The sequence below is a fragment of the Paraburkholderia phenazinium genome (genome assembly GCF_900142845.1).
Taxonomy (GTDB): Bacteria; Pseudomonadota; Gammaproteobacteria; order Burkholderiales; family Burkholderiaceae; genus Paraburkholderia; species Paraburkholderia phenazinium_A.
In genome coordinates, this window is record NZ_FSRU01000002.1 from 2,630,513 (window position 1) to 2,745,855 (window position 115,343).

94 protein-coding genes and 1 pseudogene (2 of these 95 running past the window's edge) are annotated in these 115,343 nt (G+C 63.6%); 34 read left to right on the forward strand and 61 right to left on the reverse strand.

Annotated elements, in window-relative coordinates; all coding sequences use genetic code 11:
- Together BUS12_RS28780 and BUS12_RS28785 are read left to right on the forward strand one after the other, a co-directional pair.
- Positions 1-307 carry the 3' end of a lysophospholipid acyltransferase family protein gene (locus BUS12_RS28780; RefSeq protein WP_074300759.1) on the forward strand. The gene continues 452 nt to the left of window position 1, outside the view, so the window shows 307 of its 759 coding nt (coding positions 453-759); its start codon lies off the left edge, out of view; its stop codon occupies positions 305-307.
- A 60-nt stretch (positions 308-367) separates the two neighbouring features.
- Positions 368-1,231, forward strand: coding sequence for a M48 family metallopeptidase (locus tag BUS12_RS28785; protein ID WP_074300760.1), 864 nt, complete (start codon positions 368-370; stop codon positions 1,229-1,231).
- Between the two features lie 65 nt (positions 1,232-1,296).
- Here BUS12_RS28785 and BUS12_RS28790 read toward each other — a convergent pair whose 3' ends face one another.
- From BUS12_RS28790 to BUS12_RS28815, 6 genes are all read right to left on the reverse strand, one after another.
- Positions 1,297-1,695, reverse strand: a complete 399-nt coding sequence (locus BUS12_RS28790) for a DUF4440 domain-containing protein (RefSeq protein ID WP_074300761.1) — start codon at positions 1,693-1,695, stop codon at positions 1,297-1,299.
- Positions 1,696-1,756: 61 nt separating this feature from the next.
- Entirely contained in the window at positions 1,757-2,143 is a 387-nt protein-coding gene (gloA, locus tag BUS12_RS28795) for a lactoylglutathione lyase (RefSeq protein WP_074300762.1), read from the reverse strand.
- A 112-nt stretch (positions 2,144-2,255) separates the two neighbouring features.
- Positions 2,256-3,926, reverse strand: a complete 1,671-nt coding sequence (locus BUS12_RS28800) for a long-chain-fatty-acid--CoA ligase (protein WP_074301763.1) — start codon at positions 3,924-3,926, stop codon at positions 2,256-2,258.
- Positions 3,927-3,960: 34 nt separating this feature from the next.
- Positions 3,961-5,781, reverse strand: a complete 1,821-nt coding sequence (locus BUS12_RS28805) for an alkyl sulfatase dimerization domain-containing protein (protein ID WP_074300763.1) — start codon at positions 5,779-5,781, stop codon at positions 3,961-3,963.
- A 95-nt stretch (positions 5,782-5,876) separates the two neighbouring features.
- Positions 5,877-6,557 carry a TetR/AcrR family transcriptional regulator gene (locus BUS12_RS28810; protein ID WP_074300764.1) on the reverse strand — a complete coding sequence of 227 codons (681 nt, stop codon included), beginning with the start codon at positions 6,555-6,557 and terminating at the stop codon, positions 5,877-5,879.
- Between the two features lie 200 nt (positions 6,558-6,757).
- A complete protein-coding gene (locus BUS12_RS28815; RefSeq protein WP_253190227.1) occupies positions 6,758-7,723 on the reverse strand; it encodes a LysR family transcriptional regulator in 966 nt (321 codons plus the stop codon).
- A gap of 206 nt (positions 7,724-7,929) precedes the next feature.
- Here BUS12_RS28815 and BUS12_RS28820 point away from each other — a divergent pair, with 206 nt between their 5' ends.
- From BUS12_RS28820 to BUS12_RS28830, 3 genes are all read left to right on the forward strand, one after another.
- Positions 7,930-9,252: an MFS transporter gene (locus tag BUS12_RS28820; RefSeq protein WP_083640657.1), complete on the forward strand. Its 1,323-nt coding sequence runs from the start codon at positions 7,930-7,932 to the stop codon at positions 9,250-9,252.
- 276 nt (positions 9,253-9,528) lie between these two features.
- Positions 9,529-12,465 (forward strand): autotransporter family protein, encoded by a 2,937-nt coding sequence (locus BUS12_RS28825; RefSeq protein WP_143788488.1) that lies wholly within the window; start codon positions 9,529-9,531, stop codon positions 12,463-12,465.
- 129 nt (positions 12,466-12,594) lie between these two features.
- Positions 12,595-13,536 (forward strand): DMT family transporter, encoded by a 942-nt coding sequence (locus BUS12_RS28830; protein WP_074300766.1) that lies wholly within the window; start codon positions 12,595-12,597, stop codon positions 13,534-13,536.
- A gap of 24 nt (positions 13,537-13,560) precedes the next feature.
- On the opposite strand, the gene rsmA is transcribed toward BUS12_RS28830, so the two are convergent.
- From rsmA to BUS12_RS28850, 4 genes are all read right to left on the reverse strand, one after another.
- Positions 13,561-14,430 carry a 16S rRNA (adenine(1518)-N(6)/adenine(1519)-N(6))-dimethyltransferase RsmA gene (gene rsmA / locus BUS12_RS28835; protein ID WP_074300767.1) on the reverse strand — a complete coding sequence of 290 codons (870 nt, stop codon included), beginning with the start codon at positions 14,428-14,430 and terminating at the stop codon, positions 13,561-13,563.
- Between the two features lie 32 nt (positions 14,431-14,462).
- On the reverse strand, positions 14,463-15,476 hold the full coding sequence (pdxA, locus tag BUS12_RS28840) for a 4-hydroxythreonine-4-phosphate dehydrogenase PdxA (protein ID WP_074300768.1): 1,014 nt from the start codon (positions 15,474-15,476) through the stop codon (positions 14,463-14,465).
- 5 nt (positions 15,477-15,481) lie between these two features.
- Positions 15,482-16,879 (reverse strand): peptidylprolyl isomerase, encoded by a 1,398-nt coding sequence (locus BUS12_RS28845; protein ID WP_074300769.1) that lies wholly within the window; start codon positions 16,877-16,879, stop codon positions 15,482-15,484.
- 67 nt (positions 16,880-16,946) lie between these two features.
- Complete coding sequence (locus BUS12_RS28850) at positions 16,947-19,313, reverse strand: LPS-assembly protein LptD (RefSeq protein WP_074300770.1); 2,367 nt, start codon at positions 19,311-19,313, stop codon at positions 16,947-16,949.
- Between the two features lie 228 nt (positions 19,314-19,541).
- On the opposite strand from BUS12_RS28850, the gene BUS12_RS28855 reads away from it, so the two are divergent.
- Together BUS12_RS28855 and murU are read left to right on the forward strand one after the other, a co-directional pair.
- Complete coding sequence (locus BUS12_RS28855; protein ID WP_074300771.1) at positions 19,542-20,600, forward strand: aminoglycoside phosphotransferase family protein; 1,059 nt, start codon at positions 19,542-19,544, stop codon at positions 20,598-20,600.
- Between the two features lie 12 nt (positions 20,601-20,612).
- The gene (murU, locus tag BUS12_RS28860) at positions 20,613-21,344 is read left to right on the forward strand and encodes an N-acetylmuramate alpha-1-phosphate uridylyltransferase MurU (RefSeq protein WP_074300772.1); all 732 of its coding nucleotides are present in this window, start codon (positions 20,613-20,615) and stop codon (positions 21,342-21,344) included.
- A 9-nt stretch (positions 21,345-21,353) separates the two neighbouring features.
- On the opposite strand, the gene BUS12_RS28865 is transcribed toward murU, so the two are convergent.
- On the reverse strand, positions 21,354-23,246 hold the full coding sequence (locus tag BUS12_RS28865; protein WP_074300773.1) for an ABCB family ABC transporter ATP-binding protein/permease: 1,893 nt from the start codon (positions 23,244-23,246) through the stop codon (positions 21,354-21,356).
- Positions 23,247-23,508: 262 nt separating this feature from the next.
- Between BUS12_RS28865 and BUS12_RS28870 the strand changes: the two genes are divergently transcribed.
- The gene (locus BUS12_RS28870) at positions 23,509-23,904 is read left to right on the forward strand and encodes an acyl-CoA thioesterase (RefSeq protein WP_074301766.1); all 396 of its coding nucleotides are present in this window, start codon (positions 23,509-23,511) and stop codon (positions 23,902-23,904) included.
- A 5-nt stretch (positions 23,905-23,909) separates the two neighbouring features.
- Here the strand turns inward: BUS12_RS28870 and BUS12_RS28875 are convergent, their stop codons facing one another.
- Complete coding sequence (locus BUS12_RS28875; protein WP_074300774.1) at positions 23,910-24,461, reverse strand: GNAT family N-acetyltransferase; 552 nt, start codon at positions 24,459-24,461, stop codon at positions 23,910-23,912.
- Between the two features lie 186 nt (positions 24,462-24,647).
- Here BUS12_RS28875 and BUS12_RS28880 point away from each other — a divergent pair, with 186 nt between their 5' ends.
- Positions 24,648-25,154 carry a cupin domain-containing protein gene (locus BUS12_RS28880; RefSeq protein ID WP_074301767.1) on the forward strand — a complete coding sequence of 169 codons (507 nt, stop codon included), beginning with the start codon at positions 24,648-24,650 and terminating at the stop codon, positions 25,152-25,154.
- 34 nt (positions 25,155-25,188) lie between these two features.
- On the opposite strand, the gene BUS12_RS28885 is transcribed toward BUS12_RS28880, so the two are convergent.
- The 3 genes from BUS12_RS28885 to BUS12_RS28895 form a co-directional block, all read right to left on the reverse strand.
- Positions 25,189-25,755 carry a GNAT family N-acetyltransferase gene (locus tag BUS12_RS28885; RefSeq protein WP_074300775.1) on the reverse strand — a complete coding sequence of 189 codons (567 nt, stop codon included), beginning with the start codon at positions 25,753-25,755 and terminating at the stop codon, positions 25,189-25,191.
- Complete coding sequence (locus tag BUS12_RS28890) at positions 25,752-26,306, reverse strand: GNAT family N-acetyltransferase (protein WP_074300776.1); 555 nt, start codon at positions 26,304-26,306, stop codon at positions 25,752-25,754. The genes BUS12_RS28885 and BUS12_RS28890 overlap by 4 nt, the downstream gene beginning before the upstream one ends.
- Before the next feature lie 65 nt (positions 26,307-26,371).
- Positions 26,372-26,620: a hypothetical protein gene (locus BUS12_RS28895; protein ID WP_074300777.1), complete on the reverse strand. Its 249-nt coding sequence runs from the start codon at positions 26,618-26,620 to the stop codon at positions 26,372-26,374.
- Positions 26,621-26,946: 326 nt separating this feature from the next.
- Here BUS12_RS28895 and BUS12_RS28900 point away from each other — a divergent pair, with 326 nt between their 5' ends.
- Positions 26,947-27,846, forward strand: coding sequence for a class I SAM-dependent methyltransferase (locus BUS12_RS28900; protein WP_074300778.1), 900 nt, complete (start codon positions 26,947-26,949; stop codon positions 27,844-27,846).
- Between the two features lie 73 nt (positions 27,847-27,919).
- Here the strand turns inward: BUS12_RS28900 and BUS12_RS28905 are convergent, their stop codons facing one another.
- From BUS12_RS28905 to BUS12_RS28920, 4 genes are all read right to left on the reverse strand, one after another.
- The gene (locus BUS12_RS28905) at positions 27,920-28,447 is read right to left on the reverse strand and encodes a GNAT family N-acetyltransferase (protein WP_074300779.1); all 528 of its coding nucleotides are present in this window, start codon (positions 28,445-28,447) and stop codon (positions 27,920-27,922) included.
- Complete coding sequence (locus BUS12_RS28910) at positions 28,444-29,034, reverse strand: helix-turn-helix domain-containing protein (protein WP_074300780.1); 591 nt, start codon at positions 29,032-29,034, stop codon at positions 28,444-28,446. The genes BUS12_RS28905 and BUS12_RS28910 overlap by 4 nt, the downstream gene beginning before the upstream one ends.
- Before the next feature lie 111 nt (positions 29,035-29,145).
- The gene (locus BUS12_RS28915; protein ID WP_074300781.1) at positions 29,146-32,256 is read right to left on the reverse strand and encodes a sensor domain-containing protein; all 3,111 of its coding nucleotides are present in this window, start codon (positions 32,254-32,256) and stop codon (positions 29,146-29,148) included.
- A gap of 185 nt (positions 32,257-32,441) precedes the next feature.
- The gene (locus tag BUS12_RS28920) at positions 32,442-32,918 is read right to left on the reverse strand and encodes a nitrate reductase associated protein (RefSeq protein ID WP_074300782.1); all 477 of its coding nucleotides are present in this window, start codon (positions 32,916-32,918) and stop codon (positions 32,442-32,444) included.
- 160 nt (positions 32,919-33,078) lie between these two features.
- Between BUS12_RS28920 and fdhD the strand changes: the two genes are divergently transcribed.
- Positions 33,079-33,900, forward strand: a complete 822-nt coding sequence (gene fdhD / locus BUS12_RS28925) for a formate dehydrogenase accessory sulfurtransferase FdhD (RefSeq protein ID WP_074300783.1) — start codon at positions 33,079-33,081, stop codon at positions 33,898-33,900.
- Positions 33,901-33,915: 15 nt separating this feature from the next.
- Here fdhD and BUS12_RS28930 read toward each other — a convergent pair whose 3' ends face one another.
- The 18 genes and pseudogenes from BUS12_RS28930 to BUS12_RS29015 form a co-directional block, all read right to left on the reverse strand.
- The gene (locus BUS12_RS28930; protein WP_074301768.1) at positions 33,916-34,686 is read right to left on the reverse strand and encodes an enoyl-CoA hydratase; all 771 of its coding nucleotides are present in this window, start codon (positions 34,684-34,686) and stop codon (positions 33,916-33,918) included.
- 137 nt (positions 34,687-34,823) lie between these two features.
- Positions 34,824-36,023: an acetyl-CoA C-acyltransferase gene (locus BUS12_RS28935; protein WP_074300784.1), complete on the reverse strand. Its 1,200-nt coding sequence runs from the start codon at positions 36,021-36,023 to the stop codon at positions 34,824-34,826.
- Between the two features lie 29 nt (positions 36,024-36,052).
- Positions 36,053-38,488: a 3-hydroxyacyl-CoA dehydrogenase/enoyl-CoA hydratase family protein gene (locus BUS12_RS28940; protein WP_074300785.1), complete on the reverse strand. Its 2,436-nt coding sequence runs from the start codon at positions 38,486-38,488 to the stop codon at positions 36,053-36,055.
- A gap of 143 nt (positions 38,489-38,631) precedes the next feature.
- Positions 38,632-40,419 (reverse strand): acyl-CoA dehydrogenase C-terminal domain-containing protein, encoded by a 1,788-nt coding sequence (locus BUS12_RS28945; protein ID WP_074300786.1) that lies wholly within the window; start codon positions 40,417-40,419, stop codon positions 38,632-38,634.
- A gap of 98 nt (positions 40,420-40,517) precedes the next feature.
- Complete coding sequence (locus BUS12_RS28950; RefSeq protein ID WP_074300787.1) at positions 40,518-41,117, reverse strand: TetR/AcrR family transcriptional regulator; 600 nt, start codon at positions 41,115-41,117, stop codon at positions 40,518-40,520.
- Between the two features lie 257 nt (positions 41,118-41,374).
- Positions 41,375-42,559, reverse strand: a pseudogene (gene clsB, locus BUS12_RS28955) (cardiolipin synthase ClsB); the annotation flags it as partial.
- A 68-nt stretch (positions 42,560-42,627) separates the two neighbouring features.
- Positions 42,628-43,104, reverse strand: coding sequence for a dihydroneopterin triphosphate diphosphatase (gene nudB, locus BUS12_RS28960; protein WP_074300789.1), 477 nt, complete (start codon positions 43,102-43,104; stop codon positions 42,628-42,630).
- Positions 43,105-43,307: 203 nt separating this feature from the next.
- Positions 43,308-45,107: an aspartate--tRNA ligase gene (gene aspS / locus BUS12_RS28965; RefSeq protein WP_074300790.1), complete on the reverse strand. Its 1,800-nt coding sequence runs from the start codon at positions 45,105-45,107 to the stop codon at positions 43,308-43,310.
- A 71-nt stretch (positions 45,108-45,178) separates the two neighbouring features.
- Entirely contained in the window at positions 45,179-45,832 is a 654-nt protein-coding gene (locus BUS12_RS28970; RefSeq protein ID WP_074300791.1) for a DUF502 domain-containing protein, read from the reverse strand.
- A gap of 73 nt (positions 45,833-45,905) precedes the next feature.
- Positions 45,906-46,271, reverse strand: coding sequence for an FmdB family zinc ribbon protein (locus BUS12_RS28975; RefSeq protein WP_074300792.1), 366 nt, complete (start codon positions 46,269-46,271; stop codon positions 45,906-45,908).
- Between the two features lie 137 nt (positions 46,272-46,408).
- A complete protein-coding gene (locus tag BUS12_RS28980; RefSeq protein WP_074300793.1) occupies positions 46,409-47,059 on the reverse strand; it encodes a methyltransferase domain-containing protein in 651 nt (216 codons plus the stop codon).
- A gap of 12 nt (positions 47,060-47,071) precedes the next feature.
- Positions 47,072-48,649, reverse strand: a complete 1,578-nt coding sequence (gene ubiB / locus BUS12_RS28985; RefSeq protein WP_074300794.1) for a ubiquinone biosynthesis regulatory protein kinase UbiB — start codon at positions 48,647-48,649, stop codon at positions 47,072-47,074.
- Positions 48,650-48,664: 15 nt separating this feature from the next.
- The gene (locus tag BUS12_RS28990) at positions 48,665-49,309 is read right to left on the reverse strand and encodes a ubiquinone biosynthesis accessory factor UbiJ (protein WP_074300795.1); all 645 of its coding nucleotides are present in this window, start codon (positions 49,307-49,309) and stop codon (positions 48,665-48,667) included.
- Between the two features lie 113 nt (positions 49,310-49,422).
- The gene (locus BUS12_RS28995; protein ID WP_074300796.1) at positions 49,423-50,448 is read right to left on the reverse strand and encodes a Tim44 domain-containing protein; all 1,026 of its coding nucleotides are present in this window, start codon (positions 50,446-50,448) and stop codon (positions 49,423-49,425) included.
- Positions 50,449-50,485: 37 nt separating this feature from the next.
- Positions 50,486-51,217, reverse strand: a complete 732-nt coding sequence (gene ubiE, locus BUS12_RS29000; RefSeq protein ID WP_074300797.1) for a bifunctional demethylmenaquinone methyltransferase/2-methoxy-6-polyprenyl-1,4-benzoquinol methylase UbiE — start codon at positions 51,215-51,217, stop codon at positions 50,486-50,488.
- Between the two features lie 67 nt (positions 51,218-51,284).
- Positions 51,285-51,698 carry a gamma-butyrobetaine hydroxylase family protein gene (locus tag BUS12_RS29005; protein ID WP_074300798.1) on the reverse strand — a complete coding sequence of 138 codons (414 nt, stop codon included), beginning with the start codon at positions 51,696-51,698 and terminating at the stop codon, positions 51,285-51,287.
- Between the two features lie 4 nt (positions 51,699-51,702).
- Entirely contained in the window at positions 51,703-52,137 is a 435-nt protein-coding gene (locus tag BUS12_RS29010; RefSeq protein WP_074300799.1) for an HIT family protein, read from the reverse strand.
- Between the two features lie 34 nt (positions 52,138-52,171).
- Positions 52,172-56,266, reverse strand: coding sequence for a DUF3683 domain-containing protein (locus BUS12_RS29015; protein ID WP_074300800.1), 4,095 nt, complete (start codon positions 56,264-56,266; stop codon positions 52,172-52,174).
- A 527-nt stretch (positions 56,267-56,793) separates the two neighbouring features.
- On the opposite strand from BUS12_RS29015, the gene ilvA reads away from it, so the two are divergent.
- Genes ilvA through queF form a run of 3 tightly spaced genes read left to right on the forward strand, consistent with a single transcriptional unit; the run spans position 56,794 to position 60,073 of the window.
- Positions 56,794-58,317, forward strand: a complete 1,524-nt coding sequence (ilvA, locus tag BUS12_RS29025; RefSeq protein WP_074300802.1) for a threonine ammonia-lyase, biosynthetic — start codon at positions 56,794-56,796, stop codon at positions 58,315-58,317.
- A gap of 17 nt (positions 58,318-58,334) precedes the next feature.
- The gene (locus BUS12_RS29030) at positions 58,335-59,252 is read left to right on the forward strand and encodes a 5'-nucleotidase (RefSeq protein WP_074300803.1); all 918 of its coding nucleotides are present in this window, start codon (positions 58,335-58,337) and stop codon (positions 59,250-59,252) included.
- Positions 59,249-60,073: an NADPH-dependent 7-cyano-7-deazaguanine reductase QueF gene (gene queF, locus BUS12_RS29035; RefSeq protein WP_074300804.1), complete on the forward strand. Its 825-nt coding sequence runs from the start codon at positions 59,249-59,251 to the stop codon at positions 60,071-60,073. The genes BUS12_RS29030 and queF overlap by 4 nt, the downstream gene beginning before the upstream one ends.
- A gap of 577 nt (positions 60,074-60,650) precedes the next feature.
- On the opposite strand, the gene BUS12_RS29045 is transcribed toward queF, so the two are convergent.
- The 4 genes from BUS12_RS29045 to BUS12_RS29060 all read right to left on the reverse strand — a co-directional run bounded on the left by BUS12_RS29045 (position 60,651) and on the right by BUS12_RS29060 (position 64,420).
- Entirely contained in the window at positions 60,651-61,121 is a 471-nt protein-coding gene (locus tag BUS12_RS29045; RefSeq protein WP_074300806.1) for a hypothetical protein, read from the reverse strand.
- A gap of 427 nt (positions 61,122-61,548) precedes the next feature.
- Positions 61,549-61,941, reverse strand: a complete 393-nt coding sequence (locus BUS12_RS29050) for a RidA family protein (RefSeq protein ID WP_074300807.1) — start codon at positions 61,939-61,941, stop codon at positions 61,549-61,551.
- 103 nt (positions 61,942-62,044) lie between these two features.
- Positions 62,045-63,526: an N-acyl-D-amino-acid deacylase family protein gene (locus BUS12_RS29055; RefSeq protein WP_074300808.1), complete on the reverse strand. Its 1,482-nt coding sequence runs from the start codon at positions 63,524-63,526 to the stop codon at positions 62,045-62,047.
- A gap of 3 nt (positions 63,527-63,529) precedes the next feature.
- Positions 63,530-64,420 carry a MurR/RpiR family transcriptional regulator gene (locus BUS12_RS29060; RefSeq protein WP_074300809.1) on the reverse strand — a complete coding sequence of 297 codons (891 nt, stop codon included), beginning with the start codon at positions 64,418-64,420 and terminating at the stop codon, positions 63,530-63,532.
- Between the two features lie 175 nt (positions 64,421-64,595).
- Here BUS12_RS29060 and BUS12_RS29065 point away from each other — a divergent pair, with 175 nt between their 5' ends.
- Positions 64,596-65,873, forward strand: a complete 1,278-nt coding sequence (locus BUS12_RS29065) for an amino acid deaminase (RefSeq protein WP_074300810.1) — start codon at positions 64,596-64,598, stop codon at positions 65,871-65,873.
- A gap of 42 nt (positions 65,874-65,915) precedes the next feature.
- Here BUS12_RS29065 and BUS12_RS29070 read toward each other — a convergent pair whose 3' ends face one another.
- Positions 65,916-66,371 carry a MarR family winged helix-turn-helix transcriptional regulator gene (locus BUS12_RS29070; RefSeq protein WP_074300811.1) on the reverse strand — a complete coding sequence of 152 codons (456 nt, stop codon included), beginning with the start codon at positions 66,369-66,371 and terminating at the stop codon, positions 65,916-65,918.
- Positions 66,372-66,400: 29 nt separating this feature from the next.
- A complete protein-coding gene (locus BUS12_RS29075; RefSeq protein WP_074300812.1) occupies positions 66,401-67,996 on the reverse strand; it encodes an MDR family MFS transporter in 1,596 nt (531 codons plus the stop codon).
- Positions 67,997-68,138: 142 nt separating this feature from the next.
- Here BUS12_RS29075 and BUS12_RS29080 point away from each other — a divergent pair, with 142 nt between their 5' ends.
- Complete coding sequence (locus BUS12_RS29080; protein ID WP_074300813.1) at positions 68,139-68,981, forward strand: EcsC family protein; 843 nt, start codon at positions 68,139-68,141, stop codon at positions 68,979-68,981.
- Here the strand turns inward: BUS12_RS29080 and BUS12_RS29085 are convergent.
- From BUS12_RS29085 to BUS12_RS29120, 8 genes are all read right to left on the reverse strand, one after another.
- The gene (locus tag BUS12_RS29085; RefSeq protein WP_074300814.1) at positions 68,951-69,910 is read right to left on the reverse strand and encodes an alpha/beta hydrolase; all 960 of its coding nucleotides are present in this window, start codon (positions 69,908-69,910) and stop codon (positions 68,951-68,953) included. The genes BUS12_RS29080 and BUS12_RS29085 overlap by 31 nt on opposite strands.
- Before the next feature lie 193 nt (positions 69,911-70,103).
- The gene (locus BUS12_RS29090; protein WP_074300815.1) at positions 70,104-70,538 is read right to left on the reverse strand and encodes a CHRD domain-containing protein; all 435 of its coding nucleotides are present in this window, start codon (positions 70,536-70,538) and stop codon (positions 70,104-70,106) included.
- Positions 70,539-70,913: 375 nt separating this feature from the next.
- Positions 70,914-75,311, reverse strand: a complete 4,398-nt coding sequence (locus tag BUS12_RS29095) for an ATP-binding protein (RefSeq protein WP_083640755.1) — start codon at positions 75,309-75,311, stop codon at positions 70,914-70,916.
- Positions 75,312-75,416: 105 nt separating this feature from the next.
- Positions 75,417-76,163, reverse strand: coding sequence for an aquaporin Z (gene aqpZ / locus BUS12_RS29100; RefSeq protein WP_074300816.1), 747 nt, complete (start codon positions 76,161-76,163; stop codon positions 75,417-75,419).
- 241 nt (positions 76,164-76,404) lie between these two features.
- Positions 76,405-77,049, reverse strand: a complete 645-nt coding sequence (locus BUS12_RS29105; RefSeq protein ID WP_074300817.1) for a response regulator — start codon at positions 77,047-77,049, stop codon at positions 76,405-76,407.
- 112 nt (positions 77,050-77,161) lie between these two features.
- A complete protein-coding gene (locus tag BUS12_RS29110) occupies positions 77,162-77,854 on the reverse strand; it encodes a response regulator (protein ID WP_074300818.1) in 693 nt (230 codons plus the stop codon).
- 166 nt (positions 77,855-78,020) lie between these two features.
- A complete protein-coding gene (locus BUS12_RS29115) occupies positions 78,021-78,671 on the reverse strand; it encodes a response regulator (protein WP_253190228.1) in 651 nt (216 codons plus the stop codon).
- 292 nt (positions 78,672-78,963) lie between these two features.
- The gene (locus tag BUS12_RS29120) at positions 78,964-80,295 is read right to left on the reverse strand and encodes an MFS transporter (protein WP_074300819.1); all 1,332 of its coding nucleotides are present in this window, start codon (positions 80,293-80,295) and stop codon (positions 78,964-78,966) included.
- A gap of 97 nt (positions 80,296-80,392) precedes the next feature.
- Between BUS12_RS29120 and BUS12_RS29125 the strand changes: the two genes are divergently transcribed.
- The 7 genes from BUS12_RS29125 to BUS12_RS29150 all read left to right on the forward strand — a co-directional run bounded on the left by BUS12_RS29125 (position 80,393) and on the right by BUS12_RS29150 (position 86,874).
- Complete coding sequence (locus tag BUS12_RS29125) at positions 80,393-81,283, forward strand: LysR family transcriptional regulator (protein WP_074300820.1); 891 nt, start codon at positions 80,393-80,395, stop codon at positions 81,281-81,283.
- Positions 81,284-81,592: 309 nt separating this feature from the next.
- A complete protein-coding gene (locus BUS12_RS29130; RefSeq protein WP_074300821.1) occupies positions 81,593-82,315 on the forward strand; it encodes a c-type cytochrome in 723 nt (240 codons plus the stop codon).
- Positions 82,312-83,625, forward strand: a complete 1,314-nt coding sequence (locus tag BUS12_RS29135) for a c-type cytochrome (protein WP_083640659.1) — start codon at positions 82,312-82,314, stop codon at positions 83,623-83,625. Before BUS12_RS29130 ends, BUS12_RS29135 begins: the two co-directional genes overlap by 4 nt.
- A 76-nt stretch (positions 83,626-83,701) precedes the next feature.
- Positions 83,702-83,878 (forward strand): hypothetical protein, encoded by a 177-nt coding sequence (locus BUS12_RS38990; protein ID WP_171991728.1) that lies wholly within the window; start codon positions 83,702-83,704, stop codon positions 83,876-83,878.
- A 2-nt stretch (positions 83,879-83,880) separates the two neighbouring features.
- Positions 83,881-84,453 carry a cupredoxin domain-containing protein gene (locus BUS12_RS29140; RefSeq protein ID WP_074300823.1) on the forward strand — a complete coding sequence of 191 codons (573 nt, stop codon included), beginning with the start codon at positions 83,881-83,883 and terminating at the stop codon, positions 84,451-84,453.
- Positions 84,440-86,065, forward strand: coding sequence for a b(o/a)3-type cytochrome-c oxidase subunit 1 (locus BUS12_RS29145; RefSeq protein ID WP_074300824.1), 1,626 nt, complete (start codon positions 84,440-84,442; stop codon positions 86,063-86,065). Before BUS12_RS29140 ends, BUS12_RS29145 begins: the two co-directional genes overlap by 14 nt.
- Positions 86,062-86,874 (forward strand): c-type cytochrome, encoded by an 813-nt coding sequence (locus BUS12_RS29150; RefSeq protein WP_074300825.1) that lies wholly within the window; start codon positions 86,062-86,064, stop codon positions 86,872-86,874. Before BUS12_RS29145 ends, BUS12_RS29150 begins: the two co-directional genes overlap by 4 nt.
- 38 nt (positions 86,875-86,912) lie before the next feature.
- Here the strand turns inward: BUS12_RS29150 and BUS12_RS29155 are convergent, their stop codons facing one another.
- Entirely contained in the window at positions 86,913-88,547 is a 1,635-nt protein-coding gene (locus tag BUS12_RS29155; protein WP_074300826.1) for a methyl-accepting chemotaxis protein, read from the reverse strand.
- Positions 88,548-88,884: 337 nt separating this feature from the next.
- Here BUS12_RS29155 and BUS12_RS29160 point away from each other — a divergent pair, with 337 nt between their 5' ends.
- A complete protein-coding gene (locus BUS12_RS29160; RefSeq protein ID WP_074300827.1) occupies positions 88,885-89,688 on the forward strand; it encodes a bestrophin-like domain in 804 nt (267 codons plus the stop codon).
- A 39-nt stretch (positions 89,689-89,727) separates the two neighbouring features.
- Here the strand turns inward: BUS12_RS29160 and BUS12_RS29165 are convergent, their stop codons facing one another.
- Positions 89,728-90,801 carry a Leu/Phe/Val dehydrogenase gene (locus BUS12_RS29165; RefSeq protein WP_074300828.1) on the reverse strand — a complete coding sequence of 358 codons (1,074 nt, stop codon included), beginning with the start codon at positions 90,799-90,801 and terminating at the stop codon, positions 89,728-89,730.
- Between the two features lie 288 nt (positions 90,802-91,089).
- On the opposite strand from BUS12_RS29165, the gene BUS12_RS29170 reads away from it, so the two are divergent.
- Positions 91,090-91,548: an Lrp/AsnC family transcriptional regulator gene (locus tag BUS12_RS29170; RefSeq protein WP_074300829.1), complete on the forward strand. Its 459-nt coding sequence runs from the start codon at positions 91,090-91,092 to the stop codon at positions 91,546-91,548.
- On the opposite strand, the gene BUS12_RS29175 is transcribed toward BUS12_RS29170, so the two are convergent.
- Positions 91,485-92,438, reverse strand: coding sequence for a LysR substrate-binding domain-containing protein (locus BUS12_RS29175; RefSeq protein ID WP_074300830.1), 954 nt, complete (start codon positions 92,436-92,438; stop codon positions 91,485-91,487). The two genes, BUS12_RS29170 and BUS12_RS29175, sit on opposite strands and share 64 nt — an antisense overlap.
- Positions 92,439-92,611: 173 nt before the next feature.
- Here BUS12_RS29175 and BUS12_RS29180 point away from each other — a divergent pair, with 173 nt between their 5' ends.
- The 6 genes from BUS12_RS29180 to BUS12_RS29205 all read left to right on the forward strand — a co-directional run bounded on the left by BUS12_RS29180 (position 92,612) and on the right by BUS12_RS29205 (position 99,763).
- Positions 92,612-93,211, forward strand: a complete 600-nt coding sequence (locus tag BUS12_RS29180; RefSeq protein ID WP_074300831.1) for a LysE family translocator — start codon at positions 92,612-92,614, stop codon at positions 93,209-93,211.
- An 867-nt stretch (positions 93,212-94,078) separates the two neighbouring features.
- Positions 94,079-95,695, forward strand: a complete 1,617-nt coding sequence (locus tag BUS12_RS29185; protein ID WP_074300832.1) for a peptide ABC transporter substrate-binding protein — start codon at positions 94,079-94,081, stop codon at positions 95,693-95,695.
- A 44-nt stretch (positions 95,696-95,739) separates the two neighbouring features.
- Entirely contained in the window at positions 95,740-96,678 is a 939-nt protein-coding gene (locus BUS12_RS29190) for an ABC transporter permease subunit (RefSeq protein WP_074300833.1), read from the forward strand.
- Positions 96,679-96,727: 49 nt separating this feature from the next.
- Complete coding sequence (locus tag BUS12_RS29195) at positions 96,728-97,627, forward strand: ABC transporter permease (protein WP_074300834.1); 900 nt, start codon at positions 96,728-96,730, stop codon at positions 97,625-97,627.
- 1 nt (position 97,628) lies between these two features.
- A complete protein-coding gene (locus BUS12_RS29200) occupies positions 97,629-98,636 on the forward strand; it encodes an ABC transporter ATP-binding protein (protein WP_074300835.1) in 1,008 nt (335 codons plus the stop codon).
- 50 nt (positions 98,637-98,686) lie between these two features.
- Positions 98,687-99,763: an ABC transporter ATP-binding protein gene (locus tag BUS12_RS29205; RefSeq protein WP_253190285.1), complete on the forward strand. Its 1,077-nt coding sequence runs from the start codon at positions 98,687-98,689 to the stop codon at positions 99,761-99,763.
- Positions 99,764-99,830: 67 nt separating this feature from the next.
- Here the strand turns inward: BUS12_RS29205 and praA are convergent, their stop codons facing one another.
- Positions 99,831-100,313 carry an alkane oxidation protein activator PraA gene (praA, locus tag BUS12_RS29210; RefSeq protein WP_074300837.1) on the reverse strand — a complete coding sequence of 161 codons (483 nt, stop codon included), beginning with the start codon at positions 100,311-100,313 and terminating at the stop codon, positions 99,831-99,833.
- A gap of 221 nt (positions 100,314-100,534) precedes the next feature.
- A complete protein-coding gene (locus BUS12_RS29215; RefSeq protein ID WP_074300838.1) occupies positions 100,535-102,190 on the reverse strand; it encodes a DUF2957 domain-containing protein in 1,656 nt (551 codons plus the stop codon).
- 487 nt (positions 102,191-102,677) lie between these two features.
- On the opposite strand from BUS12_RS29215, the gene BUS12_RS29220 reads away from it, so the two are divergent.
- Positions 102,678-103,628 carry a hypothetical protein gene (locus tag BUS12_RS29220; RefSeq protein WP_143788491.1) on the forward strand — a complete coding sequence of 317 codons (951 nt, stop codon included), beginning with the start codon at positions 102,678-102,680 and terminating at the stop codon, positions 103,626-103,628.
- Between the two features lie 319 nt (positions 103,629-103,947).
- The gene (locus BUS12_RS29225; protein ID WP_074300840.1) at positions 103,948-105,000 is read left to right on the forward strand and encodes a hypothetical protein; all 1,053 of its coding nucleotides are present in this window, start codon (positions 103,948-103,950) and stop codon (positions 104,998-105,000) included.
- A 69-nt stretch (positions 105,001-105,069) separates the two neighbouring features.
- Here BUS12_RS29225 and BUS12_RS29230 read toward each other — a convergent pair whose 3' ends face one another.
- The 5 genes from BUS12_RS29230 to BUS12_RS29250 all read right to left on the reverse strand — a co-directional run bounded on the left by BUS12_RS29230 (position 105,070) and on the right by BUS12_RS29250 (position 112,218).
- On the reverse strand, positions 105,070-106,248 hold the full coding sequence (locus tag BUS12_RS29230; protein WP_074300841.1) for an anaerobic sulfatase maturase: 1,179 nt from the start codon (positions 106,246-106,248) through the stop codon (positions 105,070-105,072).
- Between the two features lie 184 nt (positions 106,249-106,432).
- On the reverse strand, positions 106,433-108,037 hold the full coding sequence (locus BUS12_RS29235) for an arylsulfatase (RefSeq protein WP_074300842.1): 1,605 nt from the start codon (positions 108,035-108,037) through the stop codon (positions 106,433-106,435).
- Positions 108,038-108,278: 241 nt separating this feature from the next.
- Positions 108,279-109,238, reverse strand: coding sequence for a SphA family protein (locus BUS12_RS29240; protein ID WP_083640662.1), 960 nt, complete (start codon positions 109,236-109,238; stop codon positions 108,279-108,281).
- A 1,149-nt stretch (positions 109,239-110,387) separates the two neighbouring features.
- Positions 110,388-110,915: a single-stranded DNA-binding protein gene (locus BUS12_RS29245; RefSeq protein WP_074300843.1), complete on the reverse strand. Its 528-nt coding sequence runs from the start codon at positions 110,913-110,915 to the stop codon at positions 110,388-110,390.
- Between the two features lie 109 nt (positions 110,916-111,024).
- The gene (locus BUS12_RS29250) at positions 111,025-112,218 is read right to left on the reverse strand and encodes an MFS transporter (protein ID WP_074301772.1); all 1,194 of its coding nucleotides are present in this window, start codon (positions 112,216-112,218) and stop codon (positions 111,025-111,027) included.
- Between the two features lie 308 nt (positions 112,219-112,526).
- On the opposite strand from BUS12_RS29250, the gene uvrA reads away from it, so the two are divergent.
- On the forward strand, positions 112,527-115,343 hold the 5' portion of the coding sequence (uvrA, locus tag BUS12_RS29255; protein ID WP_074300844.1) for an excinuclease ABC subunit UvrA. Its footprint extends 57 nt past the window's final position; the window shows 2,817 of its 2,874 coding nt (coding positions 1-2,817); it begins with the start codon at positions 112,527-112,529; its stop codon lies off the right edge, out of view.

Consider the following 115,343-nt stretch of genomic DNA (forward strand, 5'->3'; position numbering starts at 1 on the left):
GGAAGGTACCCGCACACGCACCGGCACGCAGGGCAAGTACAAAACCGGCGGCGCGCGCTTCGCCGTGGCCACCGGTGCGCCCGTGGTGCCGATCGCGCACAACGCAGGGCGCGTATGGCCGCGCAACTCGTTTCTCAAATATGCGGGTATAGTCACAGTGTCGATCGGCAAGCCGATCGACACGAAGGGGCTCACACCCGATGAAGTGAACACGCGCGTCGAAACGTGGATCGAAGCCGAGATGCGTCGCATTGATCCTGCCGCCTATCGTGCTGCGGATAGCACGCCCGCCGCCGCCCGAATCTGACGCGCCCACGACCTCGCTGGCGTTGTTACGCCAGCGCGTATTGCGCGAAGCCGAAAACCGATGCAGAAGTCTCCTACGCCGCAGCCCGCTGCGGCGCTCGATAGCCGGCAACTCGATCTGCCGCTCTTCGCCGAGCCGGCAATCCCGCCGTCCACGCCGCCTTCATCGCAGAAGCCGGACGCGGCCCGCGCGCCCGACGGCTCGAAATTGCGCAGCCTGACGCTCGGCACGCAAACCCTTCATTACCAGCTCAAACGTTCGTCACGCCGCTCGATCGGTTTTGCGATCGACAGCAGCGGGCTGATGATCACCGCACCACGTTGGGTCACGCTGGCGGACATCGAGACCGCCATCAGCGAGAAGCAGCGCTGGATCTTCACGAAGCTGATCGAATGGCAAACCCGTGTCGAGCAGCGCGCGCTGCCGCGCGTCGACTGGAAGGACGGCGCCCAGGTGCCGTATCTCGGCCAGCCGGTCCGCGTCACACTGGGCGCGCCGCGCGGCACGCTCGCGTTCGATGCCGCACAAGCCGCACTCGCCCTGCCGTTGCCGCTGCAAGCCGATCCGCAGCAGATCAAGGATCGCGTGCAGGGTTGGCTGCAAGGCGAAGCCAAGCGCCTGTTCGGTGAGCGCCTAGCGATTTACGCGGAGAAGCTGGGGGTGAATTATCGCGCCTATGCGCTGTCGTCAGCGGCCACGCGTTGGGGCAGTTGTTCGAGCGACGGCAAGATCCGCCTCAACTGGCGGCTGATTCACTTCCCGCTGTCGATCATCGATTACGTCGTCGCGCACGAACTCGCACATCTGCGCGAGATGAATCACAGCCCGCGTTTCTGGCAGACGGTCGAATCGATCTTTCCGGAATTCCGCGAAGCGCGGCAGACGCTCAAGCATCATCCGCCCGAGTTGTTGCCGACCTTGTGAGGCCAAAGCGGTGCATGAAGCAAAAAAAGCGTCTTGTGAAAAGACGCTTTTTTTCGCCATGCCGCTCACTCCGTGCAGAAGGTTTCCTGCAGATGCCGCCACTGCACCTTGCCGTGCGCGTCCATTTCCAGCACCGCAGTGGAGCGCCGCAGATTGCGACGCGCCTCACCGTCCGACTGCCGTTCGTGATACGTCACGACCGCGCCGCCCGGATACTGCGTAACGATTGTGCTGTCGGTGATCTGGATGGCGAAGTCCGGCCGCTGCCCGCCATGCTGCGCGAAAATCTCGCGCAGCGTCGGCCAGTCCAGCGTTCCACCGTTCGGCAGGATCATCGAGAAATGCGGCGCAAAATGCGCCATCAAACGATCGAGCGCACCCGCTTGCGCCGCGCCGCTGTACCACGCCTCAACCTCGGCGTTGACGGCCTGGATTTCTTCGAAGTAGGGATTCGCGTCACTCATCGCTCATGTCCGTGATTGCCGCCGGCGAAAACCATCGCAGCGCGCACCGCGCTCGCGAAGGTTATTTTTTCTTCTGGATGAATTCGATCTTGTAGCCGTCCGGATCGGTCACGAACGCGATCACGGTGGTGCCGTGCTTCATCGGACCTGCCTCGCGTACAACCGTACCGCCTTGCGCCTTGATCTTGTCGCAGGCGGCGTAGGCGTCTTCGACCTCCACGGCAAGGTGGCCGAAGCCGGTGCCGAGATCGTACGATTCGGTGTCCCAGTTGTGCGTGAGTTCGAGGACGGTGCCGTCGCTCTCGTCCTCATAGCCGACGAAGGCCAGCGTGAACTTGCCTTCCGGATAGTCGTGGCGGCGCAGCAATTTCATGCCGAGCAATTCGGTGTAGAACTTGATGGAACGGTCCAGGTTGCCCACCCGGAGCATGGTGTGTAGAAGGCGCATCGTGTACTCCCCGTTGCTTGATGTCGAGGACGTAAATGTACCCGGAATCGCTCAACATTGCTGGCAGCCCGACGGGTTCACCGGCCCGTCGGGCGCTTGCGCAACCGCGCTGTCAGGTGGATTTGCGCGCCTCGTCGCGCAACATGCGCCGCAAGATCTTGCCGACGTTGGTCTTCGGCAACTCCGTGCGAAACGCAATGAACCTGGGCCGCTTGTAACCGGTGAGCTGTTCCTTGCAGAAAGCGAAAATGTCCGTTTCAGTCAGATCTGGATCGCGCTTGACGATGAAGAGCTTGACCACTTCGCCCGCCAGTTCGTCCGGCACACCGACCGCAACCACTTCGAACACGCCCGGATGTCTGGCCACCACGTCCTCGATCTCATTCGGGTAGACGTTGAAGCCCGACACCAGAATCATGTCCTTCTTGCGATCGACGATCTTCACGAAGCCGGCTTCGTCCATCACCCCGACGTCGCCCGATTTGAAGAAGCCATCCGGCGTCATGGCGCGCGCGGTTTCGTCGGGGCGATTCCAGTAGCCGGCCATCACCTGCGGACCGCGAATGCAGATTTCACCGGGCTGGCCGAGCGGCAACTCGTTGCCGGCGTCGTCGCGAATCGATATCTCCGTGGACGGCAGCGGCAAGCCGACCGTGCCGCTGAACGACGTGGCCGTGGGCAGGTTGGTGGTGGCGCATGGCGAGGTCTCCGACAGCCCGTACCCTTCGACAATCGGCACACCCGTCGCCGCTTGCCAGCGTTGCGCGACCGCTTGCTGCACCGCCATGCCACCACCCGTGCTCTGCACCAGCTTCGAGAAGTCGAGGGTGGCAAACGCCGGGTCGTTGAGCAGCGCGTTGTACATCGTGTTCACGCCGGGAAACGAATTGATCGCGTAGCCGCGCAGCGTCTCGATCATGCCGGAGATGTCGCGCGGATTCGGAATCAGGACACCCATGCCACCGCAACGCATCGTCAGCAAGGCACAGACGGTCAAGCCGAAGATGTGGTACAGCGGCAGCGCGACAGCGGTGATGTACTGGCCGATATCGCTGCGATGACGGTAAGCCGGCTCGCGCCACACCTCGGATTGCACGATGTTGGCAACCAGATTGCGATGCAGCAATGTCGCGCCCTTCGACACGCCTGTCGTGCCGCCCGTGTACTGCAGCACGGCGACCTCGTCAGCGGCGATCCGCACCGGCGTGAAGCCCGCTTCGGCGCCGCGAACGAAGGCGTCGGCCAGGCTCACGCGAGAGGGCGAGGGCGACGCGCCTTCGCCGACCGCCGGGTCGTCAGCAAGACATAGCACCGCCCCCATCATCTCGTCAATCGATGTCACCACCACATGCCGCACTGCCGTACGCGCCTGCACGGCTTGCAAAGCGGCCGTGAACGTGTCGAGTATGACAATCGCCTCGGCCCCGCTATCGTTCAACTGATGTTCGAGTTCGCGCGGCGTGTAAAGCGGATTCACGTTCACCACGACATAACCCGCGCGCAGAATCCCCGCGATCGCCACCGGATACTGCAGCAGGTTCGGCAGCATCACGGCAATCCGCGTGCCGCGCGCGAGACCCTGCGCCTGAAACCAGCCCGCGAGGTAGCGCGACTGGCCGTCGAGTTCCGCGTAGCTCAGCTCACGCCCCATGCAGACGAAAGCGCGGGCCGCCGCGTGCTCGCGAAAGCTGCGCTCGAGCAGATCCGCGACGGAGCCGATTTGCGTCGTATCGATCTCCGTCGGCACGCCAGGCGGATAGGACTTCAACCAGATCTTTTCCATCTCCTCCATCCCTCCTTGTGCAGGTTCGCGGAAACTAGCGGCCCGCGAGCGCCGGCATGCGCCGCGCCGGCCGGTCGAAACTGTCGAAGAATGCACGCAATTGCTCGCGCGTGCCGCGTTCCAGCGCAATCGCACCGCTTTCGAGGCCAGCCGGCAACTGCGCGGCGATATCGCGCAGCAGTCCATACAAAGTTGCCGTGTCGAGCGCGAGTTGCAGATCCGCTGTCGCCGGCGCCCGCTCATGGACCTGCAACACGCCGCGGCGCAGTTCGAGCGCGTAGGCCTCGTCGCGATCGGCAATGCGGAACACCAGTGTGGCATGCAGATCGGCGCAGCGGGCCGGATCGATGCACACGCTGAAGCGCTGGAACACATTGCGCAACGGCTGGGCGCGCAACACGTCGGTGGACGCCAGGCTCGCGCTGCCCGCAAACGGTAGATCCTCGTAGGCGCGTTCGAGTTCACGCGCCGCGCTCAGGTACCAGTTGCGCCAGTTGGTGTTCTCCGTACGATAGCCCAGTTCGCGCAGCGCCTCGGCCTTGATGCTGCGGGCGTCGGCATCGTCGATGTCGAGCCGCACCAGCAACGTCGCCAGTTCGGCGGCCCAGCGCCAGTCGCCATCGCCGAGCGCGACCCGCGCGGCGGCGCGCACCGTGTCCGTGCCGCCCATCATCTCGACCGTGCGGCGCGCGCGTTCGCCGCGCGGCAACGGATCGAGCGAGGCCGGATCGCCGTCGAACCAGCCGAGTTGCCCCGAATACACCTGACGCACCGAATGCTTCACCGTACCGTAGTACTCGCCGAGCCACGCATGCTGCGCGAGATGCGGCGGCAAGGCGGGAATCGCTTCCGCGAGTTCGTCCGGCGTCATGCCGAAGTTCATGTGGCGAATCGTCTGATCGTGGATGAACTGGATAGCGTCGCGATACACCGTCAGCACCTCCGCGACCGCCGTGGCGCCCGACACCGGCCGGCCGTGCGCCGGCACCATGTGGACGGCGCCGAAGCCGCGCATCATGTCGATGGTCTGGTACCAGCGCACCGGATCGCGATAGCGCGTGCCACGCAGCGTATGGACGTTCGCGAGACACTCGCCCTGGATCACTTCCGCCGACAGCAGCACACCGAGATCCGGCAGCCACATCACGATCTCGTCGTCCGCTTCGGACGGCGCGTAGCGGAACTGGAAGCGCACGCCGGCCAATTCGATATCGAGCGCGTCGTCGAACACACGCGTGGGCGCGAAGAAGCTCGCCGGCTCGGCGATCAGCACCGGCCCGATCCCGGCGTTGACCTTGCCGGTCGCGCCGGCGGGCAGCAGCGTACCGAAGCTGTACGCGGAACGGGTGGCGAGAATCGGCGCGACCAGGTTGGCGTTGTTGATCACGGTGTCCATCAGCGTGCGGTGGGCGATGATCTCGACCCGCCCCGCTTCGAGCGCGGCTTCGTCGACGAAAGCGCGCACGCCGCCGGTGTGATCCGTGTGGTTATGCGTGTAGACCACTGCCTTCACCGGCAATCCGGCGTGACGCGGATCGATCGCACAAAAGTCTTCGTAGATGCGCTTCGCCGCCGACACCGCTTCCGTTGCATCCACCACCACGATGCCGTCGTCGCCGACCACGAAGATGATGTTCGCGATCGCGTAGCCCACCGCGCAATACACCCGTTCGGCCACGCGGTAGATGCGCTGCGCCATCCGGCGCGAGTGTTCCGTGAGACGCGGCGGCACCGTCGGCGCGGCAATCGCGAAGGCGAGATTGACGCCGGCATCGAAGGCGACGTCAAGCGGCTCGCCGACATGCGGCGCATCGAAGGCAGGATTGCGAACAGTCGCGGGGCAACAACGGGTCATGCAGTGTCTCCTCGAAGAAAGCTGGCCGCGTCGATCGGCAGCCGGCCTTTAAAAATCGGAAACGGAATTCTTATTCCGTTTTTTGCTTAAAAAAATCAGCCGCCGGGCAGCCCGAGGCAGCGGCGAAATGCCGTCTGCAGCCACGGACGCAAGCGGCGGCTCGCGAGCGACAACGGCCCCGGATCGTTGAGGATGCTGTTCACCAGCAGGCCATTGATCATCTGGACCGACGCGCGCACTTCGAAGTCGAGCGCCGCCGCTTGCGAAGCGGGCGCACCGCGCGCCGCAAGCAGGGCATCGACGAGGCGCGGCGCGAGCAGCGCCAGCACTTCGCGATTGGCCTCCTTGGCCGCGTCCCAGCTCGGCTTGAGCTGCGAGGAGCGCAGCAGCGAGGCGTGATAAAGCCCGCGATTGCGCCGGAACACCAGCACGTAGAAGGCCACCACAGCGTCGGCGAGCGCGCCGGCATCGTTGGAGCGCCACACCGGATCGCGCACGAGAATCTCGCGCACGTAGTCAAGCCCTTCGGCCATCACCCGGTCCTGCACCACCTCGAAAAAGGCATCCTTGTTGTCGAAGCGGCGGTAGAACGCACCAATCGAAGTGCCCGCGCGTTCGACGATATCGTTGATGGACAGATCGTCGAGATTGCCGCTCGCCTCGATCAACTCACGCCCGGCTTGCAGCATGTTCGCGAGGCCGACCTGACTGCGGGTCTGACGCGGTGCCGCGATGGCGGAGGAGGATTCGCGCTTGCGAAGAGGCGTGCTTGTCATGCGGCTTTCAACATCGTGTCAAGGCTGAGGGGCGCGGTGCGCGCTATTCGGGCTGCCGGCTGAGGCAAACGCAGGACAGGCCCGGGCGCAATTCGCAATTCAAGGCAAGGCTGCGGCAAAGCAAAACCCAAACCCGCAACCTCAAAATCGGAATCTGGATTCCGGATCGTCGTGGATCAGCCTGGCTTTGTCAACCGCACTCAGGGTAAATCCTGAATCGGCGCGTCGGCATGCAACAGGTGCTGTGCTGCGCGATTGGCCTCGGCCATGATCTGCTCGGTCAGCGCCAGCGCCGAACTGGCCGCGGGCGACGGTGTGCGCTCCGCGAGGTACACGAGCGCGAATTCGAGGCTCAGCTTCGGCGGGTTGGTCAGCGGGATGCGCGCCAGCCGTCGCATCTCGAGATCGCGCCGCACCGACGAACCGGTGGCGAACAACACGGCATCCGTCTGCGCCACGACGTCCTTCAGTACGGCGACGTCGTTGCACTCCACCTGCAACGGAATCTGCTCGTGAGCGCGGTATTTCAGCAAGCGATGCAGCGCGTCCTTCATGAACGCGGGCAACGTCACCGACACCAGCGGAAAGTCGCGCAAGGCCGCAAGCGGCACGGCCCCGCGTGCCAGCAGCGGGTGTCCGGGGCGTGCAAACCACGCGCCGTCGTGGCGCGGCAAGCGCTGCAGCGTGACATCCGGCGTCACGGGCGGCACCCGGCGGTCCGTCACCAGGAAGTCGATCTGCTCCGCGCGCAGCTTGCCGATCAGCGCGTCGCCCTCGCCCAGTTCGATCGAGACTTTGATCTTCGGAAAGCGCCGCGAAAACTCCACCAGCAGATCGGGCAGCAGCACGACCGCCGGATAGGGACCGAGTCCGATGCGCACCTCGCCAAGTTCATGGGCCTTAAGCAGTTCGACGTCGCGAAACAGGCAGCGCGTCTCGAACAGCACACGGCGCGCCCGCTCGACCAGCAGCCGCCCGGCCGCGGTCATCGCCACGCCGCGCGCGGCGCGGTCGAACAGCTTCATGCCCAGTTCGTCTTCCAGCGCCTGAATGCTGCGGCTAAGCGCGGGCTGGCTCAGATGGACACGCTCAGCGGCGCGCGCGAAGCTGCCCTCTTCCGCCAGCGCAATCAGGTGGGTGAGTCGGCGTGAATTGATCTCATGCATGTTTTGCAAGGTTCCAATAACCAGATTGCACTTGAATAATTCCCTTATACCACCTCAAATGGGCGAACATTTGCCTATGCCGGACGGCAGCACGACCGCAAAGGTCGCACAAAACCAATTCAGGAGACAGGGTTTGCTCATCTCGCCGTACCTCGCAGTGCACGCCCGCGGCGCGCCGTCATCCCGGGCACCCTCAGGAGTATTGAATGTTTGAGGCAGAAGGTTCAAGGTTTGCCGGAGCAACCGCGACGCCCCCCGTTTCCACGGTTCCGCTGGAGCGCTCGCGGTCGCGCCGCTGGGTCATCGTCGCCTCGCTGTTCCTGTTCATGCTGATCAACTTCGCGGACAAGGCCGTCCTCGGTCTCGTCGCAGTCCCGATGATGCACGACATGCAACTGACGCACGCCCAGTTCGGCCTCGTCGGCAGCGCGTTCTTCGTGCTGTTTTCGCTGTCGGGCATCGCGGTGGGCCTGTTCGCCGATCGCGTCAGCATGAAATGGCTGCTGGCTGCGCTTGCATTGACGTGGACTTGCGCGCAGTTGCCGCTCGCGTGGCCGAGTAGTTTCGCAGTCCTGCTGCTTTGCCGCATCCTGCTCGGCGCAGGCGAAGGACCGGCCTCGCCGCTTGCGCTGCACGTGGTCTACACCTGGTTCGACGATCGCGAGCGTAACCTGCCCACCACGATTGTTCAGCAAGGTGCAACGGCGGGGGTGATCGTTGCAGGACCGCTGCTCACCTACATCTCGCAACGCTGGCATTGGCACGCTACGTTCCTCACGCTCGGCGTGGTGGGCGCCGCGTGGACCGTGCTGTGGTTGTGCGTCGGCAAAACCGGGCACCGTGCGCGCAGCGTGCCGTCGCTCGCCGCCGCGGCGAATGGGCAAGCGCGGCTGCGCTATCGGACCCTGCTCTCCGATCGCACCGTGATCGGCGTGATGCTGCAATGCTTCGTAGGCTATGCGGTGATTGCCGTCGGCTTCACCTGGGTGCCGGCGTATTTCCGGCTCGGTCTTGGCTTTCCCGCCACCCAGGCCGGCTGGCTGTTCGCGGCGCAGGTGGCCACGCAGATTCCGGTCGGCATCGCGCTGGCGCTGTTCTCGCATCGCCAGCTCAAACGCGGCGTGCCGTCGCGGCGCGCGCGCGGCGCCCTCATCAGCACCGCCTGTGTGGCAAGCGGCCTGGCTTATTGCGTGCTGTTTCTCGGCGTGCCGCCGTACGTCAAGGTCGCGTTGATGGGACTGGCCAGCGCACTGGCCATCCAGACGTTCACATTCGGGCCGATGCTGGTGGCGGAAGTCGCGCCCTCGGGGCAGCGCGGCGCATTGCTCGCGATCACCAATTCGATCACCACCACGGCCGGACTGATCGGGCCGTTCGCCATGGGCAAGCTGCTCGGCGCGGCCGGCGACAGCCATGCCTACGAGACCGGCTTCGCGGTGACCGGCGCGCTGCTGCTGGCGGTGGGCGTCGCCGGCTTCGCGCTGCTCGATCCGCAACGCTCACGGCGCAGGCTCGATGCGTTGCAGTAATGTGCCGGGCCGCTGCATAAGCGGGCGGATTAGCGAGTAAGTGTGCGGATGAGCCGGCCGTGTCCACTTGCCTACTGGCACACGCAGAAGACCACTGCACACGATCCCCCTCGGGCGACGCTCCAACGCATTTACGTGTTGCGTCCCGCTCATACGTTGCCTATTCTGATTCTCACCACGCGCGGCATCCTCTCGAATCAGCGCCCCAAGAGGCGTCTCTGCAAATCAGCGAACCCCACGGGCAGTGACCGCCGGCTGCTCCTCACGGAGGAACGTATGCGCCGAGCAAGCTCGCCATGGGTACCGAGACGCCTCTTCGAAGCCATTCCTTCCGCAGTGGGTCTCCTGATCCTGCTGCGCGCGCAGCCAGCCTTAGCGGGCTGCGACAACGACACGCCCGCTACCGGTCAGACCGTCACGTGCAGCAGCACGATCCCACCCAATCCCTCCAGCACGCCAATCGCAGCGACAACAGGCAGTACTAACGTTTCAGTAAACGTACTACTCGGAGCCACGCTCACCATTAATGGAAACAATGGCATCCTCGTGTACGACCGCAGCACAGTCACCAACCTCGGGACGCTAACCGTCACCGGCGACAACGTGAACGGCATCTCGGCCCAGGGCAGCGGTGCCGGTCTTGACGTTCTGACCAACCGCGGCTCGATCGTGACGAGCGGCAACGCGTCGGTAGGGATGTTCAACAGCGCCCCGGCGGTCACGATGCTCAACGACACGGGCGGCACCATTCAGACGAGCGGCACGACGGCCCATGCGATGGCCGATCTGTCGACCACCGGCAGCGGCGCCTTGACGAACAACGGCCGGCTCTCGACGACGGGTGCAGGATCGGCCGGCATGGCGACGTTCGCCAACAACGATACGCTCGTCAACAACGGCACGATCACCACCACGGGCGCCGCAGCTCCTGGTGTGCTGGCGCAGGGCAGCGTGGGCAATAACGTGCTGACGAACAACGGCACGATCAATGTGTCGGGTGCCAGTTCGGACGGCATCGTGTCGAATGACGCGTCGCCGGGCGTCATCACGAACACCGGCTCGGTCACATCGAGCGGTGGCCTCGGCGCCTACATCGCAGGCAAGGTGACCCTCAACAACGCGGCAGGCGCACGCATCGTGAGTCAGCAGTCCAACGGCGTCGATGCGAACGGCGGCGGCATCTTCAACAACGCCGGCACGATCTCCGCGCAACTGGTCACGCTTTCGTTCGCCGGCGGAAGCCCGACCATCAACAATAGCGGCACGCTCCAGTCGCTCACCACCGAGGCCATTGCCATGAACGGCCCGTACGACGTGGTGATCAACAACACCGGCACCATCGAGGGCGGCAATGGCCGCGCCATCTACACCGACACCGGCAACGACACGCTCAACTGGAGCGCCGGCACGATCACGGGCTTCGTGCGACTCGGCACGGGCCACGACACCGCAACGCTGACCGGCCTCACCGACACCAACCTCGCCGGCGTGCCACTCTTCGCAGGCGGCAACGTCTCCAGCGTCCTCAACTTCAACGGCACCCAGGCGAGCGGATTGAGCCGCTTCACGAACTGGTCGACCATCAACGCGACCAACGGCAGCCAGCTCACGCTCGACGACAACGGTCTGACGCTCGGCAATAGCGGCACCCTGACGGGCACGCTGACGCTCGATTCAACCAGCACCCTGTTCGCCGGCGGTCTGGGCGACCCCGCGATCACCCCGGCGGTGAGCGGCCAGCTTGTCACCGTCAGCAACGCGGGCACGATCGACCTCACCAACGGCGGCACCAGCACGACCGATGCGCTGGTGGTGAACGGCAACTACGTGGGGCTCAACGGCAAGCTGCTACTGCAAAGCGTGCTGAACGGCGACGGCTCGGCAAGCGACAAACTGGTGATCGTACAAGGCACCGGCTCGGGAAAGACAACGCTCGGGATTACTAACGTTGGCGGGACGGGCGCGGCGACGCTCACGAACGGCATCATGGTCGTGCAGGCCACCGACGGCGCGACGACGACCCCAGGTGCGTTCACGCTGCCGAAGCCGCTGGTTGCAGGCGCCTACACGTACTACCTGTTCAAAGGCGGAGTAAGCGCCGGGACGGCCGACAACTGGTATTTACGTTCGAGCCTCGCGGCAGCGCCTACGCCTACGCCAACGCCGACTCCAACACCCACGCCAACGCCCGGCCCGCTCGCCGCCGGCGGCACCCCGTCCCTGCCCGCCGCGCCGCCGGCCGGCTCGGCACCCGTGCCGCTCTACCGGATGGAAGTGCCGGTCTACGCGGAAGTCCCTGAGCTCGCCCGGGCTCTCGGTATCGAGCAGATCGGCACGTTCCACGACCGTGAGGGCGCGCAGTCCCTCTTGAACGAGACCGGCGCGCTACCGGCCTCGTGGACACGCGTCTGGGGCGAGCATGCCACGCTGAGCAACGGCGGCGCCGTCGGTCCGGAGTTCAGCGGCACGCTCGGGGGGGTGGAGATCGGCCAGGATCTCTACGCCGATGCGACGCCGGGCGGTCAGCGCAACCACTACGGCTTCATCCTCGGCTTTGCCCGCGCGCAGGGCGATGTGAGCGGCTTCGCGCTCGGCTTTCCGAACCTCGCGGCGGGACACCTGTCGATCGACGCCTACAGCGCCGGCGGCTACTGGACCCACGTCGGCCCCGGCGGCTGGTACACCGACACCGTCCTGATGGGCAGTTCGCTCACCATCAGCCCGATGTCCTACGAGAATATCGGCGCCTCGACGCATGGCTCCGCCGAAACCGCCTCCTTCGAAGCCGGACTGCCGATCCCCCTGCCGGCCAATCTGCGCATCGAGCCGCAAGCGCAACTGATCTGGCAGCACACCTCAATCAACGATCTCGACGACGGCATTTCGAGCGTGTCGTTTCACGCCGCGAACGGTGTAACCGGCCGCCTCGGACTGCGGCTCGAAGGACAGTTCGAAGGCGCGGGCACGGTCTGGGAGCCCTATCTGCGCGCCAATCTGTGGCGCTACTTCAACGGCACCGACGAGGTGAGCTTCGCCGGCACCACCACCCTGCCGACCACGGTCCCCGCGACGGCAGCCGAGTTCGGCCTCGGCATCGCGGCGCGTTTGAGCGTGCACGGCAGCGTGTACGCGTCTGCCGGCTATACGACCAACGTGAACGGTGCGCATCGCAGCGTCGCCGAGGGGAACGCCGGGGTACGCTGGAGCTGGTGACCGCCTGACGCCGACGCGCACGGCGAATCGTGGCGTCCCCTTTGAACACACGCGCACGATGGGGTCATCGAACCCGCCGCGTGCCGGGTTTGTTATCGTACGGCGGAGACAGACACCACCTTCGAGACAATGAGCACCACCGCCGCCCTGCCCGCGCGCCGCGCCCCCGACGGCTTCGCCATCCTGACGATGATCGCGCTATGCGCCATCTGGGGCCTCCAGCAGGTCGCCATCAAAAGCACCAATACCTTTCTGCCGCCGGTGTTCCAGGCCGGACTGCGCTCGGCTATTGCCGCGGTGTTGGTGTGGGGCTGGGCGCGCGCCCGCAGCACACCGCTGTTTCGCGACGACGGCACGCTCGGCGCCGGACTGCTCGCGGGCATGCTGTTCGCCAGTGAGTTCGTGTGCATTTTTCTGGGCCTGACGCTGACCAGTGCATCGCGCATGGCGGTGTTTCTCTACACCGCGCCGTGCTTCACGGCCCTGGGGCTGCACTGGTTCGTCGACGGCGAGCGGATGCGGCGCATCCAGTGGGCCGGCATCATCGTCGCCTTCGCGGGCATGACGCTCGCCTTCGCCGACGGCTTCGCGCGAGCGCGCGGCGATATCCACGGCTCGATGCTCGCCGGCCTGACGGGTGACGCGCTGGGCGTGCTAGGAGGGGTCGCGTGGGCTGCGACGACGGTCGTGGTACGTGCCACCCGCCTCGCCCACTCGAGCGCCAGCAAGACGCTGTTTTACCAGTTGGCGGTGTCGGCGGTGGTGTTGCTCGCGCTTGCGGCGGGGCTGGGTCAGGTCAAGGTAGCAGTGCTGACGCCGATCGCGCTGGTGAGCCTCGCCTACCAGGCGGTGGTCGTCGCGTTCGTCAGCTATCTGATCTGGTTCTGGCTGCTGACGCGCTACATTGCGTCGCGCCTGTCGGTGTTCTCGTTTTTGACGCCGCTGTTCGGCGTCACGTTCGGGGTGTTGCTGCTCGGCGAATCGTTCAGCCTGCGGTTCCTGCTCGCCGCGCTGCTGGTGCTCGTCGGCATTGCGCTCGTCAACGCTCCGGCGCAACGGCGGTCGGCATAACGGTTAGGCTGACGCGGCCGGCGCTCAGTCCTGTGCGGCTTCGGGCCTGGCGCCGCGCGGCGCCGCGCCGGCCACGATCTGCGCGACCTTCACGTATTCGGCCACCGGCACATCCTCGGCGCGGCGTTGCAGGTCGAAGCCCAGCGCCTCGAAATCCACCCGGTCGCGAAACGCCGCCAGCGTATTGCGCAACATCTTGCGCCGCTGCGAGAACGCCGCGGTCACGACCTCGCCGAGCACACGTTCGTCGACCTCGGGCAGTTCGTGCGGCGCAAACGGAATCATCCGCACGATCGCCGAATCGACCTTGGGCGGCGGCTGAAAGGCCTCGGGTGGGACGTCCAGCTGCTTGTCGATGACGTAGCGGTACTGCAGCATCACCGATAACCGGCTGAATGCCTTGCTGCCGGGCTCCGCCACCATCCGCTCCACCACCTCGTTCTGCAGCATGAAGTGCTGGTCGATCACGCAGTGGGCGAACGCAGTGAGATGGAACAGCAGCGGGCTCGAAATGTTGTACGGCAGATTGCCGACAATCCGCAGCGTGGGCTTGCCTTCGGAGGCGCTCGATGCATCGGATGCAGCCAGCGAGGCGAAATCGAAGTCGAGCGCGTCGCCCGAATGCAGCTCCAGCAGGTCGCCGAATTTCTTCTTCAGACGCACGATCAGATCGCGATCCAGCTCGACCGCATGCAGCGGCGACTCAGGCGTAGCGAGGCGCTCGATCAGCGGCTCGGTGAGCGCGCCGAGACCCGGCCCGATCTCGACCATGCGTTCGCCGCGCTGCGGACGAATCACGTTGACGATCGAATCGATCACGCCCATATCGACCAGAAAATTCTGTCCGAAACGCTTGCGCGCGAAATGGCCCTGGTGCTGTCTGCTGGTGGACATCGAAAGACGCTACAAAAAAGGAACGGAAAAAATCAGGCGGCGCGACGGTGGCGCGCCATCGAGACGGCGGTGTCGATCGCGGCAATCAGGCTGCCCGCATCCGCGCGGCCGGTGCCGGCGAGGTCGAGCGCCGTGCCGTGATCGACGGAAGTGCGGATGATCGGCAGCCCGAGCGTGACGTTGATGCCTTCGCCGAAGGTCGCGTATTTCAGGACCGGCAGGCCCTGATCGTGGAACATCGCGAGCACGCAGTCGGCTTCGGTCAGATAACGCGGCTGGAACAGCGTATCGGCCGGATAAGGGCCGCGCGCGTCGATGCCCGCGCCGTTCGCCTGCTGCAAGGCGGGCGCGATCACATCGATTTCCTCGTGCCCCAGATAACCGTTTTCGCCCGCATGCGGGTTCAGGCCGGTCACGAGAATACGCGGCGCCGGCAAGCCGAAATGGTGGCGCAGGTCGTGGTCGATGATGCGCAGCGTCTCGACGATGCTCCCGATCGTCAGCGCCGCCGCCACATCCTTCAAAGGCAGGTGCGTGGTGGCCAGCGCGACCCGCAGCGGCCGTTGGCCGGTGCCGGCCAGCATCATCACCACATGCGGCGTGTGGGTGCGCTCGGCGAGATACTCGGTGTGGCCGGTGAACGGCACGCCGGCATCGTTGATGGTGCTCTTTTGCAGCGGTGCGGTGACGATGCCGTCGAACTGGCCGGCCAGCGCGCCGTCGATGGCGCTATCCAGCAGATTCAGCACGTAACGGCCGTTGGCCGCGTCGAGCTTGCCCGCTTGCGAGGGCACGCCGAGCGGCTCATGCTGCACGCGCACCCGGTTGTGGCCCGGCCCCGACAAGGCCGCCCAGTCCACGCCGACCGCCTGGGCGCGCGCGGCGAGCAAGGCCGCATCGCCCAGCACGGTGAACTGCGCATCGGGCCAGTGGGCCGCCGCCCCCGCCAGCGCCTGCACGGTCAGCTCGGGACCGACGCCGGCGGGCTCGCCGGTCGTGATCGCGATCTGCAGCGGGGCGTGGGACGGTTGGGCAGCGCTCGTCATGATGCTTATTGCAGGCTCGGCTTGCCGACCTTGACGTCGATATAAGCCGTATCGCGCAACTCACGCAGCCAGTCTGCGTAGGCCTGCTCCGCCTTGCGTTGGCCGATGGCCTGGCGCGCCAGATCCATCTGCTGCGCCACCGAGCCTTCCGCTTCGCGGCGGCCCAGCACCTGGATCAGGTGGTAGCCGTATTCGCTGCGCACCGGCTCGCTGATCTGGCCGTCCTGCAGGCTGTTCATGGCACGCTCGAATTCCGGCACGGTCTCGCCCGGGCTGATCCAGCCGAGGTCGCCACCTTGCGATGCCGAACCGTCCTGCGAATAGGTGCGGGCAAACTTGGCGAAGTCGCCGCCTTCGGAGATTTCGCGCTTGATTTCAAGCAGCTTCTGACGCGCCGCCGGTTCCGACATGTTGTCGCCGACGCGCAGCAGGATGTGGCGCACGTGGGTTTGCGTGAGGTGGGTCGAATCGCTGCTCGCCGCACCTTGACCGGCGCGACGCTCGACGAGACGCATGATTTCGAAGCCGTCCGCGGTGCGGATCAGATCCGGGTTCACTTCGCCCGGACGCAGCGTCGCCGCTGCCTTGACCAGCTCAGGCGCCAGTTGCGAGGTGGACTGGAAGCCCATGTCGCCGCCCTTCGAAGCGTCGGCCGCCTGCGAATCCGACTTGGCGAGCTTCTCGAACTTCGTGTCGCCGCTCGTCGCCTGCTTGAGGATGCCCTGAGCCTTCTGCTCGGCCGCGACGATGTCGCTCTCCGTGGCATTGGCCGGCACCTTCACGAGAATATGCTCGAGGTGCAGGTCGCTCGTCAGACCGACATTCGGTCCACGCTGGCTGGCAATGTAGTTCGCCACTTCAGCGTCCGACACCGTCACCTTGCTGTCCACTTCCTTCTCGCGCAGACGCGACAGGATCAGTTCCGTGCGGGCGTCGCGCTCGAACGTGGACCAGGGCACGCCCTGAGCCTCGATCTTCGAACGGTACACGTCGAGCGGCAGGTTGTTGGCCGCCGCGAGCCGTTCGAGCGTCTTCTGCACCGCGGCGTCGTCGACGGTGATGTTGTCTTCCTTGGCCCGTTGCAACTGAATGCGTTCCAGCACCATCTGGTTCAGCACCTGCTGGCGCAGCTGGTCGCTGGGCGGAATCGGTGCGTTTTGCTGCTGCAGACGGCGAGAGATCAGGCCGACGCGTTCGTCGAGCTCGCGCTGCGTGATCACGCCGTCATTGACCACCGCGGCGATCGTGTCGACCGTCTGGCCATTGCTGGCGGCCGCCTGGGTCTGCCGCGCAGCCGCGTTGGGAAGATCTTGCGCCTGTGCTGGCGCGACCGACAGGAAAGAGGCCGCAGCGGCGAGACCGGCCGCGAGCGATGCCAAGCGAAGCTTTTTCATGATTCCCACAGATACTCCAATGATGTCGGGCGCGCCCCGCCCGTCTTTGCGCATTTTATAGATGATCGGACAATCGTCAGTCGTAATTGGTAAACCGCGCCTCCGGCGCCGCAGGCGGCGGCAGCGGCGTATACCCCGGCACGCCGGAGCGGAACGCCTGGATCAAGCCGTTGTCGACACTCGACAAGCCCTTGAACGTGATTTGCGCGAGCAAACGCGTGCCCTGGGTCGGCAGTCCGACGTTGTTCACCCCGTCTGCGTAACGCTGCACGCCCACGCCCAGCACCCAGCAGTCGGCGTCGTATTGCAGGCCGATCAGGCTGTCGATGATTGCGTGCCCCTGCAGATCGTAGTTCAGGCGCGCCACACTATACACGTGGTGCGTGAGCGGCCACTGCGCCGAAATCGTGATCTGGTTGACCGGCGTATTGTCCAGCGTCGTATCGGCACGCGTATAGATATAGGCGAGGTTGATCACCTTGCCCGATGCGGGGCTGAAACCGAAGCCGATACTGCTCTGGGTAAGCCGGTTGTTGTCCGCATTATATTGGACCGCGGTTTCCGACGCGAAACCGGCCCCGAGCTTCAGCGACGCCCCGGCGATCAGGTCCGAATGGGTGGCCTGCGCAGGCGTCTGGGTGGGCAGCAGCGTGACCCGTTGATCCTGGAAGTAATACTGCTGCGCCAGCACGAAGCGCGCACGCTCGTCCCCGGTAGCCGGGTTGATGAAGCGCGTGGTGATCGCCGCGGTCAGCCGGTTGGCGTCGGCCACCCGGTCGTCGCCGACGAACGTATTCGGCGTGAAGATTTCCGCGAGCCCGAAGTCCGCGTCCGCCGTGTCGAACAGCGGCGCAAACGTCTGGTTGTGATACGGCGTGTACACGTAGTACAGGCGCGGCTCGAGGGTCTGGATGTAATCCTGGCCGAACAGGCGCACCGAACGCTCGAAGATCAGCCCGGTATCGAACGAGAAGGTCGGGACCGACTCCGTGAAGTCCTTCGGTTGCCCGGCCGGCGAACCCGTGCCGATATTGCTCAGGTTGTACGACGCGAAGTGCCACTGCACCTTCGGCGTGACGAAATAACCGGGGCCGACCACCGAATACGACACGTACGGGTCGAAGGTGAGCCGGTCGCCTTCGGTCGCATCCGCGGTGGTAATGCGGAACCGCGAGAAGTCGCCTGTCGCGCCGAAGTCGAAGCCACCCACGTTGTACTGGGTGTACTTGACGTTCAGTTCAGGTTCACGCCCGTAAGGCGCCGTCGACGGGTAGAGCGTCTGCCAGTTCTGCTCGCGCGCCAGCACCGACCACGGACCGTTGTTGTACGTCAGCCCCGCTTCCTGCTGGTACAGCAGCTGCGTGCCGTTGAGGATCTGGCTGGAAACCGAGCCAAGATCTTCCGGAAAGGTGGCGTCCGAGACCTTGTTGTAATAAACGTAGCCGCCGAAGCCGTTACCGAAGTTCTGGTTGTGCTGAAGGAACAGCGCCCAACGGTTCGTCTTTGTGAGCTGGTCGTCCGGCAGGAACGTACCGCTGATCGAGCCGGAGTAATCCGGCGACAGATAGCGGAACGTCTCGTTCAGCTCCAGACCACGCTTCGAGATGTAATTCGGCGTCAACAACAGGTCGCGGTTCGGCGCGATGTTGAAGTAGTACGGCAGGTTGATCTCGAAGCCGTTGGTCGAGCCGAGCGAGAACGTGGGCGGCAGGAAGCCGCTGCGCCGCTCGCCCGAAAGCGGGAACGACAGCCACGGCGAACCGAAGATCGGCACGCCCTCGAAGAACAGCACGCCGTTGTGCGCGACGCCTTCGTCGGCGCCGGTGTCGAAGTCGAATTCGGTGCCGCGGATGTACCACGCCGGATTGCTCTCGCACTGGCACGCCGTATAGGTACCCTGCGTGAAGACCGAGCGCTCGTTGTCGAGCATGTCGACCCGCGCCGCGCTACCCGAGCCACCCGTCACGTTGAAGCGATACTTCGGCGAGGTCATGAAGCCCTCGCTCGAATCCACCTGCATGTGCGCTTCCGGCCCCTGGAAGGTGGCGCCGTTGTTGATCACGGATACCTTGCCGTAGGCGTCGGCCATGTCGGTATCCTGATCGTAGTGCAGCGCGTCCGCCTTGATCGTGAAGGTGGGACGGCGCACTTCGGCGGAACCCTTGGCGGCCAGGTCCTGATCCGTGGTGCCGTCCGTCTTGTCGCCAAGCACGAAGGTGGCCGGCCTCTGGTCCGCCTGCAACGGGTGTTCCTGGAGCTGCGGGGCAAGCCGCATGCCCCAAGGCGCGTCGACGGGCTGCGCCTGCGCGGCGTCGCCCGACAACTGGGCGTGCGCAAGCGCGGGCATCAGGCCCGGCACGGCAATCAACGCCGCGACGAGCCGCCTTCTGCGGGGCACGCCGCCACGAGAGGGGGTTGTATGGGAAAGCTGTCTTGGCGGCATGTATTCGTTTGGCGAATCGGCTCGACCGCCAGCTCCTGCCCTCCCCCTCCTCCGCCTGAGCAGCCCGACCGTGATGGTGAACTACCCATCAATCCATATTGACAACCGGTCGAACGATGAGGCGGGCGGTAAGGCGGGATGAGCGAAAGCCAGCGTGAGTCGCGTCAAAAAAGTCGTGGGGTATTATATGGCAAGACGTTGCCCCCCTGAATTTGCCTTCCGGTTTTCATGACGCTGCCCCCTGCTTCCCACGCCCCCGACACCCGCCTGCAACTGCTCACCGCCTGGCTGCACAGTCACGCGAACCGTTATGCGCTCGACCTTGCGACGCTGGTCCCCGCGTCCAGCGACGCCAGTTTCCGCCGTTATTTCCGGCTGGACGGTAAGGAAGCGGAAGACGCCGCCGGCACGACACTGATCGCCGTCGATGCGCCGCCGCCGGAAAAGTGCCGCGAATTTGTGCAGATCGCGCAGTTGTTGAGCGCGGCCGGAGTGAATGTGCCGCGCGTGCTGGAGGTCGACTACGAGGCCGGCTTCATGCTCGTCACCGACCTGGGCACCACGGTTTACCTCAACGCGCTGAACCCGGACAACGCGCGCGGCTTGATGCGCGACGCGCTCGATGCCCTGATCCGCTGGCAGCTCGCCTCAAAACCGGACGTGCTGCCGCCGTTCGACGAAGCCTTCCTGCGCCGGGAAATGGAGTTGCTGCCGGAGTGGTTCATCGGCCGCCATCTGGGCCGCGAGATGGACGACAAGACCCGCGGACTGCTCGACCGCACGTTTGCGCTGTTGATCGCCAGCGCGCGAGCGCAGCCGCAGGTCTTCATGCTGCGCGATTTCATGCCGCGCAACCTGATGCTGATGGCCGAGCCCAATCCCGCGAACCCGGGCGTGCTCGACTTCCAGGACGCGGTCTATGGACCGATTACGTACGACGTGGCCTCGCTGTTGCGCGACGCGTTCCTGAGCTGGGACGAAGAGTTCGAGCTCGACTGCTTCGTGTACTACTGGGAGCGCGCCAGAAAGGCCGGCCTGCCGGTCGACGCCGATTTCGGCGAGTTCTACCGGCAACTCGAATGGATGGGCCTGCAGCGGCACATCAAGGTGCTGGGCCTGTTCTGCCGGATCAACTACCGGGACCACAAGCCGCATTACATGAAAGACCTGCCGCGTTTCATCGGTTATGCGCGCAAGGTCGCCGGGCGTTACCGGCCGCTGGCGCCGTTCGCGAAGCTGCTCGACGAGCTGGAAGGCCGTGCCGCCGAAGTCGGCTATACGTTCTGAGCACTGGCCACGATGACGATGTCTCTGACCAAAGCCATGATTTTTGCCGCCGGGCGCGGCGAGCGCATGCGTCCGCTGACGGACCACACCCCGAAGCCGCTGCTCGAGGCCGGCGGCAAGCCGCTGATCGTGTGGCAGATCGAACGGCTGGCGCTTGCGGGATTCCGAACCATCGTGATCAATCACGCATGGCTCGGCGAGCGCATTGAAGCGGCGCTCGGCGACGGTTCGCGCTGGGGCGTGGAACTCCGCTATTCGCCCGAGCAGGAGGCGCTGGAAACGGCCGGCGGAATTGCGCAGGCGCTCCCGCTGCTGGAAGACGGCGCCAGCAGCGAGATCTTTCTCGGCGTGGCCGGCGACGTATATGCCGATTTCGATTACGCGGTATTGCATGCGCAGGCCGGGCGGCTTGCTGCGCGGCCCGAGCCGGGCATGCATCTGGTGATGGTGCCGAATCCGCCGTTTCATCCGGCGGGCGATTTCGGCCTGGTGGATGGCGTCGTGTCGGGCGACGCACTGCCGCGCCTGACGTTCGGCAGCATTGCGCTCTATGACACCCGCATGTTTCGCGCCTTGCCGCGCGGCACGCGGCGCGCGCTGACGCCTTACTATCGGGACACCATCGCGCGTGGGCTGGCGAGCGGCGAGAGATATGACGGCTTGTGGGAGAACGTCGGCACGCCCGAGCAACTGCAGGTGTTGGATGAGCGTTTAAGGCTCGCGGCTGCCGCGCGGTCGTCGTGACCTTAACGGCTAGTGGCTGTCCTCATGTGCCACTGCCCCCTCCGGCACCTCCTCCGCTTGCGCTGCGCGTTGCTGCTGCAGCGCCCACATCTGCGAGAACAGGCCGCCGGCGCGCAGCAGCTCCGCATGCGTGCCGCGCTCGACGATGCGCCCCTTGTCCATCACGATGATCTGCTGCGCGTGCACCACCGTCGACAGCCGGTGCGCAATGATCAGCGTAGTGCGCTCGCGGGCGATCTGATCGAGTTCATGCTGGATCGCGCGCTCCGAACGTGAGTCGAGAGCGGAGGTCGCTTCGTCGAACAGCAGAATGGGCGGATTTTTCAGGATCGTACGGGCAATCGCCACGCGCTGTTTCTCGCCGCCCGACAACTTCAGTCCACGCTCGCCGACCGCCGTGTCGTAGCCCTTCGGCAAGCCTTCAATGAAGTCGTGAATGTGCGCGGCGCGCGCCGCCGCGATCACTTCGTCGCGCGTCGCCGACGGGCGGCCATAGGCGATGTTGTAGTAGATCGAGTCGTTGAACAGCACCGTATCCTGCGGCACGATGCCGATCGACGCCCGCAGCGAATCCTGCGTTACGTCGCGGATATCCTGGCCGTCGATCGTGATCGCGCCGCCCGTCTCCCGCTCCAGATCGTAGAAGCGGAACATCAGGCGCGCGAGCGTCGACTTGCCCGAGCCGCTATGGCCGACCACTGCGGTCGTGGTACCGGCGGGTATCGTGAAGCTCACATCGTGCAGGATCTGCCGTGCCGGCTCATAAGAAAAATTGACATGCTCGAAGCGCACTTGCGCCCCGCTCACGACGAGGTCCTGCGCATCGGGCTCGTCCGGGACCTCTTGCGGCGCGCCGAGCAGCGAGAACATGCGGTCCATGTCGGTCAGGCTCTGCTTCAGTTCGCGATACACCACGCCGAGAAAATTCAGCGGAATGTAGAGCTGCAGCATGAAGGTATTGATCAGCACCAGATCGCCGAGCGTGAGCCGCCCCGCCATCACGCCCTGGGTCGCACGCCACAGGATAAAAACGAGCCCCGTGCCGATGATCGCCTGCTGGCCGAAGTTCAGCACGGACAGCGAGTTCTGCGACTTGATCGCCGCGGCCCGATAGCGTTTCAGGTTCTCGTCGTAGCGCTGCGCTTCCCATTCCTCGTTGCCGAAATACTTGACCGTCTCGTAGTTGAGCAGCGAATCGATCGCGCGCGAGTTGGCGCGCGAATCGAGGTCGTTCATCGTGCGGCGGAAATGCGTGCGCCACTCGGTCAGTTTCACGGTGAAGACGATGTACACGGCGAGCGCCACGAACGTGACGATCGCGTAGTACGCCTCGTACTTGATGACGAAGAAGCCGAGCACGAGGCCCACTTCGACCAGCGTCGGCAGGATGCTGTAGAGCGAATACGAAATGAGCTGCGTAATGCCGCGCGTGCCGCGTTCGATGTCGCGCGACATGCCGCCCGTCTGCCGGTCGAGGTGAAAGCGCAGCGACAGTCCATGCAGATGACGGAACACCTTGAGCGCAAGCTGGCGCACGGCGCTCTGCGTGACCTTCGAGAAGAGGATTTCGCGCAACTCGGTGAACAGCGACGTGGACAGCCGCACCACCGCATAGGCCACCACCAGCAAGCCGACGCCACCCAGCAGCACGATGCCCGGCGAGTGATCCGCACGGCCTAGCGCCGTCAGATGCCGCACCGATGCCAAGCCATCGACGATGTGTTTCATCACGATCGGCACGCCGAGATTGGCGACCTTCGCGCCGATCAAGCAAGTGAGCGCGAGCGCGACCCGCCCCTTATAGGTGGCGAGATAGGGCAGCAGCGAGACGATCGTCTGCCAGTCGTTGCGCGGCTGGGTCGAGATCGGCGAGGGTTCGGTGGGGGCGGAATAGCGGCGCATGGGGGTCTGCTGAGGGTGGGGGCGGAAAAGACGGAGGCAGCAGCATGGGGTGCCGCCAACGCTGGTCCGCTGCCGGCCAGGCCGGCGGCAGGCAGAGTGGCGCGCAACCCGGCTGGGCGCTTTCCCGTACAATTCCTGATCTTTCTATTGTCGCAGAAGCCGGCTGGCGCCGCTTTTCATGGGCTGGCCGGTTGCCGGTCGCAATGTTGTCGTGAAGAACCCGCCTGCTCGCCGAGCCAATCCGTTTCCAATGGGTGCCCCGATGACCGATCAACTTCAACTCCCGCAAAAATCGTGTGCGCTGCGCGTCGTGCCGCAACCGTCCGACGCCAATGTCCATGGCGACGTGTTCGGCGGCTGGATCATGGCGCAGGTCGATATCGCCGGGTCGATCCCCGCAAGCCGGCGCGCGAACGGCCGCGTCGCCACCATCGCGGTCAATTCGTTCGTGTTCAAGCAACCGGTGTTCGTCGGCGATCTGCTGAGCTTTTACGCGGACATCGTCAAGACCGGCAATACCTCGGTCACCATCGAAGTCACCGTGTACGCGCAGCGCATGAGCCTCGCGGAAGAAGTGGTGAAGGTCACGGAAGCGACGCTGACCTATGTCGCCACGGATAGCGACCGCCGTCCGCGTGCCCTGCCGGCGCTCGACTGAACCCCTTACGTCCGCGCCCAGTCCCCGCGCAGCAAGCCGAACTGCAGCAGGTCGTGACGCTCGCCCTGCCAATAGCCGGCTTCGCGCGCCCGTCCCTCCTGAACGAAGCCGAGTCCGCGCGCCAGTTTGAGTGACGCGGCATTGTCCGGATGAATCTGCGCGTCGATCCGGTGCAGCTTCATCTCTTCGAAACCCCACGCAAGCGCAGCCGACAAGGCCTCGGCCATCAAACCCGCGCCTCGCGCCGGCCGCGCCAGTTCATAGCCGACGGTACAGGTCTGCCAGCCGCGGTTCCATTTGAACAGCCCGCACGAGCCGATCAGCGACGCGTCGGACTTGCGTTGAATCCCCCAGCGCACACCCGGGTTCGGCGACTGGCGCCATCCGGCAAAAATTTCGATCAGCTTCCGCGCTTGCCGGACGTCGATCATCGGATCGGCGCCGTACCAGCGCATAGCCGGCGCGTCGCCGTGAATCGCAAACAGCGCGGGCGCGTCGTCGGCGACGAGTTCGCGCAGCAACAGCCGGTCGGTTTCGAGCGTGGGGAAGTCGCTCATCGGGCACCTGGTGGAGTGGGAAATGCGAGCGGCAATTCTACATGGGCGCCCGCGCAACGAGTCGGCGCGACCGCCGTCCGGCACGAATCGCGCGAATGCGAGAGAATCGTCGCCATCGCGCAAGCGGGCAAGTTTGCCAACCGGTTTCGCGCGTTCAACCTGTCCATCCGGAATGGGAGTGTGGCGTTGAATCAAAAATCCTCTTCAGCCAATGCGGACGGCGTATTCGAACCGTTCGCCATCAGCGAAGTGCCGCTCGAAGTGTTCGAGCACGGCGAGCGCTTCGGCATGAGTTTCCAGCATCTCAGTTCGTTCGGCGGCGGCTCGCAGGTGAGCGTGTCGATGGAAGTGTTGCCGCCGGGCAAGCAGGCCAACCAGCTCCACTATCACATGCTCGAAGAGGAGCACGTGTTGATCCTCGAAGGCAGTCTCACGCTACGGCTCGGCGCGCAATCGCATGTGATGTCCGCGGGGCAGTACGTCTGCTTTCCCGCCGGCCAGGCCGTGGGGCATGCCTTGCACAATCACACGTCGCAGCCGTGCCGCTATCTGGTGTTCGGCAATCCGCAAGCGCACGACGTGGTGGTGTTCCCCGACTCGGGACGCGTCAGCGTCAGGCTGATGGGCGAGAGCTACAGGAAGTCCGCGCGGATGGAGTACTGGGACAACGTCGATACAACCGGGCCGACCTGAGGCAAGCAGCAGGCGGCCGTTGCGGTCCGCCCATTCAGTCTCGCGGATTGATGCGGGACGTCAGCACGTGATCGGCCCACTCGCCATTGATCTTCAGATAGGCCCGCGCGAGGCCTTCGCGCTCGAAGCCGAGCTTCGTCAGCAGCTTGCCGCTGCGCAGATTCTCCGGACGGTGATTGGCCATGATCCGATGCAAGCGGTACTGGCTGAACACGTGATCGATTGCGGCGCTAAGCGCCTCGTGCATCAAGCCGCGCCCTTCGTAGCGGCCGCCGATCGAAAACCCCAGAAAACAGGCCTGAAAGGGCCCACGCACGATGTTCGTAAAGTTGCATTCGCCCAGCACCGTGCCGGTGAGCCGGCCCCGCAGCAGCAGATGCAGCGCCGAGCCGTGAGTCATCTGCTGCTCCATCACGGCAAGACGTTGCTCGGCCGCCGGCAAGGTGAAGAACTCGTCGGCGCGCAACGGCTCCCAGGGATGCAAATGGGCGCGGTTCTCGATCTGGAACGCGAGCAACGCTTCGGCGTCCGCACGGCTCGCGGTGGAGAGCCGCACGCGCTCGGTGACGATGCCGTCGGCGGGAAAATCGGGAGGGGTCAATTGGCTGAGGCTCCTGTGCCTTCGTTCACGCGAGCATACATCCTGAAGTTGCCGGGGGTGCCGCGCACCATCCGGTAGGCGCGCAGCAGGCCTTCATAGCCGTAACCGCATGTCTTCAGGACGGCGTCGGAGCGCAGGTTCGTTTCAAGCACGGTGGCTTGCACACGCACCCAGCCTTCGTGCGAGAACGCCCATGCCGTGACCGCGGCGCACACCGCGCTCGCGATGCCGCGTCCCCAGTAAGCCGGCGCGAGATCATAGGCGATCTCGGCGCTGCGGTTCACGTCCGACACCGTATGAAAACCGATCGTTCCGACCAGATCGCCGCGCGCCTGATCGACGATCGCCATGCGGCGCATCGACGTGGGCGCGCTCGATTCGAGCGCGTCGAACATCGGCACCAGGTCCGCGGCGCAATGCAGATTCCAACTGGTGTGTTCAACCACGTCGGGGATCGAGAGGTAGTCGAACCATGCCGGCCCATCCGTCCGCTCGAGTTGCCGCAGCGCGATGCCAGGGTAGCCGGAGTCCGGCGGAAAATCGATTCTCATTAGAAATGCTCGTTGACGGCTTTACTAAAGCTCGGTGTCGGTACGGTGCATGCGGCATGCATGCGTCACAAGCTTCGTTCCACGGTCGCGAGGAAGGTTGCGCGCTCATCGGCTTCGGATACGCGAAAGCGCTCCCATTCCGCGCTCACCCGCATGTCGGCGAAGAGGCCGGCTGCGTCCTCGTGGAAATGCAGAAACGCCTTGCCCTTGCGATAAAAAACACCTGGGCGCGTCTCCTTGAGCTCGCTACGCTCGCGTATTGAGGCGATCAGATCGGCGAGCGTGTCCAGGGCTGCGGGTCCAGCATGCTTCATCGATCAGGCTCCTTTGCGACGGCGAGACGGTGCTTATAGATAGCCGATCTTTGACGCGAAGGCAACGGTCGCAAAGACTCGGCCATCGGGCAAGACTAGAAGCTCCCGCGCCTTGTCCAAAGTTTATCGTCGATATACAGTCGCGCGAGTCGCCTGAGGAAACCATGATCCGACCTTGATCCGAGCGTTCGCTCCCGCATAGGAAGCCACGCACCGCAATCCGCGGTGCGCTTGTGCACGCTCGGATTTTCTTCGTCCATTTTCATTTCGCACGTCAACGCTGACGTTGCGTAGGAGTGGGCGTATGTCTTCAAGGATTACGGATCATGAACGAAGCAGGACACTCGGAAGCCCATTTCGGCGCTTACCGCGACTTCTGGTGGAATAGCGATTTCCTGTCGCTCTGCGCAGCGCGGCTCGATTTTCAGTCGCGCCGCCGCGTACTCGATGTAGGTTGCGGCGTCGGTCACTGGAGCCGCGCCATCGCCCCTTTTCTCACGCCCGGCACCCAACTCACTGCGGTCGACCCAGACCCAAAGTGGTTGCAGGCGAATCCGCCGTGGTTAGCGCAGTTGCGGGACCACGATATCGATGCACGCGTCCTGCCCGGCGATGCCATGGCGCTGCCGTTCGCCGACGCCAGCTTCGATTTCGTCACCTGTCAGACCGTGCTGATCCATGTGCCCGACGCAGCCCAGGCGTTAGGCGAAATGGTGCGCGTGCTCGCGCCCGGTGGCTTGCTGCTGTGTGTCGAGCCTGACAACCTGGGTGCATGCACGAGCCGAAGCTCGTGCAGCGACGAGCAGACCCTCGAGCAGGCCATGGCGAGCTTCGGCTTTCAGCTTGCAGTGGAGCGCGGACGCCGGGCATTGCGGCAAGGCGATCATTCGGTGGGCGGATTGCTGCCCGGCCTGTTTGCCGGTGAAGCACTTCGGGATATCGACGTCAGGCTTTCGGACAATGCCATGCCGCTCTACCCGCCGTACGAGCAACCCGGACAACGCGCGCTTCTGGAGGCCATGCAGGACTGGAGCGCCACCGATTCCGCTGCACGCGCGGAGACCTTCGAACTGTTCTGCAAGGGTGGCGGCGACCCCGCACGCTTCGACGAAGTCTGGCTGCAATTCGAACGCGACCAGGCACAGTTGCCAGAGCTAATAGAAAGTCGCCGTTTGACGTTCGCGGGTGGCGCGCTGATGTACATGGTCAGCGGGTACAAGGTCTAATCAGCACGCCTCACGTTGCAAACCATCAGGCCCGGCGTCCGCAAAAACGCCGGGCCTGATTCCGCTTTCCGCGTCACAGATGCTTGTAGTAAAACGTCGTGGCGCAGAACTCGCCATCGGGCATCAGCGCATATTTCGGCACCGTCCCGGCACGCTGCCAACCGGCGCGCTCGTACAGGCGCTCGGCGTCGCCGCCCGTCACTGTATCCAGCACCAGCACGGTCTTGCCTTCCTCACGCGCCACCGCGTCCACGGCCACCATCAACTGCTGCGCAATACCGCGCCGCCGCGCCTTGCGCGACACCAGCATCTTGGCGATATCCGCCCGGTGCGGCTGATTGTCCGGCTGCGCGGTGATCAACTGCACGGTGCCGAGTATCTCGCCTTCGCGCGTTTCCGCGATCAGCAGCACCCGCTCGTTGCGCACCACGCCCTCGGCGACGCCGCGCCAGAACGCCAGCGCTTTGTCACGCGGCAGCGGCAACATGAAGCTCACCGAGGCGCCGCCTTCGACGCAATCGATCAGCACATCCGCCAATGCCTCCACGCAGGCGACGGCTTCATTTGCGCCGATCCGCCGTACGCTGACTTCTTCACTCATCCGTTTCTCCTTGTCTGCGGCAGCGGTACGGTGACCAGCGCCACCAGATAGCGCGCCGACTCGCGAGTGGGGTTGCGAAACACAATGGGACAGTCGAGGCGCATGGTGAGGCAGTCGCCCGTTTCCAGCCGCCAGTGCACCTCGCCCACCGTCATCTCCATCACGCCTTCGATCATCCAGACCTGCTGGTGAATCTCGGCGTCACGGGCGCTCGTGTCGTAAGCGACCTGCTGGCCGGGCGGGAATCTGACCTCCACCAACTGGATAGGCGAACGTGCCGCAGGCGACAGATTGCGACGCACGTACCCGGAGGTCGGATCGGTCCATACCGGCTGCTCGGCGGCGCGCGCCATCGGCGAAGAAACGGCGGCCGGCGTGGCACTGTCTTCGAACAGCGACGCAAGCGTGACGGCCAGCGCGGTGGCGAGCTTGTCGAGCACGGTAGCCGTCGGGCTGCTCTGGCCGCGTTCGATCAGCGAAATGGTGGACCGGCTCACGCCGCTGCGTTCGGCCAGCGTGTCGAGGGAGAAGCCCTGGGCGTCGCGAAGCTCGCGCACCCGGCTGGCGATTCGGTTGTTGATGTCCATGAAATCCAGTTTACTAGAACAAAAATCCAGTAAACTAGAATTTTGCCGCGACCGGGAAAGAAACCCTCGACCCGCGGCGCGCCTTCCGCGAAGCGAAATGAAGTGCCCGCGCTATGCCACCACCATCGCCGCCGCCCCGCCCTGCAGCAAACCCGGAATGGCGTCGCGCGGCATCGGTCTGGAAAAGAAGAAGCCCTGCATTTCGTCGCAGGCGCGCTCCTTGAGAAAATCGAGCTGCGCGGAGGTCTCCACGCCTTCGGCAATTACCTGCAATTTCAGCGAATGCGCGAGCGCGATGATCGCCGAAGTGATGGTCTCGTCGTCGCCCGAGACGCCGATATCCGACACAAACGAGCGGTCGATCTTCAGGCGGTCCACCGGGAAGCGCTTCAGGTAGCTGAGGCTCGAATAGCCGGTGCCGAAATCGTCGATGGCAAGGCCAATCCCCAGCGCGTGCAACGCGTTGAGCATCAGCACCGCTTCCTCGGCGTTGCGCATGATGGTGCTTTCGGTGAGCTCAAGTTCGAGATACTGCGGCTCGAGCCCGGTCTCCTCGAGCACCTGGGTCACCAGCTTGGCGATATCGTGCTGCTGGAACTGCCGCGCCGACAGGTTCACCGACACCCGCGCCGGCGGCAAGCCCTCATCCTGCCAGGCCTTGTTTTGCCGGCACGCCTCGCGCAGCACCCACTCGGAGAGCGGCCCGATCAACCCGCACTCCTCCGCCACCGGAATGAACGACGACGGCGGGATCAGTCCCACTTCCGGATCGCGCCAGCGCACCAGCGCCTCCATGCCGACGATCTGTCCGGTCACGATATCCACCTGGGGCTGGTAGTGCAGCAGGAACTCGTTGTCGCGCAAGGCGCGCCGCAGACGGCGTTCGAGATTCAGCCGCGCGCCGGCGCTCGCATTCATCTCCGGCTGGTAGAACTGGAAGTTGTTGCGGCCCATGTCCTTCGCGCGGTACATCGCGAGATCGGCCTTCTTCATCAGCGTTTCGGCATCCTCGCCATCCTGTGGGAACAGGCTCGCGCCCATGCTGCAGCCCACGTACAGCTCCGTGCCGTCGAGCCACACCGGCTCCGAGATCGACGCCCTGACGCGCTCCATCCACGCAATCAGCGACTGCTCGTCGACGATATCGGTCATCACGACCACGAACTCGTCGCCGCCATGACGCGCCACCGTGTCGCTCGCCCGCGCGCAGCGCGCGAGCCGCTCGGCGACGACGCTCAGCAAGCGGTCGCCGACGCTGTGCCCGAGGCTGTCGTTGACGTTCTTGAAGCCGTCCAGATCCATGAACACGACCGCGACGCCCTTCTGATGGCGCTTCGCCACGATCAACGCATGCTGCAGACGGTCGCGCAGCAGATTGCGGTTCGGCAGGCGGGTGAGGCTGTCGTAGTTCGCCTGATACTCGAGCTGCTCCTGATAGCGGATCAAGTCAGTGACGTCGTTGATGACGCCGATGTGATGCGTCGTCGCGCCATCCGGATTCGGCACCGGCGCGATGAAGAGCTGGTTCCAGAACAGCGCGCCGTCTTTACGGTAGTTGCGCAGCACCGCGCTCACTTCGCGATTGGCGGCCAGCGACTGGCGGATCAAGGCGATCCCTTCCTGATCGCGGTCGTCGCGTTGCAACAGCCGGCAGTCCTGACCGATCACCTCGGCCGCGTCGTAGCCCGTGATGCGCTTGAACGCCGGATTGACGTATTCGATCAGATTGCCGGCCGCGGTCGGCCCGGTGATCAAAATGGCGTTGACGCTCGCATCGAGCGCGCGGCTTTGCAGGCGCAGCGCGAGGTCGGCGCGCTTGCGCTCGGTGATGTCCGTATAGGAGCCGAGCACGCCGATCACCCGGCCGTCGCTATCGGTAAACGGCAGCTTGCTCGTCACGGTGGTGCGATGCACGCCGTCGATCATCAGATCGACCTCGAAGTTCATCTTCGGCACGCCGGTGCTGACCACCTCGACGTCGTGCGCCCGGACCTCGTCGGCGAGCGCGCGCCAGGGCAGATCGTGATCGGTCTTGCCCACCACCTGCTCGGGATAAGCCAGCCCCGCATCGCGCGCGAACGCCATGTTGCAGCCGAGATAGCGCGAGTCCTGATCCTTCCAGAAAATGCGCTGCGGGATATTGTCGATCACCGTCTCAAGCATCTGGTTCGAGCGCTGCGCCTCGGCTTCTGCGTTGATCTGCTCGGTGACGTCGTCGGCCAGCACGAACGTCGCCGGACGGCCCAGGTAGGTCAGGTAGTGGTACGAAATGTCGGCGCTGATGGTCGAGCCGTCCTTGCGCCGGTGATGCCACACGCCCGCCATGATGCGGCCCTGCATGGGGCCGCCTTCGCTGCGCGAGAGATGCGATTCGAGGCGGCCGATCTCGCCGCTCGGCCGGATCGCGCGGATCGTCATGGCGAGGAACTCGCTCTCCGAATAGCCGTATTGCTGGGTAGCGGCGGTATTGACCGCGAGAAAGCGCAGCGTTTCGCGATCGAAGATGTACATCGGCACCGGGTGGGTGTCGAACAGGCCGCGAAAGCGCTCGTCGTGGCGCCGCAAGGCCTTGGCGACCCGCAGCCGTTCGCGTGCCGCGCTCTCGCGGGCGCCGAAGGTGTAGATCAGCAGCGAACTGCCCGCCAGCATGGTGACGATCAGCAGCAGCATGGCGCGCTGGGTCTGCCGGGTCGACTCCACCAGCGACACCTGCAGCGCGTGATTCTCCTGCTGCCGCAAGGTCGTCAGCGCGGCTTCCACCCGGCCCAGTTGCATCCCCAGCCGCGTATAGGCCGACGCCGCCCAGGCGCGCGATTCGTCGGGCGCGCTGGCCTGCGCCCGCACCAGCGCGGCCTCGATGTCATCTTGCAGACCGCGGCTCTCACGGCTCAGGTTGCCCAGCGAGGCGGCCATCGACGGCTGGTCGGCGAGCTCGGCGGCCAGTGTGCGCTCCAGTCCGGCGAGCGACGCCGTCATCGTCGAGGCGGCGTCGGCCGGCTCCGGGCGGCCCGTCGCCTCGAAGCGCCCCAGCGCCGCCAGGCCGTCGTCGAGCGTGGCGCGATAGGCGTCGAGATTCTGGCGGATGTCGGTCGAGCGCAGGGTACGCACGTCGGCGTCGCGCTGGCCGCGGATCTGCGTGTAGGCGACGAACGCGTTCGCGCCGACCGCCGCGGCGACGACTGCCAGATTGATCAGCAGCCGCCTCGATAGGAAAGGAGTCATGGGTTCCGAACGTCAGTCGTTCTGCGGGCGGGAGCGCGCTCTGGGTCGTCCGCTTTCGATGCGTCGTGTTGCACGTGCATCTTCCTGCATCCGCCCGGTCTTTGGGTCTTTTACGCGCCAACCCATGGTTAACGGCAGCGGTCGGAACAGCTTGAGGGCCAAGGGCGAAAATAGTTGCGCCAGATCTACCCGGCCAACCCGAATTCCCTCATGGCGGGCACAAAGTCGTGATTCGCTTCCGGCTTACGCGACAGCTTGGCAAGCACATAGCGTTTGAACGGGGCGAGTTGCGACCATTGGTCCGCGCTGGGAGCGTGCAGGCCAGCGAGACGCGACTGCTGCAGCACCCCGTCCGGCACCGCATCCGCGCGACGCCACGCCGGCGCGTCTTCGGGGGTGAACCAGTCCGGTTCCACATTGGCATGGGTGCGCAGCATTTCGAACAGCGCGTGATCGAAATTCGGCTCGATGGCAGCGTCTTCCTCGACCGGAAAACGCGCCAGCAGCTTGCGGTCTTCGTGCGGCAGCATCTGCCATTGGGCCAGCGAGATGCGCAGGCCGAAGCGGTCGAGATTGAAACGTACGGCCATCGGGATATAGGTGAGATCCTCCGACGACTCGACTTCGAAGTCGAACAGGAGGGGTGCTTCGTTCAGTCCCATGACAGTGTCCTCGTCGATGCTTCTTGCTGCGCTTGAATGCCAGGCAACACGCAATGCCGGCTTGAGGTATTTTAGAACCTTATTCGCGCGACGGCGGCCCGGCCCGGCCTGGCCTCGCTTGGGACGCACGCGCGCAGCGCAAGGTTAAAGGAGTCAGAGTGTGAACGAACTGGAAACGGCCGGACAGCCGGGTACTGTCGAGCGTCAGGTGCGCCGGCATCGCGGCGCCGCGGTGGAAACCGTGACCGATCATGTCGGTCAGGAATGGCCCGTGGCGCTCGTCTTCAACGGTATTTCGCATGCGGTGATGATGTGCACCCCGCGCGATCTGGAGGCGTTCGCGGTGGGATTCGCGATTTCGGAAGGGATTGTCGAGCGCAGCAGCGACATTCAGGACATCGAGGTCGTGTTGCATGGCGGCGAATTGCCGCATGCTGAAGTGCAATTGCAGGTCGTGCAACAGGCGTTTGTCGCACTGAAGGAAAAGCGTCGGGCACTCGCCGGTCGGACCGGCTGCGGCGTGTGCGGCATCGAAAGCATCGATTTGCTGGACCTGAAACCGGAGCGCGTGCCGGATACCGGTTTTCTCGAGCGGCTCGCACCGGATGCGATCGCCCACGCCGCGCGCGCGTTGCCGGAACACCAGGCGCTGACCCGGCTGACCGGTGGCCTGCACGCGGCGGCATGGTGCGATGCGACAGGCGCGATCCGCCTCGCGTACGAGGACGTCGGCCGTCATAACGCGCTGGACAAGCTGATCGGCCAACTGGTGCTCGACCGTGCCGATACGCGCGACGGCTTCGTGTTCCTGTCGAGCCGCGCGAGCTATGAACTGGTGCGCAAGGCCGCGCGCGTCGGCGTGCCGATGCTGGCGACCATCTCGGCGCCGTCGTCGCTGGCGATTTCGATTGCGCGGCAGGCCGGCGTGCGGCTGGTGAGCTTCTGCCGCGAAGCGGGTTACGTCGACTACGAGACGGTGTGAACCGCCCCGCCAACCTCAATCGAATTGCCGGAAATCCGGCTTGCGCTTCTCGAAGAACGCCTTGAACGCCTCGCGCGCTTCCGGCGCGAGCAGCATCTTGCCGAAGTGCAGCGCTTCCTCGGTCATCTGCGTTTGCAGTTCATGGTGGCTCGCACGCTTCATCAGCGACTTGGTGACGCGCAGCGACGATGCCGGCAACGCCGCCAGTTTCGAAGCCTGCGCCAGCGCAAAGGCATCCACTTCCGCAACCGGCAGCAGGCGGTTCACGAAGCCCATCCGCTGCGCCTCACGCGCGTCGAAAGCCTCGCCCAGCAGCAGCTTTTCAGCAGCGGCCTGATAGCCCGCCACACGCTGCAACAGCAGGCTCGACGCCGCTTCCGGGCACAGCCCAAGCTGCGAGAACGGCAGCGAGAAGGTCGCCGTGTCGGCGGCGTAGACCAGATCGCAATGCAGCAACAGCGTGGTGCCGATGCCCACCGCCGCGCCCGCCACCGACGCCACCACCGGCTTTTCCGCCGCGCTGATGGCGCGCAGGAACTGGAACACCGGCGCGTTCTCGCCCATCGGCGGGCTCTTCATGAAGTCTTCCAGATCGTTGCCGGCGCTGAAAATCCCCACGCTGCCGCGAATCAGGATGGCGCGGACCGTCGCATCGCCCTGGGCTTCGACCAGCGCATCGGCCATCGTCTGGTACATGGCGGCCGTAATCGCGTTCTTCTTGTCGGGCCGGTTGAAGGCAATCGTCAGCACGCCGTTGGCGCGCTCGACCAGAATATCCATTGTCATCTCCTCGTTGTGCTGCTCGATGCTGCGTACTTCGCTGAATGGAAAAACGGTTCGCAAGCCTCGCGGCCGGCGAACCGTTCTGCGCTCCTCACGGGTGTCCTTTCGGGCGTCCAGAGCGGACCACGGCGGCCACGCGCTTACAGACGCTCGATGATGCCCGCTGCGCCCATGCCCGTACCGACGCACATGGTGATCATGCCGTACTTGTAGTTACGGCGACGCAGGCCGTGCACCACCGTCGATGCACGAATCGCGCCCGTCGCACCGAGCGGGTGACCCAGCGCGATCGCGCCGCCGAGCGGGTTGATCTTCGACGGATCCAGACCGAGGTCCTGAATCACCGCCAGCGACTGGGCGGCAAAAGCTTCGTTCAGTTCGATCCAGTCGAGGTCTTCCTGCTTCAGACCCGCGGCCTTCAACGCAGCCGGAATCGCTTCCTTCGGACCGATGCCCATGATTTCCGGCGGCACGCCGCGCACGGCGAAGCTGACGAAACGCGCGAGCGGCGTCAGGTTGAATTCCTTGAGCATCTTTTCCGACACGACGATCAGCGCGCCCGCGCCGTCCGAGGTCTGCGAGCTGTTGCCGGCCGTCACCGAACCCTTGTTGGCGAACACGGTACGCAGCTTGGCGAGACCTTCGAGCGACGTATCCGCGCGCGGACCTTCGTCGAGCGCGATCTCGCGCGTCTTAACCTTGACTTCGCCGGTGGCGAGATCGGGGAAGCGCTCGGTGATCGTGTAGGCGGCGATTTCGTCGTTGAACTCGCCGGCCTGCTGCGCGGCGATCGCGCGGCGGTGCGATTCGACCGAGAACGCGTCTTGCGCTTCGCGGCTGATCTTCCAGCGCTCGGCGACCTTCTCCGCCGTCAGGCCCATGCCGTAGGCGATGCCGAAGTCTTCGCTGCGATCGAAGATGTGCGGCGACATCGACGGCTTGTTGCCCATCATCGGCACCATGCTCATCGATTCGCAGCCGCCGGCGATCATTGCGTCCGATTCGCCGACGCGAATGCGGTCGGCGGCCATCGCCAGCGCCGTCAGGCCCGACGCGCAGAAACGGTTCACCGTGACGCCGCCCACCGTATTCGGCAGACCGGCGAGCAGCGCGCCCATGCGCGCCACGTTGAGGCCCTGTTCCGCTTCCGGAATCGCGCAGCCGATGATGGCGTCTTCGATCACCTTGGTGTCGAGACCCGGCACTTGCGCCACGGCCGACTTGATCGCGTGCACCAGCAGTTCGTCGGGGCGCGTGTTCTTGAACATGCCGCGCGGCGCCTTGCCGATCGGCGTGCGGCTCGCGGCGACGATGTATGCGTCTTGCAATTGCTTTGTCATTTGAGGCTCCTCAATTTGCTCGTCGCGCGTTAGTTACGCACCGGCTTGCCGGTTTGCAGCATGCCCATGATCCGTTCCTGCGTCTTTTGCGTGCCGAGCAGGTCGACAAACGCACGGCGCTCGAGTTTCAGCAGCCACTCTTCATCCACCAGGCTGCCGGCTTCGACATCGCCACCGCACACCGCTTCAGCAATGCGGCTCGCGATCAGGAAATCGTGCTCGCTGATGAAACGGCCATCGCGCATGTTGACGAGCGAAGCCTTGATCGTCGCAATCGCCGAACGGCCCGCCACCGGCACCTGCGTCACACGCAGCGGCGGACGATACCCCGCAGCGGACAGCGCACGCGCTTCCTTCTTCGCGACGTCGAGCAGTTCGAACACGTTGAAGACGATCGTGTCGGACGGCTTCAGATAGCCCATGGCGCGAGCGTCGAGTGCGGAGGCCGAGACCTTCGCCATCGCCGCGTTTTCGAACGACTTCTGCACGAACTTCAGCAGGTCGTTGGTCGCACCGGCCGCGGTGGCCGCTTCTGCCGCACGCAGTGCCGCTTCCTTCAGACCGCCGCCCGCGGGCACCAGACCCACGCCCACTTCCACCAGGCCCAGGTAGCTCTCGATGTGCGCCACGCGCTTCGCGCTATGCAGCGCCAGCTCGCAACCGCCGCCGAGCGCGATGCCCGACACGGCCGCGATCACCGGCACGTTGGCGTACTTCACGCGCAGCATGCCCTGCTGGAATTTCTGCACGAACGGCTCGATGCCCTTCGCGCCGCCCATCATGAAGGCGGGCATCGCTTCTTCGAGGTTTGCGCCGGCCGAGAACGGCCCGCCCGGCGTGCCGAGCTTCAGCGACGTGGGTTGCCACACCACCAGGCCCTTGTAGTCCTTCTCGGCGAGTTCGATCGCCTGCGTCAGGCCGTCGATCACCGACGGTCCGATCGTATTCATCTTGCTCTTGAACGAGACGATCAGGACGTCGTTCTCGCCGGCACGGTCGTCGACCCATGCGCGCACCGCATCCGTTTCGAACAGCGTCTTGCCGTAGGTCTTCGGATCGGCGCCCGTTTCGCCGACCAGCGGCGCACGGAACACCTGCTTCTCGTACACGGACAGCGACGAGCGCGGCACGAAGCGCTGCGAAGCCGGCGACCACGAACCTTCGTTCGTATGCACGCCGCCCTTCTCGGCAACCGCACCTTCGAGTACCCACGAAGGCAGCGGCGCGTTCGACAGCGCCTTGCCGGCCGCGATGTCTTCCTGCACCCACTCGGCGATCTGCTTCCAGCCCGCCGTCTGCCAGCCTTCGAACGGACCTTCGTTCCAGCCGAAGCCCCAACGGATAGCCAGATCGACGTCGCGCGCGTTGTCGGCGATCGATTCCAGATGCACGCCGATGTAGTGATACACGTCGCGGAAAATCGACCACAGGAACTGCGCCTGCGGATGCTCCGATTCGCGCAACAGCTTCAGACGCTCTGCCGGCGGGCGCTTGAGGATGCGGCCCACCAGTTCGTCGGCCTTGGCGCCACCGTCGACGTACTCGCCCGTCTTCGGATCGAGTACCTTGATCGCCTTGCCTTCCTTCTTGTAGAAACCGCCGCCGGTCTTCTGACCGAGCGCGCCCTTCTTCACCAGTTCGGCCAGCACAGCCGGCGTTTCGTAGACCGGGAAGAACGGATCGTCCTTCAGCGTGTCCTGCATCGTCTTGATGACGTGCGCCATCGTGTCGAGACCGACTACGTCAGCAGTACGGAACGTCGCGGACTTCGCGCGGCCCAGACGCGAGCCGGTCAGGTCGTCCACTTCGTCGAAACGCAGACCGAACTTTGCGGCTTCGGTGATGACGGCGAGGATCGAGAAAATCCCGACGCGGTTGGCGATGAAGTTCGGCGTATCTTTCGCGCGCACGACACCCTTGCCGACCACGCTCGTCAGGAACGACTCGAGCTGATCGAGAATTTCCGGGCGTGTCGTGGCGGTGGGAATCAGTTCGACCAGATGCATGTAGCGCGGCGGATTGAAGAAGTGCACGCCGCAAAAGCGCGCCTTCAGTTCGTCCGAGAAACCTTGCGACAGCTCGGTGATCGACAGACCCGACGTGTTGGTCGCGAAGATCGCGTTCGGCGCGATATGCGGCGAGACCTTCTTGTACAGGTCGTGCTTCCAGTCCATCCGTTCGGCGATCGCTTCGATCACGAGGTCGCATTCGGCGAGCTTCTCGATGTCGTCGTCGTAATTGGCGGGCTGGATGTACTGCGCGTCGTCCTTCACGCCGAACGGCGCCGGCGACAGCTTCTTCAGATTCTCGATCGCCTTCAGCGCGATCGCATTCTTCGGGCCTTCCTTGGCGGGCAGGTCGAACAGCAGCACGGGCACCTTGGCGTTGATCAGGTGCGCGGCGATCTGCGCGCCCATCACGCCGGCGCCGAGTACGGCTACCTTGCGAATGATCAGATTGCTCACGTCGTTCCTCCGGGGGAGTTATGCGGGTGTCGCGTTATGTTTGCGGGGGTTTCGCGTGGGATACACGCGGGCTTCGCAATGTATGTGAGGCTGGCGGCGGCGCCACGCGTGTCGAACATGCGTGGCGCCGCCGTGAGGTGGCTTTAGAACAGCGACTCTTCGACGTCCATCAGCGACTTCGAGCCGGCGCGTGCCTGGCGAATCGTCATGGCCGTTTCCGGCAGCAGCTTGGCGAAGTAGAAGCGCGCGGTGGCGAGCTTGGCCTTGTAGAACGGATCGCCGGACGCTTCCTTGTCCAGTGCGATACGTGCCATGCGGGCCCAGAAGTACGAGAACACCAGGTGACCGACGGTACGCAGATACGGCACAGCGGCTGCGCCGACTTCGTCCGGATTCTGCATGGCCTTCATGCCGAGTTCCATGGTCAGCTTCTGCACCTTGTCGCCGATGTCCGCGAGCGGGTTGATGAACTCCTGCATTTCCGGCTTGATGCCTTCGGCTTCGACGAAATCCGTCACCAGCTTGCCGAACTTCTTCATCTTCGCGCCCATGTCGCCGAGGATCTTGCGGCCCAGCAGGTCGAGCGCCTGAATGGCGTTGGTGCCTTCGTAGATCATGTTGATGCGGGCGTCGCGCACGTACTGCTCCATGCCCCACTCGGCGATGAAGCCGTGGCCGCCGTAGATCTGCATGGCGTGGTTGGTGCTTTCGAACGCGTTGTCCGAGAGGAACGCCTTCAGGATCGGCGTGAGCAGCGCGACGAGGTCGGCCGCGTCCTTGCGCACCGACTCTTCCTCATGCGACAGCTCTTTGTCGATGTGCAGCGCGGACCAGTACGAGAACGCACGTGCGGCCTCGGCGTAGGCCTTCTGCGTGAGCAGCATGCGGCGCACGTCCGGATGCACGATGATCGGGTCAGCCGCTTTCTCCGGCGCCTTCGGGCCGGTCAGCGAACGCATCTGCAGACGCTCTTTCGCGTACGTGAGCGAGTTCTGATAAGCGACTTCGGTCAGGCCCAGGCTCTGCATGCCGACGCCCAGACGCGCGGCGTTCATCATCACGAACATGGCGTTCAAGCCCTTGTTCGGCTCGCCGACCAGCCAGCCCTTCGCGTTGTCGAGATTGATCACGGCAGTGGCGTTGCCGTGAATGCCCATCTTGTGTTCAATGGAGCCGCACTTGACCGTGTTGCGCTCGCCCGGCTCGCCGGCTTCGTTCGGCACGAACTTCGGCACGATGAAGAGCGAGATGCCCTTGGTGCCCATCGGCGCATCCGGCAGACGCGCGAGTACCAGGTGAACGATGTTCTCCGCGAGATCGTGTTCGCCGCTGGAGATGAAAATCTTCGTGCCGCTGATCGAGTAGGAGCCGTCGCTGTTCGGTTCGGCCTTGGTGCGCAGGATGCCGAGGTCCGTGCCGCAGTGCGGCTCGGTCAGACACATTGTGCCGGTCCACACACCCGCGACCAGCTTCGGCAGGTAGCGCTGCTGCAATTCCGGCGTGCCGTGCGCATGCAGGCATTCATACGCGCCGTGCGACAGGCCCGGATACATCGTCCACGCCTGGTTAGCCGAATTAAGCATTTCGTACAGAGCATTGTTGACGAATGCAGGCAGGCCTTGACCGCCATATTCCGGATCGCAGCCAAGCGCGGGCCAGCCGGCTTCGACGTATTGCCTGTAGGCTTCCTTGAAGCCCTTCGGCGTGGTCACGACGCCGTCGCCGACGTACGTGCAGCCTTCCTGGTCGCCGCTTTGATTCAGCGGGAACAGCACTTCGGAGCAGAACTTGCCGGCCTCTTCGAGGACCGCATTGATCGTGTCGGCGTCGAGATCCGCGTGCTTCGGCATCTGCTTGATTTCGGCTTCGACGTTAAGCAGCTCGTGCAACACGAATTGCATGTCGCGCAGTGGCGCGGCGTACTGTCCCATGACTCTCTCCAAAGTTTGACAAGAAGCCAGGCCGTCAGCTTTCGGCCCCGGGTTCGGACCTTTTAGCGCCGCTGGATCCGCCGGATCCGGCCGCCTTGCTAACGGCTTTCGCTCTGATACGAAACAATCAATTTTTCGAGCGCGGCCCACGTCAGCGGCACGGCATCCGGTAAGTGCAGGAAGCGTGCGTCGTGATGCAGGCCGAGCGTGAAGCTGTACAGTTCGAACAGCATCAGTTGCGGGTTCGTGTCCGCACGCAGATGCCCCTCTTCCATCGACTGCGAAATGGCCCGGGTGAGCGCAGCACGCCAGATCGTCACGCTCGACACCAGTTGCTCGCGCACCGGGTTGTCCGCACGGTCGTCGTACTCGACCGCACCGCTGATGTAGATGCATCCGGTGGTGACTTCCTGGATGCGCTTCTCAATCCAGCGGGAGATCATTGCGCGCAAACGCGGCAAGCCGCGCGGCTCACGCAGACTCGGGAAAAACACCTCGTCTTCGAAACGACGGTGATATTCGCGCACCACTTCAACCTGCAAGTCCTCGCGCGACCCGAAGTGCGCAAACACGCCGCTCTTGCTCATCTGCATGCGCTCGGCCAGCAGCCCAATCGTCAGACCTTCCAGTCCGTCGCGGCTTGCCAGATCAAGTGCTGCTTCGAGAATCGCGGCTCGCGTTTGTTCGCCTTTTCGCATAGCTGTTTTACCGTTCTTATGTGACCGAAAGAAAAATCGAACGGCCGTACTATTATTGAGTGCTGCCGTCCGCGAAACAAGGACTTTATTAGAAACCGGTTTCTAACCGGAGCATCAATTTTGCGTCATACGTCAATCGGACGAGGGAGATTTTTTAGAGGCGTTTGCCTTCCCGGTTTGATCTGGCTCATCTGGTGACGCCGGGATTCGATGCAAGACCGGGTTTATCCGGACGGCGGGGAGCGCCGCTTCGCAGCTTAGTCGTAGCCGCCCACGGTGAGCAGTTTCATCACGACGCGGTAGGTGTTGTAGGCCAGCCAGTTCAGCAGGCGCTCGCCCGCCGGACGCGCTTCGTAGTGCGCCAGATCGATCCGGCGCGACTCGTCGAACGCCGTAAGAATCGCCTCGCGCAACGCGTCGATCTGCGGATCCATCACCAGCACGACGTTGGCCTCGTTGTTGAGCATCAGGCTTAGCGCATCGAGGTTCGACGAGCCCACCGTCCCCCAGTTCGAATCGACCACCGCGACCTTGCCGTGCAGCATGGTCTTTTCGTACTCGGCGATCTTCACGCCGGCTTTCAGCAGCGAGCGGTAAAGGAACGGCACGGCGTAGTCGAGCGCGGCGAACTCCTTGCGTCCAATGATGAGCTTCACGTCGACCCCGCGTCGCGCCGCAAACGTCAGCGCGCGGCGCAGCTTGCGGCCCGGCATGAAGTAGGGATTGGCGAGCAGCACCTCGGCACGCGCCTGGCCAATCGCGGTGAGGTAGGCCTTCTCGATGGCGCGGCGGTTGATCAGGTTGTCGCGCGCCACGAAGGCCACCGCCGGTTCGCCCGCGCCACGCAGGTCGGTGCTGCGGTTGCGGCCACGGGCCGGCGCGCTGGGGCTCGTATCGTCCTTGAGGGCGAAATCGGGTTGCAGCGATTCCACCGGACGATGCCCGAAGCGGATGCGATGCCACTGCACCTCGAACGCCTCGCGCACGTCGGCAACCACCGGCCCCTGCAATTCGACCGCGAAGTCCCAGCGGCGATACGGCAGGCGCACGCCGTCGTTCTCGTAATCGTCGACGATATTGATGCCGCCGCACCAGGCCACCTGGTCGTCGACTACCGCCAGCTTGCGATGCGTGCGCGAGAAGCCGAAGCGGCCGAACAGATGCGGGTTGTAGATCCGGTGCTCGACGCCGCGCGTCGGCCAGTCGTTGAAGAGCGCGAGACGCGCAGTGCCGATGCCGTCGGTAATCACGCGCACGCGTACGCCCCGATCGGCCGCGCGCAGCAAGGCGGCGCTGACGGCCTGGCCGGCGCTGTCGTTGCAGAAGATGTAGGTTTCGAGAACGACGTCTTTCCCGGCCGCGTCGATGCGCTCGATCAGCGAGGCAAAGAACCCCTCGCCGGAGCGAAACAGTCGGACTTCGTTACCGGCGGTAAAGCGGTATTTCGACCAGTAACGGCGACCGAACAGGGTTTGCCGGAGCCGCTCGAAACGCCGCGTGCCGCCGCCCGTCACCGGACCCGCCCCTTCAGGCGTCGCGGCAACTGCAGGATCGCGTCGGCGTTCGACGACGAGAAGCAGCGCTCGGCCGCTTCTTCATAGGGCAGCCAGAGGTGCGCCGTATGCTCGAGCGGCGCGAGCGTCACCTCGCAGCGCGCCGGCACCTCGAGGCTGAACCAGTGTTCCGTGTTCTGTGTGACGCCCTCGGCATAGCGATGCCGCCAGACCGGATAGATCTCATACTCGATCTGATACTGCCAGTCGAACAGCGCGTCGCGCGGCACGCTGGGACTGCCGATCACAATGCCCGTTTCCTCGGCCACTTCGCGTGCGGCGGTCTCGGCAAGCGGCTCGTCGAGCGTGTCTTTCGAGCCGGTCACCGACTGCCAGAAACCCGCGCGGTCGGCGCGCTCAATCAGCAGCACATCGAGCCCCGGCGTGTGGATCACAACAAGAACGGATTCGGGAATCTTCGGCGGTTTCGGCATGGCGATAAAACTAGGCGCGGATTAAGCGCGGTACATGTCGGTCGACGGTATGGCTTCGCGTAGGACGTGGCGTGTTGCATCGACTGTAACGCAAAAAAAGGAAAAGGCGCATGACGCGCCTTTTCGTTTGCCTGAGCCTGACGGCGCGGCTCAATGAACGATTGAATCCACCGCCCAATGAGCCGCTGAAGCAGCCTGCAGTCTTATGCCTTCGCTTCCGGCTGACGCAGACGAATGTGCAACTCGCGCAACTGGCGCTCGTCCACTTCGCTCGGCGCCTGCGTGAGCAGACACTGCGCGCGTTGCGTCTTCGGGAACGCGATCACGTCGCGGATCGAATCGGCGCCGGCCATCATCGTGATGATGCGGTCGAGACCGAAGGCGATACCGCCATGCGGCGGCGCGCCGTATTGCAGCGCGTCGAGCAGGAAGCCGAACTTGGCGCGGGCTTCTTCCGCGTTGATCTTGAGCGCGCGGAACACCTTGCTCTGCACTTCTTCACGGTGAATCCGCACCGAACCGCCGCCGATTTCCCAACCGTTCAGCACCATGTCGTAGGCCTTCGCGAGGCAGCGGCCCGGATCCGTTTCCAGATACTCGAGGTGCTCGTCCTTCGGACTCGTGAACGGGTGATGCGCGGCGACGTAGCGGTTTTCTTCTTCGTCGTATTCGAACATCGGGAAGTCCACCACCCACAGCGGCTTCCAGCCGGTTTCGACGAGACCATTGGCCTTGCCGAATTCCGAATGGCCGATCTTCAGACGCAGTGCACCGAGGCTGTCGTTGACGACCTTCGCGCGATCCGCCGCGAAGAAAATGATGTCGCCGTCTTGCGCGCCGGTGCGCTCGATAATGGCCTTGACCGCTTCGTCATGCAGGTTCTTGACGATCGGGCTTTGCAGACCGTCACGACCCTTCGCGACTTCGTTGACCTTGATCCAGGCCAGACCCTTCGCGCCGTAGATGCGCACGAATTCCGTGTAGCTGTCGATATCGCCACGCGACAGCTCGCTACCCTTCGGCACGCGCAGTGCGGCAACGCGACCGTCTTTGGTGTTGGCGGGCGTGCTGAACACCTTGAAGTCGACGTCCTTGACCGCGTCGGTCAGGTCGGTGAATTCGAGCTTGACGCGCAGGTCCGGCTTATCCGAACCGAAACGGCGCATCGCTTCCGAGTACTCCATGACCGGGAATTTCTCGTCCAGTTCGACGCCGATCGTTAGCTTGAACACGTGACGGATCATCGCTTCGAACAGGTCGCGAATTTCCTGCTCCGAGAGGAACGAGGTTTCGCAGTCGATCTGCGTGAATTCCGGCTGACGGTCGGCGCGCAGGTCTTCGTCGCGGAAGCACTTGACGATCTGGTAGTAGCGGTCGAAGTTGGCGACCATCAGCAGCTGCTTGAAGAGCTGCGGCGACTGCGGCAGCGCGAAGAACTGGCCCGCGTTGGTACGCGACGGCACGAGGTAATCGCGCGCGCCTTCCGGCGTGCTCTTGGTGAGCATCGGCGTTTCGATGTCGATGAAGCCTTGCGCGTCGAGATACTTGCGCACTTCCATGGCGACGCGATAACGCAGACGCAGGTTGTGCTGCATCTGCGGACGGCGCAGGTCGAGCACGCGATGCGTGAGACGCGTGGTTTCCGACAGGTTGTCGTCGTCGAGCTGGAACGGCGGCGTGACCGACGCGTTCAGCACGGTCAGTTCGTGACACAGCACTTCGATCTTGCCGCTCTTCAGACCGGCATTGGTCGTGCCTTCCGGACGACCGCGCACGACACCCTTGATCTGCACGCAGAACTCGTTGCGCACGCCTTCGGCCGTCTTGAACATCTCCGCGCGATCCGGGTCGCACACGACCTGAACGAGGCCTTCACGGTCGCGCAGGTCGATGAAGATAACGCCGCCGTGGTCACGGCGACGGCTCACCCAGCCGCACAGCGACACGGTTTGGCCCAACAGTTCTTCGGTCACCAGACCGCAGTATTCAGATCGCATCGACATGATGTTTGTCTTTCGTTTTGCATTGGTTGAACGGCGCGCGGCTCATGAAACTGAAACAATGCGCGCCGGCATTACATCGGCGGCTCGATGGTGGAGCGGCGCACCTGCGCCGGTGGCGCGGACGGCGCCACCACGCCCATCGAGACAATGTACTTGAGCGCAGCGTCGACCGTCATATCGAGTTCGACCACTTCGCTCTTCGGCACCATCAGGAAGAAGCCGGACGTCGGGTTCGGCGTAGTCGGCACGTACACGCTGACGTGATCTTCCTTCAGGTGGTTGACCACGTCGCCGCCCGGGATCCCGGTCAGAAACGCGATCGTATAGGACCCTTTGCGCGGATACTCGATCAGGAGCGCCTTGCGAAACGCATTGCCGCTGCTCGAGAGCAAGGTATCCGAGACCTGCTTGACGCTCGTGTAGATCGGCCCCACCACCGGGATATGGCCGACCAGCAGTTCCCACCACTTCACGAGCTTCTGCCCGATGAAGTTCTGCGTCAACAGCCCGACGATGAAGATGAACGCCAGCGTCAGCACCGCGCCGAGGCCGGGCAGACGGAAGCCGAGCGCCCGCTCCGGCTGCCAGGACTCCGGCAGCAGCAACAGCGTCTGATCCATCGTGCCGATGATCAGACCGAGCACCCACAACGTGATGGCCAACGGCACCAGCACCAGCAGGCCAGTCAGAAACACCGATTTGAGCGTCGCTTTTTTCGTCGTCATGTGTATCGCCAGAAAGCCACCCCGGCGAAGCCGGGCGCGGCGAGTGTGCCGCCTCGAAAGGCGGCGACGCTAACTAGGCGTTGCCGGAGCCGCTGCTGGCGGCGGGTGCCGCTGCCGGCGCCGCCGGCGCTGCGGCTGCGCTCGTGGAACTGGTGGTAGCGCCTTCCGACGCCGCGGGGGCCGCGTTACCGCCTTCGGTCTTGGCGGGCGCTGCCTCGGCACCGCCGCTCGGCGCCGCTGCGCTCTTCGCGCTATTGCCGCCGCGGAAGTCGGTTACATACCAGCCCGAACCCTTCAACTGGAACCCGGCCGCAGTCACCTGCTTGCGAAAGGTGTCTTTCCCGCACTCAGGGCAGTGAGTCAGAGGGGCGTCGCTCATCTTCCGAAGCACGTCCTTCCCGAAGCCGCATGACTCGCAGCGATAAGCGTAGATCGGCATGATCTTTTCCCTACAGTAATCTGATAAACGCTTGCAAAGCCTTGAATTATAGCCGCAAACAATTCCCGCCCCCCGATTTTGGGGACGCGCGGCCGACGCAGGCACCGTTGGCGTAGATGGGGGCGCTCGTCGCGGGATCAAGTCCCGGGCGCGGCCCGACGGCGCCAGGTCAGCCAGCGTTCGCGACCGGCGAACACCGGCATCGAGTCGCTCACCGGCTCGTCCTCGATTAGATCGAAGTACGGTGTCAGCAAGACGTCGAGTTCGGCGCGTTCGATTCCGAAGGGCGGCCCTTTCGGCGTCGCGCCCAGAAAAAAGAAACCGGCCAGCAACGCGCCCGGTGGCAAAAGTTCAGCCATGCGCTGCGCATAATCGGCGCGGCGGTCTCCCGGCAACGCGCACAGAAACGCGCGTTCGTACATCCAGTCCGGCGCGAACGGCGGTTGCCAGGCGAAGAAATCAGCCTGTTCGACCACCTCTGCGTACGTGCCTAACTGCGTGCGCGCCGCCGCGACCGCTGCGGGCGAGAAATCGATCGCCTGCACGCGGCGTCCCTGACGGGCCAGCCACAGCGCCTCCCAGGCGCTGCCGCAACCGGGGATCAAGACAGCCGCCTCAGTGTGCCGTGCAGCGAAGGCCTGAAAAGCCGCGGGTACGCCAGCCTGATCCCATGGGATGAAACCGCGCTCGAAGCGCTCGTCCCAGAACGCCGGGGAGTTCGGATCGCGCGTGGCGAAGTCGGCGCTTGTGGGGTTAGAGGGGTCTGCCGGCCGGGTTGGATCGCTCATCGGTGCATCTCCTTACCCGCCATACGCCAGCGCCAGCCATGCGCGCGCCACCACCGCCCCGATTCCCACCGCAATCCCGAACAGCAGCAGGCCCTGCAGCAACCGGTTAGTGCGCTTCTGCTCGAGCAAAATCTGGCGAATCATCTCGTCGCTCGTACCGCGCGAGTTGTCGTGGCGCTCCGCCAGCACGTGATGGATCAACCGCGGCAATTGCGGCAAGGTCTTGCTCCACTGCGGCGCCTCGATCTTGAGCCGCTCATACCAGCCGCGCAGGCCGATCTGCTCGTTCATCCAGCGTTCGAGGTAAGGCTTGGCGGTTTTCCAAAGGTCGAGTTCGGGATCGAGCGAACGCCCCAGACCTTCGACGTTCAGCATGGTCTTCTGCAGCAACACGAGCTGCGGCTGGATCTCGACATTGAAGCGGCGCGACGTGGAGAACAGGCGCATCAGCACCTGGCCGAGCGAAATGTCTTTCAGCGCGCGGTCGAAGTATGGCTCGCAGACCGCCCGAATCGCGCTCTCCAGTTCCTCGACACGCGTGGTGGGCGGCACCCAGCCCGATTCCAGATGCAGCGTGGCGACGCGATGGTAGTCGCGCTTGAAGAAGGCGAGGAAGTTCTGCGCGAGGTAGTTCTTATCGAAGTCCGACAGCGCGCCGATGATGCCGAAATCGAGCGCGATATAGCGCCCGAAGTGCGCCGGATCGAGACTGACCTGGATATTGCCCGGGTGCATGTCGGCGTGGAAAAAGCCGTCGCGGAACACCTGGGTGAAGAAAATCTCGACGCCTTCGCGAGCCAGCTTCGGAATGTCCACGCCCGCGGCGCGCAGCGTCTCCACCTGGCTGATCGGCACGCCGACCATACGCTCCATCACCAGCACGGTGGGCGTGCAGAACTCCCAATACATCTCGGGAACGAGCAGCAGATCGAGGCCCGCAAAATTGCGGCGCAACTGACTGCCGTTGGCCGCTTCGCGCATCAGGTCGAGTTCGTCGTGCAGGTACTTGTCGAACTCGGCGACCACCTCGCGCGGCTTCAGGCGCTTGCCGTCGGCCCACAGACGCTCGGCCCAGACGGCGATGTCGCGCAGCAGCGCGAGGTCGGAGTCGATCACGGGCAGCATGTTCGGCCGCAACACCTTCACCGCGACGGCCTTGCCCGCATGCTGGCCGGCCTTCACCTTGGCGAAGTGCACCTGTGCGATCGATGCGCTCGCCACCGGTACCCGCTCGAAATCGTCGAACAGCACGTCGACCGGCGCACCCAGCGACTTCTCCACGAGGCCGATCGCCACATCCGAGGGGAACGGCGGCACCTGGTCCTGCAGCTTGGCGAGTTCGTTGGCGATGTCGACAGGCAGCAGGTCGCGCCGGGTGGACAGCACCTGGCCGAACTTCACGAAGATCGGGCCGAGGCTTTCGAGCGCGAGGCGCAGCCGCACGGCCGGCGGCTGGTCGAACTTGCGGCCGATGGTGGTGATACGCAGCAACAGACGCACGCGGCGGTCGTTGATGCGGCTCAGCATCATCTCATCGAGACCGAAGCGGATGACAGTGAAGAAAATCTTGAGGAAACGCAGAAAACGCATGGTTGAGCCCGGTGACTAGCGCGTGCCGCGCGACGTGGCGGCGCCGCCCGACGCATCGGCGCCGCGGGCTTCGACCTTCTGTTCAAGGCGCTCGAGGCGCTTTTCGACGCGCGCCAGCGCATCGCGGGCGCGAGCGAGTTCGGCATTGAACTCGTCGAGCGCGGCGCGGCGCACCAGTTGCGGATTTTCATCGAGCAGGTACTCGGCGACCGAGTCGAGCAGATTGCGCCCGGTGCGGCGCGCATGCTCGCTGACCGAGCGCGCCACCGAGGCCACCCGCCAGGCCGGACCGTCGCCGATCAGCCGCGCCAGGTCTTCCTCCGGCTCCCAGCGCAGATGCTCGGCCAGCTTGGCGATGACCGTGACGAACTCCGCGTCGCCCTCGATCTTCACATGCTTCATCACCGCCGCCTGACCACCCTGGACAAAGGCCGGCAGCGCCTCCGACGGCACGGCGATGGTGACGTCGAACAGCTGCGCCTGCGTTTCGTCGACCGCGGTCAGATAGCCGTCCGGCTGGACCAGCAGGATCAACACGACCGGCGAGCAGGATAGCCGGGCAGTCTTGCCGGCGTAGGGGGCGAGGCGCTCACGAGCCCACGATTCGCGGGCGAGCAGATGATTGACGGCAGCAGCGAAGGGCTTGGCGGCGAGGGTCATTGAAAGTGGCAAGAAAAAACCCGCGCGGGCGATGTGCCCGCGCGGGTTCCTATTGTAACGTCCGTTCGCTTTCCGGCTTGCTCAGCCGAACGGCCAATATGCAAGGCGCGACGTTAATGCGCAGACGTGGCCGCGCCGACCTGCTGAATGCCTGCGAGCAACCAGCCTTCGCCGGCGCGGGTCGACTTCGACAGGTTCCAGATCTCCACAAACGGCTCGGCCGGCGCGCCCGAGCTCTCGCGCATCAGGCCGGAGAAGCGCACGCTGGCGACGAACTCGCTGCCGAGGTCTTCGACACCCAGCAACTCGGCGTTCAACTGCACGACATCGGTCAGGTTCGATTCCGGGCCGCGCGCGTCCAGGTCGACCTTCACTTCGGCGAACATCTCCGGCGTCGTGAATTCGCGGATGTCCGCGATGTTCCCCACGTCCCACGCGGCCTGCAGGCGCACGAAGTAGACCTTGGCATTGCGGACGAAGGCTTCCGTGTCAAAGCCGGCCGGCACGACAGGCGCCGCCTGCATCACCGGCGCAGCCAGCGCGCCGCTGCCGCGCGGATCGAGGTACGAACCGGAAGCCGACGACGCCCCCGGCGTGAAGCTGGGCTCCTGCGCGTAGTGATCGCGGCTGGTGTTCAGGCTCGGTGCGCTGCCCGCGTATGCCGGCGTCGCCGCGTCGCGCTTGCGGCCCATGAAACGGCGGATCAGCCAGATCGCCAGCATGGCGATCGCGGCGATCACAAGCATGTTGGCCATGGCACCGGCAAACGCCTCGCCCAGCCCCAGGTGCGAAAGCAACGCGGCAATGCCGAGGCCCGCGGCCAGGCCGGCGATCGGCCCGAGCCAGCGCGAGCGGTTAGGCACGGCGGCCGGCGTCGGCGCCGCTTGCGCGCGCTGTGCCTGGGCGGCTTGCGCCGATTGCTGGGTGGATTGGCCGGGTTGCGCCGGCGGCGTCGTCTGACGCTGCATGGTGGTGGACTGTTGACGGCCGATGCTGCGGCCGCCGCCCATGCGCCTTGCCTCGGCGTCGAGCGAGGCAACGGTGGCGAGCGCGATCAGACCGACCATCGCTGCCAGTCCGATTCTCCTCGCCAACGACCCCTTAGCCTTACGGGAAGATAACAGACGCGAATCGGACATGATGAACTTTTCCTTTAAAAACGATGGGTTAGGGACCCTAGTATTTGGTCCCCACGTGTAAAGCTACCACACCAGCTGACAAATTGTAATATTTGACGCCGTCGAGGCCAGCTTGTTCCATCATCGTCTTTAAAGTTTCCTGGTCCGGGTGCATGCGGATCGATTCCGCCAGGTAACGGTAGCTCTCGGCGTCTTTCGCGAAGCGGTCGCCGAGCCACGGCAGCACCTTGAACGAATAGACGTCGTAGACTTTTTTCAGCGGATCCCACACCTTGGAGAACTCCAGCACCAGCAGGCGCCCGGCCGGCTTCAGCACGCGGCGCATTTCCGCCAGCGCGACGTCCTTGTGGGTCATGTTGCGCAGCCCGAACGCCACGGTCACCACGTCGAAGTAGTTGTCTGGAAAGGGAATTTTCTCCGCATCGCACAGCAGCGCCGGCGTGATGATGCCCTTGTCGAGCAGCCGGTCGCGGCCCACGCGCAGCATCGATTCGTTGATGTCCGTATGCCAGACCTCGCCGGTCGGCCCCGCTTTTTTGGCGAATTCCTTGGAGAGATCGCCCGTGCCGCCCGCGATATCGAGCACTTTGTAGCCCGGCCGCACGTTGGCCTGGGCGATCGTGAAGATCTTCCACGCCCGGTGCAACCCGCCCGACATCAGGTCGTTCATCAGGTCGTAGTTGGCGGCAACGGAGTGGAACACGCCCGCCACCTTCTGCGCTTTTTCCTGTTCGTCGACTGTCTGAAAGCCGAAGTGGGTTTTGCTCATCGCGTTCGTCCTTTCGCGTATTCTGGATTGTTGCGCCGCATCACTGCGGCAGTCAGGCCGAATCGTATCAGTGACAATGACCGTGCGGGGCGCCGGATGCCGCCATGGGGGCGTCGCGGTCGACGCCCGCCGCTGCCAGTTTGTCGAGATACTCGCGCCAGAGTTCATCCTGGCGGGTGGCGATGTCGTACAGCAGGTCCCACGAATACAGCCCGGTGGAGTGGCCGTCCGAGAAGGTCGGCTGGAGCGCGTAGTTGCCCACGCCCTCGATCGCGGTGATCGTCACCTCGCGCTTGCCGGTCTGCAGCGTTTCCTGCCCCGGCCCATGCCCGCGCACTTCCGCCGAAGGCGAATACACGCGCAGCAACTCGAACGGCACACGGAAAGATTCGCCGTTTGCGTACTGCAGTTCGAGCACGTGCGATTTGGCATGTACCACCACGCCGGTCGGCACCGGCGTGTCGGGAGTCAGTCCACTCATATCGTTAGCCTCGGGCCAGAACGTGTTCGATTTCCTGCCGCACCGCGTCGCGCAGCAAGGTTGCCTGCGCGCGGCGCGAGGACAGTAGCGCCTCCGACACCGTGCGCTGGCGCGGCGCCCAGATCGGCAGCGGAAAATGGGCGTCGTTCGAGAAACGCGGAATCACATGCCAGTGCACGTGCGGCACCTGGTTGCCGAGGCTCGCCAGGTTCACCTTGACCGGTTGCAGGATGCGCCGCATGGCACGCTCGACCGCGTACACCGCGCGCATCACGCGGTCGCGGTCGGCCTCGGCGAGATCCGAGAACTCGGCAACGTGCTTGTTCCAGATGACCCGGCAGAAGCCCGGGTAATCGTGTTCGTCGGCGAGAACGACACGCAGCGTATCGTCCTGCCACAGCACGTCGCCGCCATCTTCACGGCAAAATACACAGTCCATCGTCGTCCTCAGGCGGGAATCGTCAGTCGTGCCATTAAACCAGCACGCGCTCGATTCCGCCATTGTTCGCACGCTGAACGTAGTCCGCCATCCAGTCTTCACCCAGCACGTGACGGGCCATTTCGACGACGATGTAGTCCGCCTCGATGTTCGCGTCCTCGTTGTAGCGCGACAGCCCTTGCAGGCAGGACGGGCAGCTCGTCAGGATCTTGATGTCGGTGGCGCCGTTCGGCGTTGGACCGTTGCCGGCCTTGAGCACCGAGCCTTCCGGCGCGCCGGCCGCACCCGCAGAAGCATTAGCCGGGTTGATGCCGTTGGCGCCTGCTTCGGCCACCAAAGGAATGCCCCGCAGCTTCGCGGCGCCCTTGCGGATCTCCTCTTCCTTGCGGAAACGGACCTGCGTCGAGATGTCCGGACGCGTCACCGCGAGTGTGCCGGATTCGCCACAGCAACGATCGTTCTTCTCGATCGTGTAGCCGTCCTTCTCCGAACCCATCAGCTGGTTGACGAGCTTGACCGGGTCCATCGTCTTGATCGGCGTGTGGCACGGGTCGTGATACATGTAGCGCATGCCATTGACGCCGTCGAGCTTCATGCCCTTCTCGAGCAGGAATTCGTGGATGTCGATGATCCGGCAACCGGGGAAAATCTTCTCGAATTCGTAGCCGGCGAGCTGGTCGTAGCACGTGCCGCACGACACCACCACCGTCTTGATGTCGAGGTAGTTCAGCGTGTTGGCGACGCGGTGGAACAGCACGCGGTTGTCCGTGACGATCTTCTCGGCCTTGTCGAACTGGCCCGAGCCGCGCTGCGGATAGCCGCAGCACAGGTAGCCCGGCGGCAGCACGGTTTGCACGCCCGCTTCCCACAGCATGGCCTGAGTCGCCAGACCCACCTGCGAGAACAGACGCTCGGAGCCGCAGCCCGGGAAGTAGAACACCGCTTCCGTATCCACCGTAGTGGTCTTCGGATTGCGGATGATCGGCACGATCTTGTTGTCTTCGATGTCCAGCAGCGCGCGCGCCGTCTTCTTCGGCAGATTGCCCGGCATCTTCTTGTTCATGAAGTGGATCACCTGCTCCACCACCTTCGGCTTGCCGACGGTGGCCGGCGGGTGCGCCGTCTGCTTCTTCGCGAACTTCTTCAGCACGTCGTTGCCGAGCCGCTGCGCCTTGTAGCCGACGCCCATCATCGCGGTGCGCGCGAGATTGATGGTCTGCGGGTTGGTGGCGTTGAGGAAGAACATGCCGGCCGCGTTGCCCGCGTTGAACTTCTTCTTGCCCATCTTGCGCAGCAGATTGCGCATGTTCATCGTGACATCGCCGAAGTCGATCTTCACCGGACACGGCGTCACGCACTTGTGACAGACCGTGCAGTGATCGGCGACGTCGTTGAACTCATCCCAATGTTTGATGGACACGCCGCGGCGCGTCTGTTCCTCGTAAAGGAACGCCTCCACCAGCAGCGAGGTGGCGAGAATCTTGTTGCGCGGGCTGTACAGCAGGTTGGCGCGCGGCACGTGGGTCGCGCACACCGGCTTGCACTTGCCGCAGCGCAAGCAGTCCTTGATGGACTCGGAAATGGCGCCGATGTCCGACTGCTGCATGATCAGCGATTCATAGCCCATCAGCCCGAAGCTCGGCGTGTAGGCGTTGCGCAGGTCCGCGCCTTCGAGCAGCTTGCCCGCATTGAAGCGGCCATGCGGATCGACGCGTTGCTTGTACTTGCGGAATTCGCCGATCTCTTCTTCGGTGAGGAATTCGAGCTTGGTAATGCCGATGCCGTGCTCGCCCGAGATCACGCCGTCAAGCGAACGCGCCAGCTTCATGATGCGCGCGACCGCCGTATGGGCGTCCTGCAGCATCTCGTAGTTGTCGGAGTTGACGGGCAGGTTCGTATGAACATTGCCGTCGCCCGCGTGCATGTGCAGCGCGACGAACACGCGGCCGCGCAGCACCTTCTTGTGGATGGCCTGCGCTTCTTCGAGGATCGGCTTGAATTCGCCGCCGTTGAAGATCTGGCGCAGTTCGGCGCGAACTTCCTGCTTCCATGAGACGCGGATCGTACGGTCCTGCGTGACATGGAACACCGTGGCGTCGGGCTGCGCGTCGGCGCGATCGGCAAACTTCTCCGCGAGTGCTTCGTAGCCGAGTCCCACCAGGTAATGCTGGGCTTCACGCAAGGACAGATCGAGCTTGTCGCGCAGGAATTCCCAGCGGGTGCGGACCTGCTTGAGGAGATCGAGCGCGTGCTGCACGCGGTCTTCCAGCAGTTCGGCGCTCGGAATTTCATTGGCGTCGTCGCTCTTGCCGAGCGGCAGCTTGCCGGCCTTGAAGAACGCTTCGAGCGCGTCGAGCAGTTGCAGCTTGTTCTTGATCGACAGTTCGATGTTGATGCGCTCGATACCGTCGGTGTACTCGCCCATGCGGTTCAGCGGAATCACCACGTCTTCGTTGATCTTGAAGGCGTTGGTGTGCTTCGCGATCGCGGCGGTACGGCTGCGGTCCAGCCAGAAGCGCTTGCGCGCCTCCGCGTTCACCGCGACGAAGCCTTCGCCGCTCTTGCCGTTGGCCATGCGCACGACTTCCGAGGTGGCTTGCGCCACCGCATCCGCATCGTCGCCGACGATATCGCCGATCAGCACCATCTTCGGAAACGCGTTGCGCTTGGACTTGGTCGCATAACCGACGGCGCGCAGATAGCGCTCGTCCAGATGCTCCAGGCCGGCGAGAATCGCGCCGCCCTTCTTCGACGTTTCGAACAGGTAGTCCTTGATTTCGACGATGCTCGGAATCGCGTCGCGCGCCTGGCCGAAAAATTCGAGGCAGACGGTGCGCGTATGCGCGGGCATCTTGTGCAGCACCCAGCGCGCCGACGTGATCAGGCCGTCGCAACCTTCCTTCTGGATGCCCGGCAGGCCGGCGAGGAATTTATCCGTGACGTCCTTGCCCAGGCCTTCCTTGCGGAACACGCGGCCCTTGATGTCGAGCGATTCCGTGCGCAGCAGCTTTTCACCGGGCGCGTGTTCGCCGTCGAACCACTTCAGTTCGAAGCGGGCCACCTCGATGTCATGGATCTTGCCCATGTTGTGGTCAAGACGCGTGACTTCGAGCCAGTTGCCCTCCGGGTCGACCATGCGCCACCAGGCGAGATTGTCGAGCGCGGTGCCCCATAGCACGGCCTTCTTGCCGCCCGCATTCATGGCGACGTTGCCGCCAATGCACGAGGCGTCGAGCGAGGTGGGGTCGACCGCGAACACGAAGCCCGCCTGTTCGGCCGCTTCCGTCACGCGGCGCGTGACGACGCCTGCGCCCGAGAAGATCGTGGCGACCTTGCGCGGCACGCCCGGCAGTTCGGTCATTTCAACCGCGCCCAACTGTTCCAGCTTTTCGGTGTTGATGACGGCCGAGAACGGCGTGAGCGGCACGGCGCCGCCCGTGTAGCCGGTGCCGCCGCCCCGCGGAATCACCGTCAGGCCCAGCTCGAAGCAGGCCTTGATCATGCCGGCGATCTCGGCTTCGGTGTCTGGCGTCAGCACGACGAACGGATACTCGACGCGCCAGTCGGTCGCGTCCGTGACGTGCGAAACGCGTGAGAGGCCGTCGAACTTGATGTTGTCTTTCTGCGTGACGCGGCCCAGCACCTTGGTGGCACGGCGGCGCAGCTCGGTGGTCTTGTCGAACTCGGCGGAGAAGTCGTCCACGGCACGGCGCGCGGCCACCACCAGCGTTTCCACGCGGGCTGCCCGGCCGACGCCCGCTTCGTCGCCGTGCTCGGTCAGGTCGGCGCGACGGCGCTTCTCGATCTCCGACAGGCGGTGATGCAGGGCTTCGATCAGCAGTGCGCGGCGCTTCGGGTTGTCGAGCAGGTCGTCTTGCAGGTAAGGATTGCGGCGCACCACCCAGATGTCGCCGAGCACTTCGTACAGCATCCGTGCCGAGCGGCCGGTGCGGCGTTCGGCGCGCAATTCGGCCAGCGCGTCCCACGCATCGTTGCCCAGCAGGCGGATAACGATTTCACGGTCGGAAAACGAGGTGTAGTTATAGGGAATTTCGCGCAGGCGCGCTTCAGGGTCGGCGGCCACCGCAGCGGCGGCTCCGTGCGGATCGAATACTTGAGGTGCGTTCATGGTTGGACGACTCGGTAGGTCTGTCAGTTGGGCGCGCTCGCTAATCGACGACGTTGATTGACGATAAGGAGGCACCGCCTGACGGTGCGCGTGGGGCGCAATTCTGGAAATCTTCTAGTTCAGCGAAGCACCTGCCGGCGGGCGACACACGCCGGCCGCTTCGCGGCGCTCAGAGGCAGCTACACGATCGTGTGCAACAGACGTGCCGCTGCGCCGCGGGGCGAGACTCACGCGGGGCGGGCATCAAATGGGCGATCCGAGGCTGCCAGTGCATCTTCCGGTCCTTGTTCCAAATTGGAATTCTACCGCATGATCTGCGCACGCGTTGATGCTCGAATCGGGCTGTAACGAGGCTTTTGCACGCGCAAGCGCAGAAATATGTTCCAACTGGTGAGTTCATAATTGATCGACCGAACGGTCGGGCGGCTGCGCTTCCCACACCCTGGCCATTCGGTAGAGTCCAGCGCACGGGCCGTTGGCGCTATCATTGTCCTTTCCCGTCTCACACAGCGCACCGCGCCACCCGCATGGCTTCCCACGACTATCTGAAGAAAACCTTGACCGCGCGCGTCTACGACGTCGCCCGCGAGACCGAACTCGAGCATGCGCCGAATCTGTCGGCACGGCTGCGCAATCCGATTTACCTGAAGCGCGAAGACAACCAGCCGGTCTTCTCGTTCAAGGTGCGCGGCGCGTACAACAAGATGGCGCATATTCCGGCCGAAGCGCTGCAACGCGGCGTGATTACGGCGTCGGCGGGGAATCACGCCCAGGGCGTGGCGCTGTCGGCCGCGCGCATGGGCGTCAAGGCGATTATCGTGGTGCCGGTCACGACACCGCAGGTGAAAGTCGACGCGGTGCGCGCACACGGCGGCCCGACGGTGGAAGTCGTTCAGGTGGGCGAATCGTATAGCGACGCCTACGCGCATGCCGTCAAGCTGCAGGAAGAGCACGGCCTGACCTTCGTGCACCCGTTCGACGATCCGTACGTGATTGCCGGCCAGGGCACGGTGGCAATGGAGATCCTGAGCCAGCATCAGGGGCCGATTCACGCCATCTTCGTGCCGATCGGCGGTGGCGGGCTGGCGGCCGGGGTTGCCGCTTACGTCAAGTCGGTGCGCCCGGAGATCAAGGTGATCGGCGTGCAGACCGACGATTCCTGCGCGATGGCGCAGTCTCTTAAGGCGGGCGAGCGGGTCACGCTGAGCGAAGTGGGTCTCTTCTCCGACGGCACGGCCGTGAAGCTGGTGGGCGAGGAAACCTTCCGCCTGTGCCGCGAGTATCTCGACGACGTGCTGATCGTGAATACCGACGCCCTGTGCGCGGCGATCAAGGACGTGTTCCAGGACACCCGCAGCGTGCTGGAGCCGGCGGGCTCGCTGGCGGTGGCGGGCGCCAAGCAGTATGCGGAGCGCGAAGGCATCGAGAACCAGACGCTGATCGCGGTCACCTCCGGCGCCAACATGAATTTCGACCGGATGCGTTTTGTGGCTGAGCGTGCCGAGGTCGGCGAGGCGCGCGAGGCCGTGTTCGCGGTGACGATCCCCGAAGAACGCGGCAGTTTCAAGCGCTTCTGCGAACTGGTCGGCACGCGCAGTGTGACCGAGTTCAATTACCGGATCGCCGACACGAACTCCGCGCATATCTTCGTGGGCGTGCAGATCAGGAACCGCAGCGAATCCGCGCAGATTGCAGGCGCTCTCGAAACACACGGCTTTGCCACGGTCGATCTGACCGGCGACGAGCTCTCCAAGCAACATATCCGCTACATGGTGGGCGGCCGCTCGCCGCTCGCGCATAGCGAACGCCTGTTCCGTTTCGAATTCCCGGAACGGCCGGGTGCGTTGATGAAATTCCTGTCGTCGATGGCGCCGAACTGGAATATCAGCCTGTTCCATTACCGGAACCAGGGTGCGGATTACAGCTCGATCCTGGTGGGCATCCAGGTGCCCGTTTCGGAAAGCAGCGAGTTCGACCGCTTCCTGACGACGCTCGGCTATCCGTATTGGGAAGAGACGACGAACCCGGTGTACCGGCTGTTCCTCGCATAGGCTCACGGACCAGGCTTATGGCACTTACGCTTCAGGACAAACTGGTCGTCGCGATTTCGTCGCGCGCGCTGTTCGACTTCGAGGAAGAGAACCGCGTGTACGAGGAAGGCGACCTGCACGCCTACGAGACGTTGCAGCGCGAGCGGCTCAGCGTGCCCGCCAAACCGGGCGTGGCGTTTCCGCTGATCCGCAAGCTGCTGGCGCTGAATGCGGGCGCGCATCGCGTCGAGGTGGTGATCCTGTCGCGCAGCGATCCGATTAGCGGACTGCGGGCGTTCCACTCGTGCCGCGAACATGGCCTCGCGATCGAGCGCGGCGTGTTTACGCGTGGACGTGCGCCGTTTAGCTATTTGAAGCCGCTGAATGCATCGCTCTTTCTGTCCGCCAATCAGGAAGACGTGCGCGATGCTTTAGCCGCAGGATTTCCGGCTGCACGCGTGTTGCCGGAATCGGCGAAAATGGCGAGCAAGTATCCGGACGAGATCCGCATTGCCTTCGACGGCGACGCCGTGCTGTTTTCCGACGAGGCCGAACGGGTGTTTCAGAAAGATGGCTTGCGGGCGTTTGTGGGCCATGAAATCCACAACAAGGATTTGCCGTTGGCCGACGGCCCGCTCAAGCCCTTGCTCGAAGCGCTGCACCGGTTGCAGAACCTGGCGGGCGAGGCTGCGCCGACCCAGGCCGCGCCGATGCACATTCGTACGGCGCTGGTGACAGCGCGTTCGGCGCCGGCACACGAACGCGCAATCCGCACGCTGATGGCGTGGAACATCGAAATCGACGAAGCGATGTTCCTCGGTGGTCTCGACAAGAGCGCATTTTTGCGCGAGTTCGAGCCGGACTTTTTCTTCGACGATCAAATTGGCCACTGCGAATCGGCCCGCGTCGTGACGGCGACGGGGCACGTGATGAGTGGCATCGTGAACGCATCATGACACCCGAACAATCACCGCTTGGCAAACCTGCCGCTTATACCGAACAGTACGACGCGACGCTGCTCTTTCCGATCGCGCGCAAGGCCGCGCGCGAGGCGATTGGGATTGGCGCGCAGTTGCCGTTCTTTGGGACGGACATCTGGAATGCCTACGAGCTTTCCTGGCTGAATGGGCGCGGCAAGCCGCAGATTGCTGTGGCGACTTTTTATGTGCCGGCGGATTCGCCGAATATCGTCGAGTCGAAGTCGTTCAAGTTGTATCTTGGGTCGTTTGCGCAGACTTCGTTTGAGTCGTTTGAGGCGGTTAGGGATACGATCAAGCGGGATGTTTCTGCTGTCTGTGGGGCGAGTGTTTCGGTGCACCTCACCGGGCCGATGGATTTCGGCAAGCTCGCGCTTGAGGAGTTTGAAGGCACTTCACTGGATCGGCTTGATCTCGATACGGATGTTTATCAGCCGGATTCCTCTTTGCTCAAGGCCGCGCTTGAGGAGTCTCCTGTTGAGGAAACCTTGTTTTCCAATCTTCTTAAGTCGAATTGTCCTGTTACCGGGCAGCCTGATTGGGGGAGCTTGCAGATTCACTACGTCGGGCCGCAGATCGATCATGCCGGGCTACTGCGGTATATCGTTTCCTACCGGAATCACACCGGGTTTCATGAGCAGTGTGTTGAGCGGATCTTTGTCGATGTTCTCAAGATTTGCAAGCCGCTGAAGTTGGCTGTGTATGCGCGTTACACGCGGCGTGGGGGGCTTGATATCAATCCGTTTCGGACTAACTTTAATCTGCCTATGCCGGATAATTTTAGGACTGCGCGGCAGTAAGGGTTTTGCCTGCGGCGCCTTGTTGGTTGTTTGTTTATGGCGTTGGCCTCTCCTTGCATTCTTATCGGTCTATTTGTGTCGCCCCTGTGCGGGGCGGCACTCACTTTCTTTGCCGCCGCAAAGAAAGTAAGCAAAGAAAGCGGGCTGCAACCGCCAGCCCGTAGTGAGCCACCTCTCATGCGACCACGGAGTGGTCCGAGACGAGATGGGCTCTCGCGCTACAAGCGTTAGTGACACAGCCATCATCCGCTCCAGCGTCGCGCTTCGCGCCCCGCCGATAGGTATAGTCCATTTGTACTTCTTGGAGAACGTCGTTCGCAATGAACCGCAGTTCTCCACTGTCGAATTTCGTAGAGTCTCTACCGTGCATGGCCCCAAAGTGATTCAATCCCATGTCGGCCCATGTACAGAGGCAGGTTCGAGCAATGCCCAGTGTTTTGCTCTGGCGGCGTGTTCGGTCTGAAATGTGGTGGGCCGACTCCTCCAATTCGGGCGGTTCCTTCATCCTCGTTGCAACGCCGTAAAGGCGCGATCGCTCCCAGCCTTCGTCGTTACTTTGCGCCATGTGTACGTGCTCTCAGTGCTGCACAGCTACCGCCTGCACATCGGTTGTCGCCAGCTTAACGCGTTTCGCTGACACCGCTTTACTTCTAACGCCTTTAGCCCCACCTCGAGCCCCGCGGGAATCACCTTCCGCTTTCCGCTCCGACGTCAGAAGCCGCGCGGCCGACCGAGCATCGAGCCTCGTATCCGGCACCCCGCCCGCATCGCAAGCAATAATGCGGAACATCTCAAGTGAGCCTTCCGCCTCCCTCAAATACGTCTCCGCCGTATCAACGAGCAGCCCGAGCAGCACATGTTGACTTTGTCGCTCCTGAAACGTCATCGCAGGAGCCCTAAGCATGGCCGCCGACAACTCGACAAGTCTCCTAAGGTTATCTATCTGCCCTTCGCAAAACTCAAAGGCAGAGCGCGCAACGCGCTCATGGTGGATGGCGCTGACAGGCTTGGGTGGCGCAAGGTGTTTGTGTTCAGCCGATTGGGTCATGGTGCGATTTCCGGTTGTATCCCTGGATCGCCCGACACTCGCTTACAGATGGGGTGAGCGGGCACGTAACGGGGTTAGCAGACCGGGTCATAACCAAACCGGCGAGCCTTGCGGCTCCCCCGCTACGGCCCGCCCATTGAAGACAGACGTGCAGCAGCAGACGCACGCCCCGCCTGGACGGGGGTGCGGGTTATGACGCAGGCTGCTAAACCTGACCATCGGTTGTTGCCAATGGCGAGGAAAAGTATAAAACCGCCTACGCCGAAACCCATCAACTATTCAGGGGAAATACAAATATTCCAGAAAATCGGATTTATCTAATTGCAATTTACCTGGCACTACGATCCAAGTGGATCACACAGCGGACCGCTCAGAGTCAGCGGTCTGACGGACCTGTCCCGACTCCGTCAGACGCAACGCCCAAACCTCAAGCCTTCCCAGCAGGCGCCTTATAAGCAACGCAATCAACTTCGACTTTACAGTCAATCACCATGCTGGAAACCACGCATGCCCGCGCCGGAGGATTCTCCCCAAAATACTCGCGAAACACTTTATTGAACGAAGCAAAGTCCCGCGGATCATCAAGCCACACGCCGCACCGAACCACGTGTTCAGCGCCATATCCAGCTTCCTTGAGAATAGCGAAGACGTTCTGAATCGCCTTGTGCGACTGCGCCACAATCCCGCCCTCGATCACTTCGCCGTTCTCCATCGGCGTCTGCCCCGACACGAACAACCACCCATCCGCTTCAACCGCACGCGCGAACGGCATATGCTGCCCGCCGGTTCCCTTGCCACCTTCAACGCCATAACGCTTCATCGAAAACACTCCTTATAAGATCCAGCGGCACGCAGGCTCAGGCCCAATCGCAAGCACCAAAGCACCCAAGCCAAACACGCACCGCATCAACAAAAACAAACCCTCAAAACACGCCCTGCGCATCCACCCGCGATGCCGCACCGCGCGCCACAAAATGCCCGGCCCGCTCACCGGTCGGCTGCCCATCCCGATACGACAACACGCCATTCACCCACACCGCGTCAATCCCATCCGCCGGCTGCTGCGGCTTCTCGAACGTCGCCGCATCGCGCACACGCGCCGGGTCGAACAGCACCAGATCCGCGTGATACCCGATATGCACCTCGCCACGCTGCGTCAACCCAAAGCGCCGCGCCGACAAGCTCGTCATCTTGCGCACCGCCTCCTCCAGCGGCAACAACCTCACATCACGCGCGTAATGCCCCAGCACGCGCGGGAACGCGCCCCACAAGCGCGGATGCGGCAACGGATCGTTCGGCAAGCCATCGGAGCCCACCATCGTCGCCGGATGCGCCAGGATGCGCATCACGTCGTCCTCCGACATGTTGTGATACACCGCGCCCGCCGGCTGCAAACGCTTGCCCGCCTCCTGCTGCGACACACCCCACTCCGCGGCAATCACCTTCACCAGCTTGCCGGCCATCTCCGGATGCGGCTCCGACCACGTAATCGTGATGTTGATATCGCCCGTCACCTGCTTCAGATCCAAAGTCGACGAACTACGGTTGTACGGATAACAGTCGCAGCCAATCGGCTGCAATCGACGCGCGCCCTCCAGCGACTTCAGCACCTCGGGGCTGCGCCCCCAGTTCGACGGCCCCGCGCACTTCAGATGCGAAATCACCACCGGCACCCGCGCGTGACGTCCCACGCGGTAGGCCTCATCCATCGCGTCGAGAATCGCCTCGAACTCCGTGCGCATGTGCGTCGTGTACAGCGCACCGACCGCCGCGAGAGGCTCGGCGAGCGCCATCACTTCTTCCGTCGGCGCCGAGAACGCTGAGCCGTACGCCAGGCCCGAACTCAGCCCGAGCGCGCCATGCTGAAGCGCCTCTTCCAGCTGCGCGCACATCCCTTCGATTTCCTGCGCGGTGGCCGCACGGTCGAGCCGGTCCATCTGGTTGTTGCGCAGCGCCGTATGCCCGATCAGCGCGCCGACGTTCACCGCCGGGCGCGCCGCATTCACGGCTTCGACGTACGCAGCGAAGGTCGGATACTGGAACGCGTCGCGCTCGCCGAGCAGGTTCATCGGATCGGGCGGATCGCCCTTCAACGCCACCGGCGACGCGCTGATGCCGCAGTTGCCGACGATCACCGTCGTCACCCCCTGGCTGATCTTCGGCAGCATTTGCGGCGCGCGAATCACGTGGGTGTCGTCGTGCGTGTGGACGTCGATAAACCCTGGCGCCAGCGCCCGTCCGTTCGCTTCGATGATCTCTTCGGCCAGCCAGTTCGACAGATTGCCGATCGCCACAATCTTGCCGTCACGCACGGCCACGTCGCGTTCGACCGGAGGCGCGCCTGTGCCGTCGTACAGTTGTGCGTCGATGATCAGCGTGTCCGCGGCTTCGGGATGCGAATGCATGGGTCAGTCTCCTAGCGGTTGTCGGTCGCCGCCGCCGCGGTGCGCATCCAGCGCGTGTTTCATGCGGCGCAGCAATTCGCGGCTCTCGTCACCCTGGCTGACAGCGAGTTCGGTGACGAGAACATCGAGCGCCATCATCATCGCGTAGCGGGATGACGATGGCTTGTAAATGAAATCGGTTTCGAAAGCGACGATCGGGATCACCCAGTCGGCCAGCCGCGCCAGCGGCGATGCGGGCGCGGTCAGCGTGATCAGCGTCGCGCCGTAGCTGCGCGCGATGCGGCAGTTCTCCACCATCTCCGGCACCCGTCCGGTGGCCGATAACGCAATCACGACACATTCGCGCGATACCGTGCTTGCCACCATGCGTTGCAGCAAGCCGTCCTGGTAGGTTGCCACCGGCCGGCCGAGGCGCACAAGGCGAAAGCGCATTTCATCGGCCAGCGAGGTCGAACCGCCGCCCATGCCGAACACGTAGATCATGCGCGCTTCGCGCAAGGCGGCGGCGGCCTCGGCGACCGGCGCCTTGCGCAGCAACTGATGGTTATGAGTCAGCGCGGTCTGCACTTCCTCGAACACCCGGGTAGCAAGCGGTTCAGGCGTCTGTGCCGACGCGCCGCTTTGCAAAAAGCGCTGGCCCACCGCCGCCGCCTGGGCGAGCCGCAGCTTCAGTTCGCGCACGTCACGGCAGCCCACGGCCTTGGCGAAGCGTGTGACCGTGGCGACGCTCACCCCCGCCTGCCGCGCCAGCGCGCCAATGCTCGCGCGCGATGCGCCGGTCAGGTCGTCGAGGATCAGCGCGGCTACCTTGCGCTCGGCCGAGCGCAACTCCGGCGCGCATTCGGCGATGCGGGCGACGATGTCGAAAGTAAGCGGTTCAGCGCTGGAGTTCATGAGGGACGTCAGGATCGTGGGGACCGTAGCGGCGCCCGAAACGCCGCGCGCGGCACCTTGTACCAACCGGCTGTGCCGCCGTGGTACTAAATAACATTTCAGGAAACATCCTACTTTCGGTAACATGTGAAAGTCAACTTCGCTGCAATTTATCTGGACGATGGAGCAGGATTACATGAAAGTTACAAACTATCAGGGCGCAACGATTGATCCTTATAGCAAGGGCTTGGGCATGGTTCCGGGCACCAGTATCCAGTTGATGGACGCCGGCCGCCTTGAATGGAATCTGCTGAACGAGGACGTGAGCCTGCCGGCCGCCGTGCTCTACGCAGATCGCATCGAGCACAACCTGAAGTGGATGCAAGCGTTCGTCGCGGAATACGGCGTCAAGCTCGCGCCGCACGGCAAGACCACCATGGCGCCGCAACTGTTTCGCCGTCAGCTCGAAACCGGCGCATGGGGCATCACGCTCGCCACCGCTCACCAGGTGCGGGCCGCTTATCACGGCGGCGTGTCGCGCGTCCTGATGGCCAATCAACTGGTCGGTCGCCGCAACATGCTGATGATCGCCGAAATGCTGAGCGATCCCGAGTTCGAGTTCTTCTGCCTGGTGGATTCGGTTGAGGGCGTCGAGCAACTCGGCAAGTTCTTCGGCTCGGTGCGCAAATCGCTGAACGTGCTGCTCGAACTCGGCGTGCCGGGCGGGCGCACTGGCGTGCGCGACGAGGCACAGCGCAACGCGGTACTCGATGCGATCGCGCGCTACCCGGATGCGCTGAAGCTCGCCGGCGTCGAACTGTACGAGGGTGTGCTGAAGGAAGAGCAGGAGGTGCGCGAGTTTCTGCAGAGCGCCGTGGCCATCACGCGCACGCTGACTGACGAAGGACGCTTTGCGCGCACGCCGGCCATTCTGTCCGGCGCCGGCTCGGCCTGGTACGACGTGGTGGCGGAAGAATTCGTGAAGGCATCGCAAGCGGGCGAGGTGGAAGTCGTGCTGCGGCCGGGCTGCTATCTGACGCATGACGTCGGCGTCTACCGGAAAGCGCAGACGGACATTTTTGCGCGCAATCCGGTGGCCAGGAAGATGGGTGAGGGGCTACTGCCGGCGCTGCAACTGTGGGCCTATGTGCAGTCGATTCCCGAACCGGACCGCGCCATCATCGGACTCGGCAAGCGTGATTCCGCTTTCGACGCCGGCATGCCCGAACCCGCCCGCCACTACCGTCCGGGCAACGAAGCGCCGCGCGAGATTGCGGCCAGCGAGGGTTGGGAGATTTTCAGCATGATGGATCAGCACGCGTATCTGCGGATTCCCGCCGGAGCAGATCTGAAAGTCGGCGACATGATTGCGTTCGACATCTCGCATCCCTGCCTGACCTTCGATAAGTGGCGCCAGTTGCTGGTGGTGGATCCGTCGTATCAGGTCACGGAAGTGATCGAGACGTTCTTCTGACAGAGGAACATACGAGGAGCGGTAAGCGTGAGCGCTTGCCGCTCACTGAGCGTCTTGCGCCACTCCCGCCGCGCTGACCTCGCCAATCCGTACCTCGAGCATCTTCAACGCACCGGATAGCGCAGCCAGCGCGTCGTCCGGCACCCCGGCGATCGTGTCATGCAGGAAAGCGTTGCGGCGCGGCAGGCTCTCTGCTGTCGCGGCCATGCCCGCGTCCGTGAGACGCACGTTGGTCACGCGGTTATCGCGCTCGTCCATGCTGCGCGAAATCCAGCCCAGCACTTCGAGCGCTTTCAACTGCCGCGTCAATGCACCGGGATCGACCCGCAGGCGCTCGACGAGTCGCTTCTGCGACGACTCTCCACCCTGGTCGTGCAAGGCCAGCATCACACGCCAACGCGGCATGGGATGCCCAACCTGCGCCTCGAACGCCGACATGAACGCCCGATAGGTGCGGCCGAATTGCTGAACGATGGCGATGCGATCCTGATCTTCCATGGTGTACCGACGATGCGGGTGTTCGAAACTCAATCTGCGTGGATGACCGGTTCAACCTGACGCCGGATCTTGATAGGCGGCACACGGTGGCTCTGCCAGACCGACACGACGGCGATCACGGCGGCCAGCGCGAGACCCAGATGAATCGCCGAGACAAGCGCTTCGCGCGCCGACTCGAGCAGCATTGCACCGTTGTGGCCGGCGTGCGTCAACTGGCCCAGCAAGGTGGCTTGCGCGTCGTGATTGATGAGGATCTGCGGATCCCCGAGATCGGAGAACCAGTGCGTGGCCTGATCGCGCTCCAGCGCGCTACGCACGCCGCTCGCGTACATATGCGTCACGAGCGTACCGGTCAGCGCCGTGCCGATCATCCCGCCAATCATCCGCAGCGATTGCAGCAACGCCGTCGCAATACCAAGGTGTTCCCGCCCGGCGGTTTGCTGCGCGAAGATCGTCAGATTCGGCATCACAAAGCCAAGACCAAGACCGCCGATCACCATGAACGTCATCAACAGCCATTGCGGCATCGCGCGGGTCGCCACCACGACGCCGAGACACGCCAGCGCCATCATCGTAAAGCCGATATACAGCATCAGATTCGGATTGCGCACCCGCGACACGATCCGGCCGTTGGCGATGCTGCCAATCGTAATGAACACGACCAGCGGCGTGATCACGAGGCCCGCCTCCTTCGGCGACATGCCAAAGCCGCCCTGGAACAGCAGCGGTGCGTAGAACAGCAGGGAGAACATCGAAAAACCGCCGAGCACGGCCAGCGTGAACAATGCGGCGAGACTGCGGTTGCGGAACATGTCGACCGGCAGAATGGCCGTCGGGCAACGCTGTTCCCATTTCCACAGCGAGTAGGCCGAGGCCACGCTCGCCACCAGCAGGGCAACGGCCGTAAACGTCACGCCGTGTTTAGGCAGCATCTCGACGAACAATTGCAGCGAGCCGAGCGAGATGGCGATCAGCAACGCGCCGGGCCAATCGAGGCGCATCTTGCCTTCGTGCTCGACATGCCGTAAATGCGGCAGGAAGCGCCAGACGAAGAACAGCGACAGCAAGCCGACCGGCAGATTCACATAGAAGACCGAACGCCACCCATAGTACTGCGTGAGAAAGCCGCCGAGCGATGGTCCGATAGCGTTGGCGATGCCGAACGCCGAACTCATCAGCACCTGCCAGCGCAGACGGACGACAGAATCGGGGAACAGATCGGGAATACAGGCGAAGGCGGTGCCGACCAGCATACCGCCGCCGATACCCTGCAGACCGCGCGCCAGCACGAGGAACAGCATGCTGTTGGCCATGCCGCACAGTACCGACGCGGCCGTGAAGACCACGATCGACGCAATCACGAACGGCTTGCGCCCGTAGTAGTCGCCGAGGCGGCCGAAGATCGGCACCGTGATGACCGAGGTCAGCAGGTACGACGTGGCGACCCACGCGTAGAGCTCGAAGCCTTTGAGCTCGGCCACGATCGTGGGCAACGCGGTGCCGACGACGGTTTGGTCGAGCGCGACCAGCATCGTCACGAAAGACACGCCGAGCATCGCCATCAGCGATTCCCGGAACGGTAAGACTTGCCCACTCGAGTGGTGAGCCGCGGTATGGACGGCCATATTTTTGATAGCGCAACAGTTGACGCGTCAAACAATAGGGAATCATACCATGTTATGGCGCTCTAAACTGCGAGTGACGGTGCACATTCCGGTTCGCCGCCGATCGAACTATCTACAGAATCCGCCTGCGCCAGGGAGGCACATGGAGTCCACTTCGCTCGCCGAACAAAGCTTGTCCGACGAAGACCTGATTGCGCTGCGCCGCGCAAAACACGAGCTGGAAAGCCCGGCGCTGGCGATGAAACTTGCCAGCATCGTCGGGGCGCCGCTCGAAAAGCTGCTGTCGCGGATGCCGGCCATCGCCAACGAAAAGGTGACCGACGCCACCCAGCTCGCGCTACGCAAGTGCCTGCAGATCGCGCTACGCACGCTCGGGCGTCAGGACGGCGCCACGCCGATAATGGTGCCGGACAAGCCCAGCAATCTGCTGCACAAGTTCGCGGTGGCGACAACGGGTGCGGCCGGCGGGGCCTTCGGGCTATTCGCACTACCGGTGGAATTGCCGGTCACGACCACGCTGATGTTCCGCTCGATCTGCGACATCGCCCGCAGCGAGGGTGAGGACCTGTCGTCGATCGACACGCAGTTGCAATGTCTCACGGTGCTGGGGATGGGCGGCACGTCGAAAGCCGACGACGATGCCGACTTCGGCTATTTCATCATGCGCGGCGCGCTGGCCCAGGCGGTCTCGAAGGCGTCGTCGGAGATTGCGACCAAGGGCTTCACCGCGCACGGCTCAGCCGCACTGCTGCGTCTGCTCAACACCATCGCCTCGCGCTTTTCCGTTCAGGTGAGCGAACAGATCGCGGCCAAGTCGATCCCGGCGATCGGCGCCGTGCTCGGCGCGATGGTCAATACGGTGTTCATGGACCACTTCCAGCTGGTGGCGCATGGCCACTTCACGGTGCGCCGGCTCGAGCGCCAGTACGGACCGGAACTCGTCAAGTCCGCCTATCAGACCATCGACATCGCGCTCGACGGCTGACTGCTGCGCGGGCTCGTCACCTGGCGCACGAAACCGGCGGCGCCGTCGAGCGCCCGTCGCGCCTCCGGGATGAAGGGCGTGAAGATCTGCCAGACGTGCGGCATGTTCGGCCAGATCTGCAATTCGACCGACACGCCCGCCGAACGCGCGGTCTCGGCTACCCGTCGCGCGTCGTCCAGCAACACCTCGGTGCTGCCAGCCTGAATGAACAGCGGCGGCAAGCCGTGGAGGTCCGCATAGACCGGCGACGCATAGGGATGAGTGGCTGGCGTATCGCCCAGATAGAGCTTGGCCGCCCGGCCGATGGCGGGACCGCTGAACATCGGGTCGACGCCGTCGTTGGTGCGGATCGACGCGCCGCTCGCGCCCAGATCCGTCCACGGTGAGAACAGCAGGCCACCCGCCGGCAACGGATCGCCGGCGTCGCGCAGTGCGACGAGGGTCGCCAATGCAAGACCGCCGCCCGCGGAGTCGCCGGAGATCACGATCGATCGCGCCGGCGTGCCGTCCGCGAGCAGTTGGCGGTAGGCGGCCAGCGCATCGTCGAGTGCAGCGGGAAACCGGGCTTCGGGTGCGAGCCGGTAATCGAGCGAAAACGCGGGCGCGCGCGAGCGCGTCGCGAGGCCGAACACGAGCGACCGGTGCGAACGCGGCGAACAGAAGTAGTAACCGCCGCCGTGCAGATAAAGGATGGTAGGAGTGCCGGCCGCGTGGGCAGCACCGGCGGCGGCAGGTTCCAGCCACTCGCCGCGCAACGTCTCGCCGACGCCGTACTGTTCGCGCAAGCGCCACCCGGACGGCACTTTCGGTGACCATGCGCGCTTTGCCGTCAGGGCGCGCGCGCCCGCGACATTGATCTCCGTCTTTTGCGTGGCCGGTCGAAACTGACGGCGCAGATACCAGCATGCGAGAGCACTTTGCCAACTCATCGGATCCCCTCCGTGAACGCTTGACGGTCATGGTACGTGCGTTCGTGGGCACGTCGCTGGGTGAGCGGTTCTAATCCGGCTGGAATGCGACCTGAACGGGGGCCTTCGTGATCGGCATGTGCCGCGTCCGGGACGAGAGCGTGATATTCATTCCGACCAGCCGACGGCTATGGCTGTGGCTACGACGCGCCGGTTAGTTGGAAGGCAACACCTGACCGCGAATCTCACCCGATGGGTTCTGCACGGTATGGATGTTGAAATACCATTGGCCGGCCATCAGGTCGGTTACCTGCTGATCCGATAGGGTCGCCGAACCTTTGATCGGGCTGGCGAGCGCCCCCTTCTCGATCGGAACCTGGACCTTGGCGTTCTGCCCGACCGGCGCCGGACCGTGGAAGTGAGCCCCCGTGGTGGGACTGGACAGGCCTTCGTAAGTGATCGTCCACTGCAACGCCTTGGTCGACGTATCGAAGGTGGCGTTCAGCATGCCGTGCCCGTGACTCACGCGCGGTGGGACTTCGCTCGACGGTTCGAGGTCGGCCTTGAGCGCCACCGTGTCTGCGAAGGCGATCCCCGACGCCAGCGCCCACAACACGACGCCCAGACTCAGCTTCCGAATTGCAATCATATTTTTCTCCGGACTTGGTGCACCGCCGCACCAGCGGACAGGCTGCGCACGGAGCCACCACATACTAGTGCAATTCACTCGCTGACGTTGGGCTGACTGGACCATCCGACGCACGGCCGATTCCTTCCCGGCAGAAACCGTGCCGCCACCCGGTTCAACATTTCAAAATACTTAATTGCGCATTTTGCACAGAATCGACTCGCGATGGAGCGCTATGCTTCGGTTAGCGAGAAGTGACTCCTTCATCGAAGGATGTCTCCAATCTTTAACGCGGCTTCGGCCGCGTTTTTTTTCGTCTGGAAGAACGGGAAGGCTGTGCCCGGTGGCGCCGATGAGCCGATTCGCGACATGCGCCGCGGCGCGGCCGCAGCCTGATCAGGCGAGCAGTGCAGCCTGCTCTTCGATCCCGTCGAGCATGGCGTGGCATTTTCTGACGAGCGCGAGGCCATCCGCGCGGAGCGAATCGGGCGTCTTGACGGCCATACCGGCCCGGTATTGTTCCAGCGCGGTGAGGAGTGGCGGATACTGCAGCACGCCCACCGCGCCCGCCACCCGGTGATGCCATTCGCGCAATTGCGCGACATTCGCGTCATCGAGCAACGTCGGCAACGCCCGGACGTCGTCCCGCACGGACGTGACGAACGAATCCAGCAACGCCTTCACGGTCGATTCACTGCCCCACAACTGCGTCATGTGGCCAAGATCCACGGGCACGAAGGGTTCGACGGACTCCTGCCCTTGCTCTGGGACGGCCAGCGGGACGCTGACCGCGTCGGCCGGCATCGCGGCCTGGCGCGCCCCATCCGCGCCGAACCAGCGGCTCAGATGTTCGCGCAGGGTCGCGAGACGGGTGGGCTTGACGAGGCAATCGTCCATGCCGGCGTCGCGGCATTGGCTCAAATCCTCCGGCGCAGTGTTGGCCGTGATGCCGAGGATCGGCAGATGCTGCGCGCCGCTGCCCTGTGCCTCTTCAGCTTCGCGCACTCGACGTGCCAGTTCGTAGCCGGACAGGTTTGGCATATGGCAATCGGTGATCAGGCATCCGTAGCTTGTCTGTTTCAGCGCGGCGAGCGCTTCTACGCCGTCGTTTACAACGTCGCACGCGAACCCGAGCAGCGTCAGTTGATGACGGATCAACTCCTGATTGACCGGATGGTCCTCCGCCACGAGGATCAGGCGGCCGCTTGCGATGGCACGCTCCCGGTCCGGCGGAGCCGAGCCCGCTTCGGCAAGGCCGCGTGAACGCGGCGCAGGAGTCGACAGGCCGGTCAACGCCGCCGCACACGCTGCACCGAGTCCGCGCCAGGAGATGGGGTTGATGCTGACGCGCACGGTGTCGTCGAGAATGCGGTAACCGGTCGGCTTGGGTTTCTCCGTCAGGCAGATCAGACGCGAGCCGAGACGCGCGGCGCCTGGTATTTCGATCCCCTCGCTCAGGAAAATCAGGTCCGCGCCAGCCAGCGCCGCCGGGTCGCTCAACTCTGCGCTACCCAGCCCCACCCTGCGCAATTCGATACCGAGCGCCTGGCCAAAATGCACCAGCGCCTGCGCGACGCGAGCGTCGGCCACGGCGACGACACCGCGCTTGCCGCGCAGACCGCCCACCTTGTAGCGCTGCGCCTCGATGGGCATCGCGAGCCGCACGGTCATGCGGGTTCCCACGCCAGGTGTGCTCTGCAACTCCAGCACACCGTCCATCAGGGCGATGAGCTTGCGACAGATGGTCAAGCCAAGCCCTGTGCCGCCGAAGCGCCGCGTCGTCGACGATTCCGCCTGCACGAACGGCTCGAACAGGCGCGCCTGCACGTCAGGCGCGATACCGATGCCGGTGTCTTCAACCGTCATCTCGAGCGTCTGCGCCGCGTGGGTCTGTTCGGTGACCGCGACCCGCACGTCGACCTCGCCGACCGGCGTGAACTTGATGGCATTGCCGAGCAGGTTGAAGAGAATCTGCCGCAGCCGCACGCTGTCGCCCCGCAAGCTCGCCGCCACCTCGGGCGCAATGTCCACGCGCACTTTCAGGCCCTTCTCGTGCGCGCGCCCGGCAAGCAGGCCCACGGCGTTGTCGACCAGTTCGCGCATGTCGATCGGCTCCGCTTCAATCGTGAGCCGCCCGGCTTCGATCTTCGAATAGTCGAGCAGATCGTCCAGAATCTGCAGCAAGGCGCCGGCGGACTCGTGGATCATGCCGAGCATTTCGCCCTGATCGGCGTTCAGGCGCGTACGTTCCAGCACCTCGACGAGCCCGAGCACACCGTTCATCGGCGTGCGGATTTCGTGGCTCATCATGGCGAGGAAATCGTCCTTGGCGCGCGATGCCGCTTCGGCGAGATCGCGTGCACGCGCCAGCTCCTCCGAGCGAGCGTGCTCCGCGCTGGCGTCCACCCAGTAACCGCTCCAGACCACACTGTCGGGAGATTCGCGACGCGGCACCAGTTCCGCCCGCACCCACTTGAGGCCGTCGGACGCCAGGAAGCGAAACTCCATATGAATCTGGGTTCCGGCGCGTGCCGAGCGTTCGAGTTCGGCCAGCACGCGCGGCCGGTCTTCCTCGCAGACGCGCTCGAAGTCGATCGCGCCGCGGCTCGTGAACGCGCTGCTGTGGCCACCCAGCAAATGCTCGGCGTCACCCCCAATATACGGAAACGAGTAGCGGCCATCCGCATCGCGCCGCAACTGAAATACCACGGCCGGCAGCGAGCGCGTGACGTCGAACAGGCGCCGCTCGTTCTCACGAGCGAGCATCTCGGCTCGCCGGATATCCGTGATGTCGACCATCGTGCCCAGCACGCACGAGGGCTGGCCGTCGACGCGATGACAAATGCTGGTCCAGAACAGGCCATGACGCCCATCGCCGTTGGCGTCCTCGAACTCGAGTTCGAGTTGGGCACGCTCGCCGGTTTCCAGCATCTCGCGCGTCGCCTGTTCGAGTCGGCGGCTGTTGAGTGGGCCCCAGGCCTGCACCTGCTCGCTGGTCAGTCCCATCACTTGCTCGCGCCGCAAACCCGAACTCTCCTCGTAAGCGCGATTGATGGCGATATAACGCCCTTCAAGGTCTTTGGCGACGAGCGGATAAGGCACCGTCTCCATCATGGTCTGCTGGAAATTCAACTGCGCTGCCAGTTCCAGTTCGGTCTGCTTGCGCCGCCGCACCTCGCGCTGCAGCAGCAGGTAGGCGCGCAGCGTCACCGCCAGCACCGCGCCAATGCCGATCAGCAACGGCAGCAAACGCACCGCCGTCACGCTCCAGGCGCCGTGCTCTCCGGTATTTCCGGTTACCCATTTCTGACGGATACGTTGCTTTTCTGCGGGTGGCATCGCCAGCAGCGCGCGATCGATCAACCCGGCCAGCGGCGCCAGATCGGAGCGCACGGCGAAACCCAACGAGTCCGATTCGCCGACCGTGCCAAGGATCTTCAGCTCGCCTGCATAGCGCGGCTTCAACTCGAGATCGACGGCAGCCACGTTGCCGACCAGCACATCGGCCTTGCCGCGCGCGACCAGATCGAGTGCGTCGTCAAGGCTTGGTGCGACCGTGATGTTCGTTGCCGGAACGTTGTACGCGGACAGCGGAATGGACCCGGCCACATGCGCGGACATGGCGATGCGACGCGCCGCGAAATCATTCAGACTCCGCGCGGCGGGCTCGTCCTCGCGCCCCACGATGACAAGCGGGTAGCTCTCGTAAGGACGGGTGTTCACCGCATTTTTCAGACGCGGGTCGCCGCGCGATGAAGTGGCCAGAACCGCCAGCTCGCCGCGCTGAAAGGCGCCTATCGTCGCAGACCAGTTGGCAAGCGGCGGCCGGGTGAACTGGACGCCTAGTGTGCGGCTCAGATAGTCGAGATATTCGGCGGCGATGCCGCTTGGATGCCCTCCATCGTCGAGGTAACTGAATGGCGGCCAGCCGCTGTCGAAGCCCATGGTGAGCGGCGGCAGCGAGCGCAGCCAGGTCTGCTCGGCAGGAGTCAGCACCAGACGTTTCGCGGGATAGATGGACGGAGAGTCGAAACTTGTGCCGAGCCAGCGCGCGCGAATGGCGGTCTCGTCCGAGGGATACAACGCCGCAAGCGCACGATCGAGCTGATCGCGCAGAGCGCCGTGGTCGCGCGAAACGGCGAAGCGCAGCTCACTGGGCCTACCGCTATCTTCGAAGGCGATGCGCAAACCACGAAATGCCTCGTTCGACAGCGCGTATTGAACCGAGGGCGTGAAGCCCAGATAGGCGTCCGCGTCACCTTGCGCGACGGCTTGCAACGCTGTGCCCGTGTCGGCAAACGAAGCGATCTGCGCATGGGGAAAACGTTCGCGCAGCACGCGCTCGAGCGCGAAGCCTTTTTCGATGGCGAGACGGGTATTGGCCAACTGCGCGGGGTCCTTGACGGCGTTGCCATCGGCCTTCACCACGACGGAAGTGGAGGCCCGGAAATACGGCGCCGTAAAGCTGAGGCTGTGCTCCCGCTCAGGAGTGCGGGCGATACTCATCAACAGGTCGACCTTGCCGGCCGCCACGGCCGCGAGAAGTCGCGGCATGTCGGGATAGGTCACCGGTTCGATCACGACGCCCGGGCCGACGAGCGCGCGCAGGTAATCCGCGCTTAATCCGCTCAGACGGCCGTCTGCCACTTCCTCGAAGGGCCCCCATCCGCCCGCGAGCGTCCCGACGACGAGCTTCGCCGGAACGGCGCCGCTCGCCGCGGTTGCGGCGGACGCGGTGTCTCCGCCTGCTAACACCGGTGTTGCCGCAAGCGCGAACTGAGTGACGAGCAGCATGAGCAAAACCGCGACGCTCCGCGCAAGGCGTCGCGCGGCTTCGCACACGTTCCTGATACCGGGCGCATTCATGATAGACACGCGGACCATGCCGGGACTCGCCATTCAGGCGGCTCCGCCACACTTCGCCGCTGCGCCGCCACGGCTCACTTGCGGCTTGCCGCACAGGAGAGCGTGCAAAGCGCCGGCGGCGATGCCCCCGGCCATCGGCGCGGCCCAGAAAAGCCATAGCTGATCGAGCGCCCAGTCGCCGACGAACAATGCCGGCCCCGTAGAGCGGGCCGGATTGACCGCCCCGTTGGTGACCGGCAGCGCGACCAGATAGATGAGTGCAAGGCAGCCGCCCTTTACGAACGGCGTGACGGAACGCGAAGCGCCTCTGCGCGACATAAGCAGATTCGCCATCACCAAAGCAAACGACATCACCAGTTCAATCACCACGACGGAGTGGAACTGATAGTCCGAAGGGGAGTGGTCACCGAAACCGTTGGCGCCGAACTCGCTTGCCGCGAGATCGAACCCCGGCCGCCCGCTCGCCACGTAGGCGAGCAGCGCAGTGCCTGCGACCGCGCCGAGAATCTGAGCGGCAATGTAAGGCACCAGATCGCGAATCGGGAAGCGGTTGGCGACAGCAAAGCCGACCGTCACGACAGGGTTGAAATGCGCCCCGGAGAGACGCTCGAGCGCATAAGTGGCCGTAGCCAGCGCCAGACCGAACGCAAGCGCCACTTCCAGTACGCCATAACCTGGCTGCGAGGCCGCCCCATTCAGGACGATGCTGCCGCACCCCACGAACACCAGCCACGCCGTGCCCACACCTTCGACCACCAATCGTCTGCCCAAGCTAATCATTGCGCCCCCTCACTGTCCGAGTCACACGGTGCGAAGGCGCGCGCTATGCGCCGGCCCGCTGCCATGCAGATTCTTTGATGAAATTTGCATGCCGAATCGTTTATTCGTGAAAGATCGTTGCAACCGTTCATGAACCGCATGCCACATCAAAGTATGAGATGGCGGTGCGGCCTCACTAATCAGACGATTCCGAAATCAGCGAAGATGCCCGACAGATTCTGAGAATTTCTCTCACACGCGCTCAGGTCAAACCTAGCTGCTGTGCATATTTGATCAGTGCGGATTCCGAATCGAGTCCCAGTTTGCGCATCGCACTGCGTTTTTGCGTGCTGATCGTCTTACCGCTACGGTCGAGTCTCATTGCAATCTCGCTGATGGACATTCCTTCTATGTAGAGTCGGAACACTTCCCACTCCCGCGCACTCAGAACACCCGCGCGAGGTTGTGGGAAAGAACCCATTTCGTCGAAGGCCAATTGCACGCTGGCTGACAGATAACGATGCCCCGCCACCGCAGCCTCGATGGCATCCGCGAGCGCGCCGATGGTGTCGCGCTTGTCGACGATGGCCGACACGCCCACGTGCAGCAGGCCCGATAGGGTCGGCGGATGACAGATCATCGTCAGCACCACGACGCGCGGATGCGGCGGGTGTCGCAAGACACGCCGCAAGGTCGGCGTGGCATTTCTGAGGCCGTCGATGTCCGGCATGCCGATATCGGATACGACGACGTCGCATGGACAGGTGTCGACGAGTTCCGCCAGCGTTTGCGTGTCGGACGCTTCGCCGACGATCGACAGGGACGGCACGGCTTCCAGCAGACGCCGCACGCCAAGGCGCACGCAGCTATGGTCGTCGGCCACAATCACTCGGGTAATCGGTGTCATCTTGTTGTTGTGGTATTGACTGGCATTCCTTGCACGCAGTGCATTCCCCAGGAACGGCTCAGTCATGGTTCTGACCGTCGCGCCGGCTTGCCGTACGCGACGCCCTACCGGATCAATGGCGGTGTTGCGGCAAATCGTCCGGCAGCAAACCGTGTTCGGCCGCAAATTTGAACAGCTCGCTATCGCTGTGCAGAGCGAGCTTGCGCATCGCCTTGCATTTCTGCGAACTGATCGTCTTGACGCTGCGGCCGAGAAGATTGGCAATTTCCGTCACGCCGATGCCCGACGCGTATTGCTTGAGCACCTCTATCTCGCGCGGCGTCAGCAACTCGCGTACGAACTCGCGCCGCCGCGCGATGCTCGCCTCGGCGATGGCCGCGCGTACCGCCGGTCCGACATAGCGCTCGTGCGCGAGCGCGGTGATGATCGCAACATGAATCAGGTCGATGCGGTCACGCTTGCTCATCACCGCCTCGACCCCGAGCGACATCAACCGCTCCAATACCGCGGGCGCCGTTTCCATGGTCAGCACCACCAGCGCCACGTCGGGGTAGCGCCGGCGGAACTGCTTGAGTGTGCCGAGGGCATCTGCGTCAACGCTTCCCGGCATGTACAGATCGATCACGGCAAGATCGCACTCGACGCGATCGGCAACGGCCATTAACTCGGTGGCGTCGCTGGCCCGACCCACGATCTGCATGTTGGGAAAGCCCGTCATCAGACTCTCGATCGCCAGCAGGACAAGCGGATGATCGTCCGCGATAATTGCTCTGATGGGCGTGCTTGTGTCAGCGCCTTCGTTCATGGTGGTGGGAGCCCATTCGTTTTATTGGATTCGCGTCGCTCCCTCGCGGAGCAAGCAGCCTAAGGCGAGCATCAAACATTTGTGGAAACACAAACATAAGATTGCTCCGAAATGCCACGCGAGCGCGGCTCGAAAAGCCTTTTTACTTAGTTATCCGACACGATTGTCAGAATGATCCATGGGCTCTGACAAACGCAAATAGACCAGGATCGTTCGCGATGCCGAGCTTCGTCATGGCGAAGCGTTTTTGCCGACTCACGGTGCGGACATCGCGTCCGAGGGCTTGTGCGATTTCAGATATCGACAGCCCCTGTGCGAACATTCCTATCACCTCCAATTCTCGCGGTGACAGATTTCTCATCTGCAGCATGCCGTCGGGTTCGCTGTCGAGTCCGGCGAGCGCCTCGAGGATCGACCGGCTGATGTGAGTTTGCCCGGCGCTCGCCGAGCGGATCGCGGCGACCAGTTCGTCCATCGGCTCCGTCTTGTTGAGCATACTGACCGCGCCGTCCGAAACGACGGACCTCAGAATGGCGGTATGGGTCAAACTGGTGAGTACCACGATGCGCAGTGCCGGCCAGTCGCGGCGGAGCCGGCGAATCAGCCGCAAGCCGTCCTCGGCTGGGCCGGTCACCTCGGGCATGGTCAGATCGGTGACGAGTACGTCACAGGCAACGCGCCGCAACAGGTCGATCAAAACCGAGGGACTCGCCGCTTCGCCGGCGATCGTGATGTCGCCATGGGCGGCAAGCGCAGAGCGGACGCCGAGCAGAACGAACGGATGATCGTCTGCCACGATGACTCGAAGGTTCACCATGATTTTCTCTCGTTTGTTGTATGTCTATGCGCGTCAATCGCTTCGATGGAACGCGGTCAGGAGTACCGCTCGCCCGGCCAGGCTCACGGCCCCCTCACAGCTTCGAAACGGTGCGGCAGGTGCCCCCATGAGATCACGTTCTCGACAAAATTAGGATCGGAGCTTTCCGAATCAACCGTTAGCGTCGACAACCTCTCCCAAACAATAAGGAATACAGAATTTATACGTAGGAATGTTGGAAGCACAATATTCCGCACGCCCCTGACTGCCGAACCACCGGAGAACCATCGCGCTACGGTTCGCAACGCGCCTGCACCTGGGTCTCTACCGCTGCCCGTACCTTGGCGGTAATGGCACGCGGAAACACCGGCAACGCAATCAATGCACATACGCTGGCCACCGCCCACACCATCGGCCATGAGCCGAGCGCGAGCAGCGGCGGAATCGCCAGCGGCGTCAGGAACAAGGTCAGAAACGCAAACGTGTTGCCCATCGCGAGCGCGGTGCCGGCCCGACTGGTGCCGGCGAGCGTCGCGAGTTCGGTGAACGCAACGCCGTGCCAGGCCGACGCGCTCACGCCACCCAGCACCAGCAGCCCGGCAAACGCGGCTGTCATCGCCGCGTGGTGCGGGCCGAGCAAACCCGTCACCACGGTGAGCAGCGCAAACAGCAAAGCGGTGACGAGGCTACAGGCCCGCATGTATGCACGACGATTGCCGCGCCGGTCGGTCCAGCGGCCGCTCCAGACGCGGGCGATCGCCGCGCCCGTCTGCACGGCCGCCATCGTCGCGCTGATCAGCAGCACACCGGCATGGTCGAAGTCATGCAAAAAGACCGTGCCGAAAGTCACCACCGCGAGCTGCGGTACGCACAGCGCGCCGATGCCCAGCGCAACCCGCCATACGCGGATATCGCGCAGCGGACCCGAGGACGCGCTCGCGACCGCCGCCGCAGTAGCAGGCGCGCCGCTGCGCACGGCATCGCCGTGTTCGTGGGTCGCCGGTTCATGCAGCCAGGACCAGGCGAAGGCCGCCGTCACCGCGCAGAGCAGCGCCAACACGCCGTACACGCTGGCGAAGCCGAAGTGCGACGCCAACGCCGGCAACATCAGCGCACCAAGACCGCCGCCGGCGGGTACGGCCGTCTGGCGAATGCTCATCGCCAGACCTCGCTCGCCTTCGCGAAACCACGCCATCACCGCGCGGCCGCTCGAGCCGTTGACGCTGCCGCCCAACAGCCCCACCAGCAACAGGCCGAGCGCCAGCATGGGCAGGCCCGGCACGTAGGCTCCGCGCGGCACCACAAACAGCCCCATGCCCGCGAGCGCCACAGCGGTCGCACCCAGACCGAGCAACAGAACCCGCCGGTCGCCCCAACGGTCGGTAAGCAGGCCCCATGGCAGTTCGCTGACGGCGATGCCGAGTCCGAGCATGCCGAGCACGAGACCAAGGCCGCTATTGCCGACGTGATAGCCGGAGCGCAGAAACACCGCCGTCGTCGGGATACCGGAGAATGCCGCCGAAAAGCTGGCGTTGGCCGCGAAGCCCACCCCCAGCACCTTCCAGCGGTGATGGACGCCGCGTGCGCGGCCTCCCTGTGCAACAGATAGCGATTCGCTTCCCATGATGCCCTCGGCAAAGATGAACTGGGGCCATCGTACGGCTGGACTAACTATCGGAAAAGCCGGAAAATCAGATCACTTCCATCGGAGATTCCGAATCATGAACTGGCGTGGATTCGATTTGGGCCAACTGCGCAGCTTCGTCGCCGTGGCCGAGGCGGGCAGCGTATCGGCGGGCTCGGAGCAAGTGTTCCTGTCGCAATCGTCGGTCAGCGAGCAGTTGAAGAAGCTGGAGGAACGCGCGGGCCAGCCGTTGTTCGTGCGCAGCAAGCAGGGCGTCACGGCCACCCAGGCCGGTGGACGGCTACTCGATCATGCGCGCCGCATCCTCGCCATGAGCGAAGCCGCGTTCGAAGACCTGCAAGGCCATTCGCTCGACGGCGAACTGCGTATCGCCATCACCGACTACTACCGGCCGCACGATATCGCCCGCATTCTGAAAACGTTCTCGGAGCAATATCCGCGGCTCAAGCTGCACGTCACGGTTTTGCCGAGCGCCACGATCGACGAAAGCGCAGGTGACGACGCCGCTTTCGACATCGGCCTGTCGTTGCGCCTCATGACGCCGGGCAACCGGCGCGGCGCCGCCGGCAGCGCCCGCGTGCAAGGTGTCGTGGTGCGGCGCGAGAAGCTGCTGTGGGCCATCGCAGCCGACGCGGCCCCCCACGTCGGCAAGCCGTTCCCGCTGGTCCTGCTGCCGGCCACCTGTCAGTTACAGCGCTTTGTCGTCAAACGGCTCGACGAACTCAAGGTGCCGTTTCTGATCGCCCATTCGGCATCGGGCGTGGCCGGCCTGCAACTGGCATTGAAGGCAGGGCTCGGGATTGGCTGCCTGAACGAATCGTCGATCGGCGCCGGGGTCGTCGCGTGTGCGGCGAGCCTCGGTTTGCCGGCACTGCCCACGGTGGAGTTTCATCTGCTGCCGGGGCGCGCCGGAGAAAGCGAACGCGTCAGCAACGCGCGCGCTGCGTTGGTGCGACTGTTCAGTTGATGCGCGTCGCTCACGCAAAAGCAGCCTGACGCCCCTCTCGCTTGCGTGCAATGCGAGTTTGAAAGCGCGCAGGATGCCGCCTATGATTAACCGGTGTCCGCGAGAAAGGGGGTTTTGCGCGGACGCCATAGTCAGAAAAGTAAATATTCGGCCGCATTATTTTGCACTGCGCATCATATTGAACCCATCGGTTCGGATTCTCGGTTTCGCTGTCGCGTTCTGAAGCAGGTTTGAAGGGCTGTCGTGCATGGGCATTCGCATGCATGAAAAACAGGCGTCCCCAACGTGCTCTCCCTGACGAGGCTTGGCGTGCATTGCAGAACTATCGGATGGTCCGTTCTGTTCGCGGTTTGCAGCGCGTGGGCTAGCGCCACGCTCGCCGCCACCGACGCCGCCGCCGCCGCGCCCATGCCCTCGGCCATGGATGAGCGTGTGCGTGCCTGTACGTCCTGCCACGGCGCGCAAGGCCAGGGGCGCGACAACGACTACTTTCCGCGCATCGCCGGCAAGCCTGCCGACTACCTGTTCAACCAGTTGATCTCGTTTCGCGACGGCGGCCGCACCTATCCGCCCATGGGCTATCTGATCGCCTTCCTGCCCGACGACTATCTGCGCAAGATCAGCCAATACTTCGCAGACCTGCAGCCGCCTTATCCGAACGCGGATACCGGCGAGGTTTCACCCGCCGTGCTCGCCGACGGCGAGCGGCTCGTCACGCACGGCGACGCCGCCCGCAAGCTGCCCGCGTGCGCGGCCTGCCACGGCGCGCGGCTGACCGGCACGCAACCTGGGATCCCAGGCCTGCTCGGCCTGCACGCCAGCTATATCGCCGGACAGATGGGGACCTGGCGCTCCGGCACACGCCATGCGAACGCGCCGGACTGCATGCATTCGATTGCAGTCAAGCTGACTGACAAGGACATCACCGCGGTGTCGAGCTGGCTCGCGCGCCAGCCGCGGCCCAGCGATCCGCGACCGGCGCCCGTGAGCAGCGCGACGTTGCCGTTGGCCTGCGGGAGTCAACCGCAATGAAGCCGATCACGTTTCGTCTCGCGTTTGCGCTGGCACTGGCACTGGCCGCCGCACTTTGGCCATTGACGCCCACTGCGTTCGCCGCGACCGCCGCAGAAGCCGACGCCAGCGCGGCAACAGCAACAACGGCAGGCGCCGCCCCCGACACCCGCCCCGACATCGTCAAGCGCGGCGAATACCTCGCGCGCGCCGGCGACTGCATTGCGTGCCACACCGCGCCGCGCGGCAAGATGTTCGGCGGCGGCCTCGCCATGGACACGCCGTTCGGCACGCTCTACTCGCCGAACATCAGCCCGGATGCGCAGTACGGCATCGGCGCATGGAGTGCGGATGCGTTCTTTCACATGATGCGCACCGGCCGCACGCCGGACGGCAAGCTGCTCTACCCGGCCATGCCGATTGCGCAATACACCAAGGTCACGCGCGAGGACTCCGACGCGATCTTCGCCTATCTGCAGTCGGTGCCGCCGGTGCGCGAAGCGAGCCGCCCGCAGGCGCTGAAGTTCCCCTTCAACCAGCGCAAGCTGCTGCTCGGCTGGCGCACGCTGTATTTCCGCGAAGGCGAATACCAGCCGGACCCGACGCGCTCGGTCGAATGGAATCGCGGTGCGTATCTGGTGGAAGGGCTCGGCCACTGCACCTTGTGCCATACCAAGATCAATCTGCTCGGCGGCTCGTCGCAGCGCGACCAGTTCGCGGGCGGCCTGATTCCGGTGCAGAACTGGTACGCGCCGTCGCTCACCTCGGACAAGGACGGCGGCCTCGGCGACTGGAGCGTGAAGGACATCGTCGATCTGCTGCAGGCCGGCATCTCCGATCGCGGTGCCGTCTACGGCCCGATGGCCGAGGTCACCTATCACAGCCTGCAGTACATGAGCGACGCCGACATCAGGGCGATGGCCGCTTATCTGAAGACGCTGCCGGACAACGACCCCGGCCGCAAGGCGGGACCGTCCGCGCCGACCCATACCCGAGTGTTCGAACTCGGCGGCCAGATCTATGCGGGCAAATGCGCGCTGTGTCACGGGCAGAACGGCGAAGGTCAGGTGCAGCATTACCCGCCGCTCGCGCGCAACCAGTCCATTGAAATGAATTCGGCCGTCAACCCGATCCGAATCGTCCTGAACGGCGGCTTCCCGCCAGGGACGCAGCGCAATCCCGAACCGTATGGCATGCCGCCCTTCGGCCAGGAATTGAGCGACACGGACGCGGCCGCCGTGGTGACCTACATCCGCACCGCCTGGGGCAATCATGGCTCGCCCGTGACGGAGCGCGAGGTCAACGAACTGCGCAAGGCGCCGTTGCATTGAACCGCCTGGCGGCTGGCGCCGGGCCGGCCACGAGCCGGCGTGACCTGTTCCAAACGTTGTTGCGGAGAACCTGCAGATGGACGACAAAGACAGCCCGAGCGCCGCACCGCCCTCCGATGACGAGGTCGAACGCGTGGTGGCCGCTGGACCGCACGGCGCGATCGCCGTGGCCGGCGTTGCCACGCTGATCGTGATGGCGATCTGGGTCGGCTTCTACCTGTTCGTGTTCTTGCCGCGCGGGATCGTTCACTGATCATGGCGACGCCCTCCCCTGACCATCCCACCGGCGGCCACGCGGTTGCCCTGCGCGCCGAACGGCGCTGGGCGATCTTCGCAGCGGGCCTGATCCTGCTGATGCTGGTCGTGATCGTGTTCTCCGGCCTGCATTGGGCCATGATGCCGCCCTCGCGCGTCGAGACGGTCGATCCGGCACGTCTGCAGTTATCCGGCGAATTCGTCGAAGACAACCTCGGCTCCGCCGTCGAAGCGGACGGCTCGGTCGTGGTGCGCTTCGTCGCGCAGCAATACTCGTTCACGCCGCAATGCCTGCTGGTCCCCACCGATACGCCGGTCACCTTCCGCACCACCAGCGCAGACGTCGTGCATGGGCTGCTGGTCACGGACACCAATATCAACACGATGGTCGTACCGGGCTACATCTCGACGCTCGCCACGAGCTTCGCGCATCCCGGCGACCATCTGATGCCGTGCCACGAATTCTGCGGCTTCGGCCATCAGACCATGTGGGCGCACGTAAAGGTGATCGACAAGGCTGCGTTCTTCGAGCAGGCACGACAATCAAGGAGGCTGAGCTGTGTTTCTCGCTAAGCGACTCGTTCTCGCGCACTTCTGGCTCGCCTTCATTGCGTTTCTGCTGGCGCTCTTTCTCGGCGCGTGGCAGATGCTGGTGCGCAGTCCACTGCTACCGTGGGTGGGCAACCCCGAGCTCTACTACCGCTCCGTGACCGCACACGGCACGGTGATGGCCTACGTGCTGCCCACGCTCGTCGCGATGGGCTTCGGCTACGCGATCGTCGAACTCGCCTTGCGTCAGCCGCTGATAGGACTCAGATGGGCGTGGGCCGCGTTCTTCGTGCTGGCGGTGGGCGCGGTGGTGGCGATGGTGCCGGTCTCGATGGGCCAGGCGTCGGTACTCTTCACGTTCTATCCGCCGATGATCGGCAGTCCGCTCTATTACCTCGGCGTGGTGCTGGTCGTGGTGGGGTCGTGGATCTGGGTCGCGCTGATGCATGTGAACCTGCGCGCCTGGAAGCGCGCGCATCCCGGCAAGCCGGTGCCGCTCGCGATGTTCGCCAATGTCGCGGGGGCTTATCTGTGGGCATGGACCGCCATCGGCGCGGCGCTTGAAATCCTGCTGCAGATCCTGCCGGTCGCATTCGGCTGGAAGACCACCATCGATGCCGGCCTCTCCCGCGTGTTGTTCTCGTGGACGCTGCACGCCATCGTCTACTTCTGGCTGATTCCCGCGTATATCGCTTACTACACGATGGTGCCGGGCGCGATTGGCGGGCGTCTGTACAGCGATTCGATGGCGCGCGTGTCGTTCATCCTGTTCCTGATCTTCGCCATGCCGATCGGCATTCACCATCTGTTCGCCGATCCGCAGGTCGGCGCGGGCTTCAAGTTCCTGCACGCGGTCTTCACGGGGATGGTGTCGGTGCCGACGCTGCTCACCGTGTTCACGATCTGCGCGTCGGTGGAAATCGCCGGACGCCTGCGCGGCGGCACCGGTGCGTTCGGCTGGCTCACCGCGCTACCGTGGCGCAATCCGATGATGCTGGTGCTGGCGTTCTCGTTCGTGATGCTGGGCCTGGGTGGCGCGGGCGGCCTCATCAATATGAGCTACCAGTTGAATTCGACCATCCACAATACGCAGTGGGTCACGGGGCATTTTCATCTGATCTTCGGCGGCGCGATCGTCATCATGTATTTCGCCATCGCCTATGAACTGTGGCCGCAACTGACGGGACGCGCGCTGTGTTCGCTGAGTCTCGTGCGCACCCAGTTGTGGCTGTGGTTCATCGGCATGATGGTCGTCACGCTGCCGTGGCACTACGTGGGCCTGCTCGGCGCGCCGCGACGCATGGCCTATTACGACTACAGCGCGCCCGGTCTCGAACCGCAGGCCATCTGGGTGGCGATGTCGGCGGTCGGCGGCTTCGTGCTGGTGATCTCCGGCGTGCTGTTCATCTACATTCTGGCGAAGTCGCAATTCGGACCGCTCGCACAGCCGCGGGAATTCCGCTTTAGTCTCGCCACGCATCCGGTGGATCACGTCCCTGCCGCTTTGAATAGCTTCGGCCTGTGGGTCGGGCTGATGATTGCGCTAACGGTCGTCAACTACAGCGTGCCGATCTTCCAGTTACTGCGGCTGCAGCAGACCTCCGTGCCGGCGGTCGTCGTCGGAGCCCAGCGATGAATCACGAACGCGTCTTCAGCGTGCGCAATCCATGGTTCGTGACGAGCGTGGGCGGCACGATTGCGCTTGCCGTCGTATCGATCCTGATCGGCTTTATCTGGCTGCCGTCGGCCAACGGCGATTTCAGCGGGCACGGCTTGTGGGCGACCATTTGCAGCGCGGCAGGCGCGCCGTCGAGCTGGTACGGCGGCGGGGCGAACGTGGCGGGCCCGGCGCCCAGCGAGGTCGTCGTGCTGCCGCCGCCGCGGCATGTGAGTGTCGATGCGGGTTCGATCGGCCGCGGCGCGACCATCGCGACGCAGAACTGCTCGATGTGTCACGGTGTGCTCGGCACCGTGCAGGTCACGGCACCGGCGCTCGCCGGTCAATATGCGGATGTGATCTACAAGGAGTTGCGCGACTATCAGAACGGGCTGCGCGCCAACGCGATCATGCAGCCGATCATCCACAATCGCAGCGATCAGGATCTGCACGATCTGGCGGCGTACTACGCTTCGCTGCAACGTGCTGCGCCGGCCCAACCCGGCGCCGCCGACGCCGCGCAGGATGCGGATGCGGTCAAGCTGGCGATGCAAGGCGACCCGATCCGCAATATCGCGCCGTGCGCCGCGTGCCACGGCCAGCTAGATCGTAAAGGCGCCGCGCCGTGGCTCGGCGGCCAGTCGTCGATCTATCTGGCCGCCCAAATGCAGCGCTTTGCGAGCGGCGAGCGCCGCAACGACATCAACGAGCAGATGCGCAATGTGGCGCGGCATCTGACGCCGCAGGAAATTGACGGGCTGGCGAAGTACTACGCGGCGCAGCCTTAGCGGCTCGGCCGTGTCCAGCGTGTCCAGCGCAAACCTGCCTAAGCCGCGACCGGTTCCACCCGACGCGCACCTGCAGCTACATTCGCCGCCGGCCGCGCGCGGCCACCCACGGCCGACGTATCCGTACGGAACACCGCGACCGCCGCCGTCAAACGACGCGCCTGATCTTCCAGCGAGCTGGCGGCGGCCGCAGCCTGTTCGACAAGCGCAGCGTTCTGCTGCGTGACTTCGTCCATCTGCGCGACCGCAAGGTTGACCTGATCGATGCCGGTGCTCTGCTCCGTCGCAGCGGCGGCGATCTCGCCCATGATCGCGCTCACACGCGCGATCGCGTTGACGATCTCGGTCATCGTCGTGCCCGAACGTTCGACCAGTTGCGCGCCGGTTTGCACGCGCGCATTCGAATCGTCGATCAGCGTCTTGATCTCTTTGGCCGCGCCCGCGCTACGCTGCGCGAGCGAGCGCACTTCGCTCGCGACCACCGCGAAGCCGCGACCCTGTTCGCCGGCGCGGGCCGCTTCGACCGCGGCGTTGAGCGCGAGAATATTGGTCTGGAACGCGATGCCTTCGATCACGCCGACAATGTCGGCAATCCGGCGCGAATCGGCGACCATGTGATTCATCGTGCCGACAACCTGCTGGGTCAGCTCGCCACCCTGCGCCGCCAGGCCCGACGCGCCCTGTGCGAGCGAACTCGCCTGCTTGGCGTTCTCGGCGGTCTGCTTGACGGTGGAGGTAAGTTCCTCAATGCTCGCGGCGGTCTCCTCGAGCGAAGCCGCCTGCTCTTCGGTACGCTGCGACAGATCGGTGTTGCCGGCGGCGATTTCGCTGACGCCGGTATCGATCGATTCGGTGCCCTGACGAACGATATTGACCGTCGAGATCAGCGAGTCCTGCATCTTGCGCAGCGCGGCGGCCAGCTTGCCCATTTCGTTGTCGCTGGTGACTTCGATGCGGCCTGTCAGGTCACCTTCGGCGATACGCTGAAACTGTCCGATCGTCGCATCCACGGGATGGACGATAGCCCGCACCAGCACCACCCGCCCAAGCCACGAGAACACCAGCGCCAGCACCATGCCCACCGCAACCGCGACGCTCACCGCAAAGAAGCGGTCCTGCGCGTCCTGATAGCGTTGCGCGCCATGGTCCAGTTGCAGTTGCTCCAGCGTGAGCATCGACTTTTCGTACGCGTTGTAGAGCGAAGGCAGCTTATGCGCCTGCAGTTGCTGGAAGGTTGGCTTGTCGCCGGACTTCAGCGCGGCCATTGCCGGTTCGACGCCTTCGTGCAGGAAGATGTCGCGCTTGTCCGTCATATCCTTGATGAGGCGCTGTTCGTCGTCGTCCGAACCGGCGCGGCTCACATAATGAGCAAGGCGGTCGTTCGACACCTTCAGATACTGATCGAAGCGCTGCAGGACCGCCGAGGCGCCATCCTGGTCGTTCAGGTCGACCAGCGATGCGTAGGTAGCCAGCGCGAGGCGCAGGCGCAGCAACTGGCCGGCGCTGCCTTCGAGATCGGCGACCGCGGGCGTATCCACCGTGTACATCTGCTGCAGCGAGTCGTTACTGGCGCGCAGCGAGAGCAGCCCGGCCGCCGCCCCGATCAGCAAGACGATGCCGAAGAAGGCAATCATCAGGGTTAGACAGGCGCGGATGGACAGCTTGGTCAACATGGGTCAATCTCCATTGGGCGGCCTTGCCGGCATTCAGCGAGAAGGTCCGGTCAGGCATGCTGCGCCCAAGCCCATTGGCCAGGTCCGCAACTTGATGATTAAAATTTAAGCGAACGCCACACAGCATGGTCTACGGCCAATCTAAAAAAAACTTTAAGGTTTTCGTCAGACAATTCGCCTTACCGTCTTTTGCGGCACGGTGTGCAATCCCGGATACTGATGGTGTCAGCCCACCCAGGTGCCGTGCGCCGGCCGCCTGGCCCGGGACTCCCCGAGGTTGTCCCCGCGCACAAGTTGGTGGACAGTAGCGAAGCGACGTTCCGCGGAGTCACGCGCCATGTACGAGATTGGATCGGCCTTGCTGGTGTTCGTGCTGCTTCTGATCGGCACGGGGACGGGCGTGGTGGTAAGACCCTTGCTGCCGGAGGAGCACAAGGCCCACGAAACGGTTCAGCTCATCCAGCTGGTGATCGGCATGCTCGTCACCTTTGCGGCCCTGGTGCTGGGGCTGATGACGGCGTCCGCGAAAACGGCCTTCGATACGGTCGGCAACGACTTTCGTACCTACTCCGCGGACCTGATCCAGCTCAACGCCACCTTGCGTGAATATGGCGCGGACGCGAACGAGGTGCGTCAACTGCTGCGCGCCTACACGGCAGCGGCCATCGCCAGCACCTGGCCGACCGAAGCGCACCCGCCCGGCGACTACTATCCGAAAGACATCCCGGTGGAGAACAACACCGACAAGCTGGAGGACACCCGGCTCGGCGACATGCTCAACCTTGCCGGCCAGAAGCTGCGCCAGATGTCGGCGCCGGACACTTTTCACCAGCGGCTGCTGGACCGCAGCATCGAACAATTCGAAACCATCATGCAGGCGCGCTGGAAGCTGATCGAGGAAGCGCACAGCACGATCTCCCAGCCGTTCTTCAAAACGCTGACGTTCTGGCTGTTCGTCATTTTCCTGAGCTTCGGCCTGATCGCGCCGCGCAATGCGCTGGCGCTGGTGACGATCACGCTTGGGGCGTTGTCGATCGCGTCGGCGGTGTACGTGATCGTCGATCTGGATACGCCGTTCACCGGTCCCATTGTGATTTCGAGCCAGCCGATGCGCGACGCGCTGGAACATCTGAACCGCTAGCGGCCGCGCATCGGTGGGGTGAGGGCGTGATTCCTCGCGTCAGCAGGCCACCATCTTTTCACGCGCCCATGCCACTGCGGCACGCGCCGGCGCCACACCGGTTGCCTTCACGCGCTCCGCCAGTTCGAAGACGCGCGGACCGATCTTCGCGACTTCGGCGAGCACGGCCTGCTCTTCGCCGGAGCCTTCATATTCCCGCACGCAACTGATGATGCCGCCCGCGTTCACGAGGAAGTCCGGCGCATAGAAAATACCGCGTCGATGCAGGACATCGCCTTCGGCCAGCGAGATCAACTGGTTGTTGGCGCCGCCCGCCACCACCTTGAACCGGCATTGCGCCGCGACCGATTCCGTAATCGATCCGCCGAGCGCGCAAGGTGCGAAGACGTCCGCTTCGACACCGGTAATCTCCGCCGTCGCCACCACACGTGCGTTGAAGCGTTGTTGCGCGAGCGCGGTTTTGCCGGCGTCGATGTCCGACACGATCAGTTGCGCGCCCGCCTGATGCAGACGCTCGCACAGGTCCCAGCCCACCGAGCCGAGCCCTTGCACCGCCACCGACACGCCGTCGAGCGTCGTGCGCCCAAGCGCCGCTTCCACGGCAGCCAGCAGACCGACGAACACGCCGTAAGCCGTGCGCGGCGACGGGTTGCCGCCATACACGTCGTTGGCGCGCGGAATGCCGCTCACGTAGCGGGTCTCGCCTTGCACCGCGCGCATGTCGTCGGCGGTCGTGCCGACGTCCTCGGCGGTGATGTAAATGCCTTCCAGCGATTGCACCAGCCGGCCGAACGCCTTGAACAGCGCCGCGCGGTCGAGCGCTGCCGGGCTGCGCAGGATCACGGCCTTGCCGCCGCCGAACGGCAGGTCGGCAAGCGCGTTCTTGAACGCCATGCCTTGCGACAGGCGCAGCGCGTCGTTGTACGCCTCGTGGTCCGATGCGTATTGCCAGTAGCGGCAGCCGCCGAATGCGGGGCCGCGCGCCGTGCTGTAGACGGCGACGATAGCTTGCAATCCGGAAGCGGCGTCGGTGGCGAGCACGATGCGTTCGTGAGCGGGTTCGCCATGCAGTCCAAAGAGCGTGCCGGCGGCGGTGGTCGTCAGTCGGTCCATCAGTATTCCTTCCTTGTGGGCGGAGAGTTCAGCGTCCGCGCGAAGCGATGGCTTCGCGCCTGGCCGCATGCGGTCCGGATCGCGGCAGCATGCGGAGGTTGAGCGAGACGCACGGAGTGCGACGGGGGTGCGCCTCGACCGCAAGAGTGTATGCGGCCAATTCTGGGGATTTCTTCTGTTTATCTGGCATTATGCGAGCCACAGCAGAAGCAATGACCATCGAAACTCTGAATTGAAGACGAATCGTCTCTCCATGCGCCGCGCGGGGAGAGCCCACTGGAGCACGCCATGAAGCTCGACGCGATCGATCAGCGGATCCTGCGCGAACTGCGCAGCGACGGCCGCCTGTCCAACGCCAAACTGGCCGAGCGCGTCGGCCTGTCGGCGACGCCTTGCTGGAACCGGGTGCGTGCGCTCGAAGAAGCCGGCGTGATCGAAGGCTATGCGGCGCTGCTGAATCAGAAAGCGCTGGGTTTGCCCGACACCGTCATCATCGAGGTGACGCTCGACAAGCACGACGAGCGCACGCTGGAGCGCTTCGGCCAGGCGCTGGCGGATCTGCCGGAGGTGGTCGAGGCGTTTCTGGTGTCCGGCGAGTACGACTATCTGATCAAGGTGGCGGTGGCGGGCACCGAAGGGTATGAATCGTTCCTGCGCCGCAAGCTATACCGGCTGCCGGGCTTTCAGAACAGCCGCTCGATCTTCGCGCTGCGCTGCCTGAAGCGATCCATTTCGGTTGAGCCTTGAGGAACCGCGGAAGCCGTCGCTACGCCCTCTGGCGCCGCAGCCGCGAACCCTTCGCGGATGAAGCGCACCATCTCCTGCACGGGCGCGGCGAGCGGAACCGCAGGCAGGTGGAGATGAATCGCAAACTCAGGCAGGCTGGGCAGCCCGGCCTCGCGCGGCAGGACCTGCAAGTCGGCCGGCACCGTCGAATCGAGCCACGCCGTCACGGCCATATCCATCCGCACCGTCGCACGGGTTGCGTCGAGATTGGCGTTTTCGAAGACGGTCCGCCAGGGCACGCCGTGCAGACGCAGCGCATCGAAAATCGCCGGCCGGAAAGCGCAGGTATCGCTCACGATCGACACCGCGAGCGGCCGCTTCAAGTAAGCGCTGCCGCCCGGCGCGCCCACCCATTGCAAGGGCTCGACACGCAAACACTCGCCGCCAGGTTCGCCCACGCGCTGCTCGACGATCGCGAGATCGACTTCACCGGCATTCAGCGCGCCGAGGAGTTGCGGCGAGGCGAGACACACCAGCGAAAGCTCGACCTGCGGATAGCGTTGCGCAAACGACTTCAGGATGCCCGCCAACCAGCCGTCGACCAGATCGTACGGCACACCGATCCGCACCTCGCCGGCGAAGGCCGTGCCGCGCATGTCGGTCCAGATCCGATCGTTCAGCTCGATTAGCCGCTCCGCATTGTCGAGCAGCCGCTCGCCGGCTTCGGTGAGCTTCAGACCGCTCCGCGCCCGCTCGAACAGCGCCAACCCCAGGCAGGACTCCAGACGCTTGATCTGCTGGCTGACCGCCCCTTGCGTCACGTGCAGGGCATGGGCCGCCGTCGTCATGCTGGCGCCGCGCGCGACAGTCACGAAGGTTCGCAGCAGGCTCGTATCCAGGTTGCGGGGCATGGTGAGCGATTAGAAACGTTAATGCGAGCCATTATAGACATTCGATTTCCTCGCGCAGGACGCCCGCTTACAGTCGGCATGTCGCGAGCGCGTCGGTCCGGGCAGGTCCACCCAGGCCCGCGCGAATTCGCATGAATTCGCATCGTTCAAGCCTTCATGGAGATCGTCCCGTCATGTCTGAAATGCTGTTTTCCCTGCTTCTGTTCGTGATCGTCGCCACGATCACGCCCGGCGGAGCGACGACCCTCGCCACCGCCTCCGGCGCGCAGTTCGGCTTCAGACGCAGCATGCCGTTGATGGGCGGCATCGCGCTCGGCCTGGCCTCGCTCGCGGCGCTCGCTGCGGCCGGGCTGGCCGGCCTGCTGCATGCGCTGCCGGTCCTGCAGGTCGTGATGAAGGTGGCGGGGTCGGCGTATCTGTTGTGGCTCGCGTGGAAGATCGGCACGAGCGGTCCGCCGAACCTCCAGGCCAAAGCCGCGCAGAAGCCGGCCAGCCTGATTGGCGGCGCGTTGCTGCTGTGGCTGAATCCGAAGGGATGGGCCATGGCGCTCGGCGCGGCGGCTTCGTTCGCCGCCTTGACCTCGAACCCGCTGCGCCTCGCCATGATCCTCGGCTCGGCCTTCGGCCTCGCGGCCATCGTGTCCCTCACGCTGTGGTGCGTCGCGGGCGTCATGCTGAGGCGGGCGTTGCGCACCGAGCGGCACTGGCGGATCGCCAACGCCATCCTCGGTTTGCTGCTTGCCGCGTCGATCGCGCCAATCTGGCTCGCATAGGCATCGCCGCGAGCAAACGCGTCATCGCTTGCCCAGTCTGTCCACCAGGCAAAACCGCCGGTTCAAACGGGTGCATTCGCTGCACCAGGATGCGGTAGATCATTTCCTCTAGTTTCGATGTTTACAAAATCGCGAACTCTTTCGGCGTGTTATAAGCGCGATACCCTTTCGACCGCGTGGGTACCGGCGAATGCCTGAGCACCGTTGGCGCTATACCAGCCAACGGGTCGGTTGCCTCGGCTTCAACGGCGCCGCCAACCGGTCGACGGGAATCGAGCCGCGCTTTGGCACAGCTTCTGCTTAGTGTGCCGTCGCCTCAAACCAGCGCGCTGCCGACACAATCGGCGTTGCGTGCTGATGGGACTTTCGATCACGAATGTTGCGCGTCAACGGCAAAACGCTTGCCGGACAACGCGCATGACTGCTGACGCACGGCTCGTGCGTCGACATGCAGATCGTCCATGCTTGTGGCTTCAACGACAGGAAGAACCGTAAGTGAAACGTATGCAAGTGGTATCGGCCGCCGGGCGACGCAACGGCGGTACGCCCATACTGATGTGGCAAGACCTCGAACCATCCATGACCACGATGGCAGCACGGCCCGCCGGCACTGGCGAGCCGCCCGCGCGCACTGCAGCGCCCGGTCGAGCATCTCACGCGCTTGCGCGCCTCCCTCTGTCGCCCGACTCCCCATTGCCTTCCAAACGCGCTCGCCCCCTTGCGGGCAAGAGCGATTTGCGTCCCGCTCCCAGGTGAACCTGTGTGTGCGTGCAGCGCTGCTGCGATGTCGCGCTTTCCTCTCCGCCTCCCCTCGTGCCATGTCACGGGGTGCGGTTTGCTTTTGAACTCCTTCTTCCCAAACAGGCCATGAAACTGTCGCATTCCCTTACCGCGGTGCTCTCAGCGCTGACGCTCACTTTTGCCGGCACAGTCCTGGCGGTCACGGTGCCGCCCGGCACCACGCTTGCCGCCAAGCAGGAGTTGACGCGTCAGGTGCCGACCGAAGTCGAATCGCTCGACCCCGCGCACATCGAATCGTGGACAGGCGATACCATCGGCCTCGACCTGTTCGAAGGCCTCACCCGCATCAGCGCCTCCGGCGCGGTCGTGCCGGGCGTTGCGGAGTCGTGGACGCGTACTGCGCCCGACACCTGGGTGTTCAAGCTGCGTCATGACGCTAAGTGGAGCAATGGTCAGCCGGTGACCGCGGCAGATTTCGTCTACGCGTGGCAACGCGTGCTCGATCCGAAGACGGGTTCCAAATATACGATCCTGCTGGAATTCGTGAAGAACGCCAAGGCGATCCTCGCCGGCAAAGCGCCGCTTACCTCGCTGGCCGCGCGGGCAGTCGACCCGTACACGCTCGAGGTCAAGACTGAAGTGCCGGCCGCTTTCTTCACCGAACTGACCGCCATGCCGGCCATGGCACCGGTGAACAAGGCAACGGTGGACAAGTTCGGGGATAGCTGGACGCGCCCGGGCAACCTGGTGAGCAACGGTCCATACACGCTGACCGATTGGGAACCGAATAACCGCATCGTGATGGTCAAGGACAACAACTACTGGAACGCGCAACACGTGGTGATCACGAAAGTCACCTACGTACCGGTGGAAAGCGACGAGACAGCAATGCGCATGTACCAGTCCGGCCAGATCGACTATACGTATTCGATCCCGTCGGGCATCTACGCCCAGGTCAGCAAGCAGTTCGGCACGGAACTCAAGACCGGCGTGCAGCTTGCGACGTACTTCTATAGCCTGAACAACAGCGATCCTGCCTTCCATGACCCGCGTGTGAGACAGGCGCTTTCGATGGTGATCGACCGTGACCTGCTCACCTCGAAACTCACTCAGGCGGGCGAAGTGCCGATGTACGGGCTGATCTCCAAAGGCACCAAGGGTGCCGCCGTCTACACCCCCGACTGGGCAAGCTGGCCGATGGCCAAACGCGTGGATTATGCGCGCGGCCTGATGAAGGCAGCGGGCTATTCCGATGCCAACCCGCTCACTTTCACCCTCACGTACAACACGAACGACCTGCACAAGAAAGTGGCGCTCTTCTCCACCTCGGAATGGCGCACCAAGCTGGGCGTGAATGCGAAGCTGGAGAACGTCGAATACAAAGTGCTGCTGAGCGAGCGCCATGCGGGCAAGGTGCAAGCCTCGCGCGATGGCTGGTTCGTCGACTATAACGACGCGATGTCGTACTTCGATCAGCTCCACTGCGGCGGCGTGCAGAACGACCTGCATTTCTGCGACCCGAAGGTCGACGCGCTGGTCGACCAGGCCAACGCGCAACTCGACGATGCGAAACGCACCGCGCTGCTGACGCAGGCGCACAATCTGGCCATGAGCGAAACACCGCTGATCGCCCTGTTCCAGTACTCGGCGGACCGGCTCGTGAAGCCTTACGTGGGCGGCTATCTGCCGACCAACTATGTCGATCAGCGCGCCTCGCAGGACATGTACCTGCTGGCGCACTAAACCCTGAGCCCTGACCATCGAATGCTGAAGTAACGGAATCCGCCATGCTCGCCTACGCGCTGCGCCGCACCTTATGGGTCATTCCGACCGTTCTTGCCGTGATTACGGTGTGCTATCTGATGTTGCACGCGACGCCCGGCGGTCCGTTCGACACCGAAAAGCATCTGTCCGCGGCGACCCTCGCAAACCTCAACGCGAAATATCACCTCGACCAGCCGCTCTGGAAGCAGTACCTGCTGTATCTGGACGCGCTGCTGCATGGCGACCTCGGGCCGTCGGTCCGCTATGTGGACTGGTCGGTCAACGATCTGGTCGGCAAGGCGCTGCCGGTGAGTCTCGGCGTGGGCGGCCTGTCGGTGCCGATCGCGCTGGTGATCGGCGTGCTGCTCGGCACCGCGGCCGCGGTGCGCCGCGACGGCATCACCGATCGCATCGTGATGCTGCTCGGCAACGTCGGCAACGTGATTCCGCCGTTCGTGCTCGGCCCCGTGCTGGTGTGGGTGTTTGCGATTCTGCTCAAGCGCTCCGACGGTCACGGCTGGCTGCCCGCCGGCGGCTGGGGCGACGGCGGCTGGCGCTACCGCGTGCTGCCGATGGCGCTGCTGGTGATCATCAACGTCTCGTCGATTGCGCGGGTCATGCGCGGCAGCATGATCGAAGTGCTGTCGGGCAACTTCATCCGCACCGCACGCGCGAAGGGCATGCCCGGTCACGTGATCGTGCTGCGGCATGCGCTCAAGCCGGCCTTGATGCCGGTGGTGTCGCTGCTCGGTTCGATCTGCATTTCGTCGATTACCGCCGCCGTGGTCACGGAGTCGGTGTTTGCGCTGCCGGGTCTCGGGCAACTGGTGGTGGACGGCGCCATCAACCGCGACTACACGCTGGTACTCGGGCTCGTGGTGCTGACGACCGTCGCGGCCGTCGTGTTCAACCTGCTCGTCGATCTGGCATACGCGTGGCTCGATCCGCGCATCCGCTATTGAGATCCTCGTACGGATACCGCCTTGATCATCGAACTACGCTAGAGACACCATGAACACTTCCCCTTCCACCACAGCATCGACGGCCAACGCCGCCCCGCGGCGCTCGCGCAGTCCGCTCGAACTGGCCTTCCGGCAGTTTCTGCGCAACCGTGCCGCGCTCGCCAGCCTCGTGATCCTCGGGATCATCGTCATTGCCTGTTTCGTGGGCCCACTGTTCCTGACTAACGACCCCGCCGCCAACGACTGGGGCGCCATCAGCATTCCGCCCACGCTGCTCGGCCAGCACTGGTTCGGCACCGACGAGCTCGGCCGCGATCTGCTGGTGCGTACGCTCGCCGGCGGACGCGTGTCGCTCGAGGTCGGACTGCTCGGTACGCTGGTGTCCGGTTTGATCGGCGTCGCGTGGGGCGCTACGTCCGGCTATATCGGCGGACGGACCGACGCGGTGATGATGCGCATCGTCGACATGATGTATGCGATTCCCTACATGCTGATCGCCATCCTGATGATGACGCTGCTCGGCCGCGCCTTCTACCTGGTGGTGCTGACGATCAGCGCGTTCTCGTGGCTCGACATGGCGCGCGTGGTGCGCGGCCAGACGCTGTCGCTGCGCACCCGCGAGTTCATCGACGCGGCCCGTGCCACCGGCGTGAGCACGCCAGGCATCATCCTGCGCCACATCGTGCCGAATCTGCTCGGCGTGGTGGTGGTGTACGCAACGGTGACGGTGCCGGGCATCGTGCTGACCGAATCGGTGCTGTCGTTTCTCGGCCTCGGCGTGCAAGAACCAATGACCAGTTGGGGCGTGCTGATCAACGACGGCGCGCAAAAACTGGAGTCGATGCCGTGGCTGCTGCTGTGCCCGGCGGTGATGCTGTGCGTCACGCTGTACTGCGTGAACTTTGTCGGCGACGGGCTGCGCGACGCGCTCGATACCAAGGAGCGGTGAGATGGCGTTGCTTGAAGTAAAAGATCTGGGCGTGCGCTTCACACGACGCGACGCCTCGCCGGTGGATGCAGTGCAACGCGTGTCGTTCACGCTCGAAAAGGGCAAGACGCTGGGGATTGTCGGCGAATCGGGTTCAGGGAAAAGTCAGACGGTGATGGCGCTGCTCGGGCTCTTGCCCGGCAACGGCCAGGCCTCCGGCGAAGCGCTCTACGCAGGACGCAACCTGCTGACGTTGAGCCAGCGCGAACTGAACCAGATTCGCGGCGATCGCATCGGCATGGTGTTCCAGGATCCGATGACCTCGCTCAACCCGTTTCTGACGGTCGAGCGGCAGATGACCGAGGCCCTGCAACTGCACCGCGGCGTGTCGCGGCGCGAGGCGCGCCAGAAGGCCATCGAGGCGCTGCAGCGCGTGTGGATTCCGGATGCGGCGCGCCGCATCGACCGCTATCCGCACGAGTTCTCGGGCGGCATGCGCCAGCGCGTGACGATCGCCACGGCGCTGCTGACCGAGCCGGAAATCCTGATCGCCGACGAACCGACCACGGCGCTCGACGTGACGGTGCAGGCGCAGATCATCGAACTGCTGCGCGAGCTGAACCGCGACCTGGGGACGGCGATCATTCTGATCACGCACGACATGGGCGTGGTCGCGGGACTCGCGGACGACGTGATGGTGATGTACGCGGGGCGGACGGTGGAACGCGCCGGCGCGCAGGCGCTCTTCGAGAACCCGACCCATCCGTACACACGTGGGCTGCTCGACGCGTTGCCGCGCATCGACGACAGCGACGGGACCCATGACATCGACGCGCCGCTGCGCACGATTGCGGGCAATCCGCCGGCGCCCGGCGAGGCGATCGAAGGCTGCGCGTTTGCGCCGCGCTGTGCGCTGGCGAAAGAACGCTGCCACAGCACGCGACCCGAACTGGAGGCGATCGCCGGCGAGAAAGACGGCTGGCGTGCATGCTTGCGCCCGGTCGGCGAGATGATGGAGGTGGTGCGGTGAGTGAGACGGCGACGCAAAGGACGGTGGATATGGGTAACGGGATGGCAGGAATGCCGCTCGGCGGCGGCGCGGCGGGTGGCAATGCCGGCGCCGCGGTGGGCGAGTCCGTGCTGACGGTGCGCGATCTCAAGGTGCACTTCCGGGTGCCGCGCGGCGCGTATCCGTGGTCGTCGAAAGCGACGCTGCGCGCGGTCGACGGCGTGTCGTTCGAGGTTCGGCGCGGCGAGACGGTGGGGCTCGTCGGCGAGTCGGGTTGCGGCAAGTCGACGCTGGCGCGCGCGATCATCGGCTTGACGCCGGTGACCGCGGGCAGCGTGCGCTGGCGCGATACCGAAACCGTCAGCGACGGACGGCGGCCGGCCTCCGCCATGGAGCGGCTGCGCAAGGATGTGCAGATGGTGTTCCAGGATCCGCTCGCGTCGCTCGATCCGCGCATGACGATCGAGCAGATCGTCACCGAGCCGCTGAAGGTGCAACGCCCCGGGCTCGGACGCGACGAAACGCGTGCCCGCGTGGTGACGATGCTCGAACGCGTGGGGCTCGGCGCGCATCATCTGTCGCGGTATGCGCATGAGTTTTCCGGCGGACAGTGTCAGCGAATCGGGATTGCGCGCGCTTTGGTGGGCGAGCCGCAACTGGTGATCTGCGACGAACCGGTCTCCGCACTGGACGTGTCGATTCAGGCGCAGATCGTGAACCTGCTGCGCGATCTGCAGCGGGAGTTGCAGCTTTCCTTGCTGTTTGTCGCGCATGACCTGGCCGTCGTCAAGGCGATCAGCCAGCGAGTCCTCGTGATGTACCTCGGGCGCGTAATGGAGCTCGGGACGCGGCACGAGGTGTATGGCTCGCCGCAGCATCCTTATACGCGGGCTTTGCTGTCGGCTGTGCCGCGGCCCGATCCAGCGACGGAGCGCACGCGTACCCATGCCGTGCTGACCGGAGAAATGCCCTCGCCGTTGAACCTGCCTTCAGGGTGCGCGTTTCGCACGCGGTGTCCGGAGGCGATCGGCGCGTGCGCGGAAGAAGTGCCGCAGTCGATCTCGCGTGGCACGGGGGATCGGCGGGTGGCGTGTATCCGGGTGGGAGCGGAGCCGGTTGCGTCCACGGTCCACGCTGTTAGCCGCTAAAGCGCGTACCGTTCAGAGCGATGTTTGAGCGAGCTTCGCCGCGTGATGCGGCGAAGCTCTACATGCATTACGGCGAAACGGTAAAGGCCGGATTCGGACTCACCGACAGGCTGTTGACCGTGCAACTGCCGCTAAGCGGTTGCGCACTCGCGCTGAGCGTATTGGTGGCGTTGCTCCAACTGCCGTTGATCGTCGAGGGGCCGCAATTCGCGCCGAGCACGCTAAAGCCGACGTTCGCCACGTTGCCCGCCGTCGTGCTGGTGGCGACGAGTTTCCACGGCAGCCCGATGATCTGCGGCACGCCGCACAAACCGCTACCGGTGATCGCCACTGAATTGATCTGGGCGTAGGTGCCGTCGGTGCTGACCACGCCACTGAGCGTGATGCCGCAACTGACGTTGGGCGCAATCGGCGTGCTGACATTGATCGTACCGGGCGCCGTGAAGGAAGAACCGGCCGGCCCGATCGTGGCGGCCGAGACTATCGGTGACAGGGTTGCGCAAATTAGAGCGACAGCAGCACCGCGAGCAAACGTCTTGATGAGCTTCATGATTTGCCTTCCATAGTTGATGGCAACGAAGTTGCCGGATAGAGGCAACAGGCAGCGCTGTTCAGACCGCTCGCCACCCCGCCTTTTCGATGAACCAAACTGGCGCTACCTTCTTGCGACAAGCGCGCAGTAAGCGTACGCGCTGACGCATTACTCATTCGTCATCCTTATTGTTTTTCGAACCCGGAGGACAGCCGGGTTCCACATACGCGATGCGAGATTTATTGCACGAACGCGCCGATCGAGAGGTAAGGATTGACGACGCCGGCTTGAGTGGGCGTGGACGATGGCGTGTTGACGCCGTTCATCAACAGGCCGTATACCTGCCCTACCTGGACCATCACGCCGGAATCGCCGGCCTTGTAGATCAAGGTGCTACCCGACGTCAGCGGACGCGTCGCCGTGACATTGACGAGCCCCGGTTTCGACTGCGTGTAGTCAAAGCTGAAGTCACCGGAATCTACGGTCGTGAAGGGATTGACCAGTTTTCCGACCGAGCCCTGAAACAGCGTCGAGGTGTAGTTCACGCCGGGTGCAAACGACGCGCTGCCGTCGATGCAGGCACCCGCCGACGCGTAGGCGGTCGAATACTGCCCGTTGATCACCACACTGCCTTGCACCGCGGCGCTATAGGTGACCACGCCGCACGCCGACGCGCTGTTCGCCCCAATGTAGCCACCGCTCAAGGTGCCCGCAGCCAGTTGTGTCGCCGGCGCCAGCAGGGAAATGCCAAGCTGGTCGTCGAGTACCGAAGCGAACGGATTGGCCAGATCGGCCGACGCGTAACCGACGCGAATGATGACGGGCACCAGTTGGCCATTCACATTGCCGACGATCATCACGCCATGCGCGTGGTTGGTACTGGTGATCAGTTGGGTGACCCCCTGCCCGACAGCCGGGTAGTACAACTGTCCGCTCGGCGGTGTGCTGACGAACACGTTGTCTGGCGTTCCGTCGGCATTGGTTCTAAGCGTCCATGGCGTACCGGTGGACGTACACGAGTAGGTGGAACCGTCGGGCACGCAGGTGCCGTTGGCATCGAAGCTTTCCGAGGCCTGGATCGCATCGGGCTCCCAGCCTACGTTGCTGCCGGACGTCACAACCGGCGCGCCGCTCTGGAAGCTGGTGCCTTCCGGTGTCATGCGGAATCCCAACTCGTTGTAGGCGCCGGCCACTTTCGAGAAGTCCGTGACCGTCTGGCTGAAGCCGAGGAACGGGTACGAGTCGAAGGTGCGCGACGGCACCGCGCCGATGGTGTAGCCCGGGAAGAGCGGAACGCCGCCGAACGAGATCGTGGCGCCGGGAATACCGCCGCCAATGATCCCCTGTCCGACGAACAGCATGGGAGGATCCTGCGGGTTCACCGTGATCGAATAGGCGCCGTCCTGGGTCTTGCCATTTTCCAGCAAGATCGCGCATCGGTTCTGTTCGGCGGTCGGCAATGCGTAAGGCGTGCTGACGTTGCCGCTGGCGTCCGTCACCTGGTACTGGTTGGGATGCACGTACGAACCCGTGATCGTCAGACCCGCACGCGTCTGATTGACCTGGCCCGACGAGACCGGCACGGCCGATTCCACAAAGGTCATCTGATACTGGCTCGTTGCCGAGTTGAACTGCATCTTGATGTATTCGCCGCTCCCGGAGCCACCCGTGTAGGTCGTCGAGTTGTCGAGCGACTCGGGACATAGCTGCTTGGCGGCCACCGGCGTGGAGGTGGGCGCGCCCTGTCCGCTACAGGTACTGCCCGAGCATTGCGGCACGGAGATAGCAGCCGGCGAACCGGGGGTGTCTCCGTTGCAGCCCGATAGCATTACAGGCAATGCGAGTACGCAAAATATGAAAACTGCCAGCCCTCGCCGGCTCCCTCGATGCGCCATTACTCGTCTCCGTAGTCGTATTTTTATTTAAAACCCAGACATCATCTATTCACCCGGCATTGATGTGTCCATTCATTGCAATGCGTGCAAATCAATGCATAAAACGTTTTTGCGCTACTCTGGCCGCCGGATTAAACGGAATAACATTTCCCGCGGCAAAATGCATATTGCATTGAAGGACAACCGGAATCCGCAATACGCGTAGCACATTGCAGACTGCAATGCAGTTGTCTTCCCTGGCGGATATGGACCTCGTGGTGCATTGCGCTAATTGGCCGGATATTCATGTAATTTGTGGGCATACACTAGCCCTACAGACCTGACGTGTACATAGAGTCTTTGATCCAAACAAGCTAGCTGGGACAGCGGTGCCTGTTCTCATGGGTCTGCCGGGATTTAAAACGGGTGTGTGAATGGGTTTGCCTGCTTGAAGTGAGATTACAGCGACCCATGGGATGCAATTCACGTATTCTGATCTCCGGTATCCATGGCAAGCGCAACGAATCGCGAGTCCAACGAATGCGTTGCGATTTTGTTCGTTAATCTGGGAGCTGGCATGCTGTCCTTGCGAAGCGAGAAAAAACGTACCGCGATATCGCTGTGGAGTGGCGTGGGGTGGGCGATATGTGGATGCGTAGCGATTGCGGTGACGTTGGTGGCGATGGGGCGGTGGCCGGCAGGCGGCGGAGGGATGACGCCTGTTGCGATGCCGGCGGGAACGCAAGGCTCGGGTGCCGTAGCGAGTGTGCGTACGGGCGCGGGAGGCGTGCAACGTTCATTGGTTCACCCGGCTTCAGCGGCGACGAACGGGGTGGACGTGCTGGCACGACTCGAGACGGCAGGGGGTAGCGGTCATGCCGTTCAGTCTGAAACGAATACGAGCAACACGCTAAACGAAGCGCTGCAACGCGCGTTCTCTTACCCGGATTTCACTGCACTGGCCGGGCGGAGCGATCCTGAAGGTCTGGTGGAAGCAGCGGCTTGGGCCGATGCGTGCGCGGGCGGGATGCTGGCCGCACAGGAGCAATTGCTGCGTTGCGGCGACGCGAAACTGCACGAGGCGCGCTATGCCGAGGACATGCTAAAGAAGGCCGCTGACGCCGGGCAACCTGCGGCTGTTCTTGCGCTGGCGCAGCGGTACCCTGCGCAATGGTTGGAGATTCCTCTGCCTGGCGGGGATATGCTGGGTGACCGCGTGTTTACGCTTGCTGCCCGTGGTCACCCCGCCGCCCTGGCGATGCTCAGCCAGTTGTGCGCTGTCGAAGGCGCATGCGTCGAGCCGCAGTTGACGCGCAACGTGCTGGCACTGCTGCAATTGAGTATCTACAAGACCGGAACGTCTGATGTTAGCCAGTATCTGACGGGGCCTGAGAGCGAGCGGCGAGCCGCTGCCGATCGGGCCGCACAACTACGCGCGAGGTTGAATTGGCCGGCCTGAACGAGAACCTTCGTTAAGATCTGGTGCCCGTCATAGCTAGTACACCTTACGAGAGATGCACACGATGTCGACCGGCCTGTGGCTTTCGTCGGACGAGACGGTTGGACACCGACCGTTTGGCGGCCATCGGGGATGCGAGCGTCGAATCGTCCGAGTTCATCGATCTTTTGGCGGATGCAGGTATGTCGATGGGAGGATCGTACCGATAGAGTATGGGTCGAGAAAGATCTACCGGGGCAGATCAGATTTGTCTAACTTGGGGGCTGCCCGCAACCGGCGCAGCGAATTGCGGCACTTCTATTTTTTAGTTGGGGCGCACATGCGCATCTCCATCGGAACATGGTTCGTCGCTGACTCGAAAGAGAACGAAACCGCATTTCCACAAGTTGGGCAGCGCTCCTCAACCCTCGCCTTTCAGGACGTCTACTGGCGTTGCGTCGCGTGCTTCTACGTCACGAGTGTTGCCAACAATCCGCACGCAAGGCACGTGTTTTATACAAACACCCACATCAGACATGTCGACGGTTTTGACATGCAAGGGCTGTTCGACCGGCTTGGTGTGGAAGTTATCCAGCTTCCCATCACCTACAGGCTCCCGCGAGACAAGGCCAGATCCTGGGGGAATCAGTTTTACATCCTGGACATCATCAAACACATGGCCGGAAACCCGTCCACTGATAAGTTCGTCATTCTCGACAGCGATTGCATCTGGAATTCGAGCGCAGAAAAGCTGAGCAGTGCGCTCGATGAATGTGGATGCCTGATGTACACGCTTGGTAATGAGGAATTCGAAACCAACGCGGCTATCAACGGTATTACGCGGCAGCAGATGCGGGCAGCCCTGAATGACTGGCAAGGCACAAGCACACCAGGCGCATCGGCGGAGGCCGAGGGCGTCGAATATAACGGTGGCGAACTGTTCGCCGCTACGCACGCCGAATGCAAGGTCCTTGCCTCCATGATCGACGATCTATGGCAATGGCAATCTGGACAGCCGGACAAAAAGGGATTTCTTGAGGAAGCTCATTTCCTCAGCATCCTCTATGCGGCTCGCGGATACAAGACGTCGACTGCCAATCCGTTTATCAAGCGGATGTGGACCGCATTCAAGTTCAACAATGTCGAGAAGAAGGATCTCGGCATTGACATATGGCATTTACCTTGCGAAAAGAAAAGCGGGTTCCGTACCGCGTTTGGACAACTGGCGGATGGCAAATTGCCGGACGACCCGTCCCGTTTGAGCGCTTATTTTGCGCACACCATGGGAATTCCTCGGCGCAGCACAGGAAAATTCGTTGCGGACGCCTCGCGGAAGATCAACGAAAAAGCGCAGGCTTTTGTGGGTGCCAGGATTGGGTTGAGGGCGGGGTAAGCAGGGCTAGCGAAGCTTCGTCAAAGAGACGTCGCAAACCGACGCGGTACACCCCACAGGCAACGCCGCTCACGCGAGTTGCGCCGCCATCTGCCGGAGCCGAGGACCGGCGTGGTTATGAAAGCGCTGGATTCCTGCGCACAGGTAGTTAAGCCCCGGCTCTCCGTCAGGCGTACGCAGGAAGCGGTTCTTCGGACACTCCCCCCAGCACAGTTTCAGGTGCTTGCATTGTTTGCAGTAGGTAGGCAACGTGCTCCGCTTCGCATATCCAAACGTCTGCTGACGGGCAGAAAATGCCATCGCGCCGAGATGCTCGTTCTGGATGTTGCCCAGAGCGAAGTCAGGATAGACATAGTGATCGCATGAGTAGGCGGTGCCGTCGTGCTCCACGGCGAGCGCCTTGCCGCAGAACTCAGCCGTCACGCAGGTTTGTGCCGGCTGACCCATGGACTGCGCCACGGCGGTCTCGAACACACTGACCAGCACCCGTCCGGCGTCCTTACGGTCCCATTCGTCGAAGGTGCGGCAAAGAAAGTAGCCCCAATCCTGTGGGTCGACGGACCATTCGGTGACGATCGAGTCGGGGTTTCCTGGCCTCGCCGCACTTGAGTCCATCAAAGGCATGGAGTCGAGCGGCCAGTGTTGCGGAGCAACCGTCGTGAAGTCTTTCGGCTCCACGCATGGAATGAACTGCATATAGGTCGAGCCGATCTCGTCGCGCAGAAAGCGGTAGACATCGAGCGGGCGCTTCGCGTTGATGCGGTTGACCACGGTCAGCGTGTTAAATCGCACGCCATGGCGCTTCAGCGCGCCGATCCCGCGCATGACCGAGTCGAACGTGGAGTTGCCTTTCCGGTCCACGCGAAACGCATCGTGAAGCGCGCGCGGTCCATCGATACTGACGCCCACCAGAAAATCGTGCTTCGCGAGGAACGCGCACCAGGCATCGTCGAGCAGTGTGGCATTGGTCTGCAGGTCGTTGACAATGCGTCGCCCCATGAGCCGGTAGCGCGCCTGCAACTCCACGATCAGCTCAAAGAACGCGAGACCTAACATGGTCGGCTCGCCGCCTTGCCAGGAAAACACAATCTCATCGGCGTTCTGCGCCTCGATGTACTGCCTGATATAGCGTTCCAGCATCGACGACTCCATCCGCCGGCCGCGATGTTGATCGAGCAGGTGTTCCTTGTGCAGGTAGTAGCAGTAAGTGCAATCGATATTGCACGTCGAACCCACCGGCTTGGCCATTGCGTGAAAGCGCCCTTTGCGCTCGGGTCTGCACGGCTCTGCGGCGGGCGTTGGATTGAGGCAGGGTAGCGGGCTTGTGCCAGCAGCTTTGCGCACAATAACTTTCATGGGAAGCAGCTCCTTCGGTTCGTGTGCGCCGGCCGCGTGTATGGCGGCCGGCGCACGAGGTGCAGGAATCAGCCGGTTAATCGCCGGCTGCGCTCCCCTTCTGGATCGATTCGAGTCGCTGGCGCAGCGCCTCGACGCGCTGGAACTGCGAATTCCTCACTGGCCCCGTGTAGGACACGCTCTGGACCGGTCGCGGCGGATATTTGATGTAGCTGTCAAGCGACTGCTTCAGAACCTCGTCGAAGATCGGCATGGTCCAGCTCTTTTCAGTCCAGCTGGTCATGAAGATGTCGTAGTGTTCACCCGGATCGGCCTGCAGGTCATAGAGGCGCGGCACGGTCGCGACATATTTGTCCGGACCACGCCAGCCTGTGTGCTCCTCATCGGAGAAGGGCGGGTAATCGCCACGCAGATTGAACACAGCCTTGAACTTTCCGACGCGGATAGCGCCAGGTGCAAGCTCATCTTCGGTCTGGTAGAGCCAGAAGTTACGCCTGGACTTGCCGGTACCCAGCAGAATCGGCGTCATATCGTAGCTGTCGAAGATAGTCGGCTTGCCCTCGCGATCGGTGGTCGGCAAGGTCGCCCCTGCTACGTGTGCAAAGGTAGCCATCAAGTCGAGACCACCGGCGATGTCCCACGACGAACCATAGGGCTTGATGTGCTTCGGCCACCAGGCAATGGCGGGAACGCGGCTGCCGGCTTCCATGTCGGTGCCCTTGGTGCCGCGGAACGGAGTCCATCCGGCATCCGGATACACGTCTTGCCATGCGCCGTTGTCCACGGTGTAGAACACGAGCGTGTTGTCGGCAATGCCCGCGGCACGGATCGCGTCCATCACGCGACCGATACGGGTGTCTAGCTCGACGACCGCGTCGCCGTACTTGGTCTTGACTGCCGATTTCCCAACGAACTCAGGCGCCGGCAGATTAGGCTGATGGTTCTTCGTGAAGTTGATGCTCATGAAGAACGGCTTGCTGTCGTGGGAATGGCCGTTAATGTAGTCAATGGACGCGGTCTCGACACCCTGGTCCAGCGTAGGAATATCCTCGCTGGTGATTTTCCGAACCTCCTGCGCATTTTCACCCGCCTTGCCCTGCAACTCGCCCAATGGCTTCACCTTCTGAATGTCGACCGGCCAGTCGGGATTCCATTTCGAATCGGCGTACGTATAGGCGTTCAGGTGATACAGATAAACGCTCTTCATTTCGTCGTAGCCATGCGCTGTCGGCATCGCGTAGTCGGCTTCACCCAGATGCCATTTGCCGGTGAAGAACGTGGAGTAACCCGCGTTCTTGAGCACGTCGGCCACAGTCACCTCGCCCTTCGGCAGACCGCCACCCTGCCCAGGCGCCGCAACCGTCGTCATCCCGCTGCGGTTCGGCAAGCGTCCGGTCTGCATCGCAGCACGGCCGGGGGTGCAACTCGGTTGTCCATAGAAGTCCCAGAACTGCATGCCTTCGTGCGCCATGCGGTCCAGATTCGGGGTAGGCGCCCCGCGCCCTTCCCCGCCGCCATATACGCCCAGGTCCCCCCAGCCGGTGTCGTCCGAGACGATCAGGACAATGTTCGGTTTCTGGCTGGTCTGCGCCAGTGCCGGTGCGACCCCGGTGCAGATCAACGCGGCCGCCGCGGCGACTCTCAGGAGCGCTGGGTGCCTCGATGCAGGTTTATAAAACATAGATTGCTCCGTTGGAGTTGAAAAAATTGCCTGACACTCGTATTGCTTAGGTTTGCTTCTTATTGACCTCGTGTTAACGAAGCTGTGGTGGTCGCTCCCACCCCGCCCGTACTGATGACAGGCTCGGCCACGACGACGTCGCGAGGTAAAGATTCTGTTTCGCTCTTTTAAATCGGATTGCTAAATGAGTGGCGGCCCTCGCCTCGCGCTCGTCTTCGCTGACATGTCGAAGCGCTTCCGCCTATTTGAAGCTGGCGCCAAGCGACAACTCGACTGCATTGCCCTTGGGACGATTACGGACTTCAAACTCGTTGACCCAGCGCAGGGATGCTGAAACGGGCGTACTACTCCATTTTCCCGACCAGGTGACGACAGGCCCCATGCCGATCGAGTGCCCGCTCGCGCCTCCGGTGACATCGGCCAGTCCACCGTAGTCGTCGCCCAATTGCTGAACCCAACCGCCGATCAGGCCCACGCCCCAACCGCCGGTGAGGCGCTTTAGCGCGAGCAGGTCCAGAACGCTGACGGGGGCGTTGTGATAGTGCGTGGCGTTATTGGCGGTATAGAACTCGACGCCGTAGTTCGCCGACAACTCAATGTCCTGTGAGGGCAGCAGTTTCGTGTACGCAATGGTCGGGACGAACGTCCAGGTGTTCTGTCCAGCATTGGCAAGACGGCTTGCGCTGTAGGCGCCGGTGGGCGCATACATCTGAATGCTCAACGCAATATGATCGACTTTAGTCAGGTGATAACCGGCGACGACCGGGGTAAAGAAGATGTCGGCGAACTGTGTGCCGCTGTCGGCCGGGAGCAGGCCGTGGAACGACGAAACCGACGTGTACTGAACCGGCACGCTGAATGCCGATGCGAAATTCCAGCCGCCCGCGGTGATGCCCCAGCTCTTTGCCACGCTGATCAGGTTGTACGAGATATGGTAATCAAGGCCCATTGAAACGGTGCCGGCAACCGGGATGGCTTTGCTTTTGCCGAGCGAGCCTTCGTAGTAAATGGAGGTGACCGAAACCATCCAGTCCGAGGTGGGCGGCACAATCCCCGCATACGGCGCGATCTGCATGCCCGTGATCGGCCGGCCAATCCCCCCTTCTGTCGCGCTCGCGAGCGACACCCAGCCAAATGCCACCGACGCCACCATCGCCGACAGGCAGCCATACGGCAGGCGCCGCGCTGACAATCCATTCATCTTGCAATCCTTTCCTTCTAGAGCCATTTCTTGATTCGAATAGATATATTTCGCATATCTTATTAATTGGATGAATGGAAACCCCACCGTGTCTGGACGCGCGCCGCGCTATCGCAATTGAGTGCGCGTGCACGGCGGACCCGAACGCTGCCTGCGTACTTCGTCGCGGCCAAACCCTACGGCAACCGGGAGATTGCTCTGTTCGTCGCCAAATACCTGGATTACGTTGAGGCGCCCTCGTGCCGCATAAGCACCACCTGCATCGGCGTTTAATTTTCAGCGACGAATCGGGATTTATCGAACCCCTCGTTTCCCGGCATCATCATGCTGCTCTTTGGGCAAACACGAATTTTGCGGGCCATTCTTCAATAGAGATCAGCACGGAAAGGTCAAGGGGCTCCGAAGTATTGGATTCCACTTCCCCACATGGCAGACTATTAATAACGAAATTTCGATTATTTAACTACGAATCAAACAAATATAAATGGAAATGCCTTTCTCCGTGAATGCAGGAAAAATACGACAATCAATTAGGATCAGTCCTATCGCAGCACGCGCCACGATCTAGCCCCTACGGCTCCGCAGATTTATTTTTAGCTTCTTGCTGCGCCGCCTTCATGTTTTCGAAATGTTAGCAAACACCTTCCTTTTTCGCAACGAGGTTTTATTGCGATAAAGTTGAATTATTTTGTCAAATTTTTATTCAAACGTTAAACAATGTTTCAAATCAAAAAATGGGATATCCATAAAAGAGAAAGAAGAAATTCAACACGTAACCAAATGGATTAAGTCGCTCAATATTGACAGAGAAACGCTGACCCAAGCACTCTTGCGTCAGCGTCAAAGCAATGAAATGTCGGAATGTTCCGGCTTCGAACCGTGTAGTCCATTCCAGGGGCCATCGAGAAGATCGATGTCAAGCGTCGCCTCGTTACGCGGCGCTGAGCGGACCGAACCGTGCCGAAGCTTTCGAAGCGGGACCGGGGGTGTCGCGGGTCGCTAGCGGAACTGAAGGCCGGGGCGGCGTGGCGCGCCCGCTGGACCCGGGAGAGGCCGGGGTCATGTGCCGGGAAAGCCATCAACCGGAACGAGATAAAAAAAACCCCGCTCAAAGGCGGGGTTGATCTTACATTTTTCGGTTACGGGAAATCAGAACGGAATATCGTCATCCATCTCATCAAACCCGCCGCCGGCCGGCGCGCTCGGACGGCTCGAACCACCACCGCCGCTACCCCCACGCGAAGCGCCACCACCCGAAGCCACGCGACCACCACCACCACCACTGCGCTCCGACGGCTCGCGGCTATACCCGCCTTCGTCGCCACCACCACCCATCGCGCCACCACGGCCACCCAGCATCTGCATCTGCTCGGCCACGATCTCAGTGGAATAACGATCCGTCCCATCCTGAGCCTGCCACTTACGCGTACGAATGCGCCCTTCGATATAAACCGACGAGCCCTTCTTGAGGTATTCGTTCACGATCTCGGCCAACCGCCCGAAGAACGAAACCCGGTGCCACTCGGTGGCTTCCTTCATTTCGCCGGACGTCTTGTCCTTGTACCGGTCCGTCGTCGCAAGGCGGATGTTCGCCACTGCGTCGCCGCTCGGAAGATAACGGACTTCCGGATCGGCTCCGAGGTTGCCGACGAGAATGACCTTGTTCACGGATGCCATGAGTTTCTCCTGTTGATTCCGTTGCAGGTGGCGCGGCAACGCACGTTTCACGTCTCAGAACCGGCCGGCCCGAGAGGAAAACTGCGCCTCAGCCGGCCACCGGTGAGTTCTATGATGCCTTCCTGAGCGGCGGCGGCTTCATATTTGCCGCGATTATAAGCCAGCAAAATACCAGCCCGGAGCAGGCGAAGAACACCGCGCTCTGTCCGTCCGCCTTCAGCAGCACACCGCCGAGCACGCCGCCAATGGCGAGGCCGATCGACTGCGTGGTGTTGTACACGCCCGTCGCCGCACCTTTGCGCGAGCCCGGCGCCAGTTTCGACACCAGCGAAGGCTGCGACGCTTCAAGAATATTGAAGCCGAGAAAGTAGACAAACAGGATCCCGGCCACACTCAGAATGGTATGGGGCGCGACGCCCAGCAGCAACTGTCCGATCAGGATAAGACCAATCGCACTGACGAGCACCACCTTCATCTTGCCGCGCTTTTCCGCCGCGATGATCGCCGGGACCATCATCACGAACGACAGCCCCATCACCGGCAAATAAACCTTCCAATGCGACGCGACCGGTAAGCCGCCCGCTTCCAGAATGCGCGGCACCACCAGGAACAGCGCCGTTTGCGTCGCGTGCAGCACCAGCACGCCAAAGTTCAAACGCAGCAACTCGACGTTGTGCAGCACTTCCGAGAACGGTGCGCGCACGTGCACGGGCATGGGCGCGTTCGGCACGATCCAGATCACCACGCCAATCGCCAGAATCGAGAAAATGCCGACCAGCGTGAACAGGCCGCTCATGCCGACCCACTCGAACACGATCGGCGCGCCGACAATCGCCACGGCGAACGACACGCCAATGCTGCCGCCCACCATCGCCATCGCCTTGGTGCGATGCTCTTCGGACGTGAGATCCGCGATAAAAGCGAGCACGGCGGACGACACTGCGCCCATCCCCTGAATCACTCGACCGACGATGATCCACGTCATGTCGTGCGCCCCCGCCGCGACAAAGCTGCCGAGCGCGAAGATCGCGAGCCCGGTGGCGATCACCGGCTTGCGCCCCACCTTGTCGGAAACCCAGCCGTAGAAGATATACAGCAGCGATTGCGTCACGCCGTATGCGCCTAGCGCGATCCCCACCAGCAGGACGTTGTTTCCGCCGGGGATGGTTTTCGCGTAGATCGAGAACACCGGCATGATCATGAAGAGACCGAGCATGCGCAGGGCAAAGATGCCTGCGAGCGACACGGTCGCACGCAGTTCAGGCGCGCTCATGCGTGAAGAGGTTGCGGACGGATTGGACATCGGGAACGTGTTTTGAATAATCTGGACGGCCTCGTGGCCGGGCGACACACCGTCGGGCAGCATACCTCGGGCGGCCTGCCGTGAGCGACCCGCGACCTGCGGCAAAGACCCACAGGCGTCTTGCAGTCGCACCAAAAGGCCCCACCTGCCACCTTTCCTCACGACGCTGAACCGCTGTCTTACAGCTCGCCGCGCGCCTGTCGGGCGCTGTCAGGTAGTCGTAACAGCGGTCTTGAAAAGTCGTTATAGTAGCAGGTTTAGCCTCTTCCTCTTTCCGCCAGTTCGTGGCCAGGCGATGGGATCAACGCGTGGAACAAATCCGTATCCGTGGGGCTCGTACCCACAATCTGAAGAACGTCAGTCTCGACCTGCCGCGTCACAAGCTCATTGTGATTACCGGCTTGTCGGGCTCGGGCAAATCGTCGCTTGCCTTTGACACGCTCTACGCGGAAGGGCAGCGCCGCTACGTCGAGAGCCTCTCCGCGTACGCACGGCAATTCCTGCAATTGATGGAAAAGCCGGACGTCGACCTGATCGAAGGTCTGTCGCCGGCCATCTCCATCGAACAAAAGGCCACCTCGCACAATCCGCGCTCCACGGTCGGCACCGTCACGGAGATTCACGACTACCTGCGCCTGTTGTTCGCGCGGGTCGGCACGCCCTATTGTCCGGACCACGAAATTCCGCTGCAGGCGCAAAGCGTCTCGCAGATGGTCGACGCCGCGCTCGCCCTGCCGGACGACACCAAGCTGATGATCCTGGCGCCAGTGGTGGCGGACCGCAAGGGCGAACACGTCGAACTGTTCGAGGAAATGCAGGCGCAGGGCTTTATCCGCTTTCGCGTGCGTTCGGGCGGCGGCACCGCCAATGAAGAGGTCGCGAAGATCTACGAAGTGGACTCGCTGCCGAAGCTGAAGAAGAACGACAAGCATACGATCGACGTCGTGGTCGACCGTCTGAAAGTGCGCGCCGATATGAAACAGCGCCTCGCGGAGTCGTTCGAAACCGCGCTGCGCCTCGCCGACGGCCGCGCCATCGCGCTCGAAATGGACACCGACAAGGAGCATCTGTTCAGCTCCAAGTTCGCCTGCCCGATCTGCTCGTATTCGCTGCAGGAGCTCGAGCCGCGTCTGTTCTCGTTCAACAACCCGATGGGCGCGTGCCCGGAGTGCGACGGCCTCGGCCAGATCACTTTCTTCGATCCGAAGCGGGTGGTGGCGCATCCGTCGCTGTCGCTCGCGGCGGGCGCCGTGAAGGGCTGGGACCGGCGCAACCAGTTCTACTTCCAGATGCTGCAAAGTCTCGCGGCGTTTTACGAGTTCGACATCGACGAGGCCTTCGAGGATCTGCCGGAGAAGGTCAAGAAGATCCTGCTGTTCGGCTCGGGCAAGCAGACCATCCCGTTCTCGTACATCAACGAACGCGGCCGGGCGTCGATTCGCGAGCACGTGTTCGAAGGCATTATCCCGAACCTCGAGCGCCGCTACCGCGAGACCGATTCGGTCGCCGTGCGCGAAGAACTCGCCAAGTACCAGAACAACCAGGCCTGCCCCGCCTGCGCCGGCACGCGCCTGCGCCGCGAAGCGCGCTTTGTGCGCATCGGCGCGAACAGCGACGCCCGCGGCATCTTCGAAATCAGCGGCTGGCCGTTGCGCGATGCGCTCGGCTATTTCCAGACCCTGCGCCTGGAAGGCTCGAAGCGCGAGATCGCCGACAAGGTGATCAAGGAGATCGTCGCGCGGCTGATGTTCCTGAATAACGTCGGGCTCGACTATCTGTCGCTCGAACGCAGCGCGGAAACGCTCTCGGGCGGCGAAGCGCAGCGCATCCGGCTCGCCTCGCAGATCGGCTCGGGCCTGACCGGCGTGATGTACGTGCTCGATGAACCGTCCATCGGCCTGCACCAGCGCGACAACGACCGCCTGATTTCGACGCTGAAGCATCTGCGCGATCTCGGCAATTCGGTGATCGTCGTCGAGCACGACGAGGACATGATCCGCATGGCCGACTACGTGGTCGACATGGGCCCGGGCGCCGGCGAACACGGCGGCATGATCATCGCCGAGGGCACGCCCGAAGAGGTGGAGGCCGATGCGGCGTCGATTACCGGCCAGTACCTGTCCGGCGCACGCACCATCCAGTACCCGGACGAGCGCAAGGAGCCCGACGAGCGGCGCCTGCGCATCGTCGAAGCCTACGGCAACAATCTGCAACGCGTCACGCTCGACCTGCCGGTGGGCCTCCTCACCTGCATCACCGGTGTGTCCGGCTCGGGCAAGTCCACGCTCATCAACGACACGCTGTATCACGCGGTGTCGCATCACCTGTACGGTTCGTCGGCCGAGCCGGCGCCGTACGAAGCGATCGAAGGCCTCGAGCACTTCGACAAGGTCATCAACGTCGACCAGTCGCCGATCGGCCGCACGCCGCGCTCGAATCCGGCCACGTATACCGGCGTGTTCACGCCGATCCGCGAGCTGTTCGCGGGTGTGCCGGCTTCGAAGGAGCGCGGCTACGATCCGGGCCGTTTCTCGTTCAACGTGAAGGGCGGCCGCTGCGAAGCGTGCCAGGGCGACGGCGTGCTGAAGGTGGAAATGCACTTTCTGCCCGACGTCTACGTGCCGTGCGACGTTTGCCACGGCAAGCGCTACAACCGCGAAACGCTCGACGTCCACTACAAGGGCAAAAGCATCAGCGAAGTGCTGGAGCTGACGGTCGAAAACGCGTACGAGTTCTTCAAGCCCGTCCCGGTCGTGGCGCGCAAGCTGAAAACCTTGCTGGACGTGGGTCTTGGCTATATCCGCCTGGGGCAGTCGGCCACCACCTTGTCGGGCGGCGAAGCGCAGCGCGTCAAACTATCGTTGGAACTGAGCAAGCGTGACACCGGTCGCACTCTATACATCCTCGACGAGCCAACCACCGGTTTGCACTTCCACGATATCGCGCTGCTGCTCGAAGTGATTCACCGTTTGCGAGATCAGGGCAATACCGTGGTGATCATCGAGCATAATCTGGATGTAATCAAAACGGCCGACTGGCTGATCGACCTCGGCCCGGAAGGCGGCGCCGGCGGCGGTCAGATCATCGCCCAAGGCACGCCGGAGCAGGTGGCGAAGTCGAAGGCA

Excerpts from the sequence above, each read along its gene's own strand:
- BUS12_RS28825 (WP_143788488.1), top strand. The coding sequence starts at position 9,529 with ATGCGCCGAGCAAGCTCGCCATGGGTACCGAGACGCCTCTTCGAAGCC.
- BUS12_RS29060 (WP_074300809.1), bottom strand. The coding sequence starts at position 64,420 with ATGAACTCCAGCGCTGAACCGCTTACTTTCGACATCGTCGCCCGCATC.
- BUS12_RS29215 (WP_074300838.1), bottom strand. The coding sequence starts at position 102,190 with ATGGCGCATCGAGGGAGCCGGCGAGGGCTGGCAGTTTTCATATTTTGC.
- BUS12_RS28980 (WP_074300793.1), bottom strand. The coding sequence starts at position 47,059 with ATGAGCGATCCAACCCGGCCGGCAGACCCCTCTAACCCCACAAGCGCC.
- BUS12_RS28810 (WP_074300764.1), bottom strand. The coding sequence starts at position 6,557 with ATGACAAGCACGCCTCTTCGCAAGCGCGAATCCTCCTCCGCCATCGCG.
- gloA (WP_074300762.1), bottom strand. The coding sequence starts at position 2,143 with ATGCGCCTTCTACACACCATGCTCCGGGTGGGCAACCTGGACCGTTCC.
- ubiE (WP_074300797.1), bottom strand. The coding sequence starts at position 51,217 with ATGAGCAAAACCCACTTCGGCTTTCAGACAGTCGACGAACAGGAAAAA.
- BUS12_RS29065 (WP_074300810.1), top strand. The coding sequence starts at position 64,596 with ATGAAAGTTACAAACTATCAGGGCGCAACGATTGATCCTTATAGCAAG.
- BUS12_RS29055 (WP_074300808.1), bottom strand. The coding sequence starts at position 63,526 with ATGCATTCGCATCCCGAAGCCGCGGACACGCTGATCATCGACGCACAA.
- BUS12_RS29250 (WP_074301772.1), bottom strand. The coding sequence starts at position 112,218 with ATGTCCAATCCGTCCGCAACCTCTTCACGCATGAGCGCGCCTGAACTG.
- BUS12_RS29105 (WP_074300817.1), bottom strand. The coding sequence starts at position 77,049 with ATGACACCGATTACCCGAGTGATTGTGGCCGACGACCATAGCTGCGTG.
- BUS12_RS29190 (WP_074300833.1), top strand. The coding sequence starts at position 95,740 with ATGCTCGCCTACGCGCTGCGCCGCACCTTATGGGTCATTCCGACCGTT.
- BUS12_RS28990 (WP_074300795.1), bottom strand. The coding sequence starts at position 49,309 with ATGACCCTCGCCGCCAAGCCCTTCGCTGCTGCCGTCAATCATCTGCTC.
- BUS12_RS29050 (WP_074300807.1), bottom strand. The coding sequence starts at position 61,941 with ATGAAGCGTTATGGCGTTGAAGGTGGCAAGGGAACCGGCGGGCAGCAT.
- BUS12_RS28920 (WP_074300782.1), bottom strand. The coding sequence starts at position 32,918 with ATGGGACTGAACGAAGCACCCCTCCTGTTCGACTTCGAAGTCGAGTCG.
- BUS12_RS29150 (WP_074300825.1), top strand. The coding sequence starts at position 86,062 with ATGAATCACGAACGCGTCTTCAGCGTGCGCAATCCATGGTTCGTGACG.
- BUS12_RS28800 (WP_074301763.1), bottom strand. The coding sequence starts at position 3,926 with ATGGAAAAGATCTGGTTGAAGTCCTATCCGCCTGGCGTGCCGACGGAG.
- BUS12_RS29030 (WP_074300803.1), top strand. The coding sequence starts at position 58,335 with ATGGCACTTACGCTTCAGGACAAACTGGTCGTCGCGATTTCGTCGCGC.
- BUS12_RS28900 (WP_074300778.1), top strand. The coding sequence starts at position 26,947 with ATGAACGAAGCAGGACACTCGGAAGCCCATTTCGGCGCTTACCGCGAC.
- BUS12_RS29195 (WP_074300834.1), top strand. The coding sequence starts at position 96,728 with ATGAACACTTCCCCTTCCACCACAGCATCGACGGCCAACGCCGCCCCG.
- BUS12_RS29070 (WP_074300811.1), bottom strand. The coding sequence starts at position 66,371 with ATGGAAGATCAGGATCGCATCGCCATCGTTCAGCAATTCGGCCGCACC.
- BUS12_RS29235 (WP_074300842.1), bottom strand. The coding sequence starts at position 108,037 with ATGTTTTATAAACCTGCATCGAGGCACCCAGCGCTCCTGAGAGTCGCC.
- BUS12_RS28890 (WP_074300776.1), bottom strand. The coding sequence starts at position 26,306 with ATGAGAATCGATTTTCCGCCGGACTCCGGCTACCCTGGCATCGCGCTG.
- BUS12_RS29085 (WP_074300814.1), bottom strand. The coding sequence starts at position 69,910 with ATGAGTTGGCAAAGTGCTCTCGCATGCTGGTATCTGCGCCGTCAGTTT.
- BUS12_RS28805 (WP_074300763.1), bottom strand. The coding sequence starts at position 5,781 with ATGACCCGTTGTTGCCCCGCGACTGTTCGCAATCCTGCCTTCGATGCG.
- BUS12_RS29120 (WP_074300819.1), bottom strand. The coding sequence starts at position 80,295 with ATGGGAAGCGAATCGCTATCTGTTGCACAGGGAGGCCGCGCACGCGGC.
- BUS12_RS29160 (WP_074300827.1), top strand. The coding sequence starts at position 88,885 with ATGTACGAGATTGGATCGGCCTTGCTGGTGTTCGTGCTGCTTCTGATC.
- BUS12_RS29110 (WP_074300818.1), bottom strand. The coding sequence starts at position 77,854 with ATGAACGAAGGCGCTGACACAAGCACGCCCATCAGAGCAATTATCGCG.
- BUS12_RS29015 (WP_074300800.1), bottom strand. The coding sequence starts at position 56,266 with ATGAACGCACCTCAAGTATTCGATCCGCACGGAGCCGCCGCTGCGGTG.
- BUS12_RS29245 (WP_074300843.1), bottom strand. The coding sequence starts at position 110,915 with ATGGCATCCGTGAACAAGGTCATTCTCGTCGGCAACCTCGGAGCCGAT.
- BUS12_RS29230 (WP_074300841.1), bottom strand. The coding sequence starts at position 106,248 with ATGGCCAAGCCGGTGGGTTCGACGTGCAATATCGATTGCACTTACTGC.
- BUS12_RS28855 (WP_074300771.1), top strand. The coding sequence starts at position 19,542 with ATGACGCTGCCCCCTGCTTCCCACGCCCCCGACACCCGCCTGCAACTG.
- BUS12_RS29010 (WP_074300799.1), bottom strand. The coding sequence starts at position 52,137 with ATGGACTGTGTATTTTGCCGTGAAGATGGCGGCGACGTGCTGTGGCAG.
- BUS12_RS28915 (WP_074300781.1), bottom strand. The coding sequence starts at position 32,256 with ATGACTCCTTTCCTATCGAGGCGGCTGCTGATCAATCTGGCAGTCGTC.
- BUS12_RS28910 (WP_074300780.1), bottom strand. The coding sequence starts at position 29,034 with ATGGACATCAACAACCGAATCGCCAGCCGGGTGCGCGAGCTTCGCGAC.
- BUS12_RS29175 (WP_074300830.1), bottom strand. The coding sequence starts at position 92,438 with ATGCCCCGCAACCTGGATACGAGCCTGCTGCGAACCTTCGTGACTGTC.
- aqpZ (WP_074300816.1), bottom strand. The coding sequence starts at position 76,163 with ATGATTAGCTTGGGCAGACGATTGGTGGTCGAAGGTGTGGGCACGGCG.
- BUS12_RS29220 (WP_143788491.1), top strand. The coding sequence starts at position 102,678 with ATGGCAAGCGCAACGAATCGCGAGTCCAACGAATGCGTTGCGATTTTG.
- BUS12_RS29005 (WP_074300798.1), bottom strand. The coding sequence starts at position 51,698 with ATGAGTGGACTGACTCCCGACACGCCGGTGCCGACCGGCGTGGTGGTA.
- BUS12_RS28830 (WP_074300766.1), top strand. The coding sequence starts at position 12,595 with ATGAGCACCACCGCCGCCCTGCCCGCGCGCCGCGCCCCCGACGGCTTC.
- BUS12_RS28895 (WP_074300777.1), bottom strand. The coding sequence starts at position 26,620 with ATGAAGCATGCTGGACCCGCAGCCCTGGACACGCTCGCCGATCTGATC.
- BUS12_RS28820 (WP_083640657.1), top strand. The coding sequence starts at position 7,930 with ATGTTTGAGGCAGAAGGTTCAAGGTTTGCCGGAGCAACCGCGACGCCC.
- BUS12_RS28930 (WP_074301768.1), bottom strand. The coding sequence starts at position 34,686 with ATGACAATGGATATTCTGGTCGAGCGCGCCAACGGCGTGCTGACGATT.
- BUS12_RS29155 (WP_074300826.1), bottom strand. The coding sequence starts at position 88,547 with ATGTTGACCAAGCTGTCCATCCGCGCCTGTCTAACCCTGATGATTGCC.
- BUS12_RS28875 (WP_074300774.1), bottom strand. The coding sequence starts at position 24,461 with ATGAGCGACTTCCCCACGCTCGAAACCGACCGGCTGTTGCTGCGCGAA.
- BUS12_RS29095 (WP_083640755.1), bottom strand. The coding sequence starts at position 75,311 with ATGCTGCTCGTCACTCAGTTCGCGCTTGCGGCAACACCGGTGTTAGCA.
- BUS12_RS28815 (WP_253190227.1), bottom strand. The coding sequence starts at position 7,723 with ATGCATGAGATCAATTCACGCCGACTCACCCACCTGATTGCGCTGGCG.
- ilvA (WP_074300802.1), top strand. The coding sequence starts at position 56,794 with ATGGCTTCCCACGACTATCTGAAGAAAACCTTGACCGCGCGCGTCTAC.
- BUS12_RS28870 (WP_074301766.1), top strand. The coding sequence starts at position 23,509 with ATGACCGATCAACTTCAACTCCCGCAAAAATCGTGTGCGCTGCGCGTC.
- BUS12_RS29080 (WP_074300813.1), top strand. The coding sequence starts at position 68,139 with ATGGAGTCCACTTCGCTCGCCGAACAAAGCTTGTCCGACGAAGACCTG.
- BUS12_RS29090 (WP_074300815.1), bottom strand. The coding sequence starts at position 70,538 with ATGATTGCAATTCGGAAGCTGAGTCTGGGCGTCGTGTTGTGGGCGCTG.
- BUS12_RS28785 (WP_074300760.1), top strand. The coding sequence starts at position 368 with ATGCAGAAGTCTCCTACGCCGCAGCCCGCTGCGGCGCTCGATAGCCGG.
- BUS12_RS29205 (WP_253190285.1), top strand. The coding sequence starts at position 98,687 with ATGCCGCTCGGCGGCGGCGCGGCGGGTGGCAATGCCGGCGCCGCGGTG.
- BUS12_RS29135 (WP_083640659.1), top strand. The coding sequence starts at position 82,312 with ATGAAGCCGATCACGTTTCGTCTCGCGTTTGCGCTGGCACTGGCACTG.
- murU (WP_074300772.1), top strand. The coding sequence starts at position 20,613 with ATGACGATGTCTCTGACCAAAGCCATGATTTTTGCCGCCGGGCGCGGC.
- BUS12_RS29180 (WP_074300831.1), top strand. The coding sequence starts at position 92,612 with ATGTCTGAAATGCTGTTTTCCCTGCTTCTGTTCGTGATCGTCGCCACG.
- BUS12_RS29240 (WP_083640662.1), bottom strand. The coding sequence starts at position 109,238 with ATGAATGGATTGTCAGCGCGGCGCCTGCCGTATGGCTGCCTGTCGGCG.
- BUS12_RS28995 (WP_074300796.1), bottom strand. The coding sequence starts at position 50,448 with ATGTCCGATTCGCGTCTGTTATCTTCCCGTAAGGCTAAGGGGTCGTTG.
- BUS12_RS28850 (WP_074300770.1), bottom strand. The coding sequence starts at position 19,313 with ATGCCGCCAAGACAGCTTTCCCATACAACCCCCTCTCGTGGCGGCGTG.
- BUS12_RS28935 (WP_074300784.1), bottom strand. The coding sequence starts at position 36,023 with ATGACAAAGCAATTGCAAGACGCATACATCGTCGCCGCGAGCCGCACG.
- BUS12_RS29075 (WP_074300812.1), bottom strand. The coding sequence starts at position 67,996 with ATGGCCGTCCATACCGCGGCTCACCACTCGAGTGGGCAAGTCTTACCG.
- ubiB (WP_074300794.1), bottom strand. The coding sequence starts at position 48,649 with ATGCGTTTTCTGCGTTTCCTCAAGATTTTCTTCACTGTCATCCGCTTC.
- rsmA (WP_074300767.1), bottom strand. The coding sequence starts at position 14,430 with ATGTCCACCAGCAGACAGCACCAGGGCCATTTCGCGCGCAAGCGTTTC.
- BUS12_RS38990 (WP_171991728.1), top strand. The coding sequence starts at position 83,702 with ATGGACGACAAAGACAGCCCGAGCGCCGCACCGCCCTCCGATGACGAG.
- BUS12_RS28865 (WP_074300773.1), bottom strand. The coding sequence starts at position 23,246 with ATGCGCCGCTATTCCGCCCCCACCGAACCCTCGCCGATCTCGACCCAG.
- BUS12_RS29225 (WP_074300840.1), top strand. The coding sequence starts at position 103,948 with ATGCGCATCTCCATCGGAACATGGTTCGTCGCTGACTCGAAAGAGAAC.
- BUS12_RS28975 (WP_074300792.1), bottom strand. The coding sequence starts at position 46,271 with ATGCCGATCTACGCTTATCGCTGCGAGTCATGCGGCTTCGGGAAGGAC.
- BUS12_RS28945 (WP_074300786.1), bottom strand. The coding sequence starts at position 40,419 with ATGGGACAGTACGCCGCGCCACTGCGCGACATGCAATTCGTGTTGCAC.
- BUS12_RS28950 (WP_074300787.1), bottom strand. The coding sequence starts at position 41,117 with ATGCGAAAAGGCGAACAAACGCGAGCCGCGATTCTCGAAGCAGCACTT.
- BUS12_RS29200 (WP_074300835.1), top strand. The coding sequence starts at position 97,629 with ATGGCGTTGCTTGAAGTAAAAGATCTGGGCGTGCGCTTCACACGACGC.
- queF (WP_074300804.1), top strand. The coding sequence starts at position 59,249 with ATGACACCCGAACAATCACCGCTTGGCAAACCTGCCGCTTATACCGAA.
- aspS (WP_074300790.1), bottom strand. The coding sequence starts at position 45,107 with ATGTCGATGCGATCTGAATACTGCGGTCTGGTGACCGAAGAACTGTTG.
- BUS12_RS28790 (WP_074300761.1), bottom strand. The coding sequence starts at position 1,695 with ATGAGTGACGCGAATCCCTACTTCGAAGAAATCCAGGCCGTCAACGCC.
- BUS12_RS29045 (WP_074300806.1), bottom strand. The coding sequence starts at position 61,121 with ATGACCCAATCGGCTGAACACAAACACCTTGCGCCACCCAAGCCTGTC.
- BUS12_RS28970 (WP_074300791.1), bottom strand. The coding sequence starts at position 45,832 with ATGACGACGAAAAAAGCGACGCTCAAATCGGTGTTTCTGACTGGCCTG.
- BUS12_RS29115 (WP_253190228.1), bottom strand. The coding sequence starts at position 78,671 with ATGGTGAACCTTCGAGTCATCGTGGCAGACGATCATCCGTTCGTTCTG.
- BUS12_RS29185 (WP_074300832.1), top strand. The coding sequence starts at position 94,079 with ATGAAACTGTCGCATTCCCTTACCGCGGTGCTCTCAGCGCTGACGCTC.
- BUS12_RS29165 (WP_074300828.1), bottom strand. The coding sequence starts at position 90,801 with ATGGACCGACTGACGACCACCGCCGCCGGCACGCTCTTTGGACTGCAT.
- BUS12_RS29125 (WP_074300820.1), top strand. The coding sequence starts at position 80,393 with ATGAACTGGCGTGGATTCGATTTGGGCCAACTGCGCAGCTTCGTCGCC.
- nudB (WP_074300789.1), bottom strand. The coding sequence starts at position 43,104 with ATGCCGAAACCGCCGAAGATTCCCGAATCCGTTCTTGTTGTGATCCAC.
- pdxA (WP_074300768.1), bottom strand. The coding sequence starts at position 15,476 with ATGACGAGCGCTGCCCAACCGTCCCACGCCCCGCTGCAGATCGCGATC.
- BUS12_RS28905 (WP_074300779.1), bottom strand. The coding sequence starts at position 28,447 with ATGAGTGAAGAAGTCAGCGTACGGCGGATCGGCGCAAATGAAGCCGTC.
- praA (WP_074300837.1), bottom strand. The coding sequence starts at position 100,313 with ATGAAGCTCATCAAGACGTTTGCTCGCGGTGCTGCTGTCGCTCTAATT.
- BUS12_RS29170 (WP_074300829.1), top strand. The coding sequence starts at position 91,090 with ATGAAGCTCGACGCGATCGATCAGCGGATCCTGCGCGAACTGCGCAGC.
- BUS12_RS29140 (WP_074300823.1), top strand. The coding sequence starts at position 83,881 with ATGGCGACGCCCTCCCCTGACCATCCCACCGGCGGCCACGCGGTTGCC.